Origin of the sequence: Achromobacter sp. ACM05 (genome assembly GCF_019218915.1) — a bacterium.
GTDB classification, from domain to species: domain Bacteria; phylum Pseudomonadota; class Gammaproteobacteria; order Burkholderiales; family Burkholderiaceae_B; genus Achromobacter; species Achromobacter animicus.
The window spans coordinates 1,306,459-1,420,291 of the sequence record NZ_JAHUWQ010000002.1 but is presented as its reverse complement, the minus strand read 5'-3'; the positions used below and the strand labels follow the sequence as shown (position 1 = coordinate 1,420,291).

At 66.1% G+C, this 113,833-nt stretch carries 103 protein-coding genes (2 of these 103 running past the window's edge); 54 read left to right on the top strand and 49 right to left on the bottom strand.

The window, feature by feature from the left end; genetic code table 11:
* The 4 genes from trbG to KW836_RS17365 all read left to right on the top strand — a co-directional run.
* On the top strand, window positions 1-703 hold the 3' portion of the coding sequence (trbG, locus tag KW836_RS17380; protein WP_110140685.1) for a P-type conjugative transfer protein TrbG. The gene continues 290 nt to the left of window position 1, outside the view; 703 of the gene's 993 nt are visible here — the last part of the coding sequence; the start codon falls outside the window, past its left edge; it ends in the stop codon at window positions 701-703.
* Between the two features lie 2 nt (window positions 704-705).
* Window positions 706-1,983: a TrbI/VirB10 family protein gene (locus KW836_RS17375; RefSeq protein ID WP_110140683.1), complete on the top strand. Its 1,278-nt coding sequence runs from the start codon at window positions 706-708 to the stop codon at window positions 1,981-1,983.
* Window positions 1,980-2,222 (top strand): DUF2274 domain-containing protein, encoded by a 243-nt coding sequence (locus tag KW836_RS17370; protein ID WP_110140681.1) that lies wholly within the window; start codon window positions 1,980-1,982, stop codon window positions 2,220-2,222. The genes KW836_RS17375 and KW836_RS17370 overlap by 4 nt, the downstream gene beginning before the upstream one ends.
* A 677-nt stretch (window positions 2,223-2,899) precedes the next feature.
* Window positions 2,900-4,039 carry a hypothetical protein gene (locus KW836_RS17365; RefSeq protein WP_255595834.1) on the top strand — a complete coding sequence of 380 codons (1,140 nt, stop codon included), beginning with the start codon at window positions 2,900-2,902 and terminating at the stop codon, window positions 4,037-4,039.
* A gap of 180 nt (window positions 4,040-4,219) precedes the next feature.
* On the opposite strand, the gene KW836_RS17360 is transcribed toward KW836_RS17365, so the two are convergent.
* Window positions 4,220-5,017 carry an aminoglycoside adenylyltransferase family protein gene (locus KW836_RS17360; protein WP_218344184.1) on the bottom strand — a complete coding sequence of 266 codons (798 nt, stop codon included), beginning with the start codon at window positions 5,015-5,017 and terminating at the stop codon, window positions 4,220-4,222.
* Between the two features lie 53 nt (window positions 5,018-5,070).
* Between KW836_RS17360 and KW836_RS17355 the strand changes: the two genes are divergently transcribed.
* Window positions 5,071-5,961 (top strand): SDR family NAD(P)-dependent oxidoreductase, encoded by an 891-nt coding sequence (locus tag KW836_RS17355; RefSeq protein WP_370633039.1) that lies wholly within the window; start codon window positions 5,071-5,073, stop codon window positions 5,959-5,961.
* 140 nt (window positions 5,962-6,101) lie between these two features.
* Window positions 6,102-6,722, top strand: coding sequence for an imm11 family protein (locus KW836_RS17350; protein ID WP_218344313.1), 621 nt, complete (start codon window positions 6,102-6,104; stop codon window positions 6,720-6,722).
* Window positions 6,723-6,797: 75 nt separating this feature from the next.
* Here the strand turns inward: KW836_RS17350 and KW836_RS17345 are convergent, their stop codons facing one another.
* Together KW836_RS17345 and KW836_RS17340 are read right to left on the bottom strand one after the other, a co-directional pair.
* Window positions 6,798-8,411, bottom strand: a complete 1,614-nt coding sequence (locus tag KW836_RS17345; RefSeq protein ID WP_218344183.1) for an NAD(P)/FAD-dependent oxidoreductase — start codon at window positions 8,409-8,411, stop codon at window positions 6,798-6,800.
* A 104-nt stretch (window positions 8,412-8,515) separates the two neighbouring features.
* Window positions 8,516-9,571 carry an MBL fold metallo-hydrolase gene (locus tag KW836_RS17340; RefSeq protein ID WP_218344182.1) on the bottom strand — a complete coding sequence of 352 codons (1,056 nt, stop codon included), beginning with the start codon at window positions 9,569-9,571 and terminating at the stop codon, window positions 8,516-8,518.
* Between the two features lie 110 nt (window positions 9,572-9,681).
* Here KW836_RS17340 and KW836_RS17335 point away from each other — a divergent pair, with 110 nt between their 5' ends.
* Window positions 9,682-10,326 carry a TetR/AcrR family transcriptional regulator gene (locus KW836_RS17335; protein ID WP_218344181.1) on the top strand — a complete coding sequence of 215 codons (645 nt, stop codon included), beginning with the start codon at window positions 9,682-9,684 and terminating at the stop codon, window positions 10,324-10,326.
* Between the two features lie 51 nt (window positions 10,327-10,377).
* On the opposite strand, the gene KW836_RS17330 is transcribed toward KW836_RS17335, so the two are convergent.
* Window positions 10,378-11,172: an APH(3')-II family aminoglycoside O-phosphotransferase gene (locus KW836_RS17330; protein WP_218344180.1), complete on the bottom strand. Its 795-nt coding sequence runs from the start codon at window positions 11,170-11,172 to the stop codon at window positions 10,378-10,380.
* Window positions 11,173-11,514: 342 nt separating this feature from the next.
* Here KW836_RS17330 and KW836_RS17325 point away from each other — a divergent pair, with 342 nt between their 5' ends.
* The 5 genes from KW836_RS17325 to KW836_RS17305 all read left to right on the top strand — a co-directional run bounded on the left by KW836_RS17325 (window position 11,515) and on the right by KW836_RS17305 (window position 19,521).
* Window positions 11,515-12,228: a gluconate 2-dehydrogenase subunit 3 family protein gene (locus tag KW836_RS17325; protein WP_175121198.1), complete on the top strand. Its 714-nt coding sequence runs from the start codon at window positions 11,515-11,517 to the stop codon at window positions 12,226-12,228.
* A gap of 3 nt (window positions 12,229-12,231) precedes the next feature.
* The gene (locus tag KW836_RS17320) at window positions 12,232-14,007 is read left to right on the top strand and encodes a GMC family oxidoreductase (RefSeq protein WP_175121199.1); all 1,776 of its coding nucleotides are present in this window, start codon (window positions 12,232-12,234) and stop codon (window positions 14,005-14,007) included.
* A 12-nt stretch (window positions 14,008-14,019) separates the two neighbouring features.
* Entirely contained in the window at window positions 14,020-15,339 is a 1,320-nt protein-coding gene (locus tag KW836_RS17315; RefSeq protein WP_175121200.1) for a cytochrome c, read from the top strand.
* 268 nt (window positions 15,340-15,607) lie between these two features.
* Window positions 15,608-17,254, top strand: coding sequence for a VRR-NUC domain-containing protein (locus KW836_RS17310; RefSeq protein WP_218344179.1), 1,647 nt, complete (start codon window positions 15,608-15,610; stop codon window positions 17,252-17,254).
* Window positions 17,251-19,521, top strand: a complete 2,271-nt coding sequence (locus tag KW836_RS17305) for an ATP-dependent DNA helicase (protein ID WP_218344178.1) — start codon at window positions 17,251-17,253, stop codon at window positions 19,519-19,521. Before KW836_RS17310 ends, KW836_RS17305 begins: the two co-directional genes overlap by 4 nt.
* A gap of 12 nt (window positions 19,522-19,533) precedes the next feature.
* Here the strand turns inward: KW836_RS17305 and KW836_RS17300 are convergent, their stop codons facing one another.
* The gene (locus tag KW836_RS17300) at window positions 19,534-20,001 is read right to left on the bottom strand and encodes a group III truncated hemoglobin (RefSeq protein WP_255595833.1); all 468 of its coding nucleotides are present in this window, start codon (window positions 19,999-20,001) and stop codon (window positions 19,534-19,536) included.
* 301 nt (window positions 20,002-20,302) lie between these two features.
* On the opposite strand from KW836_RS17300, the gene fes reads away from it, so the two are divergent.
* From fes to KW836_RS17255, 9 genes are all read left to right on the top strand, one after another.
* Entirely contained in the window at window positions 20,303-21,781 is a 1,479-nt protein-coding gene (fes, locus tag KW836_RS17295) for an enterochelin esterase (protein WP_255595832.1), read from the top strand.
* Window positions 21,782-21,975: 194 nt separating this feature from the next.
* Window positions 21,976-23,442 carry an amidase gene (locus tag KW836_RS17290; protein WP_218344177.1) on the top strand — a complete coding sequence of 489 codons (1,467 nt, stop codon included), beginning with the start codon at window positions 21,976-21,978 and terminating at the stop codon, window positions 23,440-23,442.
* A gap of 312 nt (window positions 23,443-23,754) precedes the next feature.
* Complete coding sequence (locus KW836_RS17285; RefSeq protein ID WP_175121204.1) at window positions 23,755-25,374, top strand: methyl-accepting chemotaxis protein; 1,620 nt, start codon at window positions 23,755-23,757, stop codon at window positions 25,372-25,374.
* Between the two features lie 8 nt (window positions 25,375-25,382).
* The gene (locus KW836_RS17280) at window positions 25,383-25,925 is read left to right on the top strand and encodes a chemotaxis protein CheW (RefSeq protein WP_175183726.1); all 543 of its coding nucleotides are present in this window, start codon (window positions 25,383-25,385) and stop codon (window positions 25,923-25,925) included.
* Entirely contained in the window at window positions 25,922-27,217 is a 1,296-nt protein-coding gene (locus KW836_RS17275) for a protein-glutamate O-methyltransferase CheR (RefSeq protein ID WP_218344176.1), read from the top strand. Before KW836_RS17280 ends, KW836_RS17275 begins: the two co-directional genes overlap by 4 nt.
* Window positions 27,210-27,872, top strand: coding sequence for a chemotaxis protein CheW (locus KW836_RS17270; protein WP_239212600.1), 663 nt, complete (start codon window positions 27,210-27,212; stop codon window positions 27,870-27,872). Before KW836_RS17275 ends, KW836_RS17270 begins: the two co-directional genes overlap by 8 nt.
* Window positions 27,869-30,199: a hybrid sensor histidine kinase/response regulator gene (locus KW836_RS17265; protein ID WP_218344174.1), complete on the top strand. Its 2,331-nt coding sequence runs from the start codon at window positions 27,869-27,871 to the stop codon at window positions 30,197-30,199. The genes KW836_RS17270 and KW836_RS17265 overlap by 4 nt, the downstream gene beginning before the upstream one ends.
* Window positions 30,196-31,206, top strand: a complete 1,011-nt coding sequence (locus KW836_RS17260; RefSeq protein ID WP_218344173.1) for a chemotaxis response regulator protein-glutamate methylesterase — start codon at window positions 30,196-30,198, stop codon at window positions 31,204-31,206. The genes KW836_RS17265 and KW836_RS17260 overlap by 4 nt, the downstream gene beginning before the upstream one ends.
* Before the next feature lie 33 nt (window positions 31,207-31,239).
* Entirely contained in the window at window positions 31,240-32,253 is a 1,014-nt protein-coding gene (locus KW836_RS17255; RefSeq protein WP_175136234.1) for a PleD family two-component system response regulator, read from the top strand.
* A gap of 24 nt (window positions 32,254-32,277) precedes the next feature.
* Here the strand turns inward: KW836_RS17255 and KW836_RS17250 are convergent, their stop codons facing one another.
* The 11 genes from KW836_RS17250 to KW836_RS17200 all read right to left on the bottom strand — a co-directional run bounded on the left by KW836_RS17250 (window position 32,278) and on the right by KW836_RS17200 (window position 42,828).
* Window positions 32,278-33,933: an iron ABC transporter permease gene (locus KW836_RS17250; RefSeq protein ID WP_218344172.1), complete on the bottom strand. Its 1,656-nt coding sequence runs from the start codon at window positions 33,931-33,933 to the stop codon at window positions 32,278-32,280.
* 40 nt (window positions 33,934-33,973) lie between these two features.
* Window positions 33,974-34,909, bottom strand: a complete 936-nt coding sequence (locus KW836_RS17245; protein ID WP_218344171.1) for an ABC transporter substrate-binding protein — start codon at window positions 34,907-34,909, stop codon at window positions 33,974-33,976.
* 42 nt (window positions 34,910-34,951) lie between these two features.
* Window positions 34,952-35,662 carry an ABC transporter ATP-binding protein gene (locus KW836_RS17240; RefSeq protein WP_218344170.1) on the bottom strand — a complete coding sequence of 237 codons (711 nt, stop codon included), beginning with the start codon at window positions 35,660-35,662 and terminating at the stop codon, window positions 34,952-34,954.
* Window positions 35,659-36,777 carry a porin gene (locus KW836_RS17235; RefSeq protein WP_218344169.1) on the bottom strand — a complete coding sequence of 373 codons (1,119 nt, stop codon included), beginning with the start codon at window positions 36,775-36,777 and terminating at the stop codon, window positions 35,659-35,661. The genes KW836_RS17240 and KW836_RS17235 overlap by 4 nt, the downstream gene beginning before the upstream one ends.
* A 140-nt stretch (window positions 36,778-36,917) precedes the next feature.
* Window positions 36,918-37,577, bottom strand: coding sequence for a GntR family transcriptional regulator (locus KW836_RS17230; RefSeq protein WP_175121215.1), 660 nt, complete (start codon window positions 37,575-37,577; stop codon window positions 36,918-36,920).
* 97 nt (window positions 37,578-37,674) lie between these two features.
* On the bottom strand, window positions 37,675-38,727 hold the full coding sequence (locus KW836_RS17225) for an NAD(P)-dependent oxidoreductase (RefSeq protein ID WP_218344168.1): 1,053 nt from the start codon (window positions 38,725-38,727) through the stop codon (window positions 37,675-37,677).
* Window positions 38,728-38,729: 2 nt separating this feature from the next.
* A complete protein-coding gene (locus tag KW836_RS17220) occupies window positions 38,730-39,401 on the bottom strand; it encodes an RraA family protein (protein WP_056561950.1) in 672 nt (223 codons plus the stop codon).
* A 36-nt stretch (window positions 39,402-39,437) separates the two neighbouring features.
* Window positions 39,438-40,403, bottom strand: a complete 966-nt coding sequence (locus tag KW836_RS17215) for a tripartite tricarboxylate transporter substrate binding protein (RefSeq protein WP_175183700.1) — start codon at window positions 40,401-40,403, stop codon at window positions 39,438-39,440.
* A 58-nt stretch (window positions 40,404-40,461) separates the two neighbouring features.
* Window positions 40,462-41,337: an NAD(P)-dependent oxidoreductase gene (locus tag KW836_RS17210; RefSeq protein WP_218344167.1), complete on the bottom strand. Its 876-nt coding sequence runs from the start codon at window positions 41,335-41,337 to the stop codon at window positions 40,462-40,464.
* A gap of 109 nt (window positions 41,338-41,446) precedes the next feature.
* On the bottom strand, window positions 41,447-42,127 hold the full coding sequence (locus tag KW836_RS17205; RefSeq protein WP_218344166.1) for an RraA family protein: 681 nt from the start codon (window positions 42,125-42,127) through the stop codon (window positions 41,447-41,449).
* A 41-nt stretch (window positions 42,128-42,168) separates the two neighbouring features.
* On the bottom strand, window positions 42,169-42,828 hold the full coding sequence (locus KW836_RS17200; protein WP_175136245.1) for an RraA family protein: 660 nt from the start codon (window positions 42,826-42,828) through the stop codon (window positions 42,169-42,171).
* A gap of 129 nt (window positions 42,829-42,957) precedes the next feature.
* Between KW836_RS17200 and KW836_RS17195 the strand changes: the two genes are divergently transcribed.
* Window positions 42,958-43,878 (top strand): LysR substrate-binding domain-containing protein, encoded by a 921-nt coding sequence (locus KW836_RS17195; RefSeq protein WP_218344165.1) that lies wholly within the window; start codon window positions 42,958-42,960, stop codon window positions 43,876-43,878.
* Between the two features lie 39 nt (window positions 43,879-43,917).
* Here the strand turns inward: KW836_RS17195 and KW836_RS17190 are convergent, their stop codons facing one another.
* From KW836_RS17190 to KW836_RS17175, 4 genes are all read right to left on the bottom strand, one after another.
* Window positions 43,918-44,874 carry a tripartite tricarboxylate transporter substrate binding protein gene (locus tag KW836_RS17190; RefSeq protein ID WP_218344164.1) on the bottom strand — a complete coding sequence of 319 codons (957 nt, stop codon included), beginning with the start codon at window positions 44,872-44,874 and terminating at the stop codon, window positions 43,918-43,920.
* Between the two features lie 38 nt (window positions 44,875-44,912).
* Window positions 44,913-45,881, bottom strand: a complete 969-nt coding sequence (locus KW836_RS17185) for a tripartite tricarboxylate transporter substrate binding protein (RefSeq protein ID WP_218344163.1) — start codon at window positions 45,879-45,881, stop codon at window positions 44,913-44,915.
* Between the two features lie 69 nt (window positions 45,882-45,950).
* Window positions 45,951-46,646 (bottom strand): alpha/beta hydrolase, encoded by a 696-nt coding sequence (locus KW836_RS17180; RefSeq protein ID WP_218344162.1) that lies wholly within the window; start codon window positions 46,644-46,646, stop codon window positions 45,951-45,953.
* 114 nt (window positions 46,647-46,760) lie between these two features.
* Window positions 46,761-47,693, bottom strand: a complete 933-nt coding sequence (locus KW836_RS17175) for a LysR substrate-binding domain-containing protein (protein WP_218344161.1) — start codon at window positions 47,691-47,693, stop codon at window positions 46,761-46,763.
* 115 nt (window positions 47,694-47,808) lie between these two features.
* Between KW836_RS17175 and KW836_RS17170 the strand changes: the two genes are divergently transcribed.
* Genes KW836_RS17170 through KW836_RS17160 form a run of 3 tightly spaced genes read left to right on the top strand, consistent with a single transcriptional unit; the run spans window position 47,809 to window position 50,474 of the window.
* Window positions 47,809-48,345, top strand: a complete 537-nt coding sequence (locus KW836_RS17170) for a thiamine pyrophosphate-binding protein (protein ID WP_218344160.1) — start codon at window positions 47,809-47,811, stop codon at window positions 48,343-48,345.
* A complete protein-coding gene (locus KW836_RS17165; protein ID WP_218344159.1) occupies window positions 48,345-48,944 on the top strand; it encodes a thiamine pyrophosphate-dependent enzyme in 600 nt (199 codons plus the stop codon). The genes KW836_RS17170 and KW836_RS17165 overlap by 1 nt, the downstream gene beginning before the upstream one ends.
* Window positions 48,945-48,995: 51 nt before the next feature.
* Window positions 48,996-50,474: an aldehyde dehydrogenase gene (locus KW836_RS17160; protein WP_218344158.1), complete on the top strand. Its 1,479-nt coding sequence runs from the start codon at window positions 48,996-48,998 to the stop codon at window positions 50,472-50,474.
* Between the two features lie 61 nt (window positions 50,475-50,535).
* Here KW836_RS17160 and KW836_RS17155 read toward each other — a convergent pair whose 3' ends face one another.
* Window positions 50,536-51,462: a LysR family transcriptional regulator gene (locus KW836_RS17155; protein ID WP_255595827.1), complete on the bottom strand. Its 927-nt coding sequence runs from the start codon at window positions 51,460-51,462 to the stop codon at window positions 50,536-50,538.
* Between the two features lie 130 nt (window positions 51,463-51,592).
* On the opposite strand from KW836_RS17155, the gene KW836_RS17150 reads away from it, so the two are divergent.
* From KW836_RS17150 to KW836_RS17135, 4 genes are all read left to right on the top strand, one after another.
* Window positions 51,593-52,834, top strand: a complete 1,242-nt coding sequence (locus KW836_RS17150) for an aconitase X catalytic domain-containing protein (protein ID WP_218344157.1) — start codon at window positions 51,593-51,595, stop codon at window positions 52,832-52,834.
* 3 nt (window positions 52,835-52,837) lie between these two features.
* Entirely contained in the window at window positions 52,838-53,257 is a 420-nt protein-coding gene (locus tag KW836_RS17145) for an aconitase X swivel domain-containing protein (RefSeq protein WP_218344156.1), read from the top strand.
* Window positions 53,258-53,362: 105 nt separating this feature from the next.
* Window positions 53,363-54,352: a tripartite tricarboxylate transporter substrate binding protein gene (locus KW836_RS17140; RefSeq protein WP_218344155.1), complete on the top strand. Its 990-nt coding sequence runs from the start codon at window positions 53,363-53,365 to the stop codon at window positions 54,350-54,352.
* A gap of 146 nt (window positions 54,353-54,498) precedes the next feature.
* Window positions 54,499-55,782, top strand: coding sequence for a cystathionine gamma-synthase family protein (locus tag KW836_RS17135; protein WP_175121220.1), 1,284 nt, complete (start codon window positions 54,499-54,501; stop codon window positions 55,780-55,782).
* Between the two features lie 57 nt (window positions 55,783-55,839).
* Here the strand turns inward: KW836_RS17135 and KW836_RS17130 are convergent, their stop codons facing one another.
* Complete coding sequence (locus tag KW836_RS17130) at window positions 55,840-57,360, bottom strand: MFS transporter (protein ID WP_218344154.1); 1,521 nt, start codon at window positions 57,358-57,360, stop codon at window positions 55,840-55,842.
* Window positions 57,361-57,497: 137 nt separating this feature from the next.
* Between KW836_RS17130 and KW836_RS17125 the strand changes: the two genes are divergently transcribed.
* Window positions 57,498-58,370 (top strand): LysR family transcriptional regulator, encoded by an 873-nt coding sequence (locus tag KW836_RS17125; RefSeq protein ID WP_218344153.1) that lies wholly within the window; start codon window positions 57,498-57,500, stop codon window positions 58,368-58,370.
* Window positions 58,371-58,439: 69 nt separating this feature from the next.
* On the opposite strand, the gene KW836_RS17120 is transcribed toward KW836_RS17125, so the two are convergent.
* The 7 genes from KW836_RS17120 to KW836_RS17090 all read right to left on the bottom strand — a co-directional run bounded on the left by KW836_RS17120 (window position 58,440) and on the right by KW836_RS17090 (window position 68,000).
* Window positions 58,440-59,126: a GntR family transcriptional regulator gene (locus tag KW836_RS17120; RefSeq protein ID WP_218344152.1), complete on the bottom strand. Its 687-nt coding sequence runs from the start codon at window positions 59,124-59,126 to the stop codon at window positions 58,440-58,442.
* A gap of 221 nt (window positions 59,127-59,347) precedes the next feature.
* Window positions 59,348-60,331: a tripartite tricarboxylate transporter substrate binding protein gene (locus tag KW836_RS17115; RefSeq protein WP_218344151.1), complete on the bottom strand. Its 984-nt coding sequence runs from the start codon at window positions 60,329-60,331 to the stop codon at window positions 59,348-59,350.
* 48 nt (window positions 60,332-60,379) lie between these two features.
* Entirely contained in the window at window positions 60,380-62,308 is a 1,929-nt protein-coding gene (locus KW836_RS17110) for an acyl-CoA synthetase (protein WP_218344150.1), read from the bottom strand.
* Between the two features lie 16 nt (window positions 62,309-62,324).
* Complete coding sequence (locus tag KW836_RS17105; RefSeq protein ID WP_218344149.1) at window positions 62,325-63,458, bottom strand: acyl-CoA dehydrogenase family protein; 1,134 nt, start codon at window positions 63,456-63,458, stop codon at window positions 62,325-62,327.
* A 9-nt stretch (window positions 63,459-63,467) separates the two neighbouring features.
* Window positions 63,468-64,664, bottom strand: coding sequence for an acyl-CoA dehydrogenase family protein (locus KW836_RS17100; protein ID WP_218344148.1), 1,197 nt, complete (start codon window positions 64,662-64,664; stop codon window positions 63,468-63,470).
* A 9-nt stretch (window positions 64,665-64,673) separates the two neighbouring features.
* Entirely contained in the window at window positions 64,674-65,855 is a 1,182-nt protein-coding gene (locus KW836_RS17095; RefSeq protein ID WP_218344147.1) for an acetyl-CoA C-acyltransferase, read from the bottom strand.
* A gap of 24 nt (window positions 65,856-65,879) precedes the next feature.
* Entirely contained in the window at window positions 65,880-68,000 is a 2,121-nt protein-coding gene (locus KW836_RS17090) for a 3-hydroxyacyl-CoA dehydrogenase NAD-binding domain-containing protein (RefSeq protein WP_218344146.1), read from the bottom strand.
* 207 nt (window positions 68,001-68,207) lie between these two features.
* Here KW836_RS17090 and KW836_RS17085 point away from each other — a divergent pair, with 207 nt between their 5' ends.
* The 4 genes from KW836_RS17085 to sodC all read left to right on the top strand — a co-directional run bounded on the left by KW836_RS17085 (window position 68,208) and on the right by sodC (window position 72,531).
* Window positions 68,208-69,140, top strand: coding sequence for a LysR family transcriptional regulator (locus KW836_RS17085; protein WP_175121231.1), 933 nt, complete (start codon window positions 68,208-68,210; stop codon window positions 69,138-69,140).
* 56 nt (window positions 69,141-69,196) lie between these two features.
* Window positions 69,197-70,429, top strand: coding sequence for an AI-2E family transporter (locus KW836_RS17080; protein ID WP_218344145.1), 1,233 nt, complete (start codon window positions 69,197-69,199; stop codon window positions 70,427-70,429).
* A 78-nt stretch (window positions 70,430-70,507) separates the two neighbouring features.
* Window positions 70,508-71,836: a DUF445 domain-containing protein gene (locus tag KW836_RS17075; protein ID WP_218344144.1), complete on the top strand. Its 1,329-nt coding sequence runs from the start codon at window positions 70,508-70,510 to the stop codon at window positions 71,834-71,836.
* A gap of 170 nt (window positions 71,837-72,006) precedes the next feature.
* Entirely contained in the window at window positions 72,007-72,531 is a 525-nt protein-coding gene (sodC, locus tag KW836_RS17070) for a superoxide dismutase family protein (RefSeq protein ID WP_218344143.1), read from the top strand.
* A 26-nt stretch (window positions 72,532-72,557) separates the two neighbouring features.
* Here sodC and KW836_RS17065 read toward each other — a convergent pair whose 3' ends face one another.
* A complete protein-coding gene (locus tag KW836_RS17065; protein ID WP_218344142.1) occupies window positions 72,558-73,181 on the bottom strand; it encodes a glutathione S-transferase family protein in 624 nt (207 codons plus the stop codon).
* A 125-nt stretch (window positions 73,182-73,306) separates the two neighbouring features.
* Here KW836_RS17065 and alaE point away from each other — a divergent pair, with 125 nt between their 5' ends.
* Complete coding sequence (alaE, locus tag KW836_RS17060) at window positions 73,307-73,768, top strand: L-alanine exporter AlaE (protein ID WP_370633038.1); 462 nt, start codon at window positions 73,307-73,309, stop codon at window positions 73,766-73,768.
* Window positions 73,769-73,873: 105 nt separating this feature from the next.
* On the opposite strand, the gene KW836_RS17055 is transcribed toward alaE, so the two are convergent.
* On the bottom strand, window positions 73,874-74,170 hold the full coding sequence (locus KW836_RS17055) for a hypothetical protein (RefSeq protein WP_239212621.1): 297 nt from the start codon (window positions 74,168-74,170) through the stop codon (window positions 73,874-73,876).
* Window positions 74,171-74,594: 424 nt separating this feature from the next.
* On the opposite strand from KW836_RS17055, the gene KW836_RS17050 reads away from it, so the two are divergent.
* The 6 genes from KW836_RS17050 (at window position 74,595) to KW836_RS17025 (ending at window position 80,990) form a co-directional block, all read left to right on the top strand.
* On the top strand, window positions 74,595-75,296 hold the full coding sequence (locus tag KW836_RS17050) for a winged helix-turn-helix domain-containing protein (protein WP_218344309.1): 702 nt from the start codon (window positions 74,595-74,597) through the stop codon (window positions 75,294-75,296).
* On the top strand, window positions 75,289-76,596 hold the full coding sequence (locus tag KW836_RS17045; protein WP_218344140.1) for an ATP-binding protein: 1,308 nt from the start codon (window positions 75,289-75,291) through the stop codon (window positions 76,594-76,596). The genes KW836_RS17050 and KW836_RS17045 overlap by 8 nt, the downstream gene beginning before the upstream one ends.
* A gap of 126 nt (window positions 76,597-76,722) precedes the next feature.
* Window positions 76,723-77,826, top strand: a complete 1,104-nt coding sequence (locus KW836_RS17040) for a serine hydrolase (protein WP_175121237.1) — start codon at window positions 76,723-76,725, stop codon at window positions 77,824-77,826.
* Between the two features lie 173 nt (window positions 77,827-77,999).
* Complete coding sequence (locus KW836_RS17035) at window positions 78,000-78,956, top strand: glycosyltransferase family 9 protein (protein WP_218344139.1); 957 nt, start codon at window positions 78,000-78,002, stop codon at window positions 78,954-78,956.
* Complete coding sequence (locus tag KW836_RS17030; RefSeq protein WP_255595824.1) at window positions 78,916-80,088, top strand: glycosyltransferase family 4 protein; 1,173 nt, start codon at window positions 78,916-78,918, stop codon at window positions 80,086-80,088. Before KW836_RS17035 ends, KW836_RS17030 begins: the two co-directional genes overlap by 41 nt.
* On the top strand, window positions 80,085-80,990 hold the full coding sequence (locus tag KW836_RS17025) for a carboxylesterase (protein ID WP_218344138.1): 906 nt from the start codon (window positions 80,085-80,087) through the stop codon (window positions 80,988-80,990). Before KW836_RS17030 ends, KW836_RS17025 begins: the two co-directional genes overlap by 4 nt.
* Here the strand turns inward: KW836_RS17025 and KW836_RS17020 are convergent.
* From KW836_RS17020 to KW836_RS17005, 4 genes are all read right to left on the bottom strand, one after another.
* The gene (locus KW836_RS17020; protein ID WP_218344137.1) at window positions 80,947-81,975 is read right to left on the bottom strand and encodes an alpha/beta fold hydrolase; all 1,029 of its coding nucleotides are present in this window, start codon (window positions 81,973-81,975) and stop codon (window positions 80,947-80,949) included. The genes KW836_RS17025 and KW836_RS17020 overlap by 44 nt on opposite strands.
* A 103-nt stretch (window positions 81,976-82,078) precedes the next feature.
* Window positions 82,079-82,654 carry a tautomerase family protein gene (locus KW836_RS17015; RefSeq protein ID WP_218344136.1) on the bottom strand — a complete coding sequence of 192 codons (576 nt, stop codon included), beginning with the start codon at window positions 82,652-82,654 and terminating at the stop codon, window positions 82,079-82,081.
* A gap of 85 nt (window positions 82,655-82,739) precedes the next feature.
* Window positions 82,740-83,489, bottom strand: coding sequence for a pirin family protein (locus tag KW836_RS17010; RefSeq protein ID WP_175121242.1), 750 nt, complete (start codon window positions 83,487-83,489; stop codon window positions 82,740-82,742).
* Between the two features lie 20 nt (window positions 83,490-83,509).
* On the bottom strand, window positions 83,510-83,725 hold the full coding sequence (locus tag KW836_RS17005) for a rubredoxin (RefSeq protein WP_175121243.1): 216 nt from the start codon (window positions 83,723-83,725) through the stop codon (window positions 83,510-83,512).
* A 137-nt stretch (window positions 83,726-83,862) separates the two neighbouring features.
* On the opposite strand from KW836_RS17005, the gene KW836_RS17000 reads away from it, so the two are divergent.
* On the top strand, window positions 83,863-84,534 hold the full coding sequence (locus KW836_RS17000) for a GntR family transcriptional regulator (RefSeq protein ID WP_218344135.1): 672 nt from the start codon (window positions 83,863-83,865) through the stop codon (window positions 84,532-84,534).
* 55 nt (window positions 84,535-84,589) lie between these two features.
* On the opposite strand, the gene KW836_RS16995 is transcribed toward KW836_RS17000, so the two are convergent.
* Entirely contained in the window at window positions 84,590-85,375 is a 786-nt protein-coding gene (locus tag KW836_RS16995; RefSeq protein WP_218344134.1) for an SDR family NAD(P)-dependent oxidoreductase, read from the bottom strand.
* Window positions 85,376-85,384: 9 nt separating this feature from the next.
* Window positions 85,385-86,371, bottom strand: coding sequence for a tripartite tricarboxylate transporter substrate binding protein (locus tag KW836_RS16990; RefSeq protein WP_175121246.1), 987 nt, complete (start codon window positions 86,369-86,371; stop codon window positions 85,385-85,387).
* Between the two features lie 143 nt (window positions 86,372-86,514).
* Here KW836_RS16990 and KW836_RS16985 point away from each other — a divergent pair, with 143 nt between their 5' ends.
* On the top strand, window positions 86,515-87,639 hold the full coding sequence (locus KW836_RS16985; RefSeq protein WP_370633037.1) for a Bug family tripartite tricarboxylate transporter substrate binding protein: 1,125 nt from the start codon (window positions 86,515-86,517) through the stop codon (window positions 87,637-87,639).
* 2 nt (window positions 87,640-87,641) lie between these two features.
* Here KW836_RS16985 and KW836_RS16980 read toward each other — a convergent pair whose 3' ends face one another.
* From KW836_RS16980 to KW836_RS16950, 7 genes are all read right to left on the bottom strand, one after another.
* Window positions 87,642-88,862 carry an MFS transporter gene (locus tag KW836_RS16980; RefSeq protein ID WP_218344133.1) on the bottom strand — a complete coding sequence of 407 codons (1,221 nt, stop codon included), beginning with the start codon at window positions 88,860-88,862 and terminating at the stop codon, window positions 87,642-87,644.
* Window positions 88,863-88,957: 95 nt separating this feature from the next.
* On the bottom strand, window positions 88,958-89,749 hold the full coding sequence (map, locus tag KW836_RS16975; RefSeq protein ID WP_056318211.1) for a type I methionyl aminopeptidase: 792 nt from the start codon (window positions 89,747-89,749) through the stop codon (window positions 88,958-88,960).
* A complete protein-coding gene (locus tag KW836_RS16970) occupies window positions 89,750-89,995 on the bottom strand; it encodes a ParD-like family protein (RefSeq protein ID WP_175121249.1) in 246 nt (81 codons plus the stop codon). It abuts the gene before it with no gap.
* A gap of 73 nt (window positions 89,996-90,068) precedes the next feature.
* Window positions 90,069-90,752 (bottom strand): DUF2894 domain-containing protein, encoded by a 684-nt coding sequence (locus KW836_RS16965; RefSeq protein ID WP_218344132.1) that lies wholly within the window; start codon window positions 90,750-90,752, stop codon window positions 90,069-90,071.
* Entirely contained in the window at window positions 90,742-91,392 is a 651-nt protein-coding gene (locus tag KW836_RS16960) for an OmpA family protein (protein ID WP_218344131.1), read from the bottom strand. Before KW836_RS16960 ends, KW836_RS16965 begins: the two co-directional genes overlap by 11 nt.
* Window positions 91,389-94,685 carry a DUF802 domain-containing protein gene (locus KW836_RS16955; RefSeq protein WP_218344130.1) on the bottom strand — a complete coding sequence of 1,099 codons (3,297 nt, stop codon included), beginning with the start codon at window positions 94,683-94,685 and terminating at the stop codon, window positions 91,389-91,391. Before KW836_RS16955 ends, KW836_RS16960 begins: the two co-directional genes overlap by 4 nt.
* A 10-nt stretch (window positions 94,686-94,695) precedes the next feature.
* Window positions 94,696-95,580, bottom strand: coding sequence for a DUF3348 domain-containing protein (locus tag KW836_RS16950; RefSeq protein WP_218344129.1), 885 nt, complete (start codon window positions 95,578-95,580; stop codon window positions 94,696-94,698).
* Between the two features lie 189 nt (window positions 95,581-95,769).
* Between KW836_RS16950 and KW836_RS16945 the strand changes: the two genes are divergently transcribed.
* The 4 genes from KW836_RS16945 (at window position 95,770) to fhuE (ending at window position 100,636) form a co-directional block, all read left to right on the top strand.
* Window positions 95,770-96,357, top strand: a complete 588-nt coding sequence (locus KW836_RS16945; RefSeq protein ID WP_255595822.1) for a M23 family metallopeptidase — start codon at window positions 95,770-95,772, stop codon at window positions 96,355-96,357.
* Window positions 96,358-96,433: 76 nt separating this feature from the next.
* The gene (locus KW836_RS16940; protein ID WP_218344128.1) at window positions 96,434-97,663 is read left to right on the top strand and encodes a winged helix-turn-helix domain-containing protein; all 1,230 of its coding nucleotides are present in this window, start codon (window positions 96,434-96,436) and stop codon (window positions 97,661-97,663) included.
* Between the two features lie 31 nt (window positions 97,664-97,694).
* A complete protein-coding gene (locus KW836_RS16935; protein ID WP_175136282.1) occupies window positions 97,695-98,339 on the top strand; it encodes a PQQ-binding-like beta-propeller repeat protein in 645 nt (214 codons plus the stop codon).
* 101 nt (window positions 98,340-98,440) lie between these two features.
* Window positions 98,441-100,636 carry a ferric-rhodotorulic acid/ferric-coprogen receptor FhuE gene (fhuE, locus tag KW836_RS16930; RefSeq protein WP_218344127.1) on the top strand — a complete coding sequence of 732 codons (2,196 nt, stop codon included), beginning with the start codon at window positions 98,441-98,443 and terminating at the stop codon, window positions 100,634-100,636.
* 85 nt (window positions 100,637-100,721) lie between these two features.
* On the opposite strand, the gene KW836_RS16925 is transcribed toward fhuE, so the two are convergent.
* On the bottom strand, window positions 100,722-101,651 hold the full coding sequence (locus KW836_RS16925) for a LysR family transcriptional regulator (RefSeq protein WP_175136284.1): 930 nt from the start codon (window positions 101,649-101,651) through the stop codon (window positions 100,722-100,724).
* 120 nt (window positions 101,652-101,771) lie between these two features.
* On the opposite strand from KW836_RS16925, the gene KW836_RS16920 reads away from it, so the two are divergent.
* From KW836_RS16920 to KW836_RS16895, 6 genes are all read left to right on the top strand, one after another.
* Window positions 101,772-103,121, top strand: a complete 1,350-nt coding sequence (locus tag KW836_RS16920; RefSeq protein ID WP_218344126.1) for a D-serine ammonia-lyase — start codon at window positions 101,772-101,774, stop codon at window positions 103,119-103,121.
* 49 nt (window positions 103,122-103,170) lie between these two features.
* Entirely contained in the window at window positions 103,171-104,151 is a 981-nt protein-coding gene (locus tag KW836_RS16915; protein ID WP_175121258.1) for a tripartite tricarboxylate transporter substrate binding protein, read from the top strand.
* A gap of 12 nt (window positions 104,152-104,163) precedes the next feature.
* The gene (locus tag KW836_RS16910; protein ID WP_218344125.1) at window positions 104,164-105,687 is read left to right on the top strand and encodes an amidase; all 1,524 of its coding nucleotides are present in this window, start codon (window positions 104,164-104,166) and stop codon (window positions 105,685-105,687) included.
* Between the two features lie 267 nt (window positions 105,688-105,954).
* On the top strand, window positions 105,955-107,082 hold the full coding sequence (locus tag KW836_RS16905) for a TRAP transporter substrate-binding protein (RefSeq protein ID WP_175121260.1): 1,128 nt from the start codon (window positions 105,955-105,957) through the stop codon (window positions 107,080-107,082).
* 125 nt (window positions 107,083-107,207) lie between these two features.
* Window positions 107,208-107,831 carry a TRAP transporter small permease subunit gene (locus KW836_RS16900; protein ID WP_175136290.1) on the top strand — a complete coding sequence of 208 codons (624 nt, stop codon included), beginning with the start codon at window positions 107,208-107,210 and terminating at the stop codon, window positions 107,829-107,831.
* On the top strand, window positions 107,828-109,813 hold the full coding sequence (locus KW836_RS16895; RefSeq protein WP_218344124.1) for a TRAP transporter large permease subunit: 1,986 nt from the start codon (window positions 107,828-107,830) through the stop codon (window positions 109,811-109,813). Before KW836_RS16900 ends, KW836_RS16895 begins: the two co-directional genes overlap by 4 nt.
* Window positions 109,814-109,850: 37 nt before the next feature.
* Here the strand turns inward: KW836_RS16895 and KW836_RS16890 are convergent, their stop codons facing one another.
* The 4 genes from KW836_RS16890 to KW836_RS16875 form a co-directional block, all read right to left on the bottom strand.
* On the bottom strand, window positions 109,851-110,534 hold the full coding sequence (locus tag KW836_RS16890; protein ID WP_218344123.1) for a site-2 protease family protein: 684 nt from the start codon (window positions 110,532-110,534) through the stop codon (window positions 109,851-109,853).
* Window positions 110,531-111,019 (bottom strand): DUF6882 domain-containing protein, encoded by a 489-nt coding sequence (locus KW836_RS16885; RefSeq protein ID WP_218344122.1) that lies wholly within the window; start codon window positions 111,017-111,019, stop codon window positions 110,531-110,533. The genes KW836_RS16890 and KW836_RS16885 overlap by 4 nt, the downstream gene beginning before the upstream one ends.
* Window positions 111,020-111,271: 252 nt before the next feature.
* The gene (locus KW836_RS16880) at window positions 111,272-112,081 is read right to left on the bottom strand and encodes a nucleotidyltransferase domain-containing protein (RefSeq protein WP_218344121.1); all 810 of its coding nucleotides are present in this window, start codon (window positions 112,079-112,081) and stop codon (window positions 111,272-111,274) included.
* A gap of 43 nt (window positions 112,082-112,124) precedes the next feature.
* The gene (locus KW836_RS16875) at window positions 112,125-112,874 is read right to left on the bottom strand and encodes an SDR family oxidoreductase (protein WP_175183661.1); all 750 of its coding nucleotides are present in this window, start codon (window positions 112,872-112,874) and stop codon (window positions 112,125-112,127) included.
* 157 nt (window positions 112,875-113,031) lie between these two features.
* Between KW836_RS16875 and KW836_RS16870 the strand changes: the two genes are divergently transcribed.
* Window positions 113,032-113,833, top strand: the 5' portion of a protein-coding gene (locus tag KW836_RS16870; protein WP_218344120.1) for a LysR substrate-binding domain-containing protein. It continues 116 nt past the right edge of the window; the window shows 802 of its 918 coding nt (coding positions 1-802); the start codon lies at window positions 113,032-113,034; its stop codon lies off the right edge, out of view.

Genomic DNA, 113,833 nt, shown 5'->3' with positions numbered 1-113,833 from the left:
GCGCGAGGGATACGTCAACGCGATTCAGGTGTGGCCGTTCACCGATGGCGCGCTCTACCAAGTCTATGCAGCCGTGGGCCGCGTGACCGTGATTTCGCTCCAGTCGGGCGAGGAGCTGGTGACGGTGGCCGCTGGCGATACCGTGCGCTGGATCGTGGGCGATACGTCGAGCGGCAGCGGTGCTGACCTGCGCGTCAATGTGCTGGTCAAGCCGATCCGCTCGGGCCTCAAGACCAATCTCGTCATCACCACCAACCGCAGGACGTACCTGCTGGAGTTGGCTTCGACGGAAAAGACGTGGATGGCGTCGGCTTCTTGGGAGTATCCGCGTGACCGGATACTGGCCTTGCAGCGCCAGGCGCAGGCGGCCAGCGCCGCCGCGCCGGTGGACTCCGGCTTGTCGCTGGAAAACCTGCGCTTCCGCTACGCGGTCAGCGGTAGCAACCCGCCGTGGAAGCCGCTGCGCGCCTTCGACGACGGGCAGAAGGTCTATATCCAGTTCCCCGCCGGCATCGCGCAAGGCGAGCTGCCGCCGCTGTTCGTGATCGGGCCAGAAGGCGACGGGCAACTGGTCAACTACCGCTTCCGCTCGCCGTACTACATCGTGGATCGGCTGTTCGGTGCCGCCGAACTGCGCCTGGGCGGGGACAAGGGCGACGTGGTGCGAATCGAGCGCACGGACGGCGTTGCACGGAGGAACTGACCATGAGCCAGGACGACACCCCCGACCTCGCCACGCCGCAGACGGGCAAGGTAGCGCCCGAGGCGGTGGCGCTGCGCGCCCAGCCGCGCCCGGTCACGCGCCTGAACCGGCGCACGCTGGCCATCCTCGCCGGCGGCCTGTCGGTCGCCGTGCTCGGGGCCACGATCTGGTCATTGCAGCCGCAGCGGCGCGGGACCAGCGAGCAGGCCGAGCTTTACAACGTCGATCGCGTCTCGAAGTCCGAAGGGCTGGATGCGCTGCCGACGGACTACTCGAAGCTGCCACCAGCCTTGCCGCCCGATGTGCCCGAGCTGGGGCCGCCGTTGCCCGGCGACCTTGGCCCGGCCATCGTCGCTTCGCAGCAGCCGGTGACACCGGGCTATTCGCCGCCAGGCCATGATCCTGAAGATGCCTTGCGCAAGGAGGCGGACGCGGCGGCGGCCTCGTCGGTGTTCTTCCGCTCGGGCGGCCAAGGGCAGACCGCCGCCACGGTCGCGCAGGCAGCGCCGGGGACTGCAAGCACGCTTGCGGCCTTCGATCCGCTCGCTGCTGGGCCTGCCTCGACGGCGGCCCAGCCCGCCGACCCGACCGCCGTGCAGAACCGGCAAGACCAGAAGGAGGCGTTCCTGAAAGCCGGTTCTACGGAAACCCGCAATTCCGGCAATCTGGCGCTGCCCGCGTCGCCTTATCAGGTGATGGCCGGAACGGTGATCGCCGGCGCGCTGGTGACAGGCATCAAGTCGGACTTGCCGGGCGACGTGATCGGCACTGTGACGGAGCCGGTCTATGACACGGCCACCGGCAAGTTCCTGCTGATTCCCCAGGGGTCACGCATCCTCGGGCGCTACAACAGCCAGGTCAGCTACGGACAGAGCCGCGTGCAGGTGGTGTGGAACCGGATCATCCTGCCCGACACGTCCTCGCTAACGCTCGACAACCTTGTCGGCACCGACCCGGCCGGCTACGCGGGCTTGGAGGATGACGTGGACTGGCACTGGAACCGCATCTTTGCCGGTGCGGTGCTGACGACGCTGCTTGGCGTCGGCGCAGAGCTGGCCGCGCCGGAGAACCGCCAGGACGGCAACCGCATCGTCATCGCCGGACGTGACAGCGCCCAGGACAGCATCAATCAGGTCGGGCAGGAGATCACCCGGCGCAATATGAATATCCAGCCGACGCTGACCAGCCGGCCCGGCCTGCCGGTTCGCATCATCGTCAACCGGGATCTGGTGCTGCGACCGTACCAGCCGCTGTTCTTCAATCGGGGAACTTCGCAATGAGCACGACCAAGAAGCTGCGGCTCGGGCCACTGCCCAAGATCGAGAACGTCAAGCTGACATTTGCCTGCCCGGCCAGCTTGAAAGCCGACCTTGACCGCTACGCCGCGCTGCACGCGCAGGCATATGGCGAAGCAGTCGATGCAGAGAAGTTGATCCCGCACATGCTGGAGGCGTTCATGGCGGGGGATCGGGGGTTCAAGAGGGGAGGGCAGCCAACGCCGCAGCCATCGACTAAGTGAGGCTTGGAGGAAGACCGCTGTGCATGTCTGCGCTATCCTAGAGGGCGATTGACGATGGTGTTGCCAGAGTCGTCGCCCCTCAAACCCCTTCATCTTCCGCGCTAAACAAAGCTCTTGTCGGATGACGGTAAAAGCGACGGTAATGGCCCATGTTGATCATCGCAAATCCTTTTAACCACGCGGGCTTGCGTGACCTGTTGATGATCGAGTGGGAGTGATTCTGCGGCCGGCTTAAACCGGCATTAAGCAGTAAGCATGACGCCGAGAGCCCGCTTAAACACGGGCTTTCGGCATTTCTGACCGGACGGCGGATAGTGTTTCGTTATTTCTTGCTCCGTGACCACCCCCAGCGAAAGCCATAGAAACCCAAGGTGAATATGGGCGCCGTTACTGCGGCGGACGCCAGACTTCCGTCGAACGGAAGAAGCCTCACGTAGTACGCAACCAGAAACACCTTTGCGGAGCAGACGAGGAAAACTCCAATCGCAGCCCGTCTAACGTTTGGTTTGGAAGATAGCGCGCTCCTCCTGGCACAGGACGAGGCAATGAAGATCAGGGCGGTGTTTCGTGGCAATCATGAGTGCTTCATCGGCCGCTCATCGGGGCTCCATAAATGGTGACCGACCATTGATATACTGCCCGATCTCATTTAGGTAACGCCCCACAGGAGATATCGGATGCGCTTAAAGGCCCTTGCACTTGGTTTGATGACTATTAGTGGTACGTCGGTGGCAGCACCGGACAGCACGCAAACCTTACAGCAGGCCTTGAAGCAAGTACCGCAGGTGGTGTTGAGCGCCCCTGAAGCGATACAGATATCTTTCCTCAACGTGCAAGCCTGGCGAAGCCTTGAAAAGGCCGGCCCCACCGCCGACGCCATGCGCCGGCTGTCCATCGCACAAGCCATCACTCCACTTCAATTCATTGGCCACGGTCTGGACAAATGGTCCGATAGCGCCCATATCCCGTTCGACGAGTTGTCCTATTTCGCCGGATTTGGTCAGTCGCCCAGCAATGTCACCTACTGGGGGCTGAAGGACAAACAAGCCGCCGCGAAGTTTGTGGATCGACTGAAGCAGGCTGAGTTCAAACCGGTGGACGGCGATGTGGCCGGCCTGATGGCGAACGGTGAGCCCAATAAGCCCGATCTGACCAAAGCCACTGGGCAGCAGCCATGGCGGGGCACGATGGGCATGCCGACGTTTGTCTTGCCGCTTGATACGGCGTTGGTGCAGGCGGCAGGGCCGACGGGAATGAAGACGCTGTCCCAGACTGCGCCGTCCGTTGCGGACAGCGAGATCGTTGCGGCTGCCGTGGCCGGGTTGAAGGAAGCCGTGCCTTCGGAAGGCGGCAGGATCGTGCAAGCGGCCGTCATTTCGCCGGTGTTTGGTCTGCAAGGGGTCGATCCGGCCAAGGTGTTGTCGGGATCGCCCGGCGATCTGGATAGTGCGAAGCAGAAGCTTCAGGCGGCCGCGGCGTCCAGCGGGCGCGGCATTCCGCCTTACTTTGGGGGCATCATTGCCGATGTGCAGGTCAAGGATGCGCCGGCCGTTGTGATTGCTTTGTCGTATGCAGATTGCGCCGCCGCTCAGCAGGCGGTCGATGGTGTTGGCGCTGCGTGGAAGCAGGGCTTGGCAGCGGCGGTGCAGGCCGATGTGAAGGGACGTACCGTCCAGGCTGGCAAGCTGTGCGCGGCGGTCGTCAGCTTGACTGCGCCAAAGGCGGAGACTGTGGGCAATCCGATTCTTAGCCAGATCATGAACCGCTATATGCAGCGCGACGCTTCGGTTCTGCAGATCGGTTCTTCGCAGCAGTAACTGACCGGCTTCCGAATCAGCGACTTGATGTGCAGGTTTGGCAGTCGCTGCACCGAACATAGTGAGCAGGCGGCACGCCGTGTTGCCTGCACTCTCCCTGCGCTTTTAGCAGCGATGCCAGCGGCTAGCTGAGCTCCCAATGACGCGGGGCGCAATGAGTGTCGTGTGCCGGTTCCGCTATTAATGGGCGGAGCAAAGACCCTCGATGACTCGACGTGCGTGAGTGATGAACGCCTCGGTTTCAATCGCATGCCGCTGCGCCAGATCGTCCGGCGCTTGCCCAAGATAAATCGCCCGCGCGTGGTTAAGGATCGGCCGAAATTGCGGTTCGATCCGCGCCAGCAGCCACATCGCCGCGTCCGCCTTCGAGGCGATTTCCCCCGTCACAGCCGTGTACCAGATGCGCGCCAGCGCCAGGATGATGTTGCGCTCGTCGTCCGCCCAGTCTTCCGGCTGGTTCCATTGAGCAACGGTGTCGAGCAGCGCGCGCGTCAGATCTTGGCGTGGAACGGCTTCAAAAAGCTGGTCGGCGGGCGGGCCGAAGACCGGAATGCTGTGGCCCAACACCTTTGTCAGAACGATGGCGAGGTCGTGGTCCTGCATGGGCGGCTCCACGATGCCCGCCAGTAAGTCTTTGCGCAGCCATTCGCCAAACTGAAGCTCCCGGCGGGCCGGGTGGCGCCAAGGCACGACATGCTGAAGCGTCATCACGGTGACTTCAAGTGCGCGCAAACTGGGCGACTGGCCCGGTGGCGCGGAGACCATCAGCAGTTCGGTCGCCAATGCACGGAGCGTGGCCGCGTCGGGCGGCGCGGTCACGGTGACGAGCAGGTCGATATCGCTGTGTGGTTGCAGCCCGCGGTCGACGGCGGAGCCGAACAGATGGATGGCGGCAAGGCGTACGCCGAGATGGCGTTCGATGATGTGTTTGGCGTCATCGATCTGCGGTGCGATTGCGGTAGGCGGGGCTTGGGTCATGCAAGGATAATAGCCAAGCGTCCGCGCCTTGGGCAGACCGACAGTCGCGGCGGGTGGTCGGCATCCCTCAACAGCAGCCCGATATCCGCGACGAGCCAGTCCATATCCATAACAGTTCTCACCCAAGCTTCATGACCAACTACCCCCAACTATTCAGTCTTCAAGACAAGATCGCGGTCGTACTCGGCGCGGCTTCTGGCATAGGTCAGGCGTCGGCGCACGCGCTGGGCGCGATGGGCGCATACGTGATGTGCGCGGACCGTGACGAAAGCGGTGCGCAGGCCACCGCGCAGCAGATCATCGACGGCGGCGGCGCGGCCGGCTGGATGCAAACTGATGCCGCCAGCGGCGAGTCCATCGCGCAGTTGGCCGCCAGGGTTTTGACTGAGCGGAAAAGGATCGACATCGCCGTGGCGACGCCGGCGTTGAACATCCGCAAGCTGATCGTCGATTACACGGAAGACGAGTTCGATCAGGTGGTGAACCTGAACCTGCGCGGCGCCTTCCACTTCATGCGGCACTTCGGCCGGCCAATGATGAAGCAGGGCGCGGGCAGCATGATCCTGTGCTCGTCGATGCGCGCCGTGACGATCGAGCCCGGTCTGGGCATCTATGCGGCGACAAAGGCCGGCATCGAGCAGATGGTCAAGGCGTTCGCGGCCGAGGTCGGCAGCTACGGCGTGCGCGTCAACGCGGTGATGCCGAGCATCATCGAGACCCGTCTGACCGAGCCGCTGAAGGAACGCCCCGAGATCTACAACACCTACGCCGGCCACACGGTATTGAACCGCTGGGGCCAGCCCTCCGAGGTGGGCGCTGCGGTGGCGTTTCTGGCGTCGGATGCCGCGAGCTACATCTCGGGCAGCAGCCTGGCGGTGGATGCGGGATGGACGGCGATCGACGGACCGCCCACCGGGCTGACGCAGACGCGGCCGTCTGCATAATCTCGGTGGCGCATGTTGGCGTTACGATTGTGAGCCTTGAGTTCCCTCGCACGCCGGCCTGACTGGCTGGTATGCCGCTACCGACTTTCAACGCCTGGCCGTTCAGACGCGCGAGGCTTGCCCCGGAGAATGCTCACGTGATGAAGTTTGAATCGCAGAAGGGAAAATACTTCGTCCTTAGCGCAAGCCTCTGGCGCGATGGCATTGGCCCGGGCCTGGTAATCGCCAACGAGGAAAAGCTGATTCGGCCCGGCATGTACACGATGGAAGCGCCCGACGGCGATCCTTCGCAATATTGCGAACGGCCGCACATAGTCCATGTGCCGGAAGAAGGCGGGGCGCTTCGACAATTTGAGCAGTGGTGCGGCATCTGGATCGTCTCGGAGCCGTTGAGGCAGGTCTTCGAGTCGGTCGATCCTGAGGCCTTTGTGTTCAGTGCTTGCGACTATACGCAGGCCAACGGCTCGCCGGGGCCGCAATACTATTTTTGCAATGTGATGCGCACGCTCGACGCGCTGGATGTGGACGCGTCGCGGGTCAAGAAAAAGTACGACCGAAATTTCCTGACGGGCGAAGACGAGCTGTATTACAGCGTCGTGGGCGGCGCCAATCTCGTATTTCGAGACGAGCGCGTCGGCAATGCGCACATATTCCGCCAGACGCTGATGTCGATCGACCCGGTGGTCGACCGGGTGATGTATGACGCGCTGTGTGCCGCGGATTTGGATGGCGTGCGGCTGCGGGACGCGGCGGATCTGTGATTGCAACTGCCGTCCGGCGAGTGCGCCGGGCGGCAGGCTGATCGGCACTTATCGCTGATCTCTGACCGCGCCGCCTTACCCCACGCGCCCCATGATGCTCAGCGCCACAGCCTCGGCAATCTTGATCCCGTCCACGCCCGCCGACAGAATCCCGCCCGCATAACCCGCGCCTTCACCCGCGGGAAACAAGCCCTGCGTATTGATGCTTTCCAGCGTCTCGTTATCCCGCTTAATGCGAATCGGCGACGACGTCCGCGTTTCTACGCCCGTCAGCACGGCATCGGGCATGTTGAAGCCCTTGATGGTCTTGTCGAACGCCGGCAATGCCTCGCGAATGGCAGTGATCGCAAAGTCGGGCAGGGCGGTGGCCAAGTCGGTCAGGTGGACGCCGGGCGTGTACGACGGCTGCACCGCGCCAAATTCAGTCGACGCCTTGCCTTCCAGAAAATCGCCCACCAACTGACCGGGCGCGCTGTAGTTGCGGCCGCCCAGTTCGAAGGCCTGGGATTCCCACTTGCGCTGGAAGTCGACACCGGCCAGCACGTGCTCCGGGTAATCGACCTCAGGCGAAATCCCCACAACGATGCCCGCGTTGGCGTTGCGTTCGTTGCGCGAGTACTGGCTCATGCCGTTGGTGACGACGCGGTTGGGTTCAGACGTGGCCGCGACGACCGTGCCGCCGGGGCACATGCAGAAGCTGTAGACGGAGCGGCCGTTGCTGGCGTGGTGCACCAGCTTGTAGTCGGCGGCGCCCAGGATCGGGTGGCCAGCATTGGGGCCGAAGCGCGCCCGGTCGATGAGGGACTGCGGATGTTCGATCCGGAAGCCGATGGAGAAGGGCTTGGCTTCCATGAATACGCCCTGGTCGAGCAACATCTGGAAAGTGTCGCGCGCGCTGTGGCCGATGGCGAGGACGACGTGGTCGGCTTCGATGTGTTCGCCGTTTGCCAGCGTGACGCCGGTGACCTTGCCGTTTTCGCGGTGTAGCGTTTCAACCCGGCTGGAGAAGCGGACTTCGCCGCCCAGCTTGGTGATGGTGTCGCGCATGACTTCGACCATGCCGACCAGGCGGAATGTGCCGATGTGAGGCTTGCTGACGTAGAGGATTTCCTCGGGCGCGCCGGCCAGGACAAATTCCTTGAGGACCTTTTCGCCGTAGTGTTTGGGGTCCTTGATCTGGCTGTAGAGCTTGCCGTCCGAGAACGTGCCGGCGCCGCCTTCGCCGAACTGGACGTTGGAGTCCGGGTTCAGGACGCGTTTGCGCCACAGGCCCCAGGTGTCCTTGGTGCGTTCGCGCACGGCCTTGCCGCGTTCCAGGATGATGGGCTTGAAGCCCATTTGCGCCAGGACCAGGCCGGCGAAGAGACCACAGGGGCCGGTGCCGATGACGATGGGGCGCTTGTTAAGCGTGGCGGGCGCCTGGGCGACGAATTTGTATTCGGTGTCCGGAGACGGCTTGACGTTGCGGTCGTCATGAAAGCGTTTGAGGATCGCAGCTTCGTTGGCGACATCGACATCCAGCGCGTAGATGAGCAGGATGTTGTGCTTTTTGCGCGCATCGTAGCTGCGCAGAAAGATGGTGAAGCCGTTCAGGTCGCTGGCCGGAATGCCCAGTTTCTTGAGGATTGCCGCGGGCAGTTCCTCGGGCGTGTGGTTCAACGGCAGCTTGATTTCAGACAGACGCAACATGCTTGGGGTCCAGACAGAGGGGCGATCACAACGTCGCCAAACGCGGATTGTACTGGACGGCCGCCGTGGGTAAGCCCGGCTTGCGCAACCGGGCCGGCCCGTTTTTACCGCTGCGCCTGCCCGACGCGCCACCAAGCCGTTCCCGCTTGTGGCGCCCCGATATCGACGCGCTCTCCCATGACCGGTGTGGCCAGATCGACGCCATGGTCCCGTGCCAATGCCGTGATGCGCTCGAACGGCTGTTCCCACGGGTGCATGGCCAGGTCGAAGGTGCCGTTGTGAATCGGCAGCAGCCAGCGGCCGCGCAGGTCCAGGTGTGCCTGAAGGGTCTCTTCGGGTCGCATGTGGACGAAGGCCCAGCGCGTGTCGTACGCGCCGGTTTCCATGAGGGTCAGGTCGAAGGGGCCGTAAGCGTCGCCGATGGCCTTGAAGCCGTCGAAGTAGCCGGTGTCGCCGCTGAAGAAGACGCGCAGGTCGGCGTCCTGGATGACCCACGAGGCCCACAGGCTGCGGTCGCTGTCGGTGAGACCGCGGCCGGAGAAGTGCTGGGCGGGCGTGGCGGTCAGTCGCAGGCCGTCGACCTCGGTGGACTGCCACCAGTCCAATTGCTCGACGCGGGCGGGGTCGATGCCCCAGGCTACCAGTTGGTCGCCGACCCCCAGCGGCGCGATGAAGTGCGCGGTCTTGCTCGCAAGCTGTGCGATGGCGGCGCGGTCGAGGTGGTCGTAATGGTTGTGGGACAGGATGACGCCTGCGATCGGAGGCAGGTCGTCGATGCTGATGGGCGGCGCATGAAAGCGGGCGGGGCCGGCCCATTGCACGGGTGAAGCGCGTTCGGAGAAGACGGGGTCGGTCAGCCAGAAGCGGCCGCGCAGTTTCATGAGGATGGTGGAATGTCCAAGCCGGTAAAGGCTACGGTCGGGGGCGGCTTCCAGGGCTGCGCGGTCCAGCGCGCGCAGGGGGATGGCGATGTCGGGAACCGTGCCGCTTGGCTTGGCGAAGAGGACGGTCCAGGCGAGTTTGAGGCCTTTCCAGAAGCCCATGGCGGGGCGCGGTCGCGGATTGCTGAAACGTCCGTCGCGCTGTTGGGGGGATTGCGGATAAAGCGGCAAGGCGCGGCGGTTGCAGGCGGAGAGGACGGTCACGGCGGGTGTTCCCATGAGATTCGAAAAATGGCGCGACGGCGGCAAACCGCTCGCGCCAAAAATTACACTGCACAGTGTAGTTTCCAAAATCAGAAAAGTACACCGTCGGGTGTAGAATTTCGCCCATGTCGACGAAAGCTCCCGATTCCGCCGAGGAACGCCCGCCCAAACGCCTGACCGACCGCAAGCGAGAGGACATCGTGCGCGCGGCGGTGGAGGAATTCCGCACTGCGGGGTTTGAGGCCACCAGCATGGACCGCATCGCTCAGGCTGCTGGCGTGTCCAAGCGCACGGTCTACAACCATTTCCCGAGCAAGGAGGCGCTGTTCGCGCTGATGCTGGAGCAGTTGTGGGCCAGCAGTGCGGCCAGCGTCGACATGGCCTACCGGCCCGATCTGCCGCTGGCGCAGCAACTGCGGCAGTTGTTGATGCAGAAGCTGGCGTTGCTGGGCGACGCCAGCTTCATTGATCTGGCGCGGGTCGCCATGGCGGAGATCATCCATTCACCGGATCGCGCGCAGGACATCGTGTGCCGGATGGACGAGAAGGGCAGCGGGGTGACGGCGTGGATTCAGGCGGCGATTGCGGACGGGCGTCTCAAAGCAGTCGACCCGGGCTTTGCGGGCCACCAATTGGAAGGGTTGGTCAAGGGCTTTGCGTTCTGGCCGCAGGTCACGCTGGGGCAACCGCCGTTGAAAAAGGCAGAGCGCGAGCGCGTGGCGGAGTCGGCGGTTGGCATGTTCCTGGGGTATTACGGCCGGGGCGATTAGCCCGCCACATATAGGACAGCAATGCGGACGCCGCGCGTCCCCGCAACCCTTTCAGAAGAACTCGTCCAGCAGGCAGTAAAACGCAAGACGGCGGTCATCCGGTTCGACGCCATAGCTGCGAAAGAACGGCTCGATCCACTCGCGTCCCAGATTGCGTTCGATGCTGCGCGCGGCCAATGCAAGGTCCTGGTGGCGGTCGCTGACGCCAAGGCGGCCGCAGTCGATGTAGCCGGTGAATACGCCGCCATCGGCCATGAAGTTGGGCAGGCACGCATCGCCGTGCGCCACGACGAGATCGTGCGTGGTGGGCCGCGTCGCAAGGAGTTCCGCAAACGCGTCTTCGGCGGTGCGTCCAATTCTCTCGTCATCGAAATCCGATTCGTCCACCAGGCCGGCGTCCAGCGCCCGTCTGGCCTCGGCGATACGCCGTTCAAGGGTGTGATCGAAAGGGCATTGGTCGATGGGAATGCAGTGCAGACGATGCAGCGCATCGGCCATGATGGCGATCACCTGCGCAGGCGGCAGACCCGCGCTGGCCAGATCCTGGCCAGCTACGGCGCTCATCAGCAGCCAGTGCCGCGTGGGTGTGGCGGCCGCGTCGATCACGGTGGGGCACGGCAGGCCGTGCTCGGCCATCCATTGCAGGCGCTCGATTTCGTCTGGCAGTTCGGGCAGCGTGCCCGTGTGCTCGGATTTGAGATAGCGATCAGGCTGATTCGCGCTGCGAATGCGATAGACGTCCGCGCGCGACTCACCGATGGATTGCTGCTCGAGGCGCGCTCCGGCAAGGCGCGGTTGCCACTGCAACGGAAGGCTGTCGTGAATGCTGTATTGATGAGCGTGCATGGGGTTCATTTCAGGGATTGCGCGCGGTACACCACGCGTCTGCGGGCCGCATGAATCAAGGGTTTTCGTTCACCTTGCTGTCAGAAAGCGCGGCATTTCCAAGGTTCTTACGTTGTCCTTAATGCAAAAGACTTTCCCACGTCAAGAAATTCCATCTGATACGGTCGAATGAGCAGATCAGAAGCGCATAATGCCGGCACCTGCTCTTACGTCCCTTTTCAAAGAGCAGTGTTGATTTTGAGCAAGAAAAGAGCGTGTTGTCACTAGCTCGGGCAGTTCGTGTTTCCAGGTTTCATGTTCGGTAGCGCGCTAGGACAACTTGGAGTATTCACGGAGATGTCCATGACTGATGACGCACAGCCGCGCCGGCGGTTTCTGCAAACGATGGCCATTGTGCCAGCGTCGACGCTGGCGATCGGCGGCCTGACTGTCGGCTGTACCAACGCCGCCGACGGCAACGCCGCAAAGGCGGCCAAGCCCTACGAGCCCACCTATTTCACCAAGGCCGAATGGGCCTTCATCGTTGCCGCGGTGGATCACCTGATTCCCGCCGACGAGTATGGCCCCGGCGCCATCGTGGCCGGTGTGCCCGAGTTCATCGACCGTCAGATGGAAACGCCTTTCGGCCACGGCAAGCTGTGGTACATGGACGGGCCGTTCCACACCGATCAGGTGCCGGAACTGGGTTACCAGCTCGATCAGAATCCCCGCCAGGTCTACCGCAACGGCATCGAGGCCTGTGATGCCTGGTGCGTGAAGACGCATGGCAAGGCGTACGCTGAACTGGACAAGGCCTTGCAGGAACAGATCCTGAAGGACCTGCAGTCGGGCAAGATCGCATTCGAATCCGTGCCGTCCAAGACGTTCTTCAGTTTCCTCTTGGCCAACACCAAGGAAGGTTTCTTTGCCGACCCGATCTACGGCGGCAACAAGAACATGGTGGGTTGGAAGATGGTGGGCTTTCCCGGCGCGCGCGCCGATTTCATGGACTGGGTCGACCAGCCCAACGTGAAGTATCCCTATGGCCCCGTGTCGATCTCTGGGGAGAAGGGTTAAATCATGGCGATCAAGAAAGACAAAGTTGATGCGGTGCTGGTCGGATTCGGCTGGACCGGCGCGATCCTGGGTCAGGAACTGACCGAAGCGGGGCTGCAGGTGCTGGCGCTGGAGCGCGGTGGCATGCAGGATACGCCGAAGGACGCCGAATACCCCAAGGTGATCGACGAGCTGAAGTACTCGGTGCGCGGTTATCTGTTCCAGGACTTGTCCAAGGAAACCGTGACGATCCGCCACGGCGTGGATGACGTGGCCGTGCCGTACCGCCAGAACGGCTCGTTCCTGCTGGGCACGGGCGTGGGGGGCGCGGGCTTTCACTGGAACGGCATGCACTACCGCGTGCTGCCCGAAGAACTGGAACTGCGCACGCGCTATGAAACGCGCTACGGCAAGAAGTTCATTCCGGAAGGCATGACGATCCAGGACTTCGGCGTGACCTACGACGAACTGGAACCGTACTTCTCGAAGTTCGAATACGTGTGCGGCACGTCGGGCAAGGCGGGCAACCTGAATGGCAAGATCGTCGAAGGCGGCAATCCGCTGGAAGGCAAGCGCAGCAAGGAATTCCCGCTGCCGCCGCTGGCCACGACCTACGGCGCTTCGCTGTTCGAGAAGGCTGCGCGCGAAGTCGGCTTCAACCCGTATCCCACCCCCGCGGCCAACGCGTCGGGTCCGTACACCAACCCGTACGGCGTGCGCCTTGGCCCCTGCAATTTCTGTGGCTTCTGCGAAAACTACGGCTGCTACATGTATTCGAAGGCCTCGCCGCAGACCACGATTCTGCCGGTGCTGCTGAAGAAGCCGAACTTCGAGCTGCGCACGCGTTCGCAGGTCATCAAGGTCAATCTGGATTCGACCGGCAAGAAGGCCGTTGGCGTGACGTACATCGACGCAGACGGCAACGAGGTCGATCAGCCTGCCGATCTGGTGATCCTGTCGGCTTACCAGATGCACAACGTGCGTCTGCTGCTGCTGTCGGGTATCGGCAAGCCGTATGACCCGAAGACCAACGAAGGCGTGGTCGGCAAGAACTACGCGTACCAGATGAACGGCGCGGTCAACGTGCTGCTGCCCAAGGGTACGCAGCTGAACCCGTTTGTCGGCACCGGTGCCGGCGGCGTGGGTATGGACGACCTGAACGGCGACCAGTTCGACCACGGCCCGCTGGGCTTTGTTGGTGGCGCCAGCATCCGCCACGTGCGCTACGGTGGCCGTCCGATCAAGCAGACGCCGACGACGCCGGGCACCCCGACGTGGGGCACGGCCTGGAAGGCGGGCGTGCAGGATGCGTATCAGCGCTTCATGACGATCGGCATTTCCGGTTCGGTGATGTCGTACCGCGATGCCTACCTGTCGCTCGATCCGACCTATAAGGACGCGTATGGCCAGCCGCTCTTGCGCATGACGTTCGACTGGCACGACAACGAGTTCGACATGCTGGGTTACATGGGCAAGCGCATGGAGACCGTGGCCAAGGCCATGAATCCTGAAAAGCATTTCGTGGCCGTGCGCAAGAAGGGCGCGCGCTACGACACGCGCGTCTACCAGAGCACGCACAACACGGGCGGCGCCATCATGGGCTCGAACCCCAAGGAAAGCGTGGTCAACAAGTACCTGCAAAGCTGGGACGTGCCGAACGTGTTCGTGATGGGCGCCTGCGTGTTCCCGCAGAACATGGGCTACAACCCGACCGGCCTGGTCGGCGCGCTGGCCTACTGGGCGGCACAGGCGATCCGCGAGCAGTACCTGAAGAACCCCGGCCCGCTGGTCCAGGCTTAAGGAGACGGAACAATGATCAAGCAAACCATTGTTGCGGCCTTCTCGGCCCTCGTTGCCAGCGCCGCGTTCGCGGCCGATGGCACGCCCGCATCGACCGACGCGCAGATGATCAAGCAGGGCGAGTATCTGTCGCGCGCCGGCGACTGTATCGCCTGCCACACGGCCTCGGGCGGCAAGCCCTTTGCCGGCGGTCTGGGCATCGATTCGCCGCTGGGCATGATCTATTCGACGAACATCACGCCGGATAAGGAAACGGGTATCGGCAATTATTCGTACGAGGACTTCGACCGGGCCGTGCGCCACGGCGTGGCCAAGGACGGACATTCGCTGTACCCGGCCATGCCGTACACCGCGTACGCCAAGGTCACGCCGGAGGATGTGAAGGCCCTGTATGCCTACTTCATGCACGGCGTCGAGCCCGTGAAGCAGGAAAACAAGGACACCGACATCGTCTGGCCGATGTCGATGCGCTGGCCGTTGACGGTGTGGCGCTGGATGTTCGCGCCGGATGTCGCGACGGCGCCTGTTACGGTGAACACGAGCGGCGCGGACAAGCAGGCGCTGCTGCGCGGCCAGTACCTCGTTGAAGGCCTGGGCCATTGCAGCACCTGCCACACGCCGCGCGGCGTGGCGTTGCAGGAAAAGGCGCTGACGGACGCGGATGGCTCGGCCTTCCTGTCGGGCGGCGTGGTCGAAGGCTGGCTGGCCAAGAACCTGCGCGGCGACGCGACCGACGGCCTGGGCGCCTGGAGCAAGGAAGACATTACTGCCTTCCTGAAGTCCGGACGCAACGGGCATTCGGCAGCGTTCGGCGGCATGGCGCAAGTGGTCGAGGAAAGCACGCAGCACCTGACGGACGACGACCTGAACGCCATCGCGGTGTATCTGAAGAGCCTGCCGCCGGTGAACAAGGACGCCACCAAACCGCTGGCCTATGACGAGTCCGTGGCGAATGCGCTGCGCACCGGCAAGGACAAGAGCGATGGCGCCATGGCCTTCCTGAACAACTGCGCGGCTTGCCATCGCAGCACGGGCAAGGGCTATACCGAGACCTTCCCGCAGCTCGCGTTGAGCTCGACGGTCAACTCGGCCGATCCGGCCTCGTTGATCCACATCGTGCTCAAGGGCGCGCAGATGCCGGGCACGGCGTCGGCCCCGACTGCGTACGCGATGCCGGGCTTTGACTGGCGCATGACCGACAAGGAAGTCGCCGACGTGGTGAGCTTTGTGCGGTCGAGCTGGGGCAACAAGGGCGCGGCAGTCAGCGCGTCCGACGTGGCCAAGGTGCGTAAGGACATCGGCGCGGCGCCGCAGCCGGTGCGCGCGCAGTGATGTGACGATGTCATGATCGACGGTCCCGCCGCTTTGCCGGCGGGATGGCAAACGGCGCTGGAGAGCTTGAGGCTTTTCAGCGCCGTTTTTCATGCGCGGGTTTCTTGCGGGGCTCACCAGCGACGCCGAGTACGACGCCATCACGGCGTATTTCGTGGGGCCCGAAGAAGAAGAGGGCTGACCATCGTCAGGCACGCTTCGACAGAATCCGGACAGGCCGGCCTGCTATGATTACTGGATAAATAAACAGTCCGTCCGGCCGCCGCCGATGTTGCCCGCCCACCGTTACTACTATCTGCACAATTTCCAGCGCGCGCTGGCGTGGGTCTCGGACCGCTACGCCGACCTGCTGGACGATGACGATTGCCGCTTTCTGGCGGATTTCGCGGCGTTGCCGCAGGCGTCGCAGGCGTTGATGGTGCGCATGCTGATGCGGCGCGGGCCGTGGTTTCGGGCCAGCCGGCTGGTGTACGAAGAGATCCCGGCCGTCGAAGAGGCGGCCGCGGCACTGGAAGCGCTAGGGTGGCTGGACACGCGGGCGCCGATGTCGCTGGATGAACTGTTTGCACTATTGACCAAGCCCGAACTGTGCCGCGTGTTCGCATCGCAGGCGGCAGCCAGGCCGGGCCTGCGCAAGGCCGACATGCTGGAGACGCTGCGGGCGGACATGCCCGACGCCCGGCCGTTCTGCGGCTGGGCGCCCGATTCCTTGGAAGCCGTCTGGCGCGTGATGGTGGCGGACCGCTGCGAACGGCTGCGCCTCATGTTTTTCGGCAATCTGCATCAGGATTGGTCGGAGTTCGTGCTGGCGGACCTGGGCGTATTTCAATACGAGACCGTGCCGTTCGATGCGGCGTCGCGGGCGTTTCAGACGCGGGCGGACGTGGACTGTTATCTCGCGTTGCATGCGTGCAGGCAGGCGCTGGACGACGGCGTGGCCGTGGACGACCTGCTGCGGGCGGCAGAGGATTGCATCAGTGGCAACGCCTGGCTGGAAAAGCGCCGCGCCAAGGTGTTGCTGCGCATCGGACAAGCCTGCGAGCGTGCGCAGGATTGGGAAGCCGCCCAGCGCGTGTACGCGGCCTGCGGCTATCCCGGCGCGCGGCATCGGCGCATCCGGGTGTATGAACGGATGCAGCGGTTTGAAGACGCGATGGCGCTGGCCATGACGGCGGCGAACGCGCCCGAAAGCGAAGAGGAAAGCCAACGCGTAGCGCGCATGATGCCGCGGCTGCGTCGTGGGCTGGGGCAGGGCGCGGCGGCGCGTGCGGCAGCGCCCACCCTGCCGCGCATAGAACTGGCGCTGGTCCGCCCGGCGCATCCCTCCTCGGTCGAATACGTGACGCGCGATCACCTGCATCACGACGACGCGCCGGTGCATTACGTCGAGAACGCGCTGATCAATTCGCTGTTCGGTTTGCTGTGCTGGCCGGCCGTGTTCGCGCCGTTGCCAGGGGCGTTCTTTCATCCTTTTCAACGCGGGCCCGCGGACCTGGAAGCGCCGGATTTCCACGCGCGGCGGCAGGCGCACTTCGCGGCCTGCCTGGCGCAGCTGGATACGCCCGCCTATCGCGACGTCATTCTGCAGCGGTACGCGGACAAGGCGGGTTTGCAGTCGCCGTTCGTGTTCTGGGGCGCCTTGTCCGAAACCTTGCTGGCGCAGGCGCTGGACTGCCTGCCGGCTGCGCATCTGAAGCTGTTCTTTACGCGTCTGCTGCGCGACGTGAAGGGCAACCGGACCGGTCTGCCGGACCTGGTGCGGTTTTGGCCGGCCGAGCGCCGTTATGAACTGATCGAGGTGAAGGGACCCGGCGACAAGCTGCAGGACAACCAGATCCGCTGGCTTCAGTACTGCGTGGCGCACGGCATGCCGGTGCGCGTATGCCACGTGAGCTGGTTGCAGGAGGCCGCATGAGCTACGCGGTGGCTGTGCGGGCGTTGTGCGAGTTCACGGCGCGGGCCGGCGATCTTGACCTGCGCTTTACCCCTGCGCCCAGCGGCCTGGAAGGCATGGCGGGGCACGCGGCAGTGACAGGGCGGCGCGGGCCGGACTACGAAACCGAAGTGTCTTTGTCGGGCGTGTTTGGCGATCTGCTGGTGCGCGGGCGGGCCGACGGCTACGACCCGGCGGCCAATCAACTCGAAGAGATCAAGACCTACCGCGGGCAGTTCGACAGCGTGCGCGAGAATCACCGCGTGGTGCATTGGGCGCAGGCAAAGGTGTACGGCCATCTGCTGTGCCAGGCGCGCGGCCTGGCGAACGTGCGGGTGGCGCTGGTGTACTACAACGTCGCGACCGAGGAAGAAACCGTGCTGGTGGAAACGCACGAGGCTGCGGACTTGGCTGCGTTCTTCCAACTGCAATGCGAACGGTTTCTGGCGTGGGCCAAGACGGAACTGGCGCACCGGCAGGCGCGCGATGCGGCGCTTGAGGCGCTGGCATTTCCGCATGGCGAGTTCCGAGCCGGGCAGCGCGATCTGGCTGTGGCCGTCTACCGCACGGCGCGCGATGGCCGCTGTCTGATGGCGCAGGCTCCTACGGGCATCGGCAAGACGCTGGGCACGATATTTCCGCTGCTCAAGGCCAGTCCGGGTACGGGCCTGGACAAGGTGTTTTTTTTGGCGGCCAAAGGATCGGGCCGCGGGTTGGCGGTGGAGGCGCTGGAAACCATCAATGCGCAGCCCGCCAAGCCTGGCTTGCGGATTCTGGATCTGCAAGCGCGTGACAAGAGCTGCGTGCATCCCGATCTGGCCTGCCACGGCGACTCCTGCCCGCTGGCGCGCGGCTTCTACGACCGTCTGCCGCAGGCCCGCGCCGCAGCGGTTGAACACACGCGGCTGGACGCGCCGACCGTGCGCGCCATCGCGCTGGAACACGAGGTGTGTCCGTATTACCTGTCGCAGGAGCTGATCCGATGGAGCGACGTGGTGGTGGGCGACTACAACTATTACTACGACGCCACGGCCATGCTGCATGCGCTGACGCAGGCGCATCAGTGGAAGGTGGCCGTGCTGGTCGACGAGGCGCACAACCTGGTCGACCGCGCGCGCCGCATGTACACGGGCGAGCTCGATCAGAACCGGCTGACCGCCGCGCGGTATGCGGCGCCCAAGGCGCTCAAAAAGCCGCTGGACGGGCTGCACCGGTCGTGGAACGCACTGAACAAGAAGCAGACGGAACGCTATCAGGCGTACGACGCGGCGCCAGCCGGCGTGCTGACGGCAGTGCAGAAGGCGGTGGCGGCCATCACCGAGTTCATCGGCCAGACGCCGCTGCCGCAGGGTGATCCCTTGCTGGGGTTCTATTTCGAGGCACTGCATTTCATGCGGCTGGCGGAACAGTTCGGCTCCCACGCGCTGTTTGACGTGACCCTGGGCGAAGCGGGCGTCAGCAGCGCCAAGACGCCGCCGTCGACGCTGTGTGTGCGCAATGTGATTCCCGCGCCGTATCTGGCGGCGCGCTACGCGACGGCGCATGCGACGGTGCTGTTTTCCGGCACGCTCAGTCCGCAGCAGTTCTACCGGGACACGCTGGGCCTGCCCAAGGACACGCCCTGGATCGACGTGGCCGCGCCGTTTCAGGCGGGGCAGCTGGCCGTGCGCGTGGTGGGCAACGTATCCACGCGCTTTCGCGATCGCGAGCGTTCGCTGGCGCCCATCGCGGACCTGATCGCGCGCCAGTACGACGAGCGGCCGGGCAATTACCTGGGCTTTCTGAGCAGCTTTGACTATCTGAAGCGCGTGACGGACCTGATGCGGGAGCGCCATCCGCAAGTGCCGATCTGGCTGCAGACGCCCGGCATGGACGAGCCGGGGCGGGCGGCCTTTCTGGCGCGGTTTACCGAAACGGGGCAAGGCGTGGGATTCGCGGTGCTGGGCGGCGCGTTCTCGGAAGGCGTGGACTTGCCGGGCAAGCGGCTGATCGGCGCGTTCATCGCCACGCTGGGGCTGCCGCAGGTCAATCCCGTGAACGAAAACATGAAGCGCGCCATGGACATGCGTTATGGCGAAGAGAACGGGTACGACTATACGTATCTGTACCCGGGCATGCAGAAGGTGGTGCAGGCGGCGGGCCGGGTCATCCGGACCGAACACGATGAGGGCACCGTGCACCTCATCGATGACCGCTATCGGCGCGCCAAGGTGCGCGGGCTGTTGCCGGGGTGGTGGCGGGTGGACTGATCGCGCGAGCCGCTAGGCGGGGCGCGCTTCGGGATGTGGTTCGGGATGCGCCGGCGAGCGGAGTTCGGTCAGCGGCTGGTTGGGATCGCGCGACAACTGATAGCCGTACCAGAGGCTGCGCGCCATGCGCTTGGCCATTTCCTGCGCGGCATCGGCCAGGGCGCGATTCGGCAGGGCGTCGGTGGTCTCGCCAAAGAGGACCAGCCAGCGTTCGAAAAGCTCGGCTTTCAGGTTGGGCATGGCCGCGTGTTTGGGCATGGGCATGCCGGTGAACCGCCGCGTGCCCAGGATAACGGCTGACCAGAAGTCCGAGAGCGTGGCCAGGTGTTCGTCCCAGTCGTGGACCATGCCGTTGAAGATGGGCCCGAGCGCTTCGTCGGCGCGCGCCTTGGCGTAGAAGGTATGGACCAGGTCCTGGATTTCGGCTTCGGTGCAGATGTCGGCGGTGGCGGTATCGCTGGCGATGTCGTGCGTGGTCAAGATGGTCTCCGGGCGGGGGGCAGGAGGCGATCTTAGGGCGAGGGTGGAAGCACGCGGGTTGATATGGCTCAAACGGCGCGGCGTAATTTATTCGGACGCGTGCTCGGACGGGACAGGAATTCGTTTTCGGCAATAATGATATCCATTCTTATTAAGGCGGATGGATATGCGACAGATGAACGGGCGGCGCAATGGCCTGACTTCGACGGCAATGGCCGTTGCGTTGAAAGCGGCATTAACGGCTGCGCTGGCTGCGACAGCGCCGGGCCTGGCGGTTGCACAGTCAGCGCAAGGCGCGGTCATGCCGCAGGGCCATGCCGACAAGCCGCTCCCCATGCAAAAGGGTGAATTCGTGGCGGGAACGTGGTCGGCGGACAGCGGCGTGACGCTGGATCTGCTGGACCCGCAAGGGCGCCATGTCCGCCGCCTGAGCGACCGCGAAAAGCCGGCCGGCGTGCTGATGCTGGTGGGGCCGGCCGATGGCGTCTATACCGTACGGGCGCAGGGGCAGGGTGCGTATGAATGGTCCGTGACCGAACGCCTGCCGCTGTCCGAACAGCATGCGCCGGCGCCCACGCTGGACAGCCCGCGCCTGGCCGCGCTGGCCCAGACGTTGTCGCAGGGCGGCACGACGGCCACGTTCTGGGAAGAGATGAAGCGGCAGGGCACGCCGCTGATCGAGCCGGCAAACGCCACGCACGACCGTGTGACCTTCTTGTGGCAGGGCGCGGAACGTAACGTGCGCCTCTTCGGCGGTCCGTCAACGGACCACGCGCAGCTGTCGCGGCTGGGCGATTCCGACGTCTGGTACGTGAGCTTCCTGGTGCCCAAGACGGCCCGCCTGTCTTACCGGCTGGCGCCCGATGTGCCGGAACTGCCGGGGACCGGCATGGCGCGGCGGCGCGCGATCCTCGCCACGGCGCAGGCCGACCCCAACAATCCCAAGGTCTATCCCGAACGCGGCATCGACGCGTTCCAGACCTATTCGGTGCTGGAGCTGGCGGACGCGCCGCCGCAGCCGTGGGTCGAGCCGCGCGCGGGCGTGCCCGCCGGCAGTGTCGAGGCGCTGGAACTGCGTAGCGACATCCTGGGCAATACGCGCACGATTCATCTGTACCGGCCGGCGGGCTGGAAGCCCGCTGGCCCGGACAACCACGTGCTGGTGCTGTTCGACGCGGGCGCCTATCTGGGGCGCGTGCCTACGCCCACCATCCTGGACAACATGATCGCGGCCGGCGTCATTCCCCCGACTGCGGCCGTGCTGATCGACAACCCCACCGCAGACTCGCGCGGCCGCGAGTTGCCGCCCAATCCGGATTTCGCCGACTTCCTGGCGCGCGAGCTCATGCCGTGGGCGCGCAAGCAGGGCATTGCAGCGCCCGCGGCACGCACGGTGATTGGCGGGTCAAGTTATGGTGGCCTGGCGTCGTCGTATGCGGCGTTGCGTCATCCCGAAGTCTTCGGCAATGTGCTGAGCCAGTCCGGCTCGTACTGGTGGTCGCCGCCCGGCGAGGAAGACCAGTGGCTGACGCGGCAATTCGTGGCGGTGCGCACGCTGCCGGTGCGGTTTTTCCTGGGCGCGGGCCTGTTTGAATCGGGGCGCGGCGGCCAGCCCGGCATCCTGGAGACCAACCGCCATCTGCGCGACGTGCTGCGAGCCAAGGGTTATCTCGTGACCCATCGCGAGGTGGCGGGTGGTCACGATTACCTGAGCTGGCGCGGGACCTTGTCGGACGGGTTGCTGGAATTGATCGGCAAGAACGGTCTGGCGCGGCAGTAGACGGGGCGCCGGGCGGCGCGGCATGTTTCCGTCGTCCCGCCAGTGTCCGCGGCGCGCGGCAGCCTTCATGCCCTGGGCGCGGCGTTGCCGATTTGCGTAGTATTGTCGCGATGCGCGCGGCTGGCCGCCGCGCTGCGCCCAATGACAATACGCGCCCGGCGGATCCGCGGCGCGCGCCAAGGAGACGAACGCCCATGCCTACCCCCGCCCCGCTCAATGACATCGTCGCTATGCCCGCGCACGCGCTGTCGAATGCCATCCGCAGCCGCCGGGTGTCCTGCCGTGAAGTGATGCAGGCGTACCTGGCGCATATCGACCGGGTCAATCCCAAGCTGAATGCCATCGTCGCGCGCCGCGATAGCGACGAGCTGCTGCGCGAGGCCGATGCGCGGGATGCGCAGTTGGCCGCGGGGCAGTGGCAGGGATGGCTGCACGGCATGCCGCAGGCCCCCAAGGACCTGACCGCCGTGCGGGGCATGGTCACGTCGATGGGGTCGCTGGTCTATAAGGACGTGGTGACGGCGCACGATTCGATTCTGGTCGAGCGCATGCGCGCCGCCGGCGCGATCTTCATCGGCCGCAGCAATGTGCCGGAATTTGGCCTGGGCTCGCACACCTACAACAAGGTCTATGGCGCCACCGGCAATCCGTATGACGTCACCAAGACGGCCGGCGGCAGCAGCGGCGGCGCGGCGGCGGCGCTGGCGGCGCGCATGCTGCCCGTGGCCGACGGCAGCGACTTCGGCGGCTCGTTGCGCAATCCCGCGGCGTTCTGCAACGTGTATGGGATGCGCCCGTCGGCCGGGCGTGTGCCGTCCGGTCCGTCGCCCGAAGTCTTCCTGAAGCAGCTTTCCTACGAAGGCCCCATGGGTCGCACGCCGCGCGACGTGGCCTTGCTGCTGTCGGTGATTGCCGGCCACGACAAGCGCGCGCCGCTGTCGCTGACGGACGATCCGGCGCAATACGCGCAGCCGCTGGATGCGGACTTGTCCGGCAAGCGCGTGGGCTGGCTGGGCGATTGGGGCGGCTACCTGGCGATGGAACCCGGCATCCTGGATCTCTGCGAAGCGGCCTTGAAGGATCTGGAGACCGCGGGCTGCCAGGTCGATGACTACCAGGTGCCTTTTGCGGGCGACCGGCTATGGCGTATCTGGCTGGCGCACCGCCACCTGATGGTGGGCGGGCAGTTCCATGCCCTGGTCAACAATCCCGAGACGCGCAAGCTGGTCAAGCCCGCGCTGATCTGGGAGGTCGAGGGACTGGAGGGCTTGACCGCCCGCCAGATCTATCAGGCGACCGAGGAACGCAGCGCGTGGTATCAGACGGTGCTGCGCATGTTTGAAGACGTCGACTTCCTGGCGGTGCCGTCAGCGCAGGTGTTTCCGTTCGACGTGAACCTGGATTGGCCCAAGGAGATCGCGGGTCGGCCGATGGATACGTATCACCGTTGGATGGAGACCGTCACGCCGTGGACGCTGGCCGGTTGCCCGGTCATCAGCGTGCCCGTGGGCTTTAACGCCGAAGGGCTGCCGATGGGCATGCAGCTTATCGGTCCGCCGCGCGGCGACCTTGCCGTGCTGCAACTGGCCCATGCGTACGAAAAGGCGCGTGATTGGGTGCAGGACAGGCCGCCGGTTGCGCTGTGGGAGGCTGCGGGCTGACCCGCCTGCCGCGTCTGTAAATTTCGCCGGCTGACCCGCCGGCCGCATCCAGAAGCATCGCCGGTTCAGCTGCCGGCGTACCCCCGCTAACAAAGGACGCTTGATTTTATGTAATAGAACTTTGCATTTTCCCGACAAGCTAGCCATGTTTTGCGTTTTCCTGCGTTTTTCATGGCTGTGATGCGGCACCTTTGTAATAATTGTCGAAATTTCCCACATTCGAGCAGGAATGCGCTGATTGCCGGCGGGGAAATACCCAGGGGCGTCCCGGCAGGGCGTCAACGAGTCGATACAGTACAAAGGTCTCCCGGTATGAAGAATGTGACGCTCCGCCAAAGAATCATGGCCAGTTTTCTGGCCATTCTTGCCATCATGACGTTGATGGTGGTGGTGGACTACCGGCGGCTTCTGGATGTCGAAGCGGAAGCGCAGATGATCAACACCGACGCCGTGCCCGGCATCTACTACAGCACGTCGATCCGGGCAGCATGGTTCGCCGGCTTCGTCGTCGTGCAGGACGCCTTCAATGCGCCGACCGAGGCCGAACGCCGCGCCGCGCTGGAAGCCCTGCCGCGCAACGACCAGCAGCTTGAAGAACACATCGACTTCTACCGGCGCACCATCGCCCGGCAGGACGACCAGCAGATGTTCGACGACTTCCAGAAGGAATTGCTGGAGTACAAGCGCATCCGCGCCGACATCCTGACGCCGGCCCTGCTGGCGGATCCGGCGCGGGCGCAGACGCGGATCCTGACCGAGTTGCGGCCGTCGTTTTATCGCGGGCGCGACATCCTGGCCAGGATGGTGATCGAAAACAAGAAGCAGGCGGATGATGCTGCGGTGAGCATCCAGAAATCCGTGGAGTCGGCCGAGACCGGAATGCTGGTGTCCCTGCTGATGGCGATTGCCGCGTCCATCGTGTGCGGCTACCTGCTGATGCGCGCCATTGCCAACCCCATGCACGACATCGTGAAGACGCTGGAAGCGACGGGCGGAGGCGACCTGACGCGGCGGCTGAAGCTGGCGCGCAACGACGAATTCAACGCCATCGAGACCGGCTTCAACGGCATGGTCGACGAGCTGACCGGCCTGGTCGGCCGGACGCAGCGCTCGGCCGTGCAGGTGGCCACGTCGGTGACCGAAATTGCCGCCACGTCCAAACAGCAGCAGGCCACCGCGTCGGAAGTCGCCGCCACCACCACCGAAATCGGTGCGACGTCGCGCGAGATCTCGGCGACCTCCCGCGAGCTGGTGCGCACCATGACCGAAGTCTCCAGCGCGGCTGAGCAGACCGCGACGCTGGCCGGCAGCGGTCAGGTGGGCCTGGCGCGCATGGAAGACACGATGCGCAACGTGGTGGGCGCGGCGGGCTCGGTCAACGCCAAGCTGGCGGTGCTGAATGAAAAGGCCGGCAATATCACTCAAGTCGTGACGACCATCACGAAGGTGGCCGATCAGACCAACCTCTTGTCGCTGAACGCGGCGATCGAGGCTGAGAAGGCGGGCGAGTACGGCCGCGGCTTCGTGGTGGTGGCCACCGAGATCCGCCGCCTTGCCGACCAGACCGCGGTGGCGACCTACGACATCGAGCAGATGGTGCGCGAGATCCAGTCGTCGGTGTCGGCCGGTGTCATGGGCATGGACAAGTTTTCCGAGGAAGTGCGCCGCGGCATGGCCGACATGCAGCAGGTGGGCGACCAGCTCTCGCAGATCATCCAGCAGGTGCAGACGCTGGCGCCGCGCGTGCAGATGGTCAACGAAGGCATGCAGGCGCAAGCCACCGGGGCCGAGCAGATTAACCAGGCCCTGCAGCAGCTCAGCGACGCGGCCCAGCAGACGGTGGAGTCGTTGCGGCAGTCCAGCCTTGCCATTGAAGAGCTGACACTGGTGGCCAACGACCTGCGCAGCGGCGTGTCGCGCTTCAAGGTGTGATCGCGTCCATGACTGCTCCTGCCGTCCGCGCCCGCGCCGCCGCGAGCCACGCCGGCTCCGCTCGCCGGCTGTACCTGCTTTTCAGAATTGGCGCGGATCGCTATGCGCTGGACGCCGGGGATATTGCCGAAGTGCTGGGGCTGCGCGTCTTCAAGCAGGTGCCGGGTGCGCCGCATTGGGTGGCGGGCTTGATGGAGCGCCGCGGCGTTGCCGTGCCGGTCATCGACATGAGCGCGCTGGCCGGCGCGGGCACGTTCGCCGCCGTCACCAGCACGCGCGTGGCGCTGGTGCGCTACCGGCCGGATCACACTGACGCCGAGCGGCTGCTTGGGCTGATCCTGGAACAGGCCACCGAAACCGTCCACTACGACCCGTCGGGGTTTCAGCCGCATGCGCTGGACAATGCCGAGGCGCGCTATCTCGGTCCGGTCCTGACCGACGCGCAAGGCATGGTGCAGGCCGTTTCGGTCAATGATCTGCTGCCCGCCTATGTGCGGGCGCTGCTGTTTCCGTCTGACGGCAATGCGTCGGCAGCCGAGGCGCAGCCATGAGCCTGGTCGAGGAATTCAGCGGGCTGCTCAAGCGCCGCATGGGACTGGACAGCGGCTCCATCGGCCAGGCGGCCGTCGAGCGCGCGGTGCGGCACCGGATGCATGCGGCCGGCGTGGACGATGAGCAGGACTATCTGATGCGCGTGCAGGCCTGGCCTGAAGAAATGCAGCAGTTGATCGAAGCCGTGATCGTGCCCGAGACCTGGTTCTTCCGGTATCCGGAATCGCAGGATGCGATGGCGGCGCTGGCACGCGAGCGGTTGTTCGCGCCTGGCTGTGAAGGGCGCATGTTGCGCGTGCTGAGCGTGCCGTGTTCCAGCGGCGAAGAACCGTATTCGATTGCCATGGCGCTGCTGGATGCGGGCGTTCCGCCGCATCGGTTTCATGTGGATGCCATCGACATCAGCGTGCGCATGGTGGAATTCGCCCAGCGCGCCGTGTACGGCCGCAATTCGTTTCGCGGAGGCGATCTGGCGTTCCGCGATCGCCATTTTTCAGAGGTGCCGGACGGCCATCAATTGGCTGCGCGCGTGCGCGGGCAGGTCCGGTTCCAGCCGGGCAACCTGTTTGATCCGAACCTGTTGGCGGGCGCTGCGCCGTATGACTTCGTGTTCTGCCGCAACCTGTTGATCTATTTCGACCTGGCGACGCAGGAACGGGCAGTGCAGGTGCTGCGCCGGTTTGCGCGCGATGACGGTGTGCTGTTCGTGGGACCGGCCGAGACCAGTCTTCTGACCGGCCGCCGCCTGCCTGCCGTGCCGCTCGCGCGGTCCTTTGCCTTCCGCGCCAAGCCTGCGCCAGCGCCGGCAGAGATGCCGGCTGCTGCGCGCGCGCCGCTGTCCGGCCAGGGTCCCATCGTTCACGCCTGGACGCCGCCGCGCCGCCCGGTCGCGCAGACGCCCGCGCCGCGGCTGCCGATGCCACATGCGGCGATTGCCGATACGCCATCCGCACCGCCCGCCGCCGCAACGGGGCAGGCCGCGCAGACGTCGCTGCGCGAGATCGCCGCGCTGGCCGATCTGGGCCGGGTGCGCGATGCGATGGCGAAATGCCAGGCGCACATCGATATCCACGGCGCCAGCGCCGACGCGCTGCATCTGCAAGGTCTGCTGCTGGATGCGGAAGGGCAGTCGCGGCAGGCGCAGGCCGCCTACCGCAAGGCGTTGTATCTGGACCCGAACCACCGCGAGGCGTTGCTGCATCTGGCCGCGCTGGTGGCGTCGGATGGCGATCACGAGAGCGCCCGCCGCCTGCAAGCGCGCGCGGCGCGCGGGGAGGCGCGACGTGACTGACGCGATCGAAGCCCTGTCCGGCGTGGACGACTGCTGGAACCGCATCGGGATACGCGGCGACAAAAGCTGCCCGCAGCTTGCCGAGCATGTGCATTGCCGCAACTGTCCGGTGTATGCCGCGGCGGCCAAGCGTATCCTGGACCGTCTGCCGCCCGCCATGGAAGCGGCCGACGAGGCCGCTCCGCCGCAGCATTCGGCCAATCTGTCCTCGCTGCTGGTGTTCCGGCTGCACCGCGAATGGATGGGCCTGCCGACCCGGTCGCTGGACGAGGTGGCCGGCACGCGCGGCATCATCAGCCTGCCGCACCGGCGCGATCCGGCGGTGCTGGGCGTGACCAACGTGCGCGGCACGTTGACGGTGTGCGTGTCGCTGCCGCGCCTGTTGGGCCTGGATGCCGCGGCGCCGCAGGCGCGGGAGCGTCCTGCCACCGCCCGCATGCTGATTTTCGGCGGCGCGGGCCGCGCCGTGGTGCTGCCCGTGGACGAAGTCGAAGGCATGCACGAAGTGGACCTGGAGGCGCTGGAGCCGCTGCCGTCGACGGTGCAGGGCGCAAGCCTGAAGTATTCGCGCGGCGTGGCGCGCTGCGGCGGCCGCGCCGTCGGCGTGCTGGACGAAACCCTGCTGATGCAGGCATTGGAACGGAGCCTCGCTTGAATCCCGATCAGATGCGCGACGCCTCGCTCCTCGAGCTGTTCCAGATCGAGACCCGCACCCAGGTGCAGGTCTTGAACGACGGGCTGCTTGCCCTGGAAAAGAACCCCACGTCCGCGCCGCACCTTGAAGCCTGCATGCGCGCCGCGCATTCGCTCAAGGGCGCGGCGCGCATCGTGGATCTGCATCCGGCCGTACGCATCGCGCACGCCATGGAAGACTGCCTGGTGGCCGCGCAGGAAGGCCGTCTGCTTTTGCAAGCCGCCGACATCGATGCCTTGCTGCTGGGCACCGACCTGCTGCAGCGTGTCGCAACGCCGGGCGTGGAACTGGACGCCGAGATCGGCGATCTGGTGGCGCGGCTGAGCAGCGCGCCCAATCTGCCCAACGCCTCCAAGGCGCCCAGCACGTCCGGCACGCCGCCAGCGCCGGGGCCGCGCGCGGGGCGGCCGTCGGACTACCTGCCGCCCATCGTGCGGATCGAAGACGAGCCTGCCGCCGCCGCGCCGGCTGCCGCCGCAAAGCCGACCGCACCCGCCACCGTGCCCTCGCGCCGCAGTTCGGACGGCAGCGTGGGCGAGGGCGAGCGGGTGCTGCGCGTGACCGCCGACACGCTGAACCGCCTGCTGGGCTTGTCCAGCGAGACCCTGGTCGAATCGCAATGGGTGGGGCCTTTCAGCACGGCCATGCTGCGGCTGCGGCGAATGCAGACGGGCGCGGCGCACGCGTTGGACGGCCTGCGGGCCGTGCTGGCCGATCAGCAACTGGACGCGCGCGGCCAGGCCGCACTGGACGACGCCCAGCGCATCCTTGAACAATGCCAGCGCGAGCTGACGCAGCGCGCCAGCGAAGTCGACGAATTCGGCTGGCGCATGAATCATCTGACGCGGCGCCTTTATGACACCGCGCTCGCCTGCCGCATGCGGCCCTTTGGCGACGGCGTGGGCGGCATGCCGCGCATGGTGCGCGATCTGGGGCGTTCGCTGGGCAAGCAGGTTCGCCTTGAAATCGAGGGCGAAAACACGCAGGTGGACCGGGACATCCTCGAAAAGCTGGATGCGCCGCTCATGCACCTGCTGCGCAACGCCGTGGATCACGGCATCGAGGCGCCCGACGTCCGCGAACGCGCGGGCAAGCCGGCCGAGGGCCTGATCACGCTGTCGGCGCGCCATTCGGCGGGCATGCTGCTGGTCGAACTGGCCGACGACGGCACCGGCATTTCGCTGGACCACCTGCGTGAAGAAGTCGTCGAACGCAAGCTCACCAATGCCGAGACCGCGTCGCGCCTGAGCGAAGCCGAGTTGCTGGAATTCCTGTTCCTGTCGGGTTTCAGCACGCGTGCCGAGGTGACCGAGATATCCGGGCGCGGCGTTGGGCTGGACGTGGTCCAGACGATGGTGCGCCAGTTGCGCGGCGCAGTACGGGTCTACCAGCAGCAGGGGCGGGGCACGCGATTTGTCCTGGAGATGCCGCTGTCGCTGTCGGTGGTGCGCAGCCTGCTGGTCGAGGTGCAGAACGAGATCTACGCGTTTCCGCTGGCGTACGTCAGCCACGCGTTGCAAGTGGACGCCCAGGACATCGAGCAGCTGGAGGGCCAGCAGCATTTCCGGTTCCAGGACCGGCAGATCGGCCTGGTGTCGGCGCGCCAGATCCTGCGCGCCGGCGAGGCCGCGCCAGCCACGGATACCTTGTCCGTGGTGGTGGTGGGCGACCATGACCGGCTCTACGGCATTGCCGTGGACCGCTACGTGGGCGAGCGCACGCTGGTCGTGCAGCCGCTGGATCCCCGCCTGGGCAAGGTGCAGGACGTGATGGCGGGATCGCTCATGGATGACGGCACGCCGCTCCTGATCCTGGACGTCGAGGACATGCTGGTGTCCGTCCAGAAGCTGATCGAGGGCGGGCGGCTGTCGCGGGTCGACAGCGGGTCGGGCGCGGCGGCCACGCGCCGCCGCAAGCGCGTGCTGGTGGTGGATGATTCATTGACGGTTCGCGAGCTTGAGCGCAAGCTCCTGTTGAACCGCGGCTTCGATGTGGCGGTCGCCGTGGACGGCATGGATGGCTGGAACATGCTCCGCAGCGAGGACTTCGATCTGATCGTGACCGACGTCGACATGCCGCGTATGGACGGCATCGAGCTGGTGTCGCGGATCAAGGCGGATCCCAGGCTGCAGACCCTGCCCGTCATGGTGGTGTCGTACAAGGACCGGGAAGAGGACAGGCAGCGCGGGCTGGATGCTGGCGCGGACTACTATCTGGCCAAGGGCAGCTTCCATGATGATGCGCTGCTCGACGCCGTTGAAGACCTCATCGGGAAGGCACGGACGTGAGAATCGGGATCGTCAACGATATGCCCCTCGCCGTCGAAGTCCTGCGGCGAGTCATTACATTGGAACCCGGCCTGGAGGTCGCCTGGACGGCGTCCGACGGTCTGGAGGCCGTCCAGCAATGCGCCCGCGACCGTCCCGATGTCGTGCTGATGGATCTCATCATGCCCGTCATGGATGGCGTCGAGGCCACGCGCCGCATCATGGCCGAAACCCCCTGCGCAATCGTTGTGGTCACCTCCGACGTGGCGGGCCACACGTCGCGCGTTTTTGACGCCATGGGTCACGGGGCGTTGGATGCGGTGGACACGCCGGTGGTCGGCGCCGCCGACATGCGCACGGCGGCGGCGCCGCTGCTGCGCAAGATCCGCAACATCGGCTGGCTGATCGGCCGTTACGGCAATCGTGACGCATTGACGCCGGTCAGCAAGCCTGCGGCGCCCGCGAGCACGCGCCGGCTGCTCGCGGTGGGCGCGTCCGCCGGCGGCCCGGCGACGCTGGCCCAACTGCTGCGCGACATTCCCCTGGATTTTCCGGCCGGCATCGTGCTGGTGCAGCACGTGGACGCGTCGTTTGCGGCGGGCATGGCGGACTGGCTCAATGACCAGGTGCCGCTGCCGGTCAGGCTGGCGCGCGAAGGCGAACGGCCGTTGCCCGGCCAGATCCTGCTGGCGGGCACGGATGACCATCTGACTCTGCTCGAGGATGGTACCCTCCGGTACACGGATTGCCCCCGCGAAAGCCTGTATCGGCCCTCCATCGATGTCTTCTTTCATAGCGTCGCGCAGCACTGGCGCGGCGTCGCGGTCGGCGTGCTGCTGACCGGCATGGGCCAGGACGGCGCGCGCGGCCTGAAGGCGCTGCGCGAGCGTGGATGCCTGACCATCGCACAAGACCAGGCCACCAGCGCCGTCTATGGCATGCCGAAGGCGGCCGCGGCCATGCAGGCCGCGGTGGAAATCCGGCCGCTCGAACAAATCGCGTCCCGCGTCATTCAGGCTTTCGCCTGAGCCGCGGGACATCGTTAGCATCAAGGACTCACTATGCTCCCATCCCCCGACGACACGATCTCAGCGGATCTCAATTCGCATGGGGCGATGGTGTTGCTCGTCGACGACCAGGTCATGGTTGGAGAAGCGATCCGGCGCGCGCTCGTGCCCGAGGGCAACATCGATTTTCACTATTGCTCGGACCCTTACAAGGCCTTGAGCGTGGCGATCCAGACCCGGCCCACGGTCATCCTGCAGGATCTGGTGCTGCCCGGCGTGGACGGCCTGAGCCTGGTGCGCGAATACCGCGCCCATCCCGTCACGCGCGACATCCCCATCATTGTCTTGTCCACCAAGGAAGATCCCGCCATCAAGAGCGCAGCCTTCGCGGCGGGCGCCAACGACTACCTGGTCAAGCTGCCGGACTCCATCGAGCTGATCGCGCGCATCCGCTACCACTCGCGTTCGTACATGGCGCTGGTGCAGCGCGACGAAGCCTATCAGGCGCTTCGCCAGAGCCAGCAGCAACTGCTGGAAAGCAATATGGAGCTGCGCCGCCTGACCAATTCGGATGGCCTGACCGGTCTGGGCAACCGGCGTTACTTCGATGAATACCTGAATGCCGAATGGCAGCGCGCGGGACGGGACAGCCGCGAGATCAGCATGCTGATGATCGACGTGGACCACTTCAAGTCCTACAACGACACCTATGGCCACATTGCGGGCGACGAAGCGCTCAAGCGCGTGGCCAACACCATCTTCGCCAGTTGCGACCGTTCCACCGACCTGGCGGCGCGCTTTGGCGGCGAGGAGTTTGCGCTGGTGCTGCCGGGCACGCCGGGCGGCAGCGCGCGGCTGGCGGCCGAAAAGCTGCGCCGCGCCGTGGAAGCCATGCAGATTCCCCAGCGCGACGCGGGCTTTGGCCCGTGGCTGACGGTCAGCATCGGGCTGGCGACGGCGGTGCCGCAAGAGGGGCAGCCGTGCACCGAACTGATCCAGGCCGCTGACCGGGGCCTGTATGAAGCAAAGCGGCAGGGGCGCAACCGGGTGGTGCCCGGACAGCTCTGATGCGCGTGCCTGCCGCCCCGCCTGCTAGCGGGGTTGGCGGCGGCTGATGCCGGAAGCGCCCAGCATCAGCAACAGGCTGACGGCAACGGCCACCGTGGCCATCGCCATGCCTTCTCCCACTGATCCCTGCTCGAACTGCCGCCACACGAAGATCGACACGGTCTGCACGCCGGCCGGCGCCAGCAGCAGCGACGTCACCAGTTCCCGGGACGCCACCGCAAACACCATCAGCATCGACGCCGCCAGCCCGGGCAACACCAGCGGCAGGACGATGCGCCGCAGCGCGCGCGCTGCGCTGGCGCCATGGACCCGCGCCGCCGCTTCCAGGTTGGCGCCGATCTGCGCCAAGGCCGCGCCGACATACCGCACCGGGTAGGGCAGAAGCAGGCAGGTGTACGACAGCAGCAGGATGCCCCAGGTCCCGTAAGGCGTGGCCGGCCAGAACGGCTGGTTCCACGCCAGGATCAGGCCGACGCCGACCACCACGCCGGGCAATGCCGCGGGCAGCAGGGCCAGCGCGTCGATCAGCGCGGCCCCGCGTACGTGCCGCCCCGCGATGCACCACGCCGCCAGCAATCCCACCGCACCTGCCAGGAACGCCGTCCCGCTCGCCAGCGACAGGCTGGTCGACAAGGCGTCCCAGGCGTCGCCACGCGCATCGAACAGCGCGGCAAAGTTGGCCAGCGTCAGATTGCCGGCCGCGAGGCCGCCCGACACGTTGCGCGTCAGCGCGGCAGTCAGCATCGAGGCCAGGGGCGCCGCCACCGCAATCAACGCCACCGTGGCAAAACCCAGCAGCACGGGGGCGCGCCATGGGCCGAGTTCAACGCGCGCCAGCGGCGCAGGCTTGCCAGTTGTGGTTTCGAAACCTCGGCCCGCCAGCGCGGCGCGTTGGACGGCGTAGGCGGTCAGGGCCAGCGCCACCAGCACCAGCGACAGCAGCGATGCGCCGGGCAGGTCGATGGGCCAGTCGGCCAGCCGGCGTTCGATGGCGGTGGTCAGCACGGCAACGCCCGATTGCGAGCCGAGCGCCGCGGGTACGCCGTACTCCTCGATGGCGAGCGTGAACGCAAGCAGCAGGCTGGCGGCAATGGCAGGCAGCGCCAGCGGCAGCGTGACGCGCACGAAGGCGCGCCACGGACCCGCGCCGAATACGCGTGCCACGTCCGCCATCCGCGCGCCGGTGGCCGCCATGCTGCGCGAGACGGCGAAGTACACGACGGGAAAGATCGCCAGGCCCATGGCCAACGTCACGCCGGTCGGCGAAAACAGCAGCGGGCCAAGATTGAAGCCCGTCAGCTGTTCCAGATAGCCGCGCGGCTGCAGGGCCATCGTCCACGACAACGCGGCGATGTACGGCGGAAGCAGAAAGGGAACCAGGAACAGCAGGTCCCACATTCGCGCCAGCGGCACGCGGAACAGCCCGCGCAGGGCACCAAGCGGAATGCCGATGGCCGCGCTGACCGCCGCCACGCCAAGGCCCAGTTTCAGCGTGCCGCCGATCAGGCTGAGCGTGCCGGGACTGCCCAGCGTCGCAGGCCAGGCGCCGAACGGATCGCGTAGCGAACCTTCGCCCAGATGGGGAAAGACGGCTTGCAGCGCCACGAACGCCATGGGCAAGGCGACGAGCACCGCCAGGGCGGCCAGGGTGGCGGCCGCCAGGAGATAGATGCTTTTCATGGAGGGGATCGGATGCCGGGCAGGCCGGCATCCCGGCCTGTCAGTGTTGGCCGAAGACCCGGCCGAAGCGGGTCAGCACCTCGGCCCGGCTGGCGCCGGACTCGGTGGCGGTGTCGGGCAGCAGGGCCAGATCCTTGAACACGGGCCGCTTGGCGGCCACGTCCTGACGCGCGGGCATCAGCCAGGCATCTGCCACGGCGCGCTGGCCTTCTTCGGACAGCACGTAATCCACGAACTTGCGCGCCTCGTCGGCCTGGCGCGCGGTCTTCAGGATCATCATGGGACGCGGAGCGATAGCGGTGCCGCTGGACGGGAAGATGACCTTCACCGATTCGCCCTTGGCGACGCTGGCATACGACACGTAATCCACCGCGCCGAACACCGCCGCCTTGGCGCCTTGCAGCACTGGCGTCAACGCCTGGGCATTGGGGCCGGAGATGGTCATGCCGTTGTCGCGCAGCGTTTCGAACAGCCTCCACGCGGCCTCGCCCTGGGCGTTTTGCAGACCCAGCAGCAGGTCGAGCGACGCGCCTGACAGGGCCGGATCCGGCATGGTGACCAACTGCTTGAATTGGGGGGCGGTCAGATCTGACCAGTCGCGCGGTTCGGGCGTGCCGCTCTTCGTGTTCCAGACGATGCCCAGCGCCGAGATGCCTTGCGCGACATAGGTGGGCGCCTTGAAGCGCGCAGGCACCTGCGCGGCGTTCGGGCTTTCGTAGGCCATCAGCCAGCCGCGCTGGTCCAGGTCCTGGGCGGTGTCCCAGGAGGCCGAGATCAGCACGTCGGCGCGCGGGTTGGCCGCTTCGGCCTCCAGGCGCGCCATGACCTTGCCCGTGGTGGCCTGGAACACGTCCACCTTGATGCCGGTCTTGTCCTGGAAGCCGGCTGCCAGTTGCTTGATGAGGCCGCCCGGTCCGGCGGTGTAGACGGTCAGCGCCTTGGCCTGGCCCGAGGCCAATCCGATAGAAAGCGTCATGAAGAGCGTTGCGAGTAGTTGGGAAGAAGGTGCGAGTGACATTTAAGCAGAGTCCTTGTTGACCGGCACGAGTTCGGCGATGCGGCCGTTTTGCATGCGGGCGATCGTGTGCGCCAGCGCATGGGCTTCCTCGTGGTCGTGGGTGACGTAGACGGCGGTCGTGCCGATGCGGCGCAGCAGCGCGCCGATCTCGGCGCATAGCGTTTCGCGCAGCGTCCGGTCCAGGTTGGAGAGGGGTTCGTCGAACAGCAGCACGCGCGGGCGGGCGACAATGGCGCGCGCCAGCGCCACGCGCTGCTGCTGGCCGCCGGACAGGTCGGCAGGGCGGCGTTCGGCATGTTCATGCAGGCCGACCATGGCAAGGGCGTTGCGCACGAGCGCGGGACGCTCGCGGCGCGAGACGCCCCGCATTTCAAGCGGAAAGCCCACGTTGCTGGCCACGCTCATGTGCGGCCAGAGGGCGTAGTCCTGAAACACCATGCCCAGGCCCCGGCGCTCCGGCGGCTCGTGCTGGCCCGCGCCGCTGACCACCGCGCCGCCGAACCGGATGTCGCCGTGCTGCGGCCGCAAGAGGCCGGCCAGCGCCTTGAGCAGCGTGCTCTTGCCGCAGCCGGACGGCCCAAGCAGCGCCAGGACCGTGCCCGCAGGCACGTCCAGGTCCACGCCGTCCAGCACCGTATGGCCGTTGAACGCATGCCGCAGGCCGCGCACGGCGATGGCCGTGCCGCCGGCATAGGAGGCGGGCGCGTTCAAAACCGATGCCGCATGCCGAGGTTCAGGCCGAACTGGTTCTTGCCCGGTTCGACGTTGGCGCCATACTTGCCGCCGACCACGCTCAAGGACGATTTGTCGTCGTTGATGGCGTAAGCCGCCACCGCGTACAGCGTGGTGCGCTTGGACAGATCGTATTCATTGCCGAGCACGATCATGGTGGACTTCTGGCCCGTGCCGGCGGCCTGTACGGCGGGGCAGGCGGCATTGTTCATGTCGTCGCACACCGAGTCGTTCAGGTGGTAGACGGCAGCCGACAGGCGCATGTTGCCCTGCGGCTTGTAGCTGGCGCCCAGCCACGTCATGTTGTTCTTGTAGCTGCGCTGCGTCAGCTTCTGGTCCAGCCAGCGGTAGCCGGCGTAGACCTTGACGTCCTCGAAGTCGTACGACACGCCCGCGACCACGCGGTCTTCGCGGTTGCCGCTGTTGGCGCCCGTCTTGGGTTTGTCAGCGTTCTTCGAGTGATACAGCACCGCGGCGTCCAGGCCGCCCGACTTGTAGCGCAGACCGCCGCCCACCATGCGTCCTAGCTTGCTGTCATCGAACGACTGTTCATTGTTCCAGCCGAAGCTGTAGTAGCCGCCGACGGACACGGGGCCCAGCTTGCCGACATACATGACGGCGTTGTCGGTACGGTCCGAGAACGCGGCGTCAGGCCGCTTGATCGAGAAGTTGGCGTTGTCGAACGGGTTGTACTTGCTCATCCATTCGATCATCAGCGTGTTGTGGCGCCCCAGCGTCAGGCGGCCCCACGTGTTGCTGGAAAAGCCCACGTAGGCCTGGCGCCCGAACAGCCGTCCGCCTTGCAACGTGGTGCCGTTGCTGGAGTCAAAGCCGTTTTCAAGCACGAAGATGGCGGAAACGCCGTCGCCCAGGTCCTCGGAACCCTTCAGACCCCAACGCGAACCGTTCAGATTGCCTGCGCTCATGCCCGTCTTGCTGTTGCCGTCGGGACCGTTGCTGAGATACTGCAGGCCGGTGTCGATCAGGCCATAAAGCTGGACCGAGGTGGCGGTGGCGGCGAGCGCGGCGGGCGCTGCCAGGGAGAAAGCGGACAGGCAGGCGCCAGCCGCCGCAATGCGGAGTGTCGATTTCAAAATGAAAGTCCTCTTTGGGATTCAATCGGAGCCGACACTCTAGGGGCGTGTTGCTACACGTCGATGACACTGCCCCGATGCATTTGCCACTGCCTCGCGGGTGAGCCGCGGCAAATGGCCTTCGATGATCCCGCCGCAGGCTACCCGCCCGTCTTGCCGTCCTTGCGATGCGACCGGAACAGAAGATGGGTCGTCGCCAGATGAAAGCGCACTGCGATCTCGGCGCATTCGGGATCGCGCGCGCGGATGGCGGCGATGATCTGGCGATGGTGTTCTACGCTGCGCAGCATGTCGTCGCGGCCGTAGAAGTAGAACGAGCCGATGATGATCGGCATGTCCAGCAGGTTCTCGACCAGGGATCGCACCCGCGCGGACTGCGCGGCGTTGAGCAGGGCGTGGTGGAACAGGTTGTTGTAGTGCTGGACCTGGGCGACGTGGTCGGGCGCGCCGGAGTTGACGGCGTCCAGCATGCACTGGTTGATGCGGTCCAGTTCGTCGATCTGCTCGGGCGTGGCGCGCTCGGCGGCGGCCTTGGCGGAATAGGGTTCGAGCAGCATGCGCAGCTCGAAGGCCTCGTCGATGTCGCGGTCCTGCCAGCCCAGCACGACCGCGCCGCGCCGGCCTTCGCGGGTGACCAGGCCGTCCGCGATCAGGCGTTCGATCGCGTTGCGCACGGGCGTGCGGCTGACGGAAAGCTGCGCGGCGATGTGCTCCTCGCGCAGCGGTTCGCCGGGCAGGAACGATCCGGCCATCAGGCGGCGGCGCAACTCTCCGTATACGTAATCACTGGCGCTCGACATGACGCGGCTTGGCTCTTCTCGGATTTGGAAGCTGGGACTATAACAACGGTGCGCGGGACCATGGGCGCCGAGGCGTTGGCCGCCGCGCAGGCGGGTTCTACACCTTCACCCCGTGCTCCGCCAGACGCGCCAGAAAGCGCGGCCAGACCTCGGGATTGAGCAGACGCGCCGGCTTGCGCCCGGCGAGCATGTCCAGGATCTGCGTGGCCGAACCCTGCGCCACCTTGCGGCGGCCTTCGTGCGTGACGCCGCCCGTGTGAAAGGCGGCGGCCACGTCCGGCCGCTGCAACAGGCCGCTGCGCGGAGGCGGCGGTTCCACCTGCCAGACGTCCAGGCCAGCACCCGCAATATGACCAGATTCCAGCGCGGCGAGCAGGGCGTCTTCGTCATGGATGCCGCCGCGTGCGGTGGAGACGAAGAGCGCGCCACGCTTCATCCGGCGCAAGGCGGCGGCGTCGACCATCCCTCGCGTGTCGGTGTTCAGCGGGCAGTGCAGGCTGACGATGTCTGCCTGTTCCAGCAGCGCATCGAACGAGACGGGCGCGGCGCCGCGTTCGGCGATCTGCGCGTCCGTCAGCAGCGGATCATATGCAATGACCTTCAAACCGAAGCCCGTTGCGATCCGCGCCACCCTGCGTCCGATCTCGCCGATGCCCACGATGCCGATGATGCGGCCTTCGATCTCGTGACCCATCAGGGCTTCGCGGCTGACGGCGGTGCCCGCGCGCAGCGCGGCTTCCGATTCGCCCAGCCGCTTGACCAGCGACAGCAGCAGGGCGAAGGTCATTTCGGCGACCGACGCGGCATTGGCGCCTGCCTGGTTGACGACCGCCACGCCCGCGCGGGTGCACGCTGCCACATCCACCGTGTCGTAGCCCGCGCCGCCCGACGACACGCACAACAATTGCGGACACTGGGCCAGCAGGTCCGCCGACACTTGCCAGCGTGCCGGCACCTCGTCCTTGGCCGCACTGACGTGGTATGCATGCGCGCCGGCCAGGCCGGCCGCCGTCACCGCGTCGCCGCCGGCCGGCAGCACGCGCAGGTCCAGCGTGCCGTCCCGCGCAATGGTCTCGTCGAACACCGGATCGATCCACAGATCCAGACGCGCGACGCGCAACTGAGGCCTGCTGAGTGCCGCACCGCTCATGGCTAGACTCCCGTGCAACCCAACGCGCGCAGACGGGCGTCGACCCACGACGTATCCAGCGTGCCCGCGGCAATGTCCGCCAGCATCTTGGTTTCGACGTCGTGCTTTGCCGCTGCGGCCTCAAAAATGGCCTGCGCCTGATCGAACGGCACGGCAAGCAGCCCGTCGTCGTCTCCCAGGATCAGATCACCCGGGGCGATGGTCATGCCGTCCAGCGCGACCACGCAGTTGATCTCGCCAGGGCCGTCCTTGTACGGGCCGCGGTGCGTGACGCCGGCCGCATAGACGGGAAACGCGCTGCGGCGGATGGTGCCGCAGTCGCGGATGGCGCCGTTGATGATGATGCCCGCGATCCCGCGCGACTCGGCGTAGGTCGTCATGATCTCGCCGATGATCGCGTTGGTCAGATCGCCGCCGGCATCGACCACGATGACGTCGCCCGGTTGCGCCAGGCTCAGCGCCTTGTGCACCAGCAGGTTGTCGCCAGGACGCGTGCGCACGGTGAGCGCCGGGCCGGCCAGCGGCGTGCCGTCGTGCATGGGCCGCAGGCGCGCGCCGCCGGCCGTCATGCGCGACATGCAGTCGCTGACGTTGGCGACCGGCACCTGGCGGAATTTGTCGACCAGTTCCTTGCTGACCGCGCGTTGGCGGGCGTGGATTTCAAAACCTGTCATCACTGCTCCTGATAGCGGAATATCTACAAATCGGGTTCACTGCTTGGGAATGCCGGCTTCCTGCACGACCTTGCCGAAGGCGTCGTGGTCCGTGCGGTGGCGGCGCGCCAGGTCTTCGGGCGAGCCCTTCAGCACGCTGTAGCCGGCGTCTTCAAGCTTCTTGATCAGTTCGGGGTTGGACTGCACCTTCTGCAGCTCGCTGTTCAGCGCGGCGATCACGTCATCGGGCGTCTTGCCCGGGGCCATCAGGCCCCACCAGATCGACTGGTTGATGGTCGGAAAACCGCTTTCAGGAAAGGTCGGCACGTCGGGCAGGGCGGGCGAACGCTCGCTCGCGACGACGCCCAGCGCCCGCACCTTGCCGCCGCGGATCTGCGGCAGCAGCGACGCGACGGAGCCCACGTAAATGTCGATCCGGCCGCTGGCCAGGTCGGGGAACGCCTGGCTCCAGCCGCGGTACGGCACGTGCATCAGTTCCATGTTGGCGGCCTTGCGCCACAAGTAGCCGGTCAGGTCGCCCGTGCCGCCGATGCCGGGAATGCCGAGCGAAACCTGGTTGGGGCGCGCCTGCGCGGCCTTGACGACGTCGGCGATGGTCTTGAACGGCGAATCGGGCACCACGACGAAGACGCTGGGCGAAGACGCCACGGGGCCGACCGGCTTGAAGTCTTTGAAGGTGTCGTAGCTGAGCTTGCTGTAGAGCCAGGGGTTCAGCACGATGTTGTCGGTCTGCGCCATGACCAGCGTATGGCCGTCGGGTTGAGCGCGCGCCGTGGCGTCCAGCGCCAGGTTGCCGCCGGCGCCGGGCTTGTTCTCGACGACGATGTTCCAGCCGGCGTCCTGACTGATGGCGCTGCCGATCATGCGCGTCAGGGTGTCGGTGCCGCCGCCGGGGGGAAACGGCGAGATCAGGGTGATGGGGGACTTGCCCAGGTCGGCGCCATGCGCGGCGGCGCAGCCCAGCACGAGCGTTGCGGCCAGCAGTTTCTTGAACAGTTTCATTGTCTTCCTCACGAAGTGTTTGCAGATTCGGTCCGCGCTCTGTGGCGCGGTGGGGGTGTCAGGACTGGCGGGCCAGCGTGGTCAGCCAGGCCAGGCGCGCCTCGACCGTATCGGGCGCCGGGGCTTCGCCCTTGGCGCGCGCGGCCTCGATGCCACGGGTGGATCGCGCAAAGAGCTGTTCGACGCCATCAAGCACCAGCGGCTCAAGGCCCGCTTCCTGCAACTGGTCGCGCGCTTCGCGCACTTCGGCCAGCCGGCGCGGCGCATGCAGCACGTGCGAGCGCACGAACGAGTCCATGAACGCGGTCAACGGCGTGCGGTCGATGTCGGCCAGCACTTCGTACAGCGATTCGCGCAGACCCATGCGCTCGGCCGCCACCAGGCATTCGACGGCCAGGCTTTCCATGCCTTTGGTCATGATGCTGCGCAAGAGCTTCAAACGCACCGCGTCGCCGGGCTTGCCTTCGATGATCCGGACCGTGGCGCCCGCGCTTTCGCCCAGCGCCGTCACCACTGCCGCGCCCTCGCCGGCGCATAGCAGTGGCGTCTTTTCGGCGAGCAGGGCGATGGCGCCCATGATGGCCACGTCCATGAACGGGATGGCGCTCGCGGCAGCGGCGGCGGCCGCCTTCTGCATGTCGGGCGCGCTGGCCGTGGTGAAGTCGGCGTAGACGGCGCCGGCGCGCATGTGGGGAAAGGTTTGCGCGGCGACTTCCGCCGCGCTGTAGCCGTATACGGCCGAGACCACGACGTCGGCCTCGGCCAGCCAGGCGCCCGGTTCGGCATGCAAGGCCGCGTCTGCGGCCTTGGCGCGATCCGCCATTCCCGCGTCCGAGCGCAGGTCGCAGATGCCGACGATGCGATGTCCTGCGGCGATCCAGGCACGGGTGTAGCAGTGGCCGACCTCGCCGCATCCAATCAGTGCGATTTTCATCTTAAAAACACATTAAAAAAACAATATGTGTTTATAGATCGGCAATTTATGGGGCGAAAGAAGGTGTTTACCCTAGGTTTTTCATGAACAAAGTACATTAAAAAAACAATCAACCCTTCCTTTGCAGCAGGTGATAGCCCAGCGCGGCGCGCGCTTCGCGGATGGTCGCCCCCTGGCTGATCCGCTCGCGGATCGCGGCCTCCACGGCTTCGATCTTGCGCGCGGTCTCGGCCACTTCACGGGCGCGCTCGCGCGGAACGATCACCACACCGTTGGCGTCGGCCACCACGATGTCACGCGCGGCCACGCGCACGGTCCCCACCGCGACGGTGGTGTTGACCGACTCCACCTCCACCCGGTCCTTGCCGGTGCGCATGAAGCGGCCGGCGCTGAAAACCGGATAGCCGTCGCCCAGCGCCTTGCCCACGTCGCGGCACACGCCGTCAATCACGGTGCCGGCGATGCCGCGCAGGCCGGCGTATTGCGTCATGATGTCGCCCCACACCGTGCAGTCGGTGCGGCCATCGTTGTCGATCACCACGATGTCGCCTTCGGCGACGTCGTCGATGAAGTCGCCAACGGTGCCGGCGGGCGTCGCGGCAGGAACGTACCTGACCGTGAAGGCGGGGCCGACAACCGGGCGGGCATAGTTGTCCAGCGGCATGATGCCAAGGGCTTGGCCGTGCAGGCCCAGCTTGTCCATGGCGTCGGACACGCCCGGCGTATCCAGTCCTTCGAATAGGGCGACCAGCTCCTGGTCGTGTGCGGCGGCTCTCTTGGGGTTTGTCATCGTCGTTCCTTGGGTGAGTGGGGCAGCGAGGGCGCGTTGGATCACTTCGCGTGGATGGCTTCGAATTCCTTGTCGTGCATGACCTCGGCGACCGAGCGGCCCGCGCGCACGGCGGCGACCATGCCCTCCTGCCGCTTTGCAATGCGTTCGGCCAGATCCAGCACTTCATCGATTCGGGCGGCCAGCACGAACACGGCGCCGCACCGGTCCGCGATGACGTAATCGTCTTCATGAACCGTGACGCCGGCCATCTGCACGGGCTTGCCGGCATCGATCTGGATGACGCGGTTGCGGGCGCTGATCATGGTGACGCCGCGCCCATAGACGGGATAGCCGATCGATTCGCTGCCTTCGATGTCGCGGCTCAGGCCGTCGATGACCGATCCGCGCACGTGTTTGGCGCGCGCCGCATTGGCCAGGATGTCGCCCCAGCAGGAAATGCCCTCGGCGCCGCCGGCGATGACCAGCACGCGGTCGCCGGTCTGCACGGCGTCGATGACGGGAGAGATCAGATGCACGGCCGGCTTGGCGTCCGTCTTGGGACCCAGTTGGATGGTGCTGGCGCGGCCCACGATCTTCGGGCAGTCCCACAGCGGCCGCAGGCCGTAGGTGGCGCCGGGCAGTCCCAGAAAGTCCAGGGCGTCCGAGACGGTATTGGTGTCCAGCGAGGCAAGGCGGTCGAGCGTGGATGCTTGGGACATGGGGAAACCTCCTGAGTGAAGGCTTCATTATGGGAAGCGCGTCTTGATAGATAAAATCGTTTTCAAGTATCTCTGTGATACGGTTTCAGGATCAGCGCGGCAGCGCGCAACCGGCAACGAGGGCAGGGCATGAGCACGATCGACTTCAGGCTGATACGGCAACTGTGGATGTTTCTGGCGGTGGCCGAGGAACGGCATTTCGGACGGGCGGCAGCGCGGCTGGGCATGTCGCAGCCGCCGCTGACCGAGCAGATCAAGGTGCTGGAACAATCGCTGAAACTCCAACTCTTCGAACGGTCGCGCCGCGGCACGCAGCTTTCGGCGGCGGGCGCGGCGATCCTGCCAGCGGTGCGCCAGTTCGCCGGTCAGGTCGAACATCTGGAGCGCGTCGTGCGGGAGGTCGCGTCGGGCCAGTCGGGCGTGCTGCATGTGGGCGCGATCACCTCGGCGATGCTGGACACCGTTCCGCCGCTGCTCAATGAGCTGAAGCGGGCGCACCCGGGCCTGACGGTCTTCGTGCGGGAGATCGACAGTGTCGAGGCGGTGCCGGCGCTGCTGTCGGGAGAACTGGACATGGCGTTCGTGCGCATCGATGGCGACGTCGGCGAGGGCATCTCGACGCTGCCGTTGACCGAGGACCGGCTGGCCGTGGCGCTGCCTGACAACCACAAGCTGGCGGCGCTGCCTCGCGTGCGTCTTCAGTCGTTGGCGCCGGAGCAGCTTGTGATGTCGTCCCGGCAGGTGAGCCCCGTGTATTTCGACATGCTGACCGCGATCTGCCGTGCTCACGGCTTCACGCCCCGCGTGCTGCACGAGGTGCGGTCGGTGGCCTCGCAGGTCGCCTATGTGGGTTGCGGCCAGGGCGTTGCGCTGGTGCCGGCGTCCATGAAGAAGCTGGCGCCCGCGAACGTCGTCATCCGGCCGTTGAAGGAAAAGATCATGGTGGTCACCGCCGCGTTGGCGTGGAATGCGGCGCGCTTTCACCCGCTGGTCGAGGTGGCGGTGCAGTGGCTTGAAAAAACGCATCGCAAGCGGCGTCCGGAAGGGTGATGCCAGGCAACGCGGCAAGCGCTGCCTGGCGTCGGCCGCCTACTTTTTTGCGGCGGCTTCTTGCTCGAAGGCGCGTGTCTGCCGGGCCAGGCTGGCCCGCCATTCCTCACCCGGCTGAAAGGCCAGCACGGCTGCGTCGCGCCCCGATGCCGCCAGGAAGGCGGGATCCTTTAGGGTGTCCTGAAGCGCCTGTTCCAGCTTGTCGCGAATGGCGTCCGGCAAGGTTGCCGGGCCGCCCATGCCGCGCTCGGACGAATACCGCAGCGGCACCCCGGATTCCGTCGCGGTGGGGATGGCGTTATGGCGCTTGTCGCTGGCGATGGCGATGGCCTCGAAGGGGCCTTTGGGGTCGGCGAGTTCCGGCACCTCGCTCACGGTGATCAGGCCGTAGTTGATGTGATCGCCCAGGATCCCCAGGCGGATGTCGCCGCCACCCTTGAAGGGCACGCTGGTGCCTCGCACGTTCTGGCTGCGCTCCATGTCCATCAGCGCCAGATGTCCGGTCGTGCCGTCGCCGCTATGACCGAACGACAGCGATTCGGGTGACTGCTTCAGCTTCGCGACGAGCGCCGGCAGGTCATCCGGCGCGCTGGATCCGCGGCGCTTGATGAAGAGCAGCGGGTCGTCGACCAGACGGGCGATGAGCCGGATGTCGTCGGGCTTGTACTTCGCGCCCTTGCTGACGGGCAGGTACACGAAGCCGGGCGCGTTGATCATGCCCAGCGTGTAGCCGTCCGGCTTCGCGGCGGCCACGTAGCGCACCGCGATTTCTCCGCCCGCGCCGGGCTTGTTGATCACGATGATCCGCGTCTTGTCGCCCAGGCGCTTTTCCATGTGCTGCGCCACCAGCCGCGCCATCACGTCCGTGCCGCCGCCGGGGGCAAAACCCACCACCAGTTCGATCGGACGGTCGTCCGGCCACGCGGCATGCGCCACGTTGGCCGCCAGGGCAAGCGCCCCGGCCACGAGAATCCGCTGAAATGCATTTGCCTTCATGCCTGTCTCCTTGAATGGCTGTCGTGCGCCCTCGCGCGTCAATTGACCTGGATGCCGGCGGATTGAATGAGCTGGCGGTAGCGGTCCAGTTCCTCTGCCCAGAACGCCGTGAACGCCGCGGGCGTGCTTTGGCGCAATTCGGCCCCCATGGCGATCAGCCGTTGTGAATAGGCGGGATCGGACATCACGGCGTTCAGGGCGCTGCTCAGCTTGTCCACGATGGGCGCGGGCGTGCCGGCTGGCGCGGCCAGGCCAAACCAGGTGGTCAGCTGCATGCCCGCCATGCCCAGTTCCTCGAACGTGGGCACGTCGGGAATGGCCTTGAGCCGGGCGTCGGCGGCAACGGCCAATGCGCGTACGCGCTGGCTCTGGATGTGGCCGATCGCGCCGTTGTCGAACATGTAGTCCAGCCGTCCGCCCATCAGGTCGGTCAAGGCAGGGTTGTTGCCCTTGTACGGCACATGCGTGACCTCGATCTTGTTGATCGCGCGAAACAGTTCGCCCGACAGATGTCCCGAGTTGCCGGTGCCGCCGGAGCCGTAGGTCAGTTTGCCGGGTTGCTTGCGCGCCGCCGCCACGATGTCGGCCGGACGCTTGAACGGCGAGTTCTCGGGGACGATGAGCACGCTGGGCACCAGCGCGACTTCACCTATCGGCGTGAAGTCCTTGATCGGATCGAAATGCACCTTGGCATACAGATTGGGCGCCGAGACGTTGGCCGAGCTGCTGGCCAGCAGGAGGGTGTAGCCGTCCGGCGCGGCGCGGGCGAATTGAGTGGTTGCGATGGTGCCGGAAGCGCCCGCCACGTTTTCGACCACGACCGTCGCATTCAGGCGCTTGCCCAAGGCATCGCCCAGCGAGCGGCCAATGGTGTCCGCCGAGCCGCCCGCGGGCCACGGCACGATGAGGCGTATCGGTTTGTCCGGATACGGGGCGGCCGCCATGACGGCCGCGCTGAACGCGGATGCGAGGGCGCCGCACGCCCAACGCTTGATGGGAAAGCGCATGGTTGTCTCCTTGTTGAACCCTCCCTCTTGCTCGGTGGCGTGTCGGGGAGGTGTGAAAAGGCGCCGCGATCAATCTGTACGAGCCTTGGCGGCCTCCTTGGGAAGATGCGCAAGGACGAGTGACAGCAGCAGGTCTTGCGAATGGCTGAAAAAGTGGTCCGCGCCCGGCACGACGATGATCGGATGAGACGTGGGCCGTGCCCACGCCAGCAGCGGCGCCAAGGGCGCCTGCGTGTCCGATTCGCCATGGATCAGCACCACGTCGGCGGGCAAGGGGGGCGTGTCGTAGACCCGGTCTGCCTCGACGGCGCCAACCGGCAGCCCGGCCAGGATGGCAGCGGCAGGCGCGGCGTCCTGGTCGGCCAGCGCGCGAATCGCGTGGGCCAGGGCGTAAGCTCCGAAAGAAAAGCCAATGAGCGCCAGCGGCGTATCTGGGGCTTCGGCACGCACGGCACGTACGACGGCAAGTATGTCGTCGGCTTCGCCCAGACCGTGGTCGTACACGCCCGCGCTGGCGCCCACGCCCCGAAAGCTGGGCCGTATCGCAAGCCATCCGGCGTCCCGGACGCCGTGCGCCAGTCGGTGCGGGATCTTGTGGCGAGGCGTGCCGCCCAACAGCGGTTGTGGATGGGTGATGATGGCCACCCCAACGCGCGGCGTGGCGGGGCGGTCAATCAGCAATTCCAGCGGACCGGCCGGACCGGGGATGAGCCGTGTTTCCGTCCTTGCGCCGGCGGGGTGTTCGATATCAATCAGGTGGGGCATGTCGGCCAGATAGCGCTTTCAGGTGTCCCAGATTAATCCGTTATGAAAAGGCCGAATAAATAGAATTTCGTGATGGGTTTCATCACGGCGGGAGATGGCGTGGCCGCGCGGCGGCTACTTGGCCAACCAGCGAGCAGAAGGCCAGCGTGCATTGCGCACCGCATCGCGGGCGCATTGGATCAATTCGTTCATGACGCAATGCACCGAATTGGCGATGGGACGGGTGGCAGGTTGCGCCAGCACGATGCGCCGCACCAGTAGCGGATCCACGACCGGGGCAGCGGCCAGGATTGCGCGATCGACGTCGTCGGCCACGGCGATCGAGGGCAGGATGGTGTAGCCGTGCCCGTCCAGCACCAGGCGCTTCTGCACGCTCATCGCATTGGTCTCGGCCACGATGTGCAACTCGGTCTCTTGAGTGCGTGCGGCCTGCTCGACCAGCGACCGCAGTCCATGCGGCGCGCCCGGCAGCACAAGCGGCCGGCCGATGATGTCGGCCATGCGAACGGGCGTGCGGGTATCAAGTCCGCTGTCCGGCGGTCCAACGAACCACAGGCTCTCTTCCAGCAAGGTGCGGAACTTCAGCGCGGGATTCGGCTTGGAGTCGTACAGCAGCGCGATGTCAACGTCGCCGGTCTCCAGCCACGACTGCAGGTGCCCGGCATACCCCGACGTCAGCCGCAGGCGGATGCCGGGATAGTGCGCCGCCACGGCGGACAGCAGCGCGCTGGACAGCATGTCTGCCGTGCTGGGCAAGAGGCCCACGGTGACGATGCCGCCCACCGTGCCGCTGGACGGCCGGATCTCGGCGCGGGCGCGGTCCAGTTCGTTCAGCGCACGCCGCGCATAGTCCTCGAGCGTCTTGCCGGCGTCGGTCAGTTCCATGCCGAGGCGTCCGCGCGTGAAGAGCGGCGTGCCGATATCGTCTTCCAGCAGCTTCAATTGCCGGGAAACCGCCGGCTGCACGATGTTCAGCAAGCGGGCGGCGCTGGTCACGCTGCCGGTCTCGGCCACGGTCACGAACGCCTTCAGTTGCTTCAAATCCATCTGCGGCTCCGGGTATGCGCAAGGGTGATGATTTCCATCACGAAATTCTATTTAGTTGGCAATTCTATAGCGATATAAGATGCCTCGCAGCACTTAGCCACCGGGAAATCCACTCATGACTACCACCACCACCGAGGCGCCTGCTTGGCAGCAAGCCGTGTTCGACGCGCTGAAAGCCGGCGGCGTCCGCCAGATCGCCTACGTGCCGGACGCCGGCCACTCCTATGCCATCCGGCAGGCGCAGCTAGATCCGGACATCACCGACGTGGTCCTGACCACGGAAGAAGAGGGCGTCGCCGTCGTCAGCGGCGCGTGGCTGGGCGGCCAGCGCGCCGCGCTGCTGATGCAAAGCAGCGGCGTGGGCAATTGCGTGAACATGTTCTCGCTGCTGCGCAGCTGCAACTTTCCCTTTCTCACGCTGGTGACGATGCGGGGCGAGTACGCGGAATTCAATCCGTGGCAGGGGCCGATGGGCAAGACCACCCAGCAGGCGCTTGAACTGATGGGCATCACGGTGCTGCGGGCGTCGAACCCCGACGAGGTCGGAGAGATCGTCAGTGCCGCTGCCGATTCCGCATTTCTGGCCGGCGAGCAGGTGGCCGTCCTGCTGTCGCAAACCTTGATTGGACGTAAGAAGTGGGAGCGCAACTGATGTCGACCACCTTGAATGCTTCGGGCGCCGTGGACCGCCGCGCCTTCGTGTCGCAACTGATCGCGGCTTCGCCGGACGCGCTGATCGTCTCGGGCCTGGGCTCGCCATCCTATGACGTCTTTGCCGCGGGCGACCGGGACAAGAATTTTTATCTATGGGGCGCCATGGGCGGCGCCGTGGCGCTGGGGCTGGGCCTGGCGCTTGCGCAACCGGACCGGCCCGTGCTTGTCATCACCGGCGACGGCGAACAGTTGATGGGCGTGGGCACGCTGGGCACCGTCGGGGCCAAGCAGCCCAAAAACCTGACCATCGTGGTGCTGGACAACGGCCATTTCGGCGAGACCGGCATGCAGCGCAGCCACACCAGCCTGGGCACAGACCTGGTGGCCGTGGCGCAGGGGTTCGGCATCAAGGACGCGTTTGCCGTCAGGGAAACGGGCAGGGCGGGCGAGGTCGCCGAGCGCGTGATGGCGCGCCGTGGCGTCGCCTTCGCCCAGGTGTTCATCAATCCGGACGAACCGCCGCGCGCGCTGCCGCCGCGCGACGGTGTGTACGTCAAGAACCGCTTCCGGGCCGCCCTGGGATTTTCGACGTTCTGAGCAGCGGCAGCCTCTTGGGCTGCCATGCTGCATTCAGGCCAGGAGGCTGTGATGAAGGCTTACTCAATGCGGATTGCGGGGGCGCCGGCCGCAGCGATCTCGGGCGAATGGTTCGAGACGCAGAACCCCTATACCGGCGAGGCCTGGGCGCGGGTCGCGCGCGGGGCCGCGCAAGACGTCGATGTGGCGGTGCAGGCCGCCCATTTCGCTTTTTCGGAAGGACCGTGGGCAGAGCTGACCGCCACCGAACGCGGCCGGTTGCTGTATCGACTGGCTGATCTCATCGAACGCGATGCACGCAAACTCGCGGCAACGGAGGTCCGGGACAACGGCAAGCTGTACGCCGAGATGCTGGGACAGCTGACGTACTTGCCGCAATGGTTCCGCTACTACGGCGGCCTGGCGGACAAGATCCACGGGTCGACGCTGCCCTTGGACAAGAAGGGCTATTTCACCTACACGCGACACGAACCGCTGGGCGTGGTGGCGGCGATCACGCCGTGGAATTCGCCCTTGTTGCTGCTGGGCTGGAAAATTGCGCCGGCGTTGGCGGCCGGCTGCACGGTGGTTGTGAAACCGTCGGAGTTCACGTCCGCCTCCACGCTGGAATTCGCGGAACTGTTCGACGAGGCGGGGTTTCCGCCGGGCGTGATGAACGTGGTGACAGGCTATGGCCAGGAGGTGGGGGCCGCGCTCGTCCAGCACCCGCTCGTGCAAAAGGTCACCTTCACCGGGTCGGACCAGACCGGCCGCCTGATCAACGAGCAGGCCGCGCGTCTGCTCAAGCACACCTCGCTGGAACTGGGCGGCAAGTCGCCCAACATCGTCTTCGAGGACGCGGACCTGGAACAGGCCGTGTTCGGCGCGATCTCGGGCATCTTCGCGGCAAGCGGGCAAACCTGCATTGCGGGCTCGCGCCTGTTGCTCCAGGACAGCATCTACGATCGCTTTGTCGAACAGCTGCTGTCGCTGGCGGGTGCCGCGCGCATGGGGGATCCGATGGATCCGGCCACGCAGGTCGGGCCCGTCACGACGCCGCCCCAATACCAGAAGGTGCTGGATTACATCCGCATCGCGCGGGACGAGGGCGCAACCCTGCTGTTGGGCGGCAAGGCCGCGCAACGGCCGGAATGCGGCAAGGGGTGGTTCGTGGAACCGACCATCTTCGGCGACGTGCGCAACGACATGCGCATCGCCCAGGAAGAGGTGTTCGGACCGGTGCTGTCCATCATCCGCTTCAAGGACGAAGCCGAGGCGCTGCGGATCGCCAATGATGTCCGCTTCGGACTGGCCGCCGCGGTCTGGACCCAGGACATCGCCCGAGCCATCCGGATGTCGGAGCGCTTGAAGGCCGGCACGGTATGGGTGAACACCTACCGTGCGGTCAGCTTCATGGCGCCCTTTGGCGGCTACAAGGATTCGGGGCTGGGGCGCGAGAACGGCATGGACGCCGTCAAGGAGTTCCTGCAGGTCAAGAGCGTCTGGCTAAATAGCGGGGCGACCGCCAGCAACCCGTTCGTACTGCGTTGATCCGGCATGGGCGGCCACGGACCGTGGCTCGCCTGCCTGCTGCATCGATGCCCGCGCCGTGCTACGCGCCGGCGGTGCGCGTGGACTGCGCATCCGACTGGAAGATCTTGCCGAAATCGCATTGCTCCTGCGCCAGCGCCGCGATGGCTGAAATCAGGTTGCTGGGACGGTCGCCGCGAAAGACCGCCGCGTAGGCGGCAGGCGGCAGGGCGGGCGTCACCGTCAGGATTTCCAGCGAGCCCGACTCCACCATGGGCGCCAGAAAGGTCTTGGGCAGATAGCTGATGCCCATGCCTGAGATCGCCAGGCCGATCAACGCCACCAGGCTGTTGCTCAGCACGGTCTGCTCGGGCTGCACGCCCACCGAACGAAACCACCGGTTGTAGAGCTGGCCCGTGCCGGAACGCTCGTCCTGCGTCAGCAGCCGGTGCTTGACGAGGTCCTGCACCTTGAGGCGCCGCCGCGGCGCCAGCCCCGGCTTGCACATCCATGAGTTGACGACCTGCCCGACCCGGCGTGACACGAAACGCTGGTCGTCGAAGACGTCCGGCACGATTATCAGATCCACTTCGTCGGCGAGCAGCTTGTCGCGCAGGATGGCGCTGGTATCGACGTGCGGCTCGATGATGACCCGGGGATAGCGCGCCTGGATTGCGCTTACCAGTCTTGGCAACCAGGTCATGGCCGTCAGTTCCGTGATGCCGATGCGAACGTGGCGCTCCATGACGTCCGGGCGCTGGAACTGCTCGATCGCCGCATCGCGCTGTTCCAGCAGCCGCTTCGCCAGCAGGAACATCTCTTCGCCTTTCTCCGTCAGCCGGGCCGTGCGCAACGTGCGGTCAAAGAGCGGCGTGTCGAAGAGCGCTTCCAGTTCCTGCACGCGCTTGGACACGGCCGATTGCGTGGTGTGCAGCCGGTTGGCTGCTGGTGCAAAGCCGCCAAGCTGGACGACCCAATACACGGCTTCGAGTTGCTTGAACGTGATCAACGGCGCCTCCTTCGTGGCCGGAAAAGATCGAATTCAGGAATCCGATCGGATTCCAATTTATCGCTTTTTTTGATTTAACGCCGCGCTCAGAATTTGTGCCTGAGGATTCGAACGCATTGGAGGCGTGCATATGTTTCTTACGGAAGAAGAGTCGGCAATGCTGACGGGCGGCAAGGGACCTGCCGTGCAGAAGGCCATGGAGATCCTGGTGGCGCTGGGCGAGAGCTTTGGCGCCAAGCGTCTGCTGCAGGTCAGCAACGTTCATATGGCGGGTTCGTCCGTCCTCGTCGCGGAGGAAGCCGGGACGCGATTTGTCGAAGACATCAAGCGGCAGGGCGGCACGTTCGTCACCCGGGTGACGACGAACCCGACGGCGGTCGATCCGGTGCAGTGGCGCGAGATCGGCATTCCCGAATCGGACAGCGCCCTGCAGACGCGCCTGACGGACGCTTACGCCGGCATGGGCGCGAACACCTGCAACACCTGTATTCCCTATCTGGTGGGCAACAGCCCGCGGTTCGGCGAGCACATGGCATGGGGCGAGTCGTCGGCCGTGGTGTACGCCAATTCGGTGTGCGGCGCCCGCACCAATCGTGAGGGTGGTCCCAGTGGTTTGGCCACTGCGCTGACGGGCCGCACGCCGGAGTACGGTTTTCACCTGACGGAGAACCGCTACGGAAAACTGCTGGTCAAGGTCGAGACCACGCTCGACGACATGACCGATTACGGCACGCTGGGCTACTTTGCCGGCCGCATCGCCGGGCAGGACACGCCGGTCTTCACGGGCATTCCTTCCGATCCCACGCTGGAGCAGTTGAAGGCGCTGAGCGCCGCGTTGGCGGCTTCCGGTGCGGTGAGCATGTTCCATGCGGTCGGCGTCACGCCCGAGGCGCCCACGCTTGAGGCGGCCTTCGGCGGCAACGCGCCTGAAAAAGTGCTGGTGTTTGACGACGCCGAAAAGAAGAAGGCCGAGGCGGCGCTGAACAAGGAGCCCTCGGATCACGTGGACTGGATTCTGGTGGGCTGTCCGAATGCCTCGGTGCAGGAGATCCGCGAGGTGGCCGAGGCGCTGGAAGGCAAAAGCGTGCACCCGGAGGTCGCGTTGTGGGTCACCACGGCCGGCGCCATGTATGCCATGGCCGAGCGCATGGGGTACATCCAGACGATCAAGGACGCGGGCGGGACGGTCGTGCGGGAAACGTGCCCATTCCTGGCGCGCAGCCGCGTGATCGCGCCGGCGAAGGGCTATCGGACGTTGACCACCAACTCCGCCAAGATGGCGTTCTATGCCCCCGGTCAGTTCGGACTGCCCACCCATTACGGCAATCTCGATCGCGTCATGCAGGCCGCCGTCAGCGGCGTCTGGAGGTAAGCCATGATCCAAGCCAAACGCATCCTCACCGGGCGCAAGATCGTCAAGGGCAAGACCAGCGGACAGGCCGTCGTGACGGCAGAGGCGATCAGCTTCAACGGCGGCGTCGACAACATGACGGGCATCGTCACGGAACCCGGACACGAGCTGGAAGGCGTGAACATCGCCGGCAAGGTGCTTGTGTTTCTGACCGGCAAGGGATCGACCGGCGGCTCCTACAAGATCTACGACATGGTCTCGCGCGGAACGGCGCCACTGGCGTTCGTGCAGGTGACGCCGGAACCGATCACGACGATCGGGGCGATCATCGGCGCCATTCCCGTCGTGGCCGGGCTGGACGAAGACCCGACCAAGGCCATCGCCACGGGCGATTGGCTGGACGTGGATGCCGACGCGGGCACCGTCGTGGTCACACCGCAATAGCAGTCCGCACGCGGCGCGAGCCGCACCCTTCACCGGCCTTCGGGTAGTTGCGCACACGACGCGACGCCCGGATCGGCCGTGCTTATTCCAATCAAGGAGACAACCATGACTTCACGCGCAATCATCGCCCTAGCCTTGGGCGCCTGTCTTGGCGCGGGCGCCCCGGCAGCGCACGCGGCTCAGCCCGACGCGGGCGCCGACTGGCCCACCCGCAAGGCCATCACGATGATCGTTCCTTTTGCGGCCGGCGGCAGCACGGATGCGACCGCGCGGCTGCTCGCCGAACATCTGTCCCGGCAACTCAAGCAACAGGTGGTCGTGGAGAACCGCGCGGGGGCGGGCAGCAACCTGGGATCGAGCGTGGCGGCGCGCGCAACGCCCGACGGCTACACGCTGCTGCTGGCCACCAGCACGATCGCCACCAATGTGACGCTGTACAAGAACATGGGCTTCGACCTGCGCCGTGACCTGATTCCCGTCTCGCAGATCGCGTCGATTCCGAATGTCCTGACTGTGAACAACAACGTGCCGGCCAAGTCGCTCACGGAGTTCATCGCGCTCGTTCAGAAGAAGGACGCCCCGGTGAACTACGGTTCCGCGGGCAACGGGTCGGCCTCGCATCTGTCCGGCGCGCTATTCAACGCGATGGCCAAGGGCGACATGGTCCATGTGGCGTACAAGGGCGGGGCGCCGGCGAACGTGGATCTGATGGGTGGCCAGGTGCAGGCCGTGTTTTCGCCGCTGGTGGAAGTGCTGTCTTACCTGGAAAGCGGCAAGCTGCGCGCATTGGGCGTGACCACCCCGGAGCGTTCGCCGCGTCTGCCCGATGTGCCGGCCGTGGGCGAATCGCTGCCCGGGTTCGATGTGTCGCTGTGGAACGGTGTGTTCGTGCCTGCCGGCACGCCGCCCGCCGTCGTGGATAAGCTCGCTCAGGCCTTGAAGTCGGTGACGCAAGACCCAGCCTTCCGCAAGGTGCTGCTGGACCAGGGTTCCGCGCCCACGAGCCAATCGCCGGCGCAGTTCAAGGCTTTCCTGGACCAGGAAATCGACAAGTGGGCCAAGCTGGTCAAGCTGTCCGGGGCGACGGTGGACTGACGCCGGGCGCCGCCTCTGCGCAATTCCGCTGCTGCGGGCGCGCGCACGTCACAACCTGCAATATCTCGCCCGCGCCACGGCGTTATTGTCTGGGAGATATGTGACGCGCCCGCCCGGTCGGCTGGAATACCAGAAAGAGGCACTCCATGACTTACTCGAGCTATCACAAGAAGGACATCTTCGGCCGCCCCTTGCATGCCGAAACCCAGATGATGTCCTACGGCTACGATCCCTATCTGTCCGAGGGAGCGGTCAAGCCGCCGGTGTTTCTGACGTCCACGTTCGCGTTCCGCACGGCCGAGGATGGCGCCGCGTTCTTTGATCTGGTGTCCGGCCGCAAGCCCTTGCCGCAGGGCGAGACGGCGGGACTGGTGTACAGCCGGTTCAACCATCCAAACCTGGAGATCGTGGAAGACCGGCTGTCGCTGCTGGACGGCTCGCAGGATGCCGCCGTGACTTCCAGCGGCATGTCCGCGATCAGCGCGGTGCTGATGGCGTTTCTGCGGCCGGGCGATCAACTGGTGCAGTCCGTCCCGCTCTATGGCGGCACCGAGACGCTGATCGGCAAGATCTTTCCGGAGTGGGGCGTGGGTTCGCATCCCGTGGCGGACGGGCTGTCGCCGCGCAACATGCGCACCGCGCTGGAAGAGGCCGCAGCCAAGGGGCCGGTAAAGCTTTTCTATGTCGAAACGCCCGCCAATCCCACCAACGCGCTGTTCGACTTCGAGGCCATGAAGAACGAGCTGGATGCGTTCGAAACGCGTCACGGCTACCGGCCGATCTCGGTGTGCGACAACACGCTGCTCGGGCCGATCTTCCAGAAGCCGGCGGAGCACGGGGTGGATCTGTCGGTGTATTCGCTGACCAAGTATGTTGGCGGCCATAGCGATCTGGTGGCGGGGGCGGTCACCGGCAGCAAGGAGCTCATCAAGAAAGTGCGCGCGATCCGCAGCGCCTTCGGGTCGCAACTGGATCCGCATTCTTGCTGGATGATCACGCGGTCGATGGAAACGGTGGTCCTGCGCATGAAGCAGGCGGCGCGCACGGCAACCCGCGTGGCGGAATGGCTGGCGGGCAATCCGCACGAAAAGGTGCAGGTATTCCATCCGGAACTGATCGCCGATCGCGCCTACCAGGAGGTGTACAAGCGGCAATGCACCGGGCCGGGTTCGACGTTCGCCTTCGTGCTGGACGGCGGCCGCGAGCGCGCCTTCCGCTTCATCAATGCGCTGCATCTGTTCCGTTCGGCGGTCAGCCTGGGCGGCACGGAGACGCTGGTGTGCCACCCGGCGTCGACCACGCATTCCGGGGTGCCCGCGGCGGAGCGAGATGCCGCGGGCGTGTCCGAAGGCCTGATCCGGGTGTCGATCGGCCTGGAGCACGAGGAAGACCTGATCGCGGACATGGACCACGCATTTCGCAACGGCTGATTGGTGCGGGCAGTGCGGCCGCACGTCGGCGCGCAGTTCCCGACGCGCCCCGCGGCTTCAGCCCGGCTGCACCGCCCGGCGGGCGCGGTTCAGCAGCACGAACGCGGCGGTGCCCAGCAGCATGATCGTGGCGGTGGCGATCACCGCGGCGTAGCCCGTCTCAAAGGCGGCGCGCGCCATCTCGGTCAGCGTGGCCGCCAGATCGGCGGGCAGGCGTTCGGCGACGACGAGCGCTTCGTCCAGGCTGTCGCGCGCGGCGCCGGTCGCTGCCACGCCCGCCGGCACGGACAGCGACTGCGCGTACACGCCCGACAGGATCGAACCCATCAGCGTCACGCCCAGCGCGCCGCCCAGTTCATACGAGACTTCCTCGATCGACGCGGCCATGCCGGCGCGCTCGGGCGTGGCGCTTTGCATGATGGTGCTGGACGCGGCCGTCATGGTGGCGCCGATGCCCAGGCCCAGCACGCAAAGGCTGATCAACTGCGGGATGACCGCTGCGTCGTAGGTCAGGAGGTACCCGCCCATGCCAGCGCCTGACACCAGCAGCGACAGGAACAGCATGCGCCGGCTGCCCACGCGCCCGAGCAGAAGACCCGCGAGCGGCCCGGCGACAAAGGCGGCCAGCGGCAGCGGCAGGATGAACAGCGCGGACTGGATCGGCGACATGCCCAGCACCAGTTGCAGGCGCTGGCTGAACACCAGCTCCATGCCCAGCAGCGCCGCGGCGGCAAACAAGGCGGCGGCGACGGCCGAACTGAAGGACGCGTTGCGGAAGATGGCGAAGTCGATCAGAGGATAGGGCCGCCGCCGCTGACGGCGCACGAAAACGGCCAGCATGGCGGCGCCCGCCGCGCAGGCCACGATGGCGTGCAGCCAGGACGGCGACGCACGCCCCAGTTCCTTGAGCGCGTAGGCGCACAGGATCATGCCCGCCATCACCTGCAAGGAGCCGACCAGATCCCACGGCCGCGATGCGTCGGGCTGGCTTGCCGGGATGAACCGCCATGCCAGCGGCAACGCCAGCAGCACGATGGGGACGTTGATGAGAAACACCGAGCCCCACCAGAAATGCTCCAGCAGCAGGCCGCCCACGACGGGTCCGAGCGCGGCGCCGCCCGAGGCGACCGACGCCCAGACGCCAATCGCCACGGCGCGCTCGCGCTCGTCGGCAAACGCCAGGCGCAGGATGGACAGCGTGGCGGGCATCATCATCGCCGCGCCCACACCCAGCAGCGCGCGGGCCGCGATCAGGACGACCGCGCCGGGCGAATAGGCGGCGGCGAGCGACGCCGCGCCGAATACGGCCAGCCCCATCATGAAAAGGCGCTTGTGGCCCAGCCGGTCGCCCAGCGTGCCCATGCCCAGCAACAGGCCGGACACGACCAACGCATATACGTTCACGATCCACAGCTTGGCGGATGCGGTGACGCCAAGTTCGTGGGTGAGCCGCGGCAGGGCGGTGTACAGGACCGTCATGTCGACGACGATCAGCAGCAAGGCGCTGGACACGATGGCCAGCACCAGCCAGCGGCCGGGGGTGGCCGCGGCAACAGCGTTCGAATGAGTCCGCTGCATGGTTCTACTCCTAAAAAGACCGTGTTTCCACTCGCGGCGTGCGCGCTCGGGAACACGGGCTGGCATTATCCATCTACATATCCGCCATAAAAAGTTGGATTGCATCTATAAAATCGATGGATTGAAAGGAGGTCACCATGCAATGGACCTTGGACCAACTTCGGCAATTCGTGGCGGCGGCAGAGGCCGGGTCGTTCTCGGCGGCGGCGCGCCGCATCGGCCGCGCCCAGTCCGCGGTCAGCACGGCGGTGGGCCTGCTGGAGGCGGATCTGGGCGTGGAACTCTTTGACCGGTCGCGCCGCAATGCGGTGCTGACGCCGGCCGGCGAGGTGATGCTGCGGGAAGCGAAAGAACTGCTGCGCCAGGCGGGCGGGCTGTCGCAGCGCGCGCTGGCGTTTGCCGGAGGCCAGGAGGCGCGACTGTCGATTGCGCTGGACGAGGCCTTGCCGTATCTGGTGCTAGGCGCGCTGGCGCTGGAACTGGCCGAGCGATTCCCGGCGCTTGAGCTGACGCAGTTGAACGGCACCGCGACCGAGGTTGCCGATTACGTGCGGCAGGGCCGGGCCAGCATCGCGTTCCACTTCGACCGGGGCGACCCCGGCAGCGACTTTGCGCACCGTTCGCTGGGCAACGTGGCGCAAGGGATCTTCGTGGCGTCTGGCCATCCGCTGGCTGCGCTGCCGCAGGTGTCGCGCGAAGACCTGGCGCGTCACCGCCAGCTTGTCATGCAGATGGAAGGCGTTGAGGACATGGTGCTCAGTCCCACAGTGTGGCGCACCGACAGCTTCTACAGCATCGCGGGCATGGTGGCCGACGGCCTGGGCTTTGCGATCCTGCCGCTGAATATCGCGGAATACGAGAGCTTCAGCACCACGCTGACGCCGGTGCCGTGCGCGGAACTGGCCCTGCCGATGCTGTCCGTGCGGACGTTGTGGCTGCAAGGGGCCGTGTTGAACGAGACGGAACGCTGGCTTCAGCAGCGCATGGAGCAATTGCTGCGGGCGGGATAGCGCAGCGGAGCGGAATGCGCGTCAGGCAAGCCGCGTCTCAGGTCCGCAGCGCGTCAGCTCAGCCGCGTCTCAGCTCAGCAGCGCGGCAACCAGATCGCTGCCCGCCTGTCGGTCACCGCTGAAATCCAGCGCGGCCAGCACGTGTTCCAGGTGTTCGTCCATCAGGGCGCAGGCGCGATCGGCATCGCCGGCGCGTGCCGCCTCGATGAAGGCGTGATGCTCGCGCGACGAGCAATTGGCGTCGTGGGAGCTTTGATACAGCACGGTGATCACCGCGCTGCGCGCCGACAATTCGCGCAGCATGCCGGTCAGCACCGAGTTGCCCACGGTCTCGGCAAGCAGGATGTGGAACTGGCTGAGCAACCGGTTTCTCGCCTGCACGTCGCCGCTTTCCAGGGCCCGGCGTTCCTCGGCCAGATGCGCATCGATGCGGCGGAAGTCGGCGGTCTTGGCGCAGGCCACGAATTCCCGGGCCAATGCCGCTTCCAGGATGCGGCGCACGGCGTAGACCTCGCGCGCCTCGTTCGCGTCGGGCTTGCTGACGAAGGCGCCCTTGTCCGGAACGATGTTGATGAGCTTGTCCTTGGACAGCATCAGGAGCGCGGCGCGGATCTTGGTGCGGCTTACCTTGTAGACCCGGGCCAGGGCCTCCTCGCGCAGCCGGGTGCCGGGCGGAAGCTTGTGCGCCACGATGGCGGCGGACACTTCCTGGGCGATGTCGTCGGCGCTGGGGTCTGGCTGGACGTCCTGATTCATGAGGCGCGGCAGGGCTGCCGGTAGCGGGAAATCGTCGGGCAGCCAGTCTAACAAAAGGCGGCCGGGGCGGCAGACATTTCTTGCATACAAAATCTGTCTGCACGCTCTTCCCTAACGGTGCGGGGCTGCGCGCTGCGCGGGGATCGCGGCAGCAGCGCCTGCCGGCCTGCCCCTGTCCTCCCGGCGTCCGTCCCACTTGCTCGTCCCGCCAGCTTGTCGCGCTACTTGGCCATCAACCCCAGGTTTTCGATCAATGCCTTTTCCTTGACGAAGGTGGCCTGCGCCCAGGCCTTGTAGTCCTCGCTGCTGCGGTAGGCCGGTTCCTGATTGAGCTGCATCATGACGTCCATGCTGGCCTGGTCGAACAGCGCCTTCTTGAACGCGTCATGCAGGATCTTCACGACCGCCGGGTCCATGCCCTTCGGACCGGCCAGACCATACGGCGACGTGGACACGACCTTGTAGCCCAGCTCTTGCGCGGTCGGCACGTCGGGCCAGCGCGTCGTGCGCTTTTCGCCAAAGGTGACCAGCAGGCGCATCTTGCCGGAATCGACGAACTGGTCCCAGCCGGTGGCGTCGCTCTGCGCCATGACATGGCCGCCCAGCAGCGCCTGCTGCATGTCGGCGTTGCCCTTGAACGGCACGTGGTTGAGCTTGACGTTGGCGTTGATGGCGATCTCTTCGATGATCAAATGCGGCGACGAGCCGATGCCGGTGGAGCCGTAATCGATCTTGCCGGGCGCCTTGCGCGCCGCCTCGATGTACTCGTTGAAGGTCTTGTACGGCGAATCGGAGCGCACCGTGAAGCCGAAGGTATAGCCCGACAGGCCCAGGATGAAGGTGAAATCGTTGATCGGATCCCAGCTGCTTTTCTGCATGTAGGGCATGCGGAGCATCGCCAGCGTATACAGGGCGATGGTGTAGCCGTCCGGTTTGGCCGTCTTGGCCATGGTCGCCGTGCCCAGCGTGCCGCCGGCGCCGGGCCGGTTTTCCACGATGACGGGCTGGCCCAGGTGTTTGGAAGCGTCCTGCGCAACGATCCGCAGGTGGCGGTCGGTGGATCCGCCGGCCGGGAAGGGCACGATCAGGGTGATGGGCTTGGTGGGAAAGTCCGTCTGGGCGCTGGCGGAAAAGGGCAACGCGGCGCTTGCCAGCGTGAGCGTCAGGGCGGTAAGGACAGCGCGTCGCAGGGGAAGTCGGTTCATATTGTTTGTCTCCTGGTGGTTTGCCTGATGGTTGTTATGGGCGGCCGGTCAGTCGCGCAAGTCGACCTTGACGGGCAGCCGGGACAGCGCTTCGCGCAGCTGGGCTTTCAGCGGCGCGGGCGCACCGGCGCCGGCTTCTACGGCGACATCCGGTTGCGCATCGGCCAGCACGCGGAAGACGGGATCGTCTTGCGCGCGGCCAGCCGCTTGCAGGGTGCGCGCCACCACGGCCTCGACCGACACGGCGGTCGCCAGGCGGCGCAAATCGGGTTTGTAGATCTTGCCCACGTTTGTCATCGGCATGGTCTCCAGCACGACGACCCGCTTGGGCCGTGCGGGGCCTTCGTCCACGTGCTCAGCGGCGTAAGCCACCAATTCCGCCTCGGTCACCTCGCTGCCTTCGGCCAGCGTGACGAAGGCGATGGGCAATTCGCCCGCGTAGGCATCGGGGGCGCCGACTGCCGCGCAAAGCTGCACCGCCGGGTGTCTGGCAAGCGCGTCCTCGATGGTCTTGGGGTCGATGTTGTGGCCGCCGCGGATGATCAGATCCTTGGCGCGGCCCTGTAGATGCAGGCGGCCCTCGGCATCCATCAGGCCGACGTCGCCGCTGATGAGCCAGCCGTCCTCCGTGAAGGCGCGCGCGGTGTCGTCGGGGTCCAGAAAACCGGGGATGACGTTCGGCGCCTTGATCAGCACCATGCCCGGCGTGCCGGGCGGCAGATCGCGCGCGGGCTGGCCCGCGGGCATGTCCAGGCTGACGATGCGGATTTGCACATACGGCAGCGGGAACCCCACGCAGTTGACGGGGAATTCGCAGCCGGGGGGCGAGATCGAGGTGATGCCCGCCATTTCGGTCATGCCCAGGCTTTCGCTGACGTGCAGGCCGAAGAGGCGCTTGAAGCGCGCGGCCAGCTCGGCGGGCAGGGGCGCGGCGCCGGTGCGGCAGTAACGGAGCGATGAAATGTCGGCGCCGGCCAGCGGCACCTCGGCCAACGCGGCCAGGATGGTCGGCACGCCCTGCAGGGAGGTCGCGCGGTGCTTTTCGACAAGGCGCCAGTAATTGCGCAGCACGTCGCGGTTGCGCAGCAGCAGGGTGGTGGGAATGACGGTTTCGACGCCGGACGACAACGCCGCCAGCGATGCCGGCAGCACGCCCGCCACATGAAACAGCGGATAGCCATTGATGACCACATCGCCGGGACCTGCGTTTTGCAGTTGCACGGCCGCCCAGGCGGAAAACACCTGATTGGCGTGCGTGTGGATCGCCAGCTTGGGCGCGCCCGTGGTGCCGCCCGTGTGGAAATAGGCGGCCACGTCGCTGGCGCGGATGACGCGTTCGCTGACCAGCCGGTCGGAAGGCTGGGCCGCGCGCGCGGCATTGAAATCCAGCGCGAAGTCCGGCAGCGCGGGGCGGTCCGCTTCGGCTTCATGCCACGGCGCCACGCGCAACAGCGACTTCAGGGTCGGCACGCGCTCCATCAGACGCAGCGCCTTGGACCACGAGCCGCACTCCACGTCGGATCCATAGGCGATCAGCGCCTTGGCGCCGGCCGTCGTCATCAGCGATGCCAGCTTGTCTTCGGTGAGCAGCGGATTGAGCGGTTGAACGATGCCGGCCGCCTCGCCGCCCCAGAGGGCAAGGTGGTATTCCAGGCAGCCGGGCAGCAGCACGCCCACGGCGTCGCCTTCGCGGATGCCCAGGCTGTGCAGCAGGTTGGCGGTCTGGTGGATGCCGGCCAGCAGGTCCTGATAGGTCCAGCTGATGGCGTCGTCGGCGGGATCCGCGCTGCGCAGGAAGGTCAGCGCGCGCCGTTCACCGAACGCGGCCGCGGAATTGCAGAAAATTTCGTAGGTGCTCTGCACCGTCAGCGTTTCTTTCAGCGGCCGGGCCTGCAGCCGCTGGACGTCCTCTGCGGTGCGCACCGGGAACGGCGCGGCGAAGGGGCGGGAGAGGGTGGCGGAACGGGATTCGATCATGGCCGTGCGTCCGCGTTCATGCCTGCCCCAGCGCAATGTAGCGGCGCAGGTGGTGGTCTTCGTCGCCCAGCTGATGGTCGATCATGACCAGGCGCTTGGCGTAGTGCGCCAGCGGCAACTCCCAGGTCATGCCGATGCCGCCATGCAGCTGGATGCATTCTTCGGCCACCAGCGTGCCGATGCGCCCGATGGTGACCTTGGCGGCCGACAGCGCGCGTTCGCGCGTGACACGGTCGGGGTGGTCGACGGCGGCGGCGGCGTTGATGACGGCCGAGCGCGCCTGTTCGATCTCCAGCAGCACGTCAGCCATGCGATGCTGCAAGGCCTGGAAGCTGCCGAGCGGTGCGCCAAACTGGCGGCGCGTGCGCAGGTATTCCAGCGTGGCGTCGCGCGCGCAGTCCATGGCGCCGACGGCCTCGGCGCACAGCGCCAGGATGCCGCGTCCCACGGCGCGCTCCAGCAGCGGGAAACCGGCGTCCGCCTCGCCCAGCAACGCGCCGGGTCCAAGCTGCACGTTGTCCAGCACAAGCTCCGCGGCGCGCCCGCCGTCGATCAGTCCGTAGCCCCGCAGGCTCAGGCCGGGCGTCGCCTTGGTCACCAGAAAGAGGCTGATGCCGGCCTCGTCGTCGTCAGCGCCCGACGTCCGCGCCGACACCAGGAATAGATCCGCGTGTTCGCCCGCGTAGACGACCGCCTTGGCGCCATTGAGCACCCAGCCGTCGGCGCTGCGTTGCGCACGCGCCTGCACCTGGTTGAGGTCGTACCCGGATTGCGGTTCGGCGTGGGCCAGCGCGGCGGTCAGGCTGCCGGCGATCAGGCCTTCCAGCGCCTCGCGCTGTTGGGGCGTGCCCTTTGATGCGATCGCGCTTCCCACCATCACCGCATCCAGGAAGGGTTCCACGACCATGCCGCGGCCCAGCGCTTCAAAGACGACAGAGATGTCAAAGCCCGCGCCGCCCAGCCCGCCGTCCGCCTCGGTGAACAGCGCGCCGATGGCGCCCAGCTCTGCGTAGCGTTGCCAGAACTCGGCGCTGTACCCCTGCGGCGATTCGGCGTGGCGCATGCGGGTGGCAAAGTCGTATTGCTCGGCGACAAAGCGGCGCAGCATGTCCGAGAGCATGCGCCGGTCTTCGGTGTGTTCGAAATTCATGGCCAGCCCTTACAGTCCCAGGATCATCTTGGAGATGATGTTCTTCTGGATTTCATTGGAGCCGCCGAAGATCGACAGCTTGCGGTTGTTGAAGTACTGCGCTGCGGCGCTGTTGGCGCCGTCCGGGCCGATGGGCGGCGCATCGTAGCCATCGTGCAGCGCCTCGGGCACAAAGGGGCGCGCGTACGGGCCCATGGCGCGGCGGTTCAAGGCGCTGATCTCCTGGCGGATCTGGGTGCCGCGGATCTTCAGCATCGAACTCTCCGCGCCAGGCGCGCCGCCGCCGGCCACGGCCGCGACCACGCGCAGGTTGGTCGTGCGCATGTTGGCCAGCTCGATCTCGACGCGCGCCAGCCGCGCGGCAAAATCCGGGTCTTCGGTCATCGGGCGGCCATGCCGTTTCTGGCGCGCGGCCACGGCCTTCAGGCGTTCCAGCGCAGCCGTGGACTGGCCCACGCCGGCAATGTTGGTGCGCTCATAGGTCAGCAGATACTTGGCGCACGTCCAGCCGCGGTTTTCCTCGCCCACCAGGTTCTCGACGGGCACGCGCACGTCAGAGAAGAACACTTCATTGACTTCGTGTTCACCGTCCAGCGTGATGATGGGGCGCACTTCGATGCCCGGGCTGTTCATGTCGATCAACAGAAAGCTGATGCCTTCCTGGCGCCGGCCTTCCTGCGAGGTCCGCACCAGGCAGAAGATCATGTTGGCGTACTGGCCCAGCGTGGTCCACGTCTTCTGTCCGTTGACGACGTAGCTGTCGCCATCGCGCACGGCGGTGGTTTTCAGCGACGCCAGGTCCGAGCCCGCGCCGGGTTCGGAGTAGCCCTGGCACCACCAGTCCGAGCCGTCGAGAATACGCGGCAGCCAGTAACGGCGCTGCGCCTCGGTGCCGTACTTGATCAGCACGGGCCCCAGCATGCTCAGGCCGAACGGCACGATGCGCGGGGCGTTGGCCAGTGCGCATTCGTTGTCGAAAATGTACTTCTGCGCGGCCGTCCAGCCGGTGCCGCCGTATTCCTCGGGCCAGTGCGTGGCCAGCCAGCCTTGCGCGTTCAGGATCGCGTGCCATTCGGTCATGTCGTCACGCGTCAGCAGCTTGCCTTCGCCAACCTTGTCCGCCAGACGCCGGGGCAGCCTGGCGTCCAGAAAGGCGCGCACTTCGTCGCGGAAGGCGATTTCTTCGGGGGTGAATTCCAGATCCATGCGGGTCTCTCAGTAGATTTCAAACAGGCCGGCCGCGCCCATGCCGCCACCAATGCACATCGTGACGACGGCATAGCGGGCGCCGCGGCGGCGGCCTTCGATCAGGACATGCCCAGCCAGCCGCGCGCCGGTGACGCCGAAGGGGTGACCCAGCGCAATGGAACCGCCGTCCACGTTCAGGCGGTCCATGGGGATGCCCAGCTTTTCCTGGCAATACAGGGCCTGCGAGGCAAAGGCCTCGTTCAGCTCCCACAGGTCGATGTCCTGCACTTTCAGGCCGTGGCGCGCCAGCAGATTGGGCACCGCGTAGACCGGGCCGATGCCCATTTCGTCCGGCTCGCAGCCGGCGATGGCAAGGCCGCGGAAGGCGCCCAGCGGACGGATGCCGGCGCGCTGCGCCTCGGCCGCTTCCATCAGCACGCAGGCGGCCGCGCCGTCGGACAACTGCGAGGCATTGCCCGCCGTGACGAACTGGCCTTCGCCGCGCACGGGCGCCAGGCCGGCCAGCGCCTCGTAAGTCGTGCCGGGACGGTTGCAGGTGTCCTTGTCCACCGTCACTTCGCGTTCGGTGACCGCCCCGGTGGCGCGGTCCGTGACGGACATGGTGGTGGTGACCGGAATGATTTCCTCGCGGTAGCGGCCCGCGGCCTGCGCGGCCTCGGTGCGCGCCTGGCTTTGCGCGGCAAAGCGGTCCTGCGCCTCGCGGCTGATGCCGTAGCGGGCGGCCACGATGTCGGCGGTCTCGATCATGGGCAGGTAGAGTTCGGGCTTGTTGGCGACGATCCACGGGTCCATGCCGCTGACGCCATCGTCGCGGGTGCGGATCTGCGACACCAGCTCGACGCCGCCCGCAATCACGGCGGGTGCGCCGTCCATCACGATGCGGCTCGCGGCCGACGCGATCGCCTGCAGGCCGGATGCGCAATAGCGGTTGATGGTGGCGCCGCCGACGCTGACGGGCAGCTCCGCGCGGATCACGGCCTGGCGGCCGATGTTGCGCCCGGTGGCGCCTTCCGGATAGCCGCAGCCGATGAACGCGTCTTCGATCAGCGCGGGGTCGATGCCGGCGCGGTCCACGGCGGCGCGCACGGCGTGCGCGGCCAACGTGGGCCCGGCAATCAGGTTGAATTCGCCGCGCCCCGCCTTGGTGATGGGGGTGCGGGCAGTGGAAACGATGACGGCTTCACGCATGAGGGTTCCTAGGATGAATTCGGATCAGGCGGCGTTCAGGCTGCCGAAGGTGCGGCCGGACTCGGCCAGTTCCACGAGCAGCGGCGACGGCTTCCAGAACGCGGGGTCTTCCTTCGCATAACTGCGGATGTCGGCAAGAATGCTTTGCAGGCCCACGCTGTCGGCGTAGTGCATCGGGCCGCCGCGGTGGCGCGGAAAGCCATAGCCGGACAGGAACACGACGTCGATGTCGGACGGGCGCAGCGCGATGCCCTGGTGCAGCACGTTCGCCGCTTCGTTGACCATCGCGGCCAGGTAGCGGCGCAGGATGTCTTCCTGCGTGAACGGCCGCGGCGTGACACCGGCGCGGCGGCGTTCTTCGTCGATGATGGCAAGCACTTCCGGGTCCGGCGTGCCCTGGCGCGCGCCGTCGGGGTACAGATAAAAGCCGCGGCCGGTCTTCTGACCAAACCAGCCGCGCTCGCAGAGGCGGTCAGGAATCTGCACGTAGCGCAGCGCCGGGTCGCGCGTGGCGGCGCGGCGTTTGCGCGTCGCCCAGCCGATGTCTCCGCCGGCCAGATCGGCCATCTGGTACGGACCCATCGGATAGCCAAACGCGCGCACGGCGGCGTCGATGTCATAAGGCGAGGCGCCATCCTCCATCATCATGTCCGCCGCCTGCCGGTGCACGGCCAGGATGCGGTTGCCGATGAAGCCATCGCACACGCCCGCGCGCACGGGAATCTTGCGCAGCCGTCGCGCCAGCTCGAAGCCGGTTGCCACGGTGTCCGGCGCGGTGTGGCGGCCGACCACGATCTCCATGAGCTTCATGATGTTGGCCGGCGAGAAGAAGTGCAGCCCCAGCACGTCGGCCGGTCCGCGCGTCGCTTCGGCGATGCGGTCCACATCCAGGTAAGAGGTGTTGGTGGCCAGCACGGCGCCGGGCTTGGCAACGCGATCCAGTTGCGCGAAGACGGCCTGCTTGACGGCCATGTCCTCGAACACGGCTTCGATGATGAGGTCGGCCTCGCCCAGCGCGTCATAGCTGGTGGCCCCGGTGTAGCGCGCCAGGCGCGCTGCGCGTTCATCGGCGCTGATCCGGCCTTTCTTGACCAGCAGGTCGTACACCTGCTCGACGCGTGCGCGGCCACGTGCCAGCGCGGCCTCGTCCTGTTCCACCATCACGACCGGCAGGCCCGCATCGAGCACCGCCACGGCAATGCCCGCGCCCATCGTGCCGCCACCGACGATGCCCACGCGCTCAAGCCGGCGCGAGCGCGCTTCCTTCAGCTCGGGGATCTTCGCGGTTTCGCGCTCGGCAAAGAACGCGTGGACCAGCGCCGCGCGCTGCGGGCTGTCCAGGCATTGCAGGAAGAGCGCGCGCTCGATGCGCAGGCCTTCGTCGAAGGGCTGTTCGATCGCTGCGCGCACCGCGTCGACGATCTTTGCGGGCGAGTACAGGCCGCGGGTGGTAGCGGCGACGCGTTCGGCGGCGGCATCCACCACCGCCAGTTGCGCTTGCCGGTCTGAGAGAGCCTCGGCCGCATCACGGGTGCGGCGCGGGCCGGCGTTCAGCGCCAGCAGTTCGCGCGTGTAGGCAAGGCCTGCGTCCAGCGGATCTTCCTCAGTGGACAGCACGTCGACCAGCCCCGAAGCCAGGGCGGCTTCGGCGGGCAAGTGCTTGCCGGTCAGCATCAGGTCCAGCGCGGCCTGTGCGCCCATCAGGCGCGGCGCACGCTGCGTGCCGCCCGCTCCGGGCAACAGGCCCAGGTTCACTTCGGGCAGGCCGAGCTTGGCGGTGGCCAGCGCCACGCGATAGTGCGCCGCCAAGGCAATCTCCAGCCCGCCGCCCAGCGTTGCGCCGTGCAGCGCCGCCACGACCGGCTTGGCGCTGGCTTCGATCTGATTGCATAGGTCGGGCAGCAGGGGCGGTTGCGGCGGCTTGCCGAACTCGCGGATGTCCGCGCCCGCGATAAAGTTTTTGCCAGCGCCCATCAGCAGAATCGCGCGGACCCGCGCGTCCGTCTGCGCCTGTGCGATGGCGTCGGACAAGTCTCGACGCACGGCGGCGCTCAACGCATTCACGGGGGGATGGTCGATGACGATGACCAGAATGTCTTCGTAGCGGCGCGTCTGGGCCGCGCCGGTGCTTGCGCTGTCTGTCATGGACAGTGTCTCCAATGATGCTTCCTGCTCGCGCGCCGCGCCGGCATGCCGGTGCGCCGACGCCTGGCGCGAACGGAGCTTTGGCGGGCCAGGGGTGGCCCGTCTCTTATGGCTTTATTCTTTCGCAGCAAAGATGTCTTGACAATGACATCGATAATTGACACTACGGACAAGAAAATTTGACAATGCACGGCAAGGAGCGCCGCCATGGACACCAAATCCCTTACCCTGCTGGTCGAAATCCTGGACGCGGGCAATCTCAGCGAGGCCGCGCGCCGCCTGAAGATGACGCGCGCCAACGTCAGCTATCACCTGAGCCAATTGGAGCGTTCGGTCGGCATGCAGCTGGTGCGGCGCACGACGCGGCGCGTGGAACCCACCGAGATCGGCCTGAAGCTGTACAAGCACGGGCGCAGCATCCAGGATGAGCTCGCAGCCGCGCGCGAATCGATCGAAACTCTGGGCAAGACACCGCAGGGCAAGGTGCGCCTGAGCGTGCCCAGCGGCTACGGGCAGTTCGTGATGACGCCCTGGCTGCTTGAGTTCAAGAAAACCTATCCCGACATCGTGCTGGACGTGCTGTTTGAAAACAGCGTCGAAGACCTGCTGCGCGACGAAGTCGACATTGCCGTGCGCATCATGTCCGAACCGCCGCAGCATCTGGTCGCGCGCGAACTCGGCCAGGTCCGCTACGTGGCCTGTGCGTCCAGGGACTACGCGGAAAGCCGCGGGCTTCCCCAGCGGCCCGAAGACCTGGCCGGCACGCCCGTCATCAGCGCCGCCGTGATCGGCCGGCCGCTGCGCCTGTCGGCGTACTACGGCGGGCAGCCCCGCCAGCATGTCGTCCTGGAACCCACCGTCATTTCCCGCAACTATGCCTTCCTGCGCGACGCCATCCGCGCGGGCCTGGGCGTCGGCGTGGTGCCGGATTATGTGGTGCACGAGGACATTGCGCGCGGCGAGCTTGTCCCCGCGCTGACCGACTGGCGCTTGAGCATTTTTGGGCGCGGCATGTATATGCTGTACATGCCGAATCGCCACCATCCGCGGGCGCTCGCAATGATCATTGAATTCATCCTGGAGCGGGCGCAGCGGCAGCACGAGGGCGAGCCGGGTCTGCTGGCAATCAGCAGCGGCTGAACCTGCCGGGCACGCAACTTGCTGACGGCCTTCGCAAAACGGATGTGAGGGGAAAGATGGACAGCGCGACGCCAGTGGTCACTTCGCCGCAGAGGGAAGGCCCGGAACCTGTAGCGGCCCAGGCCGCCGAAAAAAAGGCCGAGCCGGCGGCGGCAAAGCCCGATCCTTCCGAGGAAAAAGTCACGGCGCAGGACGCCGGCCTCATCAAGCCGCCGTCGCCCACGCCGCTCGTGCGCGTCAGCGGCTTCTGTCTGGTGACGCTGACTGTCCTTGCCGTGTTGTTTGGCCTGAAGGCGGGGCAGGAATTCATCGTTCCGGTGGTGATGGCGATTGTGGTCGCCTATACCTTGGATCCCGTCGTCGCCCTGATGGAGCGATATCGCGTGCCGCGCTCGCTGGGCACCGTCATCGTGATGTCGGCCATCGCCGTCGGGATCGTGGGCGTCATCTACGTCACGCAGGACCAGGTCGCCGACATCATCAATGCGCTCCCCGAGATATCAAGCAAGCTGTCCCGCACGCTGGGCGGCCTCTTGAGCGGCGACGGCTCCCTGATGGAAAAATTGCGCAACGCAGCAAGCATCCTGCAGGAGTCGGGTGCGCCCAAGCCCGGCGGTCGCGTCGTCGTGGCCAAGTCGGACGGCGGGCTGAGCGACATCCTGCTGTGGGGCTCCAAGGGGCTGGCCACCTTCGTCGGGCAGGCCACCATGTGCGTGTTCCTGGTTTTCTTCCTGCTGCTGTCGGGCAACGCGTTCAAGCGCAAGTTCGTCAAGATGGCCGGCAAGACGTTGTCGCAAAAGAAGATCAGCGTGCACATGCTGGACCAGATCAACAACTCGATCCATATGTACATGGCGATGATGCTGGTGACCAATGTGGCGCTGGGGCTGCTGTCATGGGGCGCCTTCCGCCTGCTGGGACTGGAAAACGCTGCGACCTGGGCGGTGGTGGCGGGCGCGCTGCACATCATCCCGTACTTCGGCCCGCTGATGACGGCGGTCGGCACTGGCGTCGCGGGACTGGTGCAGTTCGGTGAGCTCGGTCCCGCACTGGCCATCTCCATGAGTTCCGTCGCCATTGCGTTGTTGATGGGCGTCGTCGTCACCACCTGGATGTCTGGCCGCATCGCACGGATGAACGCCGTGGCCGTGTTCATCCTGCTGCTGCTATTCACGTGGCTGTGGGGCATCTGGGGAACGCTGCTGTCCGTGCCCATTGCCTTCATCGCGAAGGTGGTGGCCGATCATATCGAAGGGTTGGAGGCGTTGTCGGAGTTCCTGAGCGAGTAGGGCGGATGGCGGTTTCCGGGTGAAATGGCCGGGCCGCCATCGATTGGTATGCTCGGGGCTTGCATCAACGGATCCTTCATGACCGACACTACGCAACCTCAACGAATCGCCGGCGCGCACACCGCGCTGGATGCCGATGCGCGGCGCGCGCAATTGCGCCGCATGAAGATCGGGGCGCTGGCGCTGCTTGTCGCCATGGTCAGCGGCTTCATCACCAGTCACGTCATGGGCGGGCAGGGCGCGTGGGCCTGGGTGCGGGCGTTTTGCGAGGCAGCCACCGTTGGCGCGTTGGCCGACTGGTTCGCCGTGGTTGCGCTGTTCCGGCGGCCGATGGGTCTGCCCATTCCGCACACCGCCATCATCCCCAGCAACAAGGACCGCATCGGCGACAGCCTGGCGATCTTCGTGCGCGATCACTTCCTGGACCCCGACACCCTCATTGAAAAGCTGCGCGTCTTCGATCCCGCCGCGCGGCTGAGCCGCTGGCTGGCCCAGCCCGCGCAGGCGCACGCCCTGAGCGATGGGGCGCGGCGCGTGGCGCTGCAGACGCTGGACCTGCTGGACGATCGGGCCGTGCGCGGTGTCATCCAGGAATTCGTCGTCAGCAATCTGCGCCGCTGGGATGCGGCGGGCACCGCCGGCGAGGTGCTGGGCCTGTTGACCCGCGACGGGCGGCACCAGGAGCTGCTGGACGCCGCGATGGAACGCCTGGGCGGCTACCTGGCCGAGGAAGACGTCAAGGAGCGCGCGTCGACCCTGCTCGTGAAGTTCGCCCGCAAGGAATGGCCGCGCATCATCGCCGCCGTTGACGTGGTCAAGTCCGTCGACAACATCGCCGACAACCTGGCCGACCGCCTGGCGCGCGCGCTGGTCGAAGAGCTGCGCGACGTGCTGTCCGAGCCCGACCACCCTGTGCGCCGCGACTACGAGGCGTGGGTGATGAACTACATCGAACGCCTGAAGACCGACCCGGCGCTGGCCAGCCAGGTCGAAGCCCTGAAGCAGCGCGCCATCGACCACCCCAAGGTCCAGGAATACGTTCAAGGCCTGTGGGACGACATCCATGCGGCGCTGCGGCGCGACCTGGCGGACGAACATTCCGCGCTGGCCGCGCATCTGGAAAGCGCGCTGCTGGCGCTGGCGCGCAAGCTTGGCGAAGACCCCGGCCTGCGAGAAGCCATCAACAACCACATCTTGGGCGGCGCGCGGCGTCTGACCGGACGGCTGCGTGTTGGCGTCACCGAGCACATTTCGCGCACCGTCAAGAACTGGGACGAACGTCATCTGGTCGACGAACTGGAACTCAGTGTGGGGCGCGATCTTCAGTACATCCGCTTCAACGGCACGCTGGTGGGCGGCCTGATCGGCGTGCTGCTGCATGCGGTGGTCCTGATCGTGAACGGCTAGGCAGCGGCTTTGGCCTTTCCCCACACCGTGTCACAACCTTGTATCAGGAACGAAGTTTTCTGGCGGACCGCCCGGCCCCGGTGCTATCTTCATCTGCGCCGCCGGCTGCGCGAGGCGCGCCTTACCGATGGCCGCCCGCAGCTTGCGGGCATCTTTCCAGGAGGCAATTCATGAAGAAATTCTCGATGCTTGTCACGGCGCTGGCATTGGCGGGCGCGTCCAGCGCGGCGCTGGCCGAAGACGTCTCGATGTCGTTCCTGACGCCCGATGGCGTCGGTAAGAGCGCCGGCACCATCGCCCTGAAAGACACCAAGGAAGGGCTGCAATTCACGCCCCACCTCAAAGGCCTGCCGCCCGGCGAGCGCGGCTTTCATGTGCACGAGAAAGGCTCGTGCGAGCCCGGTCCGGTAAGCGGCAAGACCGCGCCGGGCGGCGGTGCGGGCGGGCACCTGGATCCCAAGGGCACCAAGGCGCACAAGGGGCCGATGGCGACCGACGGACATCAGGGTGACCTGCCGTTCCTCACCGTCGCGGCCGATGGCAGCGCGACGAAAACCGTGCTTGCGCCGCACCTGAAGCTGGCTGACGTGAAGGGCCGGGCGTTGATGATCCACGCTGGCGGCGACAACTACAGCGACAAGCCCGAGCCGCTGGGCGGCGGAGGCGGACGTATCGTTTGCGGCGTCGTGAAATAGGGGGAGTGCGCCCGCGGGCGCTTTCCTCAAGCCGTGCCGTTGCGGCCGTACTGCCGGTAGCCGTCGCGCTGCGCCAGCCGGTCGTAGTACGCCGCCACGGCGGGCAACGCGGGCTTTTCGAACGGCGTCTCGAACCAGCGGTTCACCGACAGCCCCACCGGGATGTCGGCCAGCGTGAACGCGTCGCCGGCCACATAAGCGCCGGTGGCGGCCAGCCGCTGGTCCAGAATCCCCATGAACCGCGCCCAGTCGCGGCACGACGCCTCGATGGCGGCCTCGTCCCGGTGCGCGGGCGACTGCCGCGCCAACGCCATGAAGGCGTAGCTCCAGGACCGGTTCAAGTCGGTTGCCTGCCAATCCATCCACTGGTCCACCCGCGCGCGCCGCTTCGGCTCGGCCGGATACAGGTGTTGCCCCTGATACTGGCCCGCCAGATAGCGGATGATGGTGTTCGACTCCCACAGCACGAAGTCGCCATCCTGGATCACGGGCACCATGGCATTGGGATTGCGCGCCAGGAACTCCGGTTCGGACGTGGGCCGGAAACCGCTGCCCCAGTCTTCGCGATCAAACGGCAAATTCAGTTCTGCGCACGTCCACAGCACTTTACGCACGTTGATGGACGAGGCTTTTCCCAATATTTTCAGCATGTTGGCTACCGCGGGGAGGACGTTTTTCGGAATCGAAGGTCGTCGCAGTCTAGCGGGCCGGGGAACGTGCCGCCATATACAGATTCGGGCGCCGGCAGGCAGAACAGATGCCGGGGGAACGGCACGTGACGGACAAGACCACCTCGCCGCTATCCACGCGCTCCTATATTGCCGACACCGTTGCGCTGATCCTGTTCTTTACGACGACAGGCATCATCAACGAGCGCTGGATCGCGGGAATGACGTGGGACCAGGTGTTCCACGCGCGGCTGATCGGCGGTGCGCTGATGATTCCGGTCGGTAGGCCTTACGGTCTCTGGCGCGATTGGACAATGCGGCGCGCGAAGGACACGCGCGTGTCCCGGCTGCTTTGGGATAGCGTGGCGCTGATGACTTTCCAGGTGCCTATTTACGCCGCGATCATCGCGATCAGCGGGGCATCGGGCGAGGGTCTGGTGCGAGGGATATTGGGCGCGGCCGTGATGATGCTGGTGCTGGGCCGGCCTTACGGCGCGTTTTTGAATGCGATCAGGCGCGTGTTCGGCCTGCCGCCGGGAGGATCGCGGCCGATGTCGCTTAACGAGTAAGCCGTGCGCTTGGGCCTGTCGTGATTGCCGCTCGACGAGTACCCGGACTTGAAGTGTGCCGGGTACTAATCGAGCGTCGGTGGTATTGAATCTGCGACGCGGGTTTTACATCGTCGGTTGCGGAATCGGCGTTTCCGCCGGCATCGAGCCCGTCATGCGCGCCGGGCAACCCGACAGACCCCACTTCGTCACGATGCCCTTTTCGATCATGAACTTCTCGACGCACACGTGATAAGCCGAAATCGGGCCCCAGATCTCTTCGTACGAAATAATTCTTGCACCGCTTTCAAGCGTGTAGCTCTTCTTGGGCGGTCCCCACTTGGAAACCAGTTGCTCTTCGGTGCTGCCCACCCATGCTGCATTAACGTCGTTGTAGGTCTTGTTCCGCTTGCCGGTAATCATGCTCATCTGCGCGGAAGTGCAACCCGCGAGCAGCGCAGGCAAAACCACAAGCAGTGCAATTTTTCTCATTTTGATTGTTACCCCGAAGATCGACGATTGAGACTGAGGCGCTTGATCGCGGCACGTTGTTGATTGACGTTGTGCGTGCATGTCTCACGCACGGCGGCTGCCGCGCGGTGAGGCTGGCCTCGCTTTTTCATTATTTTTGAGGCGCCAATGTATCAGATAGGTACACGGGCGACCGGTAACAATTCTGACGGTTTGTATGGCCTGCAGGCGCGGCCACGTTAGCGGCGCGCGGGGTGTTCAGCGCATGCCGCTTTGCCCATTGCCCTCAACAACGCCCACGCGACCCGAAATTCTTTCGGTGTATGCTTGCCGCCAAAATGCACTGTGCCGGTGCATGAAACTCTGTCTCCACACCATGACCAAGGCCTTGTTAGTCGAAGACGATGCGAAGCTGGCGCGCCTGATCGCGCAGTTTCTGGAACAGCACGGATTCAACGTTGTTCAGGCGTATCGTGGTGATCATGCGGTGGATGCGTTTCGTCGTCACGAGCCGGCCATCACCATTCTTGATCTGATGCTGCCTGGCCGAGACGGCCTGCAGGTCTGCCGCGATCTGCGGGCGTTCTCGTCTGCGCCGATCCTGATGCTGACCGCCCGCGAAGACGACGTGGATCAAATCCTGGGTCTGGAATCCGGCGCAGACGATTACGTCATCAAGCCCGTGGAGCCGCGTGTTCTGCTGGCGCGGATCCGCGCCCTGATGCGTCGTCACAACCAGGCTGAAACGCAGCCTGAACTCCTGGCGTTCGGACCGTTGTCGATCGACCGTCAGACCCGCGCGGTCGTGCTGGCCGGCGCAGAGGTCGACCTGACGACGCTGGAATTTGAAATGTTGTGGGCGTTGGCTAGCCAGGCCGGCCAAGTGCTGACGCGCGACGATCTGCTCAACGCCGTGCGCGGCATCGAGTTCAACGGGCTCGATCGCACCGTGGACGTGTGCATCAGCAAGTTGCGCCGCAAGCTGGACGACGATCCGCGTGACCCGGCGCGCATCAAGACCATTTGGGGCAAGGGCTACCTGTTCTCGCCCAAGGTCCACGAGCTGGGCAATGCTTAGGTTCGTCCTGCGCATTTTCGTGGTGCTGGCCATCGGGTTCGTGCTGTCGAACGAAGTGGTGGACCGGGCGGCGAACTATCTCTTTGAGTCCGAGACAACCAACTACACGCGTGAAGCCGTGCGCGGTCAGCTGCACAGCCTGAAGCAGGAACTGGCCCATGTGCCGCCCGAGGCGCGCCCCGACTACGTGCGCAACACGTTGGCGCCCCATTACGGTTTGGCGTTGCAGGTCCTGAATCCGGCCGACTACAACGCGGCGGAATTTGCGCTGACCGATGTGGAACGCCGCACCATCGACGCAGGCGGATTCTTCCTGCGCGACGACCAGATGAGCTTCGTGGCCGCCATACCGGGTCCGGGCGCGCAGTGGCTGATGGTCAAGCTGCCGCCCGAGCCGCTGGTCGGCACGTGGGTGATCGTCGCCATCTACGCCGCCCTGGGCGTGATGTTGTGTGGATTCATGCTGGTGTGGGCGCTGCCGGTCTGGCGCGATCTGGAAGCGCTGAAGACCGCCGCGCAACGGATGGGACAGGGCGACCTGCGTGTGCGCGCCGAATTGTCGCGGTTTTCCAGCATCCGTGGGCTGGGCGACACGTTCAACCAGATGGCCGATCGCATCAGTGCGCTGATCAGCAATCAGCGCGAGCTGACCAACGCGGTGTCGCACGAACTGCGAACGCCCATCGCCCGGTTGTCGTTCGAACTGGACATGATCGAGCAAGAGGCCGACGCCGCCGCGCGCAAGCGTCTTGTCGAGGAAATGAAGAACGATGTCGCCGAGCTGGACAGCATGGCATCGGAGTTGCTGATGTACGCCCGCCTGGAACACAAGCGCGACGACATCCCGCTACAGCCCCAGGATGCCCGCGGCTGGCTCGATTCCGTTGTGCAACACGCCTCGTTTGAGGCTGAGCGAGCGCGTGTGCATTGCGAGGTGACGCACTGTGATGCGGGCGAAGTCCGGCTGCATCCGCGTTACATGACGCGCGCGTTGCTGAACCTGCTGCAAAATGCCATCCGGCATGCCGGCGGAAACGTTCAGGTTGGACTGGCCAGTCCAGAGCCTCTGCATTACGTGCTGACGGTGGATGACGACGGACCCGGCGTGCCGCCTGCGGATCGTGAGCGGGTTTTCGATCCCTTCATCCGGCTCGACGAGAGCCGCGCGCGCGGCACCGGAGGAACGGGACTGGGATTGGCCATCGTGCGCCGTGTGGCCCGATGGCACAACGGCGAGGCGCTGGTGTCTGACAGTCCGCTGGGCGGCGCCCGCTTCGTTATCCGTTGGCATGCCGCCTGACTCGACCTGGCGCGCGCGCAACGCACGCGCAAAGATCTTCACAAACTCCCTACAAAGCAGGAAGGATCGCGCGGTGGCGCATCGATAGCATCTCGGCATTTCTCTTTCACGGGGTTGCCGTCATCCATGTTCTCGCTTGCCCGCCTGATTGCCATCGGATCGCTCTTCGTCGCTGTGGGCGGTTGCCAGGGGTTGCCACCCGCCGCGCCCGCGACGATTCAGAAAGGGGACTATGCGGCGGTGGTCGACTACCTGACCGAGCGCATCCCTTACGAAATGGGCGTGTCCAAGGTTCCCGGCCTCTCCATTGCGGTCGTGGACGATCAGCGCATCGTCTGGAGCACGGGTTTCGGGTACGCGGACACGGCACGGCATCGACGGGCGACCGGCGACACGCTGTATCGCGTGGGCGCCATCAGCAAGGTCGTCACGGCGGCGGCCGTGCTTCGCGCCGCGGACGACGGCTTGCTGTCGCTGGACCTGCCGGCTGACGACGCCTTGATATACGGGCGCCTCGAACCGCGCCGCAACGCCGCGCAGTGGATGGATGCTGCGCCCTTCACCGCCCGTACGCTTCTGGGCGTGCATCCGGCCACGCTGGAAGACACGATGGGCCGAGCCCGTGCCGACATGGCGTATGCCTTGCTGGGCGACATGGTGGCGCATGCGGCACAAGAACCGCTTGACGCGTACGTGAGGCGCACCGTTCTTCGACCCCTGAACATGCCGCGCGCGGGATTTCATCCGCACGAGCGCATGAAGGGGCAGCGGGCGGCCGGCTACCGGCGCGGCCAGCCCTGGGCGGAAGGGCCACAGCCGAACGCGGCGGCAGATGGCCTGTGGATGAGCGCATCCGAGATGGCGCGCTTTTCCAGCATGCTGTTCGGGCAAGGCAGAGCCGGCGCCGGATCCGGGGCAGGACAGGTGCTGTCCGAGCGATCCGCGCAGACGTTGCTGGGTTTGGAAACCGTGGCCGTTAGCAGCATGGATCTGGATTGCCGCCTTGCCTTGTCATGGCTGGCCGCGCCTTGCGGCGACGAATTGGTGAGCGCGACATCGCTACGCGACCATAGCGGTGCGACGGAAGCGTTCCACTCGCGGTGGGTCGTTGCGCCGCAGGACAGACTTGCCGTGATGGTCATGAGCAACGCGGATTCGGGCGAGGCGCTGGTCGGCTCGGTTGCGACGCTGACAATGCGCCTGATGCGCCAGGCCAGGCATGGCATGTAGTCGCCGCCCCGGGGCGGCTATCGCAATGCGCCGCGGACAACTTGTGAAGTTGTTCGAAGGGCAGTGCAAACTTCTTCACAATTGTTCAAAGGACGCCGGAATTATGCCGGCCACCTGCCGATACATTGCCCGCCAGCGGCCGACCGGCCGTGCAATCAGCAGGGAGGCCGCAGGTGTCGGAAATCGTTGTGTATGTCAGAAGCAAGCCGCAGCTTGGCGACCAGATCGTCGCCATGCCGACGCTGTATCAGCTCAAGACATGGTGGCCGTCGCGCCGCATCAAGGTGGTCGCGCGTGACGACGTGGGCAGCTTCTACCGCGCGTTGCCCTGGGTCGATGAGTTCGTGCGCGCGGCTACGTTCTTCGATTATTTGCGCAGTCTGAGAAAAGAAACGCGCCTGTCCGTCAGCCTGCATCACAGCAGCGAGCGCTTCGGCGTGGTCAACCTGCTGCGCCCGCCGTCGATCCGTTTGGGGTTCCGCAACGCCCGGATCAGCGACCTGGCCTGGACGCATTGCCACCGCAAGGACGTCACGGAATACATCGGCCAAGCCAATCTGCGCGTGCTGGCCGCATATCGGCCGTTCGACCTGCAAGGCGCGACGCGCGCGTGCTTCCAGATGCTCGCTCGTCCCCACGTGCACTCGGTGCTGGGCGCCGACGTGGTGATGATCCCCGGGGGCGGCGCGGGCGCTTTCAAGCGGTGGAGTCTTGCAAACTACGTGAGGCTGGCCGATAGGCTCAAGCCGCTGCTGGGCGCCGGCGCCCGCTTTCTGTTCGTGCTTGGGCAGCAGGAAAGCGCCGAGCGGGAAGCCCTGCAGGCGATGCAACGGCCCGACTTTTCCATTGCCTATTGCCGGCCCATTTCGGAATTGAGCGCCATCACGTTGCGCGCGCGCCTGGTGGTGGCCAATGACTGCGGTCCCTCGCATATCGCGCAGGGCGCTTGTGTGCCCTATGTCGGCATCTTCAACGAGGCGAATCCCGAGTGGTTCTGGCAACGGCCCGGGTCGGCGTTCGTCGTTCCACGGCACCCCCAGAGCGGCATCAATTCGATCACGACCGGTGAGGTGCTTCCCGCCTGCCTGGATGTACTGGATCATCATGCGCATTCTGCATACGCTCGCTGAGCGCAGCCTCGGCGGCCTGGAGTTCCGCACGCTGGAGCAGGCTAGCTGGCTGCACGACCGTGGCTACGAAGTCGCGATCGCCTCGCCCTCGAACAGTGCCGTCAGCCACGCCGCGCGCGAGCGCAAGCTGACGACCATAGACATCGATTTCAATCCCGCGTACTCGATTCGGACCGTCTTGGCGCTTCGCCGGGCCGTCCGATTCCTTCGCATTGAGGTCATCGACAGTCACAGCCGTGCCGACGCGAAGACCGCCGCGCTCTGCCGTGACCTGTGCGCCGTCGTCCGGACGCGTCACTTCGCCAAACCCATGCGTTCCTCCCTGCGTCGCCGGCTGGAATGGGCGATCGGGTGCGATCACGTCATCGCAACCAGCGAAGTCGGCAAACAGGAGCTGCTGGCGGCCCGGTTGGCCGCTGAAGACAGGATCAGCGTTGTCGGGGAGTGGGCCGGGGACCCGTTCTTTTCGCCCAATGACGCGCTCGATGCGAGCCTGCACATCCGTCGCGCCCTCGGGGTGCCCACGCCCAGAGCCGCATACGTCGTCGCCACCATCGGGATGCTGCGGCCAGAAAAAGGGCAGGCTGATCTGCTTCACGTCGTGCAACGCCTGCGCATCCGTGGGGTGCCGGCGGTGGCGCTCGTCGTAGGCATGGCGACCGCTCGCACTCAACCCTATGCCTATGGGCTTTACCGTCTGGCGATCGATCTTGGCATTTCGGACTATGTGGTGTTTGCCGGTCACCGCACCGATGTGCCTGACATGATCCGCGCGGCGGATGTCGTGCTGGTTCCATCCGCAACGGAAGCCTGGTCGCGTATCGTGCCCGAGTCGTTTGCCGCAGCCCGGCCTGTCGTTGCCAGCGATGTGGGCGGCTTGCCCGAGATCGTCGTGCCCGGCCAGACAGGCTGGCTGGCCGCGCCCGGTGATATAGCGGGCTATGCCGACTGCATCATGCAGATTCGAAACCGGCCCTGGCGTACCCACGCCATCGTCGCCAATGCGCGGGCGTTCGCGGATACGCACCTGCGCCTGGGCGAACAGATGCTACGCACGCTCGCGGCGTATCGACGCGCCATGGGCGCCAGCTTGCCCTCTGACGGCCACAAGTGCGAGGAGGCGTCTGCATGAATGTGGTCGACGCAATCTGCAAGGTGGCGGAAGGTAGGCCGGTGGGGTGCGCGCGGCCGGCCGATGGCCCGATCCCGGCGCGCGGTGCAACGCCGCAGCCTTTGGAACCCATGGCCGGCGAGCATCTGCTGGCGGGCCATGGCGGGCACGGACGCACGGGCATCCTTCTGATTCATCGGGTGGGCGGCCTGCCAAGCGAGCTGCACGAGCTGGCGCGCGGTCTGAATCGGTACGGCTACGCGGTGCTCGTGGTCAAGCTGGCGGGGCACTGCGGCTCTGTGCAGGATCTGGCCGGCGCAGGGTGGCTGGATTGGTTGGCCAGCGTGCGGCGTGGCGCGGATGTGCTGGCTTGCCAGGTTGACCGCGTGATCGTCGGCGGCGTGTCCACGGGGGCCGTGCTGGCGCTCGCCTTTGCGCAGGAACGTCCGTTCCACGTGGCCGGTGTCCTGGCGCTGTCGCCCGTGTTTCGTCATGACGGCCGGACGGTTCCGCAACGCGTGAGGGTGGCCTTACGGCTGCTGGCCGCGAGGGCACTGGGCATAGGCCGGCATCGGGCGCTTCAGCGCCGGGAGCGCGCGGCGGGCTTGCCGCGCCTCCCCTGGGGGTCGCTTGCCGAAATGCGCAAACTGGCGGCCTCGGTATCGCGCCGCCTGGACATGCTGCGCGCTCCCTGCCTTGTCATTCATGCGCGGCAGGATGACGTTGCGCCCGTATCGAACGCGTTCAAGATCGTGAAGAGGGCGTGCAACACGAATGTGCAGCTGCAGTTGCTCACAGATCGCCGTCACGTGGTCACGATGGGCCGCGGGTGCGGCGATGTGGTCTCGCGGGTGGCGGCGTTTGTCAGCAACACGTCCCTTAACCCTTCGCCGCCGGCAAAGCCTTCAGCAACGCTTCGTTGAACCGCTTCGGATCCTGTACCTGCGGGGAATGGCCAAGCTCCGGCCACGTGACGAGCTTTGCATTTGGAATGGCCTTGGCCGACTTCGGGCCCAGCTCAGGATAGTTGCCGAGCTGTTTTGCCACTTCGGGCGCCGCGGCGTCCTTGCCGGGGGCGGTGTTGTCCTTTTCCCCGATCAGCAGCGTGGTAGGCACGGCGATCTGACCGAACTCGTGCACGACGGGCTGCGTGTAGAGCATGTCGTAGGTCAGCGCCTGGTTCCACGCAACACGTTCGCGGCCTTCGCCTTGCAGCATGCCGGCGGCCATGAGGACCCACTTGTCGTAGTCGTCGCGCCATTGGCCGGCGTAGTAGGTGCCCAGCTGGTACTTCTTCATGCCCTCGAAGTTGGCCTTGAGCTCGCGCTGATACCAGTCGTCGATGCTGCGGTAGGGCACGCCTTTCTGTTTCCAGTCTTCGAGGCCGATGGGATTGACGAGCACCAGGGCGTCGGTTTGCGGGCCGTACATCAACGCGTAGCGTGCGGCGAGCATGCCGCCCATGGAGTGGCCGACAATGCTGGCGCGGTCGATTTTCAAATGATCGAGCAGGGCGTGGGTGTTGGCGGCCAGTTGATGAAACGAAAACTGGTAGGCCTGCGGCTTGTCGGATTTGCAGAAGCCGATCTGGTCGGGCACGACGACGCGGTATCCCGCCTGGCTCAGGGCGGCGATGCTGGCGTCCCAGGTGGCGCCGCAGAAGTTCTTGCCGTGCATGAGCACGACGGTCTTGCCGTTGGGCTTGGCGGCGGCCACGTCCATGTAGGCCATCGACAGCTTCTGGCCTTGCGTGTCCAGCGCCAGCCGCTTGACCTCGTGCGGATACTCAAAGCGCTCCAGGTTGGGGCCGTAGTCCGGCACCTTGGGGGCGTCGGCCGCGATGGCGCTGCCGGCAAGCGCCACGCCCGCGCAGAGTGCGCTCAGCCGGAGATGTTGGGATCGTGTCATTCATGTGACTCCTGTTATGACGCCGGCCCGCTGCCGGCGCTGTACAACAGGGACAGCAAAAATGGGGCCTGGGTTCCGCAGGCGGTGAACTCGAAGGCCATCGTCATTCTCCCTGCGTCGCGGAGGTGGCGGACAGTGCCGGCAACAGGCCGCCGGTGCCTGGCGGGTAATGCGACGCTGCATATTGTCTGGCCTTGGCCTGGAAGTAGGCTTCGACCCACTTGAAACGCTCGCCGTCCTTGGCAAGCCCGACGGTGTTTGCAATGGCGGCGAGGCTGATGGTGTGCCCGCCCGCGCCCCAATTGCCTTCCGACACTTCCTCGATGATGACCAATGCGCCGCTGCCGTCTTCGCGCGTGGCGCCCAGGCTTTCCATCATGGCTGCGTGTACCGACGCGTGGACCTCGGACTTGTGCTGCTGGCTCATGTAGCCTTCAGGAATGCTGACGCGGGCGAGCAGACGGCTGTGGGTGCGGATGGGCGTGTCGTCGATCTTACCGCCAACCCACCAGTCTTCGGCGGGCACTTCGGTGAACAGCACCGACGCGAAGGCCAAGCCGCCCGGGGTGCGGGCGCCGCCTTCCATTGTCAACAGCACTTCCGTCAGCCGCTTGCCCATTTCGTTCCTGCTGGCGGGGTCGAGCATCCCCTTTGCGTAATACAGCTGAATCACTGGCATGACATTCTCCTCGCATCCCCCAGACGGGGGGCAAGCGGCGTGTGAATACAAGCGCCGCTTGCAACGCAGGTTGATCTGGACGGCGTTACTGGATGGTTTCAATGATGAGGAGATCGGCGCCTTCACCGTCCGTCTGAATCGTGATGGGGCGATCGCCCCACACGCCTCGGCTATCGCGGCGCGCCAGCGTGATGTCATCGACGCTGGCCTCTCCGTCCAGCATGAACACATACACGCCATGACGATTTGATTTGGGCGTGTATTGCAGGTGCATTGCCTGGTCGGCCACCAACCTTGAAACCGATACGTCCTGGCTGATTCGCAAGGCGCCGTCGGCGTTGCCCACCAGTTGCGTAAGCTGATTGCGGCGCGTGCTCGCATCGAAGTGGCTGCGCGTATAGGAAGGCGGCGTCAGCAGGCGGTCGGGCAAGAGCCACAGATACAGCACTTGCATATCGGTGCTGGCCAGATTCAATTCGGAATGCTTGCCGCCGGAGCCGGCAGAGAAGGCGTAGAAGTCGTTCGGTCCAAGTTGATCGATGTTGCCTACCGTGTTCACGTGCGTCAGCGTGCCCGCCAGAACGAACGCGCAAATGATGAAGTCATGGTGGCGGTGCATGTTGTAGCCGCTACCGGTGCCACTGAATACTTCCTCGCCAAAAACGCGGATCCGGCCGAATCCGGGAATGCCGCTTTGGTAAGCGCCAAAGTTGAAGCTGGAATGGCGGGTCACCATGCCTTCGGGGTGGCCCGCGATATAGCTGGACGCTTCGCCCGTCGACAGAAATTTTTCAAAGCCGCGGTCGTGCGCGCGCAGCACAAAGTCTTTGTTCATGATGAGTTCTCGGCAGGCGTTCAGACGAGGGCGTGCGCGGCGGCTTCGGCGCTGGCGTACGGAAGTTCGACCATTTCGAACCGGCTCTTTGGGGTGCCGCAGTCGGGGCAGACCCAATCGTGGGGAATGTCGGCCCATCGGGTTCCTGGCGCAATGCCGTGTTCGGGCAGCCCCAGGGCTTCGTCGTACAGAAAGCCACAGCCAAGGCAGACGTGGCGCTTCAAAGGTTCATCCATAGATGTCTCCATTGGGCCAATTCGCCTCGGCCCGGGGCGGGCGCATCAGGTAGCGCGTGACGCATTTATATAGCGCGTCACGCGCTACTGCAAGGGATTTGATATAGTGACGGTTCGTTTTTTTCCAGGGGATCTCGATGGAAAGCGTCACCAATTTGCGGGAAATGGTGCTGGCGCAACTGCGCTCCCGCATCGTGTCGGGCGAAGCGGCACCGGGCACCATTTATTCCGTGCCGGCAGTGGCGACCGAGATGGGCATGTCCACGACCCCGGTGCGCGAGGCGTTGCTGGAGCTGAGCCGTACGGGCCTGGTCGCGCCGCTGCGCAATCGGGGGTTCCGTGTGGAAGCAGCTACGCCCAAGGACCTGGAGAACCATTTTGACGTGCGCATCATGCTCGAATCGGGGGCGCTCGTCGCAGTTGCGCGGGCGGGTCTCACCGACGCGGCGCCGCTGATTGAGCTGGCCGATGCGGTTGCCGCCGCCGTCAAGGCAGGCAATGTCGCCGATTACATCGAAACGGACCGCCGGTTCCATGAAGCGTTGGTGTCGCGCGCGAACAATCCGCTGCTGACACGAATGATCATGGACCTGAGAGCCGACATGCGCCTGTATGGAATCAATTCGCCGGAGGGTCTGGAGCGGCAGCGCGCGTCCGTGTCGGAGCACTACGAAATGATCGAGTTGGCGCAAACGCGGCAGACCGAGGCAATTGCCGCGTTGATCACCCGGCATATCGAATCCTGGAAGCCGCTGCTGACGGCCGCGCTGCAGGACGTGTCGGCGGGGAGTGCGAGGGCCCGAGCCTGATCAGCGCCCGGCGCCCCGTGCACGGCGGTTGGCGGAATGCCTTCCCGCCGCCGCCTCACGTCGCATAGAGATTCGTCAACGATGCCTTGACGAAACCCCCATCCACCACGAGATCCTGGCCATTCACATACGACGACGCATCGCTGGCAAGAAACGCGACCGCGCCGCCAATGTCCGCCGGCCGCCCGATCCGCCGAGCAGGAATGCTTGCAATGCGCTTGTGCAGCACACCTTCATTTCGATAGTGCGGTTCGGACAGTGGCGTGCGTATCATGCCGGGGCTGATGGAATTCGCGCGTATGCCCAGCGGTCCCCACTCCACGGCCATCTGGCGCGTCAGCGCCTGCAACGCCGCCTTGGTCGTGCCGTAAGCGCCGAGCCGGGTTGGCTTCTGGGCGGAGATCGATGACACATTGATGATGCTGCCGCCCTGTTGGTCCCGCATCAACGGAAACACGGCCTGCGCGCACAGCAACGCGCCGCGCAGATTGACGCGGAAGATGCGGTCCCACAGCTCAAGCGGCAGCGCCTCCAGTCCCACCGGCGGCGCGCTGACGGCGGCGTTGTTGACCAGTATGTCGCACCGCCCGAATCGGGTTCGCACCTGATTGGCCATCTCGGCAACCGAATCGGAATCGGAGATATCACAACGCACGTTCAGGCGGCCATCGGCATCCGAGCCGGCAGTGCATGCGTTGACATCCACCTGGACGACGGCGGCGCCCATCGCATGCAGGTGCTCGCAAATGGCAAGACCGATTCCGCCGGCCGCGCCGGTTACCACCGCCACGCGGCCCTGCAAGGCATCGGAGGAGAAAGGAAGTTTGAAAGGTGTGTCCATGCGCGCGACCTATTTGTTCTTCAGGTCGGCCACTTTCGCCAACCCTTGCCAGATGACGGCGTCGCGTTTGATGGATGCTGCGAATTCCTTTGCAGACATGTCCGCCGGCACGATCATGTTCTGGCCTTCGATTTTTTCCCGCACGTCCGGCGTGTGCTGCGCGCGATAGATCTCGGCGTTGAGCTTGTCGATGATCTCGGCCGGCGTGCCGGCGGGGGCGAAGACGCCGTACCAGCCGTCCGCCTCAAATCTGTAGCCTTGTTCCCCCAGCGTCGGGACGTCCATCGACGCGGGCCAGCGCCTTGATCCGGTCTGGCCCAGGGCGACCAGCTTGCCGCTGCGCATGTGGGGAATGGGCGAGGCGATGTCCATGAAGCCGACGCTGATGTTGTTGGCGATCAGGTCGGTGCTCTCGGTTACCAACTGCTTGTAGGGCACGTGCGGCATGTCCAGGCCGTAGTGCGCCTTGATGCCTTCCATGGCCAGGTTGCCGGACGAGCCGGTGCCCCACGAACCATAGGCGAGTTTGCCAGGATTGGCCTTGGCGTACGCGACCATGTCGGCCAGGTTCTTGAAGCCGGTGGTCGGATTGGCGACCAGCAGGATTCCGGCGGCCCCGACCTGGGCGATAGGGAGCAGGTCTTTTTCCGGATCGTACGGCAGCGAGGGAAGCACGACTGGATTGAGCAGGATGGCGGAGGAGGGGGCGAACAGCAGGGTGTAGCCGTCTGGCGCCGCCTTTGCCACCGTGTCGCACGCAATCATGCCGTTAGCGCCGGGCTTGGCTTCCACGACCACCGGCTGGTTCAGCGCCTTGGCAAGCGGCGCGGCGATCAGGCGCGCGAAGATGTCGCCGCCCGCGCCGGACGAGCCGGCGACGACAAGGCGGACGGGGCGCTCCGGCCACCCGCCTTGGGCGGCAAAAGCGTTCACACCCAGGCCCATCAGCATGCCGCCGAGCAGGATGGCGCGTCGTGTGGGTAAAGGATGGGTCATTGCAGCGTCTCCATAATTTTTGATTTATTGGAGCTTTCAAATTCTAGGTAGCCGTACCGGATTGGCTATAGCTGAAACCGCAGTTCAGAACTGCGCGAAACGAAGAAGTCGCGGCCACCGTTGTCGGCAACGGCGATGACGCAGTGCTGCGTTTTCTGCAGGAGAGTTCTTCGGGATGGTGGCTGAATCAACGGATGGGTGCTCTATACACTTTTTGTGGGTCAACATATGAAGAGCCAGCCATGCCTTTCACCCTTCGCCGCCGGTCGCCGCTTCGCTTGCCGTTTGTTCAGACGTTTCGTCTGTCGATCCGCCCGCCATATCGATTGCTGTTGGGTAGCGCGGTGCTGACGGCACTATGTTCGTTTTCCGCCACGGCGCAAACAGACTATCCGACGAAACCGGTGCGGCTCGTGGTGCCGTATCCGCCGGGCGCGGCTACCGACGCGATCTCGCGCGCGTTTGCCCAGCAGTTGGGAACGATCATGGGGCAGCCCGTGGTCGTCGAAAACCGGCCTGGCGCGGGTTCGGCGATCGGCATCACGGCGGTGAAAGGCCGGCCGGCCGACGGGTACACGCTGTTGGTCCATGCCGAAGGGTTCTACAGCGCGAAATTGACGACGCCGGGCGCGGGCTACGCGTTTTCGGATTTCGAGATTCTTGCGCCGTTAGGTCAGAGCAGTTACGCCTTCATCGTGCCAGCCGACAGGGGCTGGAATCGTCTCGAGGACCTGAAGGGGGCAAAGCGCGAATTGGATATCGGCATCGCCGACCTGGGCGTGGGCACTTATTCCACGCTGGCCGCGCGACTGGCATCAGGCCTTCAGACGCAGTACCGTCCCATTCCCTTCAAAGGCGGCGCGGAAGGCCTGACGGCGATCCTGGGCGGGCAGATCGACGGCTACTTCACCACGATTGGCACGACGCAGAACGTCAAGGACAATCCTCACGTCAAGGTGTTGGCGTATACCGGGCGGCCAGGAAGCACCTCGCATCTGCCCAGCGTGAAGACGTTCGCAGAACTCGGCGTGCCGGACATGGTATTTCACAGCAGCTACAGCGTGGCAGTGCGGACGGGCATTCCTGAACCGGTGAGAGACAGGCTGGCAGGATTCGTCAGGCAGGCGGTTGCGTCTGAAGAAATGAATAAGGCGCGCCGCGATCTGTACCTGGACGAATACAGCGGGAGTCTGGACGAGTACAAGCAAGAGCTTCTGGGCCTGGCTGCGGAATTCGAAGCCAGCGCGCGGGCCCGCAAGGCGGAATGATTTCAGGAGGCCACGGCTTCCGGTTGCTGGCGCAAGCGCAGTACCGGCGATGTGAACAGCACGGCGAACTGGATGAAAAACCCCAGGGTCGACACCCAAAGACACGCCTCTACCCCAAAACGCGCCGCCAGCGTCGCGCCGATCAACGCGCCGATGGGCCGCGCGCCGAAGTTGGCGGTCACGATGACGGATGACACGCGGCCCAGCAGGGCGTTGGGCGTCACCGATTGACGCAGCGTGGTGGTGGTGATGGTCCACAGGATCGGCCCGGCGCCGAATAGAAAGAACCCCACCGCCGCCCATGCCCCTGACGGATACACCAGCGTCGACAAGAGGATGAAGCTGGCCAGTAACGCCGACAGCGGGCCCGCGCCAATCATCGCGCCGAACGGCAGGCGGCGGGCGAGCCGCGGGGCGGCCAGTGCGCCGGCCAGCATGCCCGCGCCGTAGACCCCCAGCGTAATCCCCACGCCCGCAGCCGACAGGCCGAGGCGGTCGACGGCGTAGGCGACGTAGATCGCCAGCAGGACAAACCAGGCGGTATTGAAAAAGAGGGCGGTCAGGAGGACCGGACGCAGCAGGGGATGGGTGGCGACGAAGGCCGCGCCTTCGCGCAATTCGGTGAGGGGATGACGGCGTTGGGCCGTCTTCGGCGCGTCTTGCGGCAGGCCTGCCAGGAAGACGGCGGCCAGCAGCGACAGTGTGGTCGCGAGCACATAGGCGGTGGAGGCGCCCATCCACCCCACTAGCGCGCCGCCCGCCGCGGGGCCGGCCGAAAACGCGGCGCTGCGCGCCAGTTCCAGCCAGCGGTTGGCATTGGAGAGTTCACCAGGCGGAACCAGCTTGGGCACCAACGCAGGCGCCGCCACGTTGTAGGCGACGGTGCCCACCGCCCCGGCGAAGCCCAGCGCGGCGAGCCATTGCAGGCTGAGGCCACCCGACCACAACAGCGCCAGCAGCACGATCAGGCTTGCCGCGCGCACGGTCTCGGCGGCGGTCATCAGCGAGCGGCGCGACATCCGGTCGGCCAGCACGCCGGCGGGCAGGGACAGCAATAGGAACGGCAGCGTCTGCGCGGTTTGCAGGTAGCCGGTCTGCGCGGCGGTGGCGCCCAAGGCCAGCACGGCATACAGCGGCGCGGCGGCGAGCGCGATCTGCTCGGAGAACTGTGCGGCCAGGTTCGACGCCGCGAGGCGGCGGAAAGCGGAGGGCAGGGCGGGCATGAACGGGGCGGCGGGCGCCGCAGAAACGGCAAGGGCACGATGATGATCGTACCCTTGCGGCCCTGCACTCCGGTCCTTGCTGGGACGCGCCCCGATCAGGGAATCGGGGGATAGTCGCCGAAGCCGTCAGGCCAGGTGGTCAGCACGTCGTAGCCGGTCTCGGTAACGACGACCATGTGCTCCCATTGCGCGGACAGCGAGCGGTCCTTGGTGACGACCGTCCAGCCGTCGGGGAGTTGCTTGGTCTGCGGCTTGCCGGCGTTGATCATGGGCTCGATCGTGAACATCATGCCGGGCTGCAGCACCAGGCCTTCGCCGGGGCGGCCGTAGTGCAGCACTTGCGGGTCGTCGTGATAGATCTGGCCGATGCCGTGGCCGCAGTATTCGCGCACGATGCTGAAGTGCTCGCGATGGGCGACGGTCTGGATGGCGTGGCCGATGTCGCCCAGCGTGGCGCCGGGCTTGACGGCCATGATGCCGGCGCGCATGGCTTCGTACGTGGTGTTGACCAGGCGGCGCGCAAGCGGACTGGGCTGGCCGACGTAGTACATGCGGCTGGTGTCGCCAAACCAGCCGTCCTTGATGACGGCCACGTCGATGTTCAGGATGTCGCCGTTCTTGAGCACTTTGGCCGACGGGATGCCGTGGCAGATGACGTGGTTGACCGACGCGCAGATGGTCTTGGGAAAGCCGTGGTAGCCGACGTTGGCGGGCGTGGCTTTCAGCACGTTGACGATGTAGTCGTGACAGACGCGGTCGAGCTCATCGGTGGTGACGCCGGGACGGACGTGTTCGCCGATCATGTGCAGCACTTCGGCCGCCATGGCGCCCGCCTTGCGGGCCATTTCGATGTCGGCGGCCGATTTGATGGAAACCTTCTTGGCCATTTATGCGGCCTCCTGCTGTAAGGGTTGCGGCAACCCTTGCGAGAGGGAGGCGATGGTGAAGCCTTCTGCCTGATCGATGCGGATCAGCAGTTGGCAGATGTCGGCGTGGCGCAGTTCGGGATAGAGCTCGGACAGCATGCCGATGCGCATCCAGTGTTCGGCCTGGGAATTGATCGAGCGGCTGAGAGCGCCGCTGGCGACGCGCAGGTTCTCATGCATCTGCTCGGAAATCTTGACGATACCCATAGTGGATGTTCCGTATATGTTTTGTATATGGAACGTATCGTACTGCGGCAAGAGGCCGCGTGCAAATCGGCCCTCAGGCTTCCTTGCTTTCCTTACTTTCCTTGCGCGGCTTGGCGCGCGTGGACTTTTTGGCAGCGCCCGCGCGCGGCGCATCCTTCGGTGCGGGGGCGGCCGCGGCAGTCATCTGTTCCATCCACATCAGCGCGTCGGTGTACGACAGGAACTGCTGCAGGTAACCGGGCGACATTTCGCGCATCAGGGTCAGCGCGCGGTGCACGAGCTGGTTCGAGTTGAGCGGGCCGGCGTTCTTGTGGACCCGTTCCTGCGATTGGCGGACCTGGCGGTCGGCGCTGAAGCGGGACCAGAGCGCGCGGAATTCATCGAGCAGCGGCAGCTCGGGGTAGGCGGCGCGCAGGCCTAGCGGGTCGCGGATATCGTCGGAGCCAAGATAGGCGATCAACTCGGCCAGCGGTCCGCCCGACACGGCGTCTTGCGGCGTCTCTGCATCAGCCTCAGCGCCTGCATCCGCAGCCGCATCCTCCGCACCGATCAACTCCCCCTCATACGCCGCGATCAGACCCGCCAGCCGCTCGTCCAGCCGCTGACGCACCGCGCCGTCGTACGCGGCCGCCCGGCGGTCCAGCGCGTCGATCAGGTGAAAGCGCAGCGGGTTGACGCGATCCGCGCCGTTGGCGCGCCAGGCGTCCAGCACCGCACGTGCGTTCAGGTTTTCAGCGCGGCTGCCGTCACTGCTCACCGGGCTTACCCGCGTCGTTGGACGGTTTGGGGATGGGCGTGATTTCCACGCGGCGGTTCTTGGCGCGGCCTTCCTCGTCGGCGTTCGACGCCACGGGTTGCTCGGCGCCAAACGCCGCGGCAAACACCGTTGACGACGGCACGCCTTCGTCGATCAGGGCGCGCGTCACCGTGAGTGCGCGCTGGGCGGAAAGGTCCCAGTTGTCCGCGAAGCGGCGGTTGCCTTCGCGTACCTGCTGGTCGTCGGTAAACCCGCTGACCATCAGGATTTCGTTGTGGGTCTTCAGGTAGGCGGACAGCGGCTCGATCAGGGTTTTCAGGATCTCGCGGCCCTCGGGCTGGAGCTGGTCGGAGTTCAGCGCGAACAGCACGCTGCCGCTGATGCCGATGCGGCCGTTGATGAGCGTCACGCGGCCGGCGGCCAGGGGGCCCGCCAGCGCCTGCTCCAGGGTTTCGCGGCGATGGGTTTCTTCCTGGCGCTGCTTGACCTCTTCTTCCAGCTGCGTCGACAGCTGCAACTGCACCGCGACGACGCTGACCAGGATGAGGACAAAGGCGCCCAGCAGCACGGACATCAGGTCGCCGAAGACGGCCCAGGCGGGCGCCGTTGCCTCCACGCCGCCGTCGATATCCTCGCTCATGCTGTTTCCGCCCCGGCGGTGGCGCGCTGGGCGGCCAGCTGCTGCAGGTTCTCGATGATCTGCTTCTGCGACATCAGGCTCAGGTCGACGACCTCACGGGCCTGCGCCACGTAGTAGGAAAGCTGCTCGTCGCCGCGCGCGATGGACTTGTCCAGCGCGGCTTCGATGCGTTGCAGATGCGCCGTAAGCTTGTCGTTCGATTCGCCGAACGCCTGCACTGCCGCGCCAAAGGATTCGCCCAGGCTGGCGACTTCGACGGCGCTGCTGGTGACCAGCGACGCCACGTCTGACAGCTTGCCGGTTTCGGATTCGACCTGCGCGGTGAACTGCGCGCCCACGCGTTCCAGCATGTCGGCCGACGAGGCGACCAGCCCGTCCACGGCGGTGCGCTGCTCGGCGGCGGTATGGTTGACGGCGTCCAGCAGCGTGCTCAGCGTTTCAAGCAGGCGGTTGCGCTCCTGCAGCATGTCGTTGTCGCGCACCATGCTGTCAGACAGCTTCTGGCGCAGTTCGCCGATGACCTCGGCGGCGGCGCGGGGCGCTTCAGAAGCCGCTTGAACCAGACGGCCGATCTCGGCGATGGTTTCACTGGCGTGGGCCTGCGTCTGGGCAGTGATGTCCTGCGCGGTCAGGCTCAGCGTGTCGCAGATTTCCTGCTGCAAACCGGCAGCTTGCGCGCCGGCCTGCTGCCATTCGGTGCGCAGCGCGTCGGCCATGGCCGCCAGCTTGCCGGTCCAGGCGGCAAGGCGTTCCTCGTCGTTGGCCGCCAGCGCCGTTTGCAGGGCAGTGTGCGATTGTTCCAGCGTCTGAAGCAGCTCGGCGGCTTGGGTGCCGAAGGCGGCGGACGCGGTTTCCAGCGCCTGGCGATTGTCGCGGGCAAGTTGTTGGCCGGTTTCTTCCTGGCGCGCCTGCGCATCGGTCCAGGCCTGCGTGACGCCGCCGGCTGCCGTTTCCAGGCGCGTCGACACGCTTTCCAGCAGGGCGGCCTGCTGCTGCGTCTGGGCAGTGATGTCGCGGGCGGTCTGAGCGAGCGCGTCGATGATTTCGAGCTGGCGCAGGGCGGCCTGGGTGCCGGCCTGTTCCCATTCCTCGCCCAGCTTGGCGGCCATTGCCGTCAGCGAACCGGTCCAGGCGGCCAGACGTTCCTCGTCGCGCGAGGCCAGCGCGGTTTGCAGGTCGGCGTGCGATTGATCCAGCGTGCGCAGCAACGCGTCGGCATGCTGGCCAAAGGTGGCCGCGGCGGTTTCCAGCGCGCGCTGGTTGTCGGCGGCCAGTTGTTTGCCCAGGTCTTCCTGCCGCGTTTGCGCGTCGCGCCAGGCTTGCGTGACGCTGCCTGCCGCGGTTTCCAGGCGAGAGGACACGTCCTGCAGCAAGCGGGCCTGCGCCTCGGTCTGGCCGGTGATGCCGCGCGCGGTCTCGGCCAGTGCGTCGTTGATTTCCTGCTGACGGGCCACGGTGTTCGCGCCGGCCTGTTCCCATTGCTGGCCCAGCTTGGCGGTCATGGCGCCCAGCGTATTGCTCCAGACGGCGAGGCGGTCTTCGTCGCGGGCGGCCAAGGCGGCCTGAAGTTCGGTGTGCGATTGGTCCAGCGTGCGCAGCAGCGAGGCGGCGTGCTGTTCGAAGGCCGCCGTGGCGGCTTCGAGCGCCGCCTGGTTGCCCGCGGCCAGCTTGCTGCTGGATTCTTCCTGGCGGGCGAGGGCGCGGGTCCATTGGTCCGACACGCCGATGGCGGCGGCCTCCATGCGCGCCGACACGCCTTCCATCAGCGCAGCTTGCGCCGCGGCCTGTTCGGCCACGTCGCGCACGGTCTGCGCCAAGGTGTCGTTGATTTCCTGCTGGCGGGCGGCGGCTTGCGCGCCAGACTGCTCCCATTCCTGGCGCAGCGTGGCGCCCATCGCGCCCAGCGTTTCGGTCCAGGCGGCCAGGCGCTGCTGATCGCGCGAGGCCAGATCCGTTTGCAGCGCGGCGTGCGAGGCGTTCAGGGTGCGCAGCAGCGATGCGGAATGCTGTTCGAAGCTGGCGGCCGCGGCGGTGAGCGCCTGCAGGTTGTCGCCCGCCAGCTTCTCGCCGGCTTGCTGCTGGCGCGACAGCGCGTCGGTCCAGGCTTGCGACATGTTGCCGGACGACGCTTCCAGGCGCGCCGACACGCTGTCCAGCAGGTTGGCCGATCGTTGCTCGAAGGTCTGAGCGAAGCGATCGAGCGAGGCGCGCAGGTCTTCGGCCATGGCCTCGCTGGCGCGCTGCTGGCCGGCCACAGCCTGGCTCCAGATGCCGGCAACGTCGGTCGTCGCGGCTTGCAGGCCGGCGGTCAGGCCTTCCAGTTGCTGGCGCACGGCCTGCGAGACCGTGTCCTGCAGCGTGGCGGTTTCTCGCGACAGGCTGTCCATGGTCGCTTGCACGACGGGCTGCAGCGCTTCGCCGGCGGAGCGCGCGCTTTGCGCCACGCTGTCCTTCATGGACTGTTCCATCACGGATGCGAGGCGGGCGTAGGCGGCTTCGGCCTTGCCCTGGAAGGCGGTCTGGCTGGCGATCTGGCGTTCGTTCAGCGCCTGATTCTGCTGTTCCATGCTCTTCATCATGGATTCCAGCTGGCCGACGATCGCGGGCATCGCGTCGGCCTGACGTTGCATGACTTCAGCCTGGCGCTGGAGCAGCTTGAAGGATTCTTCGCGCTGGTAGCTTTGCGAATACACACGCAGCGTGGTCGCGGCCTGGGTGTCCAGGAGTTGCGCCGCGTGGACGCGGTCGCGGCGGCACAGTGCGGCCAGGAGGCCCAGCATGGCGGATGCGGCGACGCCAGCGATCGAGGTGCCGAACGCAAAGCCCAGGCCCTTGACGGGTGCGGCCAGCGACGCGCGGATCGCGGCCAGATCGGTGGAGCTTTCAAGCGCAAGGCCAGTGCCGCGCAGCGTGACGACCATGCCGAGGAAGGTGCCCAGCATGCCCAGCAGAACCAGCAGGCCGACGAGGTAGGGCGCCAGCGTCGGGCCGGGCAGGCCCACGCGCTCGCCTTCGATACGCAGGCGCGCCGCGTTGCGCAGGCCGGCCGGCACCTTGTCCAGCCAGGCGCCCAGGCTGCCGGGCGCTTCCTTGATGTCCGTCACGGCGCGTGACAGGGCGGTCGTTGCCTGCTGGTAGCGCAGCAGCTCGAGCGCGCCGGCCAGGTAACAGACGCCGATCAGCAGCGTCACGGCCAGCGCCAGCGGGTTCGTTCCCGCGTAACCAGCGCCGATCCAGCCCACAACGGCCAGTCCGGCCAGGAAAACCACGATATTGATCAGAGTCTTGGACATAGTGTCCTAATTAGCTGGTGCGAAGGGCGGCAAGCAACCCTTCGACCGGTTGTAAACGAACATCCAATTCGGCCAGTAGCACGGCGCGCATGTCGGCGCGGAACGTGTCCAGCCAGGCGCCCGCGGTAATTGCCGGGACGGGCGCCGCCGCGTTGGCTGGCGCGGCGTCAAGGGCTGCGACCGCTGCATCGCCGTCAGCCCTTGCATTGCCGTCCGTCTCCGCAGCGGTATCAGCCGGCGCGTCGGCGTCAGCCAAGTCCTGCGCCTCGGCAGCAGCCTGGGCTTCTGCGGCGGCCAGCGCCGCTTCCTCGGCCTTGCGCAGCCGGTCAAAGTGCGTCTGCAGCAGCTTCGGAATCGCGCCGAGCAGGGCCCGCTCCTTGGGCAGCAGCGCGCGGTCCATGATCGCGTCCACCACGGCCAGCCGCGTCCATTCGCCATTGCGCGCCGCGACCATCCCGCGCAGACGGCTGCGCAGATTGCCGATGCTGGTCTCCATCGTGTGCTGCAACGACAGATACCGCTGGCGAAAACTCGAGTAATCGAACTCATCCTCGGCCAGGACGGCAGCCAGTTTCTTGGCTGGCGCCGGTACCGGGGCAATCCGCTTGGCGGCCGTGGCCGCCGTGTCGCTGGCGATGGCGTCCGCCAGGGTGGTGCGCACGCGCACGCATTCGCGTTCTTCGGCGCTGCTGAACAGGCGGGCGCCGGGCGCAATGACCGGCGGGCTTGTATTCAAGGCCGCCGACAGGGCGATCGCGTCCGTCCAGCCAAGCCATTGGCTCAGATGGTCGGATAGCGACTGCCTGGACTGCTGGACTTCCGCGTCCGTCAGGCGAGTCAGCAAGCGAATGAGCGTCGGGCCGCTTAAACCTGTGCGCTGGGGGGCTTGCAACATACCACCAGAGTCAAAAAGGGGGGAGTTTACACGCTGCGACGGGCCGAGAGGGCCTGTACAGGCGGTCCGGGCGGCCGTCTGGGTCACAAAACGGGGCCACATCACGGGACGCTGCGTCCGAGGCGCTGCAATACTGTGTCGCCGCCCAGCGAGCAGGAACCCTGGGCCCGCATGGCCGTCGAACGTTCCATGGATGCCCGCACCCCCTGGCGATTTGCCCGACGACTTCTCATCCTGGCCGCGTTGGCCGCCCTGGCGGTCTGGGCCTGGCCGCGTCTGCCGGAGGCGGCGCGCGCGCCCTGGCACATGGCGCGGCTGTCCTGGCAGGACGCGCCCGTGTCGCTGCCCGTGCCGGTGCAGGGCGTTGCCCCGCGGCGGCTGGCCGACACCTGGGGCGCGGCGCGGTCGGGCGGGCGAACCCACCAAGGCATCGATATCTTTGCCAAGCGCGGCACGCCGGTGGTGTCGGCGACCGAAGGCGTGGTGACGCGCATCGGCGAAAACACGCTGGGCGGGCAGGTCGTCTGGGTGATGGGACCGGGCCGGCAGATGCACTATTACGCGCACCTGGACGGCTACGCGGATATCCGCCGCGGCCAACTCGTTGCCCCGGGCGACGTGCTGGGCTTTGTGGGCAATACCGGCAACGCCAAAGGCACGCCGCCGCATCTGCATTACGGCATCTATGCAGGGGGCGGCGCGCTCAACCCGTATCCGCTGTTGACCGCGCCCACCGCAACGCAAGGTTCGTCCCTGCCCGTATCGTCCGCGCAATAGCCCTGCAACCAGCCCGCTGCGCGGTGTAGATTGGTGCCCAGGCCAGAACAACGGGGCAGGCAGTGCCGCACTTTCCATGGACTTTCTGATTGAAACGGCGGCGCGCGCGTTGGCCGCAGGCGACCCGCTGGGCGCGTTGAACCAGGTGGCGCTGCGCAGCGACGCGCCCGCGCTGGCCTTGCGCGGCATTGCCTTCGCGCAACTGGGCGATCTGCCCCGCGCCAGGACGCTGCTACGTAGCGCCGCCCGTGGGTTTGGTCCGCGGCAGGCGGTGGCGCGGGCCCGCTGCGTGGTTGCCGAGGCCGAGATCGCGCTGGCTTCGCGAGACCTGGGGCACCCGGACAAGGCGCTGGACACGGCGCGCGCCACGTTGCAGGCGCACGGCGACGTGGTCAACGCGGCGCATGCCGGTCATCTGACGGCGCGCCGCCAGTTGCTGCTGGGGCGGCTGGAAGACGCGGAGCACACCCTCGCGCAGGTGGATGCCGGCTCACTGCCTTGGGCGTCGCGCGCCATGCAGGACCTGATCGTCGCGGGCATCGCACTACGCCGCCAGCAGGCGGCCGCCGCTCGCGCAGCGCTGGCGCGCGCGGAACAGTGCGCCGAGCGGGCTGGAATTTCCGCGCTGATGGCGGAAGTGGCCCACGCGGTGCAGGCATTGGACGCGCCCGCCGCCCGGCGTATCGGACGTGACGGCGAAAGCACGTTGTCGCTGGACCAGGTCGAGGCCTTGCTGGCGTCCGGCACGCTGGTCGTGGATGCCTGCCGGTTCGCTGTGCGGGGTGGGCAAACGGCTGTCGCGCTGGCCGGCCGTCCCGTGCTGTTTGCGCTGGCGCGGGCGTTGGCGCAGGCCTGGCCCGAGGATGTGACGCGCGACGCGCTGATCGCCCAGGCGTTTCGCACGCGCTATTTTGACGAGACGCATCGTGCGCGCCTGCGCGTCGAGATGGGCCGCCTGCGCACCGCGATCCGCCCATTGGCCGGTGTCCACGCCACTCGGCACGGCTATGCGCTTGCGCCTGCGGGCGCTTGCGACGTTACGGTGCTGGCGCCGGCCGGCGACGAAGCGGATCCGGAGCAGGGGGCGCTGTTGGCCTTTCTGGCTGACGGCGAGGGCTGGTCGAGTTCGGCGCTGGCGCTGGTGCTCGGATCGAGCCAGCGCACCGTGCAGCGCGCGCTTGAGGCCCTGGCCGAGGCCGGCAGGGTGCAGGCCTTCGGCCAGGGGCGCGCGCGGCGCTGGATGCTGCCGCCGGTGCCTGGATTCACGACAAGCTTGTTACTCCCGGCGATTCTACCCGCCCAGTAGCATGGAAGCACCCCTCTAAAAGGAAGCCACCATGAAACGATCACAAGCCGAAATCCTTCGCGAATATGGCCCGTTCCCGGGCGTCGAGGCCGTTCATGGGCTGACGTACGACGGCAAGCAGGTGTGGTTCGCCACGGGCGACAGCCTCGTTGCCCTGGACCCGGCCACCGGACAGACGTCGCGCTCGCTCGACATCACCGCGAATGCGGGCACGGCCTTTGACGGCACGCACCTCTATCAGATCGCCGATGGCCGGATCCAGAAGGTCGATCCGCAAAGCGGCAAGGTGCTGTCCACCATCCCGGCGCCCGGCGGCGAGGGTGTATCTGGCCTGGCCTGGGCGGAAGGCAGCCTGTGGGTCGGCGCCTACCGCGACCGCAAGATCCATCAGGTCGACCCCGAAACCGGCAACGTGCTGCGCACCATCGACTCCAACCGCTACGTGACAGGCGTCACATGGGTGGACGGCGAGCTTTGGCACGGCACGTGGGAAGCCGAAGAAAGCGAATTGCGGCGTCTTGAACCGCGCACCGGCGAAGTGCTGGAGGCCGTCGAGATGCCGGCGGGCATTGGCGTGTCGGGCCTGGAATCCGATGGCGGCGCCCGGTTTTATTGCGGCGGCGGCGAAAGCGGCAAGGTGCGCGCGGTGCAGCGGCCGGGCAAGCCGCAGGATTAAGAAAAAATGGGGAAAAACAACAGTAGATGGAGATGAGAAGGATTTGCATTTAAACTTCCTGCCGATTTGTCACCCTTTTGACCCACTCGGTAGGAAGCCCAATGCAAGCAGAAAGACGCGCCCGACGCAGCCACATCGTTCACCCACGTTTCATGCTGCGCAGCACGTCGGCGGCGGTTTTCCTGGCGTTGGCCTCGGGGGCCGTTGCCGCGCAGGACGCCAACGTGTCGACGCTGCCTTCGGTGCAAGTGGTGGGCGAGAACGCCAATCCGAACACCACCGAGGGGACGGGGTCCTACACGCCGCGCGCCACGGCGGCCAGCACCGGGTTGTCGCTGTCGCTGCGCGAGACGCCGCAGTCGGTCACCGTGATGACGCGCCAGCGCATGGATGACGAAGACATGCGGTCGCTGGCGGACGTCATGGGCAGCACGCCGGGTATTTCGGTGCAGAACTTCGACAGCGAGCGCTACACGTTCAATTCGCGCGGCTTCAGCATCACCAATTACATGTACGACGGCGTGCCCACGGCATTCGACGTGGGCTACGCGGCGGGCGAGTCGTCCGTCGACCCCATCATCTATGACCGGGTGGAGGTCGTGCGCGGCGCAACCGGCCTGATGACGGGCGCGGGCAATCCGTCGGCCTCCATCAACCTGGTGCGCAAGCACGCCGACAGCCGTGAGTTCAAGGCGGACCTGAGCGCCGGCGTGGGCAACTGGGACACCTATCGCGTGACGGCCGACCTGTCCACGCCGCTCAATGCCGAAGGCACCGTGCGCGGCCGCATTGTGTCCGCCTACCAGGACAACCATTCGTTCCTGGACTACTACCAGAACAAGAAGAAGGTCTTTTACGGCGTGGTGGACGCCGACCTGACCTCGCGCACGACGCTCAGCGTGGGCTACAACTACCAGGACAACGAGCCGCAGGGCAGCAGTTGGGGCGGCTTTCCGCTCTGGTACGCCGACGGCGGCCGCACCGACTGGCGCCGGTCGCTGAATACCGGCGCGCGGTGGACCTCGTGGGGCAGCACGACGCAGGGCGCGTTTGCCAGCCTGGAGCATCGCTTCGACAACGATTGGCGCGTTCAGGCCGTGGGCTCGTATTCCAAGAACGAAATGGACGGCAAGCTGCTGTATCTGTACGGCTGGCCGGACCGCGAAACCGGCCTGGGCATGGGCGCGTCGCCCGCCTGGTATCTTGGCGACCGCAAACAGAATGCGCTGGACCTGAAGGCCAACGGTCCATTCACGCTGTTTGGCCGCCGCCACGAAGCCGTGGTCGGCGCCAGCTTCAACCGGCAGAAGGGCGATTTCAACTACCGGTCCGCCATCAATGCGGCCGACGTCGGCAACTTCCTGAACTGGAACGGCTCGTATCCCGAACCGGACTGGAACGATTCCATCATCGCCAACCGCTACACCACCACCCAGACCGGCTGGTACGGCGCGTTGCGCCTGAACCTGGCCGATCCGCTCAAGCTCATCGTGGGCGGGCGCTACAGCACGTGGAAGACGAACGCGATCGGCTTTGGCGGAGAAGGCCGCACCGAGTTCGACAAGAACGCCTTCACGCCGTACGCTGGCCTGCTGTACGACATCAACGACACCTACACGGCATACGTCAGCTACACCGGCATCTTCAATCCGCAGACTTACCAGGACCGCAACGGCAACTGGTTGGATCCGCTGGAAGGCAAGTCGTACGAGGCCGGCATCAAAGGCGAATGGCTGGAGGGCCGTCTGAACGCCAGCGCCGCGATCTTCCAGATCGACCAGGACAACGTGGCGCAGGTCGACCCGGGCCAGATAGTGCCGGGCACGACCAATCAGGCCTACACGGCCGCGCAAGGGACGCGCAGCCGCGGCTTCGACCTGGAAATGTCGGGTGAAGTGACGCCGGGCTGGAACGTGGCGGCCGGATGGTCGCATTGGACGGCCAGCGACGGCGAGGGCAACGCGATCCAGACCGACCAGCCGCGCAGCCTGGTGCGCGTCTTCACGACGTATCAGTTGCCGGGCGACTGGAACCGTCTCACGATCGGCGGCGGCGTGAACTGGCAAAGCCATGTCTACACCATCGCCAGCGGCCCGAACGGCGACGAACGCGTCAGCCAGGGCAGCTACGCCATCACCAACCTGATGGCGCGCTACCGCTTCAACCGCAGCCTGTCGGCGCAGTTGAACGTGAACAACGTGTTCGACCGCAAGTACTACAGCCAGATCGGCTTCTACAGCCAGGGCGCGTGGGCCGCGGGACGCAGCGCGATGCTGACGATGCGCTACCAGTATTGATCGCGGGCGTTATGCGGGTCGGCCTTACACGGCCCGGCCTAACGCGGCCCGGCCTTACCCGGGCCCGGCATTGCCCGCCCCGGTCTCAAGCCGGCCCGACCGGTCCGGAGGCTGCCCGTGCGGCCTCCGCGATGCTGGCGATGAACGCCTTGGCGGCCTCGGGCATGATGCGTCCGGCCAGCGTCTGCACCTCGAAGTGACGTTCGTTCATTTCGCGGTCGCGTAGCGGCACGGCGACGATCTTTCCCCATTGCAGGCGGTTGCGGATGGCCAGTTCACCACAGAAGGCCACGCCGCCGCCCGCGCTGGCAAAGCCGACCAGCGCGTCGATGCTGCGGCTGGTGAACGCCGCCTCGCAATGCAGTTGCTGGCGGCTGCAACTGATGTCGATCAGCTGGCGCAACGTGGAATCGGGGCTGGGCAGGGCCAGGGGATAGGCGATCAGCTGCGCCAGCGACATCTCGCGCCGGTCGGCCAGCGGATGGTCTGCCGCCAGGATCGCGCGCACCGGCGCCGGCACGCGCGCTTCCACGCGGATGTCGCGCTGCGACGTGAGGCTGAGGGTGATGCCGATATCCGCCGAGCCGTCCCGGATGCGCTGGGGGATCTCCTGCTGCGAGCAGACGTCCAGCGAAAACCGGATGCCCGCGTAGTGCTGCCGGAAAGCCGCGATGGCCGCCGGCACGAACTCCGACGCATAGCCCTCGGTGCTGACGATGCGCACATGGCCCTGCCGCAGGCCGCGCAGCGCCAGGATGTCGCCCGCTACCCGTTCCACGTCCTGCTGCATGCGCTTGGCGTGCGCGGCCAGGAGTTCGCCGGCAGCGTTCGGGACCATGCCGCGCGCGCGGCGCTCGAACAGCAAGGTGCCAAGTTCCCGTTCGATGCGGGCGATCTGGCGGCTGACGGCCGAGGGGGCCACATCCAGGCGCCCCGCGGCTTCACTGACCGAGCCGGTGCGCACGACTTCCAGGAAATAGCGCAGGGAAATCTCCTGCAGGACGCGGGGGTTCATGGTCGGCTCCAAGGTTTGCGGAAAACGCAAAGAAGAATTCTAACCATTGATATTGCTGCAAAGCGCTGGCCGCCTCTAGGATGTGGGCATTATTTGCGCTTCCCATTCGCTACCACAGACATGTTTCAATCCGACGCTCCCTCCCAATCCCCCGTTCTGGATTCCCTGCGGCAGGCCAAGCCGGTGCTGTGGACAGGCCCGGACATGCCGGCGCCCGCAAGCGGACCGGGTGCGCATTTCCTGATGGATCAGGTGCTGTCGGCGCAGGAACGCTTTACGCGCTTCGAGCCGCTGCTCGCCGAGCTGTTTCCGGAGTTGGCCGAGACGGGAGGCGTGATCGAGTCGCCGCTGCTCCCCGCCGCGGCCATGCAGGTAGCGATCGGCCTGCCGCCGGACGCCGGCCGGTTGTGGATCAAGGCGGACCACGCATTGCCGGTGGCCGGCTCCATCAAGGCGCGCGGCGGCATTCATGAAGTGCTGGAATTTGCCGAATCGCTGGCGCTGCGCGAAGGGTTGCTGCTGCCGGGCGACGATTACCGCAAGCTGGCCGGTCCGGAAGCCCGCGCCGTGTTCGGCCGGTATCAGGTCGCCGTGGGTTCCACGGGCAACCTGGGCCTGTCCATCGGCGTGATTGCATCGGCGCTGGGGTTCCGGTCTGCCGTGCACATGTCTGCCGATGCCAAGGAATGGAAGAAGGCGCGTCTGCGTGCGCGCGGCGTCGAGGTCGTGGAGCACGCGGGCGACTACGAAAAGGCCGTGGCCGCGGGCCGGGCGCAGGTCGAAGCCGATCCTTTTGGCTATTTCGTGGACGACGAGCGGTCGGCGTCCCTGTTCATGGGCTACGCCGCCGCCGCGTTGCACCTGCGCGTCCAATTGATCGAGGCGGGCGTGCGGGTCGATGCCGAGCATCCGCTGTTTGTCTACCTGCCTTGCGGCGTGGGCGGGGCGCCGGGCGGGATCGCCTTCGGCCTGACCCAGCTGTATGGCCCTCACGTGCATTGCTTCTTCGCCGAGCCGGTGCAGTCGCCGTGTTTCCTGGTGCGCATGATGGCCGGCCAAGGCGAGCTGCCGGGTGCGCCCGCGTCCGCGTCGGTGTACGACGTCGGCCTGACCAACGTGACCGAGGCCGACGGCCTGGCGGTTCCGACGGCGTCCGAGCTGGCGTACGCGGCGGTGGGCGCGCAACTGCGCGGCGTCTACACCGTTGAAGACGACACGCTCTACGCCGACCTGGCGCGCCTGAAGGACAGCGAAGGCCTGCGCATCGAACCGTCCGCCGCCGCGGGTTTCAGCGGTCCGCGCCATCTGTGCGGCACCGACGCCGGCCGCGCATGGCTGCGCGCGCACGGCCTTGCCGCGCATCTGCCGCGCGCGACGCACCTGGCCTGGACCACCGGCGGGCTGTTCGTGCCTGACGAAGAATATGACCGATTCCTGAGCCGCGGGCGTTCGCTCGCGGCCGGCAACTAGGCGCCGACAGACGCGCCGCTTATCCACCACCTCCCCATCGAGCACCGCCATGAAAACCTCGTTTCTTGCAGTCAGCCTCGCTTTTGCCAGCACCGTCGGCGCCGTCGCGCCCGCAGTGGCCCAGGACGCCTATCCCAGCCGGCCGATTACGCTGGTCGTGCCTTTCCCGCCGGGTGGCGCCACCGATGTGCTGGGCCGCGTGGTGGCGCAGAAACTGGGGCAGGAATTGGGGCGCACGATCGTGGTGGAAAACCGCGCGGGCGCTGGCACGGTGATCGGCGCCAGCTTCGTCGCCAAGGCCGCGCCGGACGGCTACACGCTGTTGGTCAGTTCGGGCACGACGTTCACGGTCAACCCGGCCATTCAAGCCAATCTGCCGTACGACCCGGTCAAGAGCTTCGAGCCGATCGGCATTGTCGGCCGCACCGGCCTGGCGCTGCTTGCGAACCCCAAGGTGCCCGTCAAGGACTTGAAGGAGTTCGTGGCCTATGTGAAGGACCCCGCTCACGATCAGCCGCCGTACGGATCGTTCGGCACCGGCACCACCGCGCATTTCGTGGGCGAGGCCTTCACCTCGGCCGCCAAGCTGAAGATGACGCACGTGCCGTACAAGGGCAGCTCGCCCGCGATGACTGACCTGATCGGCGGACAGATTCCGTTCTCGGTCGACACCGTGGCCGCGGCCCTGCCGCAAAGCAAGCAGGGCAAGGTGCGCGTCCTGGCAGTGTCCGCGCCCAAGCGCTCCGCCTTCCTGCCCGACGTGCCCACGTTCGCGGAACAGGGCTATCCGTCGGTCGCGATGGATACGTGGCTGATGGTCGCCGCGCCGCGTGGCCTGCCGGCCGACGTGAAGACGCGGCTGGAGAAGGCGCTCAAGGCCACCGTCGAATCGCCCGAGGTGGTCAAGAGCCTTGAGGCGCAAGGCTTCGAAGCCGCCTTCGCCAGCGCCGCTGAAGGCGAGGCGCTGATCCAGCAGGAACTGCCCGTCATGCGTGAAGTGGCGCAGCGGGCCAACATCAAGATCGACTGAAGGAAGACGACGATGGCATTGGACGACACCCTGGTATCCCTGACGGCGGTCGAGTTGCGGCGCATGATCGGCGCCCGCCAGCTTTCGCCGGTGGAATTGCTGGAGGCCTGCATCGCGCGCATCCAGGCCGTGAACCCGTACATCAACGCGGTGACCGCCACTGCCTATGAGCGGGCGAGGGGGGAAGCGCGCGCCGCCGAGCGCGCCGTGATGGCGGGCGAGCCGCTGGGCCTGTTGCACGGCCTGCCGATGGGGGTAAAGGATCTGGAACCCACCGCCGGTGTGCTGACCACGTACGGCTCGCCCTTGTATCGCGGCCACGTGCCCGACGAGGACATCGAGCTGGTGGCGCGCCTGCGCCGCGCCGGCGCCATCGTCGCTGCCAAGACCAACGTGCCCGAAATGGGCGCGGGCGCCAACTCGCGCAACACGGTGTGGGGCGCGACCGGCAATCCTTTCAACCCGAACCTGAACGCAGGCGGTTCGTCGGGCGGCTCAGCCGCAGCGTTGGCCGCCGACATGCTGCCGGTCTGCACGGGCTCGGACACCGGCGGCTCGCTGCGCATTCCCGCGTCCAAGTGCGGCGTGGTCGGATTCCGGCCGTCGCCGGGCGTCGTGCCCAGCGTGCGCAAGCCGCTCGGCTGGACGCCGATTTCGGTGGTCGGGCCGATGGGCCGCACGGTGGCCGACGCCTGCCTGCAGATGGCGGCGTCCGCGGGCATGCATGCCGGCGATCCGCTCAGCTATCCGCTGGACCCGCTGCAATTCCTGAACCCCGGCGTCGCGGACCTGGGCTCGCTGCGTGTGGCCTACACCGAAGACTTCGGCGCGTGCGACGTGGACGACGGCATCCGCGCCACCTTCCGCGAAAAGATCGCCGCGATGCGGCATCTGTTTGCCGCCTGCGATCCGATCGACCTGGATGTGGGCGAGGCCCACCGGTGCTTTGACGTGCTGCGCGCCGAAGCCTTCGTGGCGGGCATGCGCGACGCCTACGAGAAGGATCCGTCCAGCCTGGGCCCCAATACCCGTGCCAACTTCGAAATGGGCGCGGCGATGAGCCTGAAGGACTGCGCGTGGGCGCAGGCCGAGCAGACGCGCCTGATCAAGCGCTTTCAGCGCGCCTACGACGATTACGACCTCATCCTTTCGCCCACCACGCCCGTGTCGCCGTTCCCGTGGACGCAGCTGTACGCGGACAAGATCAACGGCGTTGCCCAAGAGAACTACTACCGCTGGCTGGCACTGACGTATGTGGTCACGCTGACCACGCACCCGGCGCTGACGCTGCCGTGCGGGCGCGATGCCAAGGGCATGCCGTTCGGGCTGCAGATCGTGGGCCGCTTTCGCGCAGACCGTGAAGTGCTGGCCGCGGCGCAGGCGATGGAGCAGGCGTTTGCGGGGTCGGACGTGCTGCAGCGCCCAAGGCCGGATCTGGCTGCGTTGCGTCCTGCCGAGCCGGCGTTGACGTCGATCGTGACGTCGCCGCCACAGTTGCAGGGCGGGGGAGAGACGGGTTCCGTGTCGGCGGTATAACCCCCGACTTTCAGCGCATCGGGCCAGCACGCCGCGCCACGCGGCCTGCTGGCCTTTTGCTATTTCAGGCTAGTCCGTTTTCTAGGGTAATTCCTGACTAAAAGCTGATTGTCAGCCGTTTGTCAGGCAGGTTTAATCACTCCAAAGTTGCGCATCAGACGCATCAACCGGCATCGGATGGCTCGTAGCAGTCAATCTGTGCCACACCCTTGCAGCCGTAGTAACAACACGCTGGTCCATGTAGTCCACCCCAGGAGACAACAAGCCATGCAACACGTTACAAAGCCCCGCCGCCGCAAATTCATCTCCGGCGCAGCCGCCGCAGGGGTCGCGGCGCTAGGATTTCCCGCCATCGCCAAGGCGCAGAACGCACCCATCTCCTTCCGGTTCCAGAGCACCTGGCCCGCGACCGACATCTTCCACGAATTCGCCCGCGACTACGCCAACAAGGTCAACGAGATGGCCGGCGGCCAGTTGAAGATCGAAGTGCTGCCCGCGGGCGCCGTGGTCAAGGCGTTCGACTTGCTGGATGCCGTGTCGGCCGGGACGCTGGACGGCGGCCACGGCGTGGTGGCCTACTGGTACGGCAAGAACACGGCGGTGGCGCTGTGGGGGTCCGGTCCGTCTTTCGGGATGGATGCCAACATGCTGCTGGCCTGGCATGAATACGGCGGCGGCAAGGAGCTGCTGGTCGAGATCCAGAAGGCCATGAACGTGAACGTGCAGTCCCTGATGTACGGACCGATGCCGACGCAGCCGTTCGGTTGGTTCAAGCGGCCGGTCACGAAGGTCGAGGACGTCAAGGGCGTGAAGTTCCGTACCGTGGGCCTGGCCATCGACATGTACACCGCGATGGGCGCGGCCGTGAATGCGCTGCCTGGCGGGGAAATCGTGCCGGCCCTGGACCGCGGGCTGCTGGACGGGGCGGAATTCAACAACGCGTCTTCCGACCTGGCGCTGGGATTCCAGGACGTCTCCAAGATCTGCATGCTGCAGAGCTTTCACCAGAGCGCTGAGCAATTCGAGGTGCTGTTCAACAAGGCCAAGTACGACGCCTTGCCCGAACACCTGAAGCACATCCTGAGCTATGCGGCGCAGGCGTCCAGCGCGGACATGTCCTGGAAGGCGGCGAACCGCTATTCGCAGGACTACATCAAGCTGCAGAAGGATCACAACGTCAAGTTCTACAAGACGCCGGACGCGATCCTGCAGCAGCAGCTCAAGATCTGGGACGAGATGATCGCCAAGCGGTCGGCCGAGAATCCGCTGTTCAAGAAGGTGCTGGAATCGCAGCGGGCGTTCGCGGAACGGGTGGGGCGCTGGCACGGCGACACCACCGTCAACTACCGCATGGCCTACAACCACTACTTCTCGCGCAGCACCAAGCCGGCCTGACGCCGTCCTGCGCCGCACCCGCGCGCCGCCTGGCCGGCGCGCGGGGTTTCGCCATGCGTCCAGGTTCCGTGCGCGCCGGCGGCAGGTTTGCCGCGGCCTGAGCGGATCCGACTCCAGGACCTTCGATGATCCGAATCGTACGTTTCATAGATAGCATCTCCACCCTTGTGGGCAAGACCTTTGCCTGGCTGATCGTGGTGCTGACGCTGCATGTGTGCTGGGAAGTCGCGGCGCGCTACATCCTGAACCAGCCCAGCGCCTGGGCGTTCGACCTGCAGATGATGTATTACGGGATCCTGTTCATGATGGCCGGGGCGTATACGCTGGCCAAGAACGGGCACGTGCGCGGGGACATCCTGTACGGATTCCTGCCGCCGCGTGTGCAGGCCGGGCTGGACCTGCTGCTCTTCATCGTCTTTTTCTTTCCGGGCGTCATCGCCCTGGTGTGGGCGGGCTGGTACTACGCCGGCTATTCCATCGCCATCCGCGAGCATTCCTCGCTGATGGCCAACGGGCCGCCGATCTATCCATTCAAGGCCTTCATACCCGCTGCCGGCGCAGTGCTGCTGTTGCAGGGCGTGGCCGAGGTCATGCGCTGCATCCTGTGCCTGAAGCAGGGCGCGTGGCCGTCGCGTGAAGAGGACGTCGAGGAAGTGGACGTCGACAAGCTCAAGGAGATGGTGCACGTGAAGGACGAAGACATCGCCAAGCTCGATCGTTACGTCAACTCCGGGGAGTCCCAGCGATGAAAATCCACAAGGCATTGTGGTTCGGCCTGTCGTGCATCGCGCTGGTGCTGCTGATGATCGCGTTTTTGACGCCGTGGGACAACCTCACCACCGGCCACATCGGGCTGCTGATGCTGGCCCTGATCGTGGTGGCGATCATGCTGGGCTTTCCCACGGCGTTCACGCTGATGGGCATGGGCGTGCTGTTCACGTTCCTGGCGTATTACATGCAGAGTTCGGATCCGGGGCGGTCGCTCGGACAGACGCTGGACCTGATGGTGCAGCGCACGTACGCCACGATGACGAACGATTCGCTGATTTCGATTCCGCTGTTCGTGTTCATGGGCTATCTGGTCGAACGCGCCAACCTGATCGAAAAGCTCTTCCGGTCGATGCATCTGGCGCTGGCGCGGCTGCCCGGCGCGCTGGCGGTGGCCACATTGGCGACGTGCGCCATCTTCGCGACGGCGACAGGCATTGTGGGGGCGGTGGTCACGCTGATGGGGTTGCTGGCAATGCCGGCCATGCTGAAGGCGGGCTACAGCGTGCGTCTGACGGCCGGTTCGATCACGGCGGGCGGCTGTCTGGGCATCCTGCTGCCGCCGTCGGTGATGCTGATCGTGTACGGCGCCACCACGGGCGTGTCGGTCGTGCAGTTGTATGCCGGTGCGCTCTTTCCCGGGCTCATGCTGGCGATTCTGTACATGGTGTACGTCATCATCGTGGCCAAGCTGCGGCCCGACATGGCGCCGCCTTTGCCAGAAAGCGAGCGTGGCGTGCCGCTGTCGCCCGGGACGGCAGCGCTTGCCGCGGGCCCCTACACGCGCGCCGTATCGGGCATGCTGGCCGCCATGTTCAAGGGCCGGCGCAACAGCGCGGTGTCGTTTGGCTACCTGACGCGCAATATGGCGATGGCGTTGTCGCCGTTGTTGGTCACGGTGCTGATGCTGGCGGTGGTGCATCATGCGCTGACCAAGCCCGCTGTGGAGTACGAGATTCCCGCCGAACTGCAGTTGGGCTCGGGCGGCTTCGATTCCGGCTCTGGGTTGAGCGAACCGCCCACGGATGGCTTGGCCGAGCCCCCGTCCAATGACCTGCCCGAACCGCCGTCCAATGAACTTGCCGAACCGCCGGGTACGCCCGCCACGTCGGGTTTGAGCGAACCGCCGGGCACGCCCGCCGCCCAGCCGCCAGCAGGCGCGGCCGCACCTGCACAGCAGGCCGCACCCGACACGGCCGACGCCCGCAAGCCCGCGCCCACCGGCTTCTGGATCTTTGCAGGCGTCTGCGCAGTGATGCTGGCAGTGTTCTACGCCGCGCTGACGTGGGCGCGGCTGGAAATCTTCAAGATGCTGATGGCATCGTTCTTTCCGCTGGCGGTGATGATCGCGGCCGTGCTCGGTTCGATCGGCTTTGGCCTGGCCACGCCCAGCGAGGCCGCCGCCATGGGCGCGATGGGCGGGGCGCTGCTGGCGCTGGCGTATCGCAGGCTGAATCTGCCGGTGCTGCGCGAATCGGTGTTCCTGACGGCGAAGACCAGCGCCATGGTGTGCTGGCTGTTCGTGGGGTCGTCGATCTTCTCGGCGGCGTTCGCGCTGCTGGGCGGCCAGCGCATCATCGAGGAATGGGTGCTGTCGTTGGGTCTGACGCAGATTCAGTTCCTGCTGCTGGCGCAGATCATCATCTTCCTGCTCGGCTGGCCGCTGGAATGGACCGAGATCATCGTCATCTTCATGCCGATCTTCGTGCCGCTGCTCAATACGTTCGGCATCGATCCGCTGTTCTTCGGCTTGCTGGTCGCGCTGAACCTGCAGACCGCGTTCCTGTCCCCGCCGGTGGCCATGTCGGCGTTCTACTTGAAGGGCGTGTCGCCGCCGCACGTGACGCTGAATCAGATCTTCCTGGGCATGATGCCGTTCATGGGGATCCAGGTGGTCGCGATCTTCCTGCTGTACATGTTCCCGGCGATCGGCATGTGGCTGCCGACGGTGCTGTATCGGTAAGGCGCGAAGGTGTCAGACACCTGCTTTCACTCGGGTGTCAGACACCATTGCTGAGGTACACCACGGCCGCGACGAGCCAGGATGCCGCCAGCGCCACATAAGCCAGCAGCAGGATCTGCGTAACGGATGCCGGCCAATGCTTGCCCAAGCCGGCGCTTTTTCCCACCGCGCCCAACAGGTAACCGCCGTTCGCGCCCGGCAAGGGCAGCAGGTTCAGCGCTGCCGTGGTGGCGGCGGTCAGGCCCAGCAACGTGGAAAATGGCAGACCTTGCGCGGCGCCATCCACGCGCGCCAGCAGCGCCTGCGCCGTGTGCAGCGGCGACAGCGCGCCGCTGATGATGTTCGTGAATCCACCCGCCAGCGCCTGCACACCGGCCATGCCGCCGAGCAGCGCGCACGCCAACGCGATCAGCGCGAGGCAGCCGGAAGCGCCGATGAACAGTTGCGCCCAGAGCGGCTGCGCTTCCAGGTGTTGCGGGTGAATGTCCGCGTCATCCGCCGGCATCGTGTCGCCCGCCGTCTGGAAGCGGACCGCGCCGCCGATGGGCAGCAGCCGGATGCTGAGCCTACCCGTCCGCAACAGGCGCGGCCCCAGCCCGAACGACAGTTCGTCCAGCGCCACGCCCAACGCGCGTCCCGCGAAGGCCATCACCATCACATGCAGCAGGGCACAAAGGACAACGGCCAGCAGCAGGCCGATGGCCTCTGACGCCACCGTCACTCGCTTTCCGCCTTCGACAGCGACACTTTCCCGAATGTCATCCACACATGCGCCGTCTCCGACGCCTGCGCGCGATACGAGCCGGAGGCTTCACCCAGCCGCATGGCGACGGCGGTGAACTCCCAAGCCTGGGCGTCGTCGCAATCGACCTTGCGTTCGGTGTAAGCGGGCAGTCCATGCGCACGCCCGAATGCCAACGCCAGTTGCGCGTGCTCGGCCAGCTCGGCCGGCACCGACGGATGGTCCCAGCCCCACAGGAAGCTGCCGTCTTCGCTGTTGGACGTGCCGATGATCTGCACCGGCGCGGACGCGACGATGTCGCCCGGCAGCTGGAACACGATCAGGCCGCTATCCATGTCCACCGACCATTGCTCGGCCTCGTCCAGGTGCCAGGTTGCGCAATGCGCCGTGGTGGCGGTCTGCATGCCTTCCATGCTTTGGGCGATGAAGTTCTGGACGTCGAAGGGCTTGGTGGTGTCGGACATGCTCGCTTGTTCCATCTAGATAAAGGGGCCGGTGATGATACGTGAAACGCGTTTGTGCGCGGCAATGAGGGAGGGCGCGCCGTCGCAACGGGCATCGGCGGCCGGCCGGTTCAACAGCTCAATACGGTGAAATGGTGTTTGACCTCCCCGCGGTGCCGGCTCGAATGGACGATCAGTTTCTCGGGTGTCACACACCGCGGCCATACTGACGATCCTGCCGCCCGCGTGTCAGGCAACGCCTGCTTCAGCGCTTCAATACGTCAGCGGCGCGCCCGTGACGACCTCATACAAAAACCGGTCCAGCGTCTCGGTCTGGCCGTCGGGCCGGTCGAAGTAGGGCGCCTTTTCCAGTTCGGCCAAGGTCGACTCAAGATACGCGTGCATCAGCGGGAAGCGAGGACCGTGCTCGGCTTCGCCCGCCGCCATCTTGATGGCCAGCAGTTCATTGATCTCGGCGCGCAACGCGGCGTCGGTGATGATGACGTCGGCCAGATCGGCAAAGCGCATCGGCGGAACGCCCCGGCCGCTGTCGATCCATTGGGCGGCCAGCACCGGGCGCAGGACGTACAGATACTTCTTCAGGCGAACCGTGTCGCCCTGCAGCGATTCGCGGAAGTTGCGGCCGGCCATGGCAACGTAGTGCCAGCGCCCCTTGGTGCTGGAGAAGTACGCGCTGCGGAAATGCCGCAGCCACGCGCTGACGGCGTCGTCCTGGCGATAGATGATGGGCGAATCCAGCCACTCGAAAAGCGTGGGGTTGGAACCGCGCAAGAGTTGCAGGGACTTGCGCAGCTCCCAGCCCGAGACGTCCAGTTCGTCGTCAATCGGCAGCTCGATCACGTCGCGTTGTGGCGCCACGCGCAGATACCAGTCCAGCTTGTGTACGTACAGAAAGCGCACGTCGTAGTCGCTGTCGGGCGAGGCAAAGCCCCAGCCGCGGCTGCCGGATTCGCAGGCGAGCAGGACGCGCACGTCGTGGCGCTGCTCGATGTCTTGCAGGGTCGCCATCACGCGTTCGCGGACGGCGGGGTCGATGGGGTGGGCGTGCAGGATCGAAGTCATGCCCCGCATCCTAGCACCGCCCGGCCATCGGCCCTGCGCCGGTTCAAAGCTGGCTCATCCCGCCGTCCGCAATGATCTCCGTGCCCACGATGAAGGCCGATTCGCGCGCAGCCAGATGCAGGACGGTTGCGGCGATTTCTTGCGGCGTACCGAAGCGGCCCAGCGGAATCTGCGACTGGATGCTGGCGGCTGTCTTCTCAAGCGTGTCGGCGTCCAGGCCCAGCTTGCCGTAGATCGGCGTCGTGACCGGACCGGGGCTGACGACGTTGACCCGGACGCCGCGCGGCAGCCATTCGGCCGACAGCGTTTTCGCCAGCGAGATCAGCGCCGCCTTGCTGGCCGCGTAGATCGACGACGCCGGCATGCCGATATGGGCATTGATGGACCCGTTGAGCACGATGGACGCGCCCGCGTTGAGCAAGGGGTCCAGCGCCTGCAACTGAAAGAACACGCCCTTGACGTTGGTGTCGAACGTCTGGTCCCACAGGTCTTCGGTGGCGTCGGCCAGCGTGGCGAATTTGGCGATGCCTGCATTGACGAAGACGGCGTCCAGGCGCACGCCTGCCGAGGCCAATGCGTCCGCCAGGGCCGCCGCCGCGCCGGGCGCGCCAGCGGTGTTCTGGATGGCCAAGGCGTTGCCGCCCAGGGTGACGCGGGTCTTTTCCAGCGCCGCGGTGTCGCGTCCGGTAACGATGACGCGGGCGCCTTCGGCGGCGAAGGCTTGGGCGGCAGCGAGGCCGATGCCGCTGGTGCCACCGGTGACCAGGACGGTCTTTTGTTCAAAACGGTTCATGACGGGTTCCTTTGGTGTGGAGGTGAGGTGTAGCCATGTTGCGCTTGGCCCGGTGGTTTGTCGTACGATCTGACGCACAAACACGTTCGAAGAAATTGCACATGTTTGGCCCGGAACGTGTATCCCCAGAGGTACAGCCCACTATGTTGAGCCCGCGATGCTGACTGCCAATGAACTCTCGCTGCTGGAAGCCATCCGCGATAGCGGCAGCCTGTCCCGGGCGGCCGCCCGGCTGGGCAAGGCGCCGTCTTCCGTGTCGCACGCCGCGCGGCAACTGGAGGAACGCTTCGATGCCCTCTTGTTCGACCGCCGCGGGTATCGGCTGCAACTGACGCCCGCCGGCCAATTGCTGGCGGACGAAGCCGCGCGGCTGGCGCAGGATGTCAGCCGGCTCACGCAGCGCGTGCGGCAAGTGGCCAGCGGCTGGGAAGACCGCCTGCACATCGTCAGCGACGAGATCCTGGAATTCGAACTGATGGCGCCGCTGGTCGGGGCCTTCGACAAGCTGGATTCAGGCGTAAGGCTGCGCTTCACGCACGAAGTGCTGGGCGGCACGTGGGAAGCGCTGCGCGAGGGACGGGCAGACCTGATTGTGGGCGCGACCAACGAGCCGCAGACCATGCCGAACCTGCAATGGGCGGCGTTGGGCGAGATGGAATGGCTGTTTGCCATATCACCGCGCCATCCGCTCGCCAAGGCAAAGGGGCCGTTGCGCCAGGACCAGATCCAGCAACATCGCGCCGTCGTCGTCGCCGACACGGCGCGCGGCTCGTCGGCGCGCGGGTACGGCAGGGTCGGCGGGCAGGTGACATTGGCCGTGCCTAGCATGCGCGCGAAAATCCTGGCGCAACGCGAAGGGCTCGGCGTGGGTTGGGTGCCGCGCCACCGCGTGGCCTCGCTGCTGGCGCGAGGCGAACTGGTCGAGATGGCCACCGAGACGCCGCGCGAGCCCAACCTGC

Bases quoted from the DNA above. Each gene is read 5' to 3' on its own strand.
- KW836_RS17375 (WP_110140683.1), top strand. From the start codon at position 706: ATGAGCCAGGACGACACCCCCGACCTCGCCACGCCGCAGACGGGCAAG.
- KW836_RS17370 (WP_110140681.1), top strand. From the start codon at position 1,980: ATGAGCACGACCAAGAAGCTGCGGCTCGGGCCACTGCCCAAGATCGAG.
- KW836_RS17365 (WP_255595834.1), top strand. From the start codon at position 2,900: ATGCGCTTAAAGGCCCTTGCACTTGGTTTGATGACTATTAGTGGTACG.
- KW836_RS17360 (WP_218344184.1), bottom strand. From the start codon at position 5,017: ATGACCCAAGCCCCGCCTACCGCAATCGCACCGCAGATCGATGACGCC.
- KW836_RS17350 (WP_218344313.1), top strand. From the start codon at position 6,102: ATGAAGTTTGAATCGCAGAAGGGAAAATACTTCGTCCTTAGCGCAAGC.
- KW836_RS17345 (WP_218344183.1), bottom strand. From the start codon at position 8,411: ATGTTGCGTCTGTCTGAAATCAAGCTGCCGTTGAACCACACGCCCGAG.
- KW836_RS17340 (WP_218344182.1), bottom strand. From the start codon at position 9,571: ATGGGAACACCCGCCGTGACCGTCCTCTCCGCCTGCAACCGCCGCGCC.
- KW836_RS17335 (WP_218344181.1), top strand. From the start codon at position 9,682: ATGTCGACGAAAGCTCCCGATTCCGCCGAGGAACGCCCGCCCAAACGC.
- KW836_RS17330 (WP_218344180.1), bottom strand. From the start codon at position 11,172: ATGCACGCTCATCAATACAGCATTCACGACAGCCTTCCGTTGCAGTGG.
- KW836_RS17325 (WP_175121198.1), top strand. From the start codon at position 11,515: ATGACTGATGACGCACAGCCGCGCCGGCGGTTTCTGCAAACGATGGCC.
- KW836_RS17320 (WP_175121199.1), top strand. From the start codon at position 12,232: ATGGCGATCAAGAAAGACAAAGTTGATGCGGTGCTGGTCGGATTCGGC.
- KW836_RS17315 (WP_175121200.1), top strand. From the start codon at position 14,020: ATGATCAAGCAAACCATTGTTGCGGCCTTCTCGGCCCTCGTTGCCAGC.
- KW836_RS17310 (WP_218344179.1), top strand. From the start codon at position 15,608: ATGTTGCCCGCCCACCGTTACTACTATCTGCACAATTTCCAGCGCGCG.
- KW836_RS17305 (WP_218344178.1), top strand. From the start codon at position 17,251: ATGAGCTACGCGGTGGCTGTGCGGGCGTTGTGCGAGTTCACGGCGCGG.
- fes (WP_255595832.1), top strand. From the start codon at position 20,303: ATGCCGCAGGGCCATGCCGACAAGCCGCTCCCCATGCAAAAGGGTGAA.
- KW836_RS17290 (WP_218344177.1), top strand. From the start codon at position 21,976: ATGCCTACCCCCGCCCCGCTCAATGACATCGTCGCTATGCCCGCGCAC.
- KW836_RS17285 (WP_175121204.1), top strand. From the start codon at position 23,755: ATGAAGAATGTGACGCTCCGCCAAAGAATCATGGCCAGTTTTCTGGCC.
- KW836_RS17280 (WP_175183726.1), top strand. From the start codon at position 25,383: ATGACTGCTCCTGCCGTCCGCGCCCGCGCCGCCGCGAGCCACGCCGGC.
- KW836_RS17275 (WP_218344176.1), top strand. From the start codon at position 25,922: ATGAGCCTGGTCGAGGAATTCAGCGGGCTGCTCAAGCGCCGCATGGGA.
- KW836_RS17255 (WP_175136234.1), top strand. From the start codon at position 31,240: ATGCTCCCATCCCCCGACGACACGATCTCAGCGGATCTCAATTCGCAT.
- KW836_RS17250 (WP_218344172.1), bottom strand. From the start codon at position 33,933: ATGAAAAGCATCTATCTCCTGGCGGCCGCCACCCTGGCCGCCCTGGCG.
- KW836_RS17245 (WP_218344171.1), bottom strand. From the start codon at position 34,909: ATGACGCTTTCTATCGGATTGGCCTCGGGCCAGGCCAAGGCGCTGACC.
- KW836_RS17230 (WP_175121215.1), bottom strand. From the start codon at position 37,577: ATGTCGAGCGCCAGTGATTACGTATACGGAGAGTTGCGCCGCCGCCTG.
- KW836_RS17225 (WP_218344168.1), bottom strand. From the start codon at position 38,727: ATGAGCGGTGCGGCACTCAGCAGGCCTCAGTTGCGCGTCGCGCGTCTG.
- KW836_RS17220 (WP_056561950.1), bottom strand. From the start codon at position 39,401: ATGACAGGTTTTGAAATCCACGCCCGCCAACGCGCGGTCAGCAAGGAA.
- KW836_RS17215 (WP_175183700.1), bottom strand. From the start codon at position 40,403: ATGAAACTGTTCAAGAAACTGCTGGCCGCAACGCTCGTGCTGGGCTGC.
- KW836_RS17210 (WP_218344167.1), bottom strand. From the start codon at position 41,337: ATGAAAATCGCACTGATTGGATGCGGCGAGGTCGGCCACTGCTACACC.
- KW836_RS17205 (WP_218344166.1), bottom strand. From the start codon at position 42,127: ATGACAAACCCCAAGAGAGCCGCCGCACACGACCAGGAGCTGGTCGCC.
- KW836_RS17200 (WP_175136245.1), bottom strand. From the start codon at position 42,828: ATGTCCCAAGCATCCACGCTCGACCGCCTTGCCTCGCTGGACACCAAT.
- KW836_RS17195 (WP_218344165.1), top strand. From the start codon at position 42,958: ATGAGCACGATCGACTTCAGGCTGATACGGCAACTGTGGATGTTTCTG.
- KW836_RS17190 (WP_218344164.1), bottom strand. From the start codon at position 44,874: ATGAAGGCAAATGCATTTCAGCGGATTCTCGTGGCCGGGGCGCTTGCC.
- KW836_RS17185 (WP_218344163.1), bottom strand. From the start codon at position 45,881: ATGCGCTTTCCCATCAAGCGTTGGGCGTGCGGCGCCCTCGCATCCGCG.
- KW836_RS17180 (WP_218344162.1), bottom strand. From the start codon at position 46,646: ATGCCCCACCTGATTGATATCGAACACCCCGCCGGCGCAAGGACGGAA.
- KW836_RS17175 (WP_218344161.1), bottom strand. From the start codon at position 47,693: ATGGATTTGAAGCAACTGAAGGCGTTCGTGACCGTGGCCGAGACCGGC.
- KW836_RS17170 (WP_218344160.1), top strand. From the start codon at position 47,809: ATGACTACCACCACCACCGAGGCGCCTGCTTGGCAGCAAGCCGTGTTC.
- KW836_RS17165 (WP_218344159.1), top strand. From the start codon at position 48,345: ATGTCGACCACCTTGAATGCTTCGGGCGCCGTGGACCGCCGCGCCTTC.
- KW836_RS17160 (WP_218344158.1), top strand. From the start codon at position 48,996: ATGAAGGCTTACTCAATGCGGATTGCGGGGGCGCCGGCCGCAGCGATC.
- KW836_RS17150 (WP_218344157.1), top strand. From the start codon at position 51,593: ATGTTTCTTACGGAAGAAGAGTCGGCAATGCTGACGGGCGGCAAGGGA.
- KW836_RS17145 (WP_218344156.1), top strand. From the start codon at position 52,838: ATGATCCAAGCCAAACGCATCCTCACCGGGCGCAAGATCGTCAAGGGC.
- KW836_RS17140 (WP_218344155.1), top strand. From the start codon at position 53,363: ATGACTTCACGCGCAATCATCGCCCTAGCCTTGGGCGCCTGTCTTGGC.
- KW836_RS17135 (WP_175121220.1), top strand. From the start codon at position 54,499: ATGACTTACTCGAGCTATCACAAGAAGGACATCTTCGGCCGCCCCTTG.
- KW836_RS17130 (WP_218344154.1), bottom strand. From the start codon at position 57,360: ATGCAGCGGACTCATTCGAACGCTGTTGCCGCGGCCACCCCCGGCCGC.
- KW836_RS17125 (WP_218344153.1), top strand. From the start codon at position 57,498: ATGCAATGGACCTTGGACCAACTTCGGCAATTCGTGGCGGCGGCAGAG.
- KW836_RS17120 (WP_218344152.1), bottom strand. From the start codon at position 59,126: ATGAATCAGGACGTCCAGCCAGACCCCAGCGCCGACGACATCGCCCAG.
- KW836_RS17115 (WP_218344151.1), bottom strand. From the start codon at position 60,331: ATGAACCGACTTCCCCTGCGACGCGCTGTCCTTACCGCCCTGACGCTC.
- KW836_RS17110 (WP_218344150.1), bottom strand. From the start codon at position 62,308: ATGATCGAATCCCGTTCCGCCACCCTCTCCCGCCCCTTCGCCGCGCCG.
- KW836_RS17105 (WP_218344149.1), bottom strand. From the start codon at position 63,458: ATGAATTTCGAACACACCGAAGACCGGCGCATGCTCTCGGACATGCTG.
- KW836_RS17100 (WP_218344148.1), bottom strand. From the start codon at position 64,664: ATGGATCTGGAATTCACCCCCGAAGAAATCGCCTTCCGCGACGAAGTG.
- KW836_RS17095 (WP_218344147.1), bottom strand. From the start codon at position 65,855: ATGCGTGAAGCCGTCATCGTTTCCACTGCCCGCACCCCCATCACCAAG.
- KW836_RS17090 (WP_218344146.1), bottom strand. From the start codon at position 68,000: ATGACAGACAGCGCAAGCACCGGCGCGGCCCAGACGCGCCGCTACGAA.
- KW836_RS17085 (WP_175121231.1), top strand. From the start codon at position 68,208: ATGGACACCAAATCCCTTACCCTGCTGGTCGAAATCCTGGACGCGGGC.
- KW836_RS17080 (WP_218344145.1), top strand. From the start codon at position 69,197: ATGGACAGCGCGACGCCAGTGGTCACTTCGCCGCAGAGGGAAGGCCCG.
- KW836_RS17075 (WP_218344144.1), top strand. From the start codon at position 70,508: ATGACCGACACTACGCAACCTCAACGAATCGCCGGCGCGCACACCGCG.
- sodC (WP_218344143.1), top strand. From the start codon at position 72,007: ATGAAGAAATTCTCGATGCTTGTCACGGCGCTGGCATTGGCGGGCGCG.
- KW836_RS17065 (WP_218344142.1), bottom strand. From the start codon at position 73,181: ATGCTGAAAATATTGGGAAAAGCCTCGTCCATCAACGTGCGTAAAGTG.
- KW836_RS17055 (WP_239212621.1), bottom strand. From the start codon at position 74,170: ATGATTACCGGCAAGCGGAACAAGACCTACAACGACGTTAATGCAGCA.
- KW836_RS17050 (WP_218344309.1), top strand. From the start codon at position 74,595: ATGACCAAGGCCTTGTTAGTCGAAGACGATGCGAAGCTGGCGCGCCTG.
- KW836_RS17045 (WP_218344140.1), top strand. From the start codon at position 75,289: ATGCTTAGGTTCGTCCTGCGCATTTTCGTGGTGCTGGCCATCGGGTTC.
- KW836_RS17040 (WP_175121237.1), top strand. From the start codon at position 76,723: ATGTTCTCGCTTGCCCGCCTGATTGCCATCGGATCGCTCTTCGTCGCT.
- KW836_RS17030 (WP_255595824.1), top strand. From the start codon at position 78,916: ATGTACTGGATCATCATGCGCATTCTGCATACGCTCGCTGAGCGCAGC.
- KW836_RS17025 (WP_218344138.1), top strand. From the start codon at position 80,085: ATGAATGTGGTCGACGCAATCTGCAAGGTGGCGGAAGGTAGGCCGGTG.
- KW836_RS17020 (WP_218344137.1), bottom strand. From the start codon at position 81,975: ATGACACGATCCCAACATCTCCGGCTGAGCGCACTCTGCGCGGGCGTG.
- KW836_RS17015 (WP_218344136.1), bottom strand. From the start codon at position 82,654: ATGCCAGTGATTCAGCTGTATTACGCAAAGGGGATGCTCGACCCCGCC.
- KW836_RS17010 (WP_175121242.1), bottom strand. From the start codon at position 83,489: ATGAACAAAGACTTTGTGCTGCGCGCGCACGACCGCGGCTTTGAAAAA.
- KW836_RS17005 (WP_175121243.1), bottom strand. From the start codon at position 83,725: ATGGATGAACCTTTGAAGCGCCACGTCTGCCTTGGCTGTGGCTTTCTG.
- KW836_RS17000 (WP_218344135.1), top strand. From the start codon at position 83,863: ATGGAAAGCGTCACCAATTTGCGGGAAATGGTGCTGGCGCAACTGCGC.
- KW836_RS16995 (WP_218344134.1), bottom strand. From the start codon at position 85,375: ATGGACACACCTTTCAAACTTCCTTTCTCCTCCGATGCCTTGCAGGGC.
- KW836_RS16990 (WP_175121246.1), bottom strand. From the start codon at position 86,371: ATGACCCATCCTTTACCCACACGACGCGCCATCCTGCTCGGCGGCATG.
- KW836_RS16980 (WP_218344133.1), bottom strand. From the start codon at position 88,862: ATGCCCGCCCTGCCCTCCGCTTTCCGCCGCCTCGCGGCGTCGAACCTG.
- map (WP_056318211.1), bottom strand. From the start codon at position 89,749: ATGGCCAAGAAGGTTTCCATCAAATCGGCCGCCGACATCGAAATGGCC.
- KW836_RS16970 (WP_175121249.1), bottom strand. From the start codon at position 89,995: ATGGGTATCGTCAAGATTTCCGAGCAGATGCATGAGAACCTGCGCGTC.
- KW836_RS16960 (WP_218344131.1), bottom strand. From the start codon at position 91,392: ATGAGCGAGGATATCGACGGCGGCGTGGAGGCAACGGCGCCCGCCTGG.
- KW836_RS16955 (WP_218344130.1), bottom strand. From the start codon at position 94,685: ATGTCCAAGACTCTGATCAATATCGTGGTTTTCCTGGCCGGACTGGCC.
- KW836_RS16950 (WP_218344129.1), bottom strand. From the start codon at position 95,580: ATGTTGCAAGCCCCCCAGCGCACAGGTTTAAGCGGCCCGACGCTCATT.
- KW836_RS16945 (WP_255595822.1), top strand. From the start codon at position 95,770: ATGGATGCCCGCACCCCCTGGCGATTTGCCCGACGACTTCTCATCCTG.
- KW836_RS16940 (WP_218344128.1), top strand. From the start codon at position 96,434: ATGGACTTTCTGATTGAAACGGCGGCGCGCGCGTTGGCCGCAGGCGAC.
- KW836_RS16935 (WP_175136282.1), top strand. From the start codon at position 97,695: ATGAAACGATCACAAGCCGAAATCCTTCGCGAATATGGCCCGTTCCCG.
- fhuE (WP_218344127.1), top strand. From the start codon at position 98,441: ATGCAAGCAGAAAGACGCGCCCGACGCAGCCACATCGTTCACCCACGT.
- KW836_RS16925 (WP_175136284.1), bottom strand. From the start codon at position 101,651: ATGAACCCCCGCGTCCTGCAGGAGATTTCCCTGCGCTATTTCCTGGAA.
- KW836_RS16920 (WP_218344126.1), top strand. From the start codon at position 101,772: ATGTTTCAATCCGACGCTCCCTCCCAATCCCCCGTTCTGGATTCCCTG.
- KW836_RS16915 (WP_175121258.1), top strand. From the start codon at position 103,171: ATGAAAACCTCGTTTCTTGCAGTCAGCCTCGCTTTTGCCAGCACCGTC.
- KW836_RS16910 (WP_218344125.1), top strand. From the start codon at position 104,164: ATGGCATTGGACGACACCCTGGTATCCCTGACGGCGGTCGAGTTGCGG.
- KW836_RS16905 (WP_175121260.1), top strand. From the start codon at position 105,955: ATGCAACACGTTACAAAGCCCCGCCGCCGCAAATTCATCTCCGGCGCA.
- KW836_RS16900 (WP_175136290.1), top strand. From the start codon at position 107,208: ATGATCCGAATCGTACGTTTCATAGATAGCATCTCCACCCTTGTGGGC.
- KW836_RS16895 (WP_218344124.1), top strand. From the start codon at position 107,828: ATGAAAATCCACAAGGCATTGTGGTTCGGCCTGTCGTGCATCGCGCTG.
- KW836_RS16885 (WP_218344122.1), bottom strand. From the start codon at position 111,019: ATGTCCGACACCACCAAGCCCTTCGACGTCCAGAACTTCATCGCCCAA.
- KW836_RS16880 (WP_218344121.1), bottom strand. From the start codon at position 112,081: ATGACTTCGATCCTGCACGCCCACCCCATCGACCCCGCCGTCCGCGAA.
- KW836_RS16875 (WP_175183661.1), bottom strand. From the start codon at position 112,874: ATGAACCGTTTTGAACAAAAGACCGTCCTGGTCACCGGTGGCACCAGC.